A 115,343-nucleotide genomic window follows, 5' to 3' on the forward strand; every position below is an offset into this window, starting at 1 on the left:
TCATCGTTATTTATCTATTGTTCACGAGTTTACGCAAGAAGCGTTAAGCAGCAAATTCGTACTTTATGTAGGGATGTTGCTTCTCTATACAAGAAAACGATTATTGCTACTTTGCTTGTTTTTTGCGGTATCGTATTTTTGAAGGAGTTTAACTTTAAACGGTTCAAAGAATAACAGAAGTATGATAAACGTGAAGGGTTAATTTTTTTCAAAATTCCTTCAAAAACCTGTAACCTTTGCAAAGCTGACACGACTACTGTAATAGTAGAATACAAAACTACAGCAAACTAGTAAGTTTCACTTTTCACAAAAAGACCAGGACTCTGTTTTTCGAGAGTTTCTGGTCTTTTTGTGTGCTGGAAATAACACCGTTTTATAGTTTATGTTCTTAAAAAAGGGATTTCTTAATCTCTTATTGACAATATATTTATAAAAACGAAACTTTTCCCAGTAAACATGCGTAAAACTAGTAAAAGAACAAGGAAGGGAGCTCTTAAAAATGCGTTGGAAACACTTTATTATGATGGTTATTGCCTGGATTGTGGAGATAGCGTTAACCTATTGGATTGCCACAATGTTCTCTGTTCGATTTATAGAAGTGATGTTTTTCACTGGTGTTGCCTTTACGTTAGGCACATTCTATTTTTCCAGCAGTGGTGGAGCCATGTCTAGGCTTTATGCATCTCAGGTCAGTGCACAAACAGGAATCATTCATGAGCGAGAACGATTCCAGGTAAAACTTGGTCCCATGTTTAAAGCCTCGTTCATATTTTTCCTCATTGGTTTGGTGTTCTTTATTTTACTTGTAACAGGCATCATTCCACCTCAAAGCATGTAATATCTTGTGTAGGTTTGATTTAACTGCTCTTATACCTTTAAAGCTTCAAATAAAAAGTCGGCTATTCCTTATCGGAGTAGCTGCTTTTTATTATGCACAATTTTTCTTAAAAACTTATTCTATTCCATTTTTACTATAGTTTTATGTGAGGTGTTAAAAGGGGAGTTCAAAATTACAAATTCCTGACTGAGGTAATACTTGGTTAGATTAGAATATGTAGTTCAACATTTAGTGTAATTATCAATTGAATGTAAAAAAATCCTTACATTCTACCTCAACAATTATAAAATATTATTTGGAACTTGATTTGCTTGAGTTAATAACAATTATGATGCTTTTGTTATGATATTATTTTTAATGAAGAGCATCATTTCTTTAGCCATATCAGTATCACGTATTTGTGATTCAGCAGCTTGAAAATTTTCAGATGTGTTGAAGTTAGTATTAAAAGCCGCTTCTAAGCGATTTACTAGTTTTGAATGTTCGTTCGATAAAATTTCTGTGGAATTATCGAGGGAATTTAGGGAGGTGGTTATTGCATTTAAACGAAATTAAACAACTTTATTATGCATTTTCAGTATCACCTAAGTGATACACCTGTAAGATAAATTTAATCCCAAATCCGTATTCTTGAAAATCTTGTCATTCTTAAGTAATCCAGCTTTGGACCGTATGTACTGATCACGATATACGACACTTAGAAAAATTCCCCTTAATCTTCTTCTATACCGAGAATGTGGCGTCTAAAATCTTTTTTTCTAATTTTCGTTTACAATTCTAGTTCTAACATTATTCAGAATTGCTACCCCAACAGCTAAAACTGTAGCAGCAGTACTTAATCTACCAATAATCTTTTCATCATTTTCCTTTAGGTCATTAAAAGAATCAATAAGCCCGTTCATATCAACATTTTTCCATAGTATGAATATCCATGAAGCAGAAATAACTAAATTACCAAATCACAAACCTTATCTCGTTCAGTCGGCTCCTTGCTTCTTCATATGCATTTAAATTACAAAAAAATAATTATATGGTAAAATAAGTTGATAAACGGAATATAAGACTTTTTCTTAATTTCAGAATACTAGTTTGGAGGGTTTATATGAAAGGCATAAAGATAAGTATAATTACTTTATTTATTATCGTATTTGTGTTGATTATCATGTTACTTAATGCTGGTCCCCCTAAGCCAATTGTATTGTCAGGAAATAATAAGATAACAATAGTACAAGGTTCTTATTGTTGGAAAAAAATAACTGGCACTGAATGTGTTGATAAAATTTCACCACCAGAAATTCTTGATAATAATAAAATTGTCCCTTTTTCAGTATCCCCTCAAAGTAAAATAAAAATCAATTTTAAGAAACAACCTGAAAAAGTAGAAGTTGAGAAATGGATGAATAACGATGAAAGCGAAAAAGTAATAGTGGAAGATAATAGTATTTCTGTACCGAACGAAAAAGGCAAGTATATATATATTATCTCTGGAAGATGGGACAAAGGGAGTTCTTCTTATATCTTTAGTATAAAAGTAAAATGATACCAAATTACCCTTTATATTGTATTTTATTATGTTTATAATTTATGTGTGTTAGTTCCATGAATGTAAAAATAAAGGGGAGTTGGTAAAATGAAGTGGAAATTTAAAGGCTTTTTAATTATGCTATTACTTTGTGTTGTATCTCTACCAATTACAGCTGATGCTTATCAATTACTAGGATTTAAAAAGAAGGATAATTTAGATTTGTATTACAATATTAGTCAAGAGCTAATTGATATGGGTTATAAGCAAGATATTCTAAGAGGATTTACTGCGTGGCATTCAACTAATAAAGTTAAGTTTACTAAAGAGGTCTCGGTTAGTGGAAATGTTAATGTTGATTATGTAAATAGTAATTATGGTGATGCATATGCTACTCATCGTAATGGTTCCTCTACTTTATCAAACATAACAATGTATAAATCATGGAAGGGATTAGATCAAACTCGTAGAAGGGAAACTGCAGTTCATGAAGTAGGGCATGCTTTAGGTCTTGATCACACTCAAACAAAGAATAATTCCATATCTGTTATGAGGACAAAGGGTTTTAATGATAAAGACTGGCCGTTACAAGACGACATTGATGGTATAAAAGCTTTGTATTAATTACATACGGCTATTACTCACACAAAAATTGTCGACAAAGGGGCAGGTAGTATGAAAAATAGAAAGTTTCAAGTGTTTAGCTTTTTTTTAGTGTGTTTTTGTTTAATATTCTTTATAAGCATTAAAGATAATAAAAAAATAGAGACTATTAATTTTGAAGGTAAAACTCTAGGTTTTGATAATTTAGAAGAGATGGAAGAAGCATCACCTGTAATTGTTCTTGGTACAAAAACAAAAGAAAATGATACTGAAGTTTTTAGATCAGACATTAATAACGATGTAATTGGTGGATATACTAAATCAAGTTTTTTAATTTCAGAAGTTTATAAAAATAACGATAATAAAGAAGATATAAAAACAAATTCTCAAATTACTGTGTCAGAAATGGCTTTTTATGATAAAGAAACAAATGCTATGTATACTGTGAATGATTATGAGAACATGGAGTTTGATAAAGAATATTTACTATTTTTGGTTCCAGTAGATGATGGTATGTATGCCCCTAGAGGTGTAACTACTGGTAAAGTGCCAATGTTTGGATCTAACTCTTCTCTTAACTCTTTAAATACTGTAGATAGTGATAATTCTGATCTAGCCATTATGAGAGATGCACAGCTTAAGTATAAAAAATAATAAAATTTCGTGGTCTACTAAAATGTAGCGTATTTATATCATTTAAAAATAAGCAGCCTATGAGTGAAGTGACCCCTAAAAGTTAGACACGGTTATTTCATTAGGCAGCGGTTAGGGCATGGGTTCGATATTGTATCGGACTCATGCCTTTTAATTTTGCCTTAATCCTTTTTGTATTGTAATACGTTATATACTTTTCTAATTCAGTTTTAAAATGGTCTACACTTTCAAATTTTTTGAAGTATAAAAACTCAGACTTCATAATCCCGAAGAAATTCTCCATTACAGAGTTGTCGTAACAGTTTTCTTTACGAGACATACTTTGGAGAATACCCCTTGATTGAAACGCATGACAATATTGCTTCATTTGATAGTGCCAGCCTTGATCTGAATACATGAGAAGCTGATGGTCTTCTGGTAGACGCTCTAAAGCTTTATCTAACATCTCTGAAACAAGTGAATAAGTTGGTCTAGAGCCAATTGTGTACGTAATAATTTCACCATTAAATAAATCTAAAACAGGTGATAAATATAATTTTTCGCCGAATAATTTAAACTCCGTAATATCGGTTACCCATTTTTCATTCGGTGGGTCCGCTGTAAATTGGCGGTCTAAATGATTAGGCGCAATTTTACCGACTGTTCCTTTATAGGATTTATATTTTTTCATACGCACAAGGCACTTTAATCCAAGTTCTTTCATGATGCGTTGGATCTTCTTGTGATTCACGTTCTTACCACGATTAGCTAGCTCATCACGAATACGACGATAGCCATAACGTCCTTCATGTTCATCGTAAATTGAATTGATTTCTACTTTTAAATCGGCATCTGGATCTATTCGGTTCATTTTCTTTACTAAATCATAATACGTGCTACGTGGAATACCAGCGAGTTTCACAAGCGCCTTCACCGAATATTTATGCCTTAACTCAAAGACTACTTTTGCTTTGTCTTGTTTCATGATTTTTCCTTGTTTTGAACTAAGGCATTCAACTTTTTTAAATACTCGTTTTCCATTTCAAGTTGTTTAATACGTGCTTCTAGTGCCTCGACAGATCCTTCAGCCAGGATTGTTTCGTCGATTGTTTTTTCATCGATGGACGCCCCTTTTGTCTTGATTCAAGGGCATCTAAACCGCCAACCTCCATTTGTTTTTGCCAAGTATACACTATTGTATAACTTGAGATTTTAAAAAGAGCTGCGGTATCCATTAATGACGCACCAGATTGAACCATGTAATTTAATACGTCTAGTTTAAATGGTACAGAATAATTTGTATAGGTATTCCTAAACCCTTCATCTCCATGTAATTCATATAACTTTAACCAATATTGAAATTGTGCTCTTGTTACTCCCATCTGTTTTGCATACTCTTGTTGAGAAAAAATCTTTGAATTAAAGCCTTGAATAATCTTTAACTTTATCTCGCTCGTAAATTTAGTCATAAAAAAACTACACCTCCAATTGTTAAATGCTGTGTCTAACAATTGGGGTGCAGTTCATTCCTTATCGGAGGGGCTGCTTTTTTTATGGCAAAAAGTTCTAAAAACCCGACTTTACTTACAGGCATTGGATAGAAAGGGTTGTGGAAGTATATGAAATGTTTTGGCGAAATGGTTCAACCAAATCAGAGCCCGTTGTTCGATTAGGACTATATTAAGAATTTGTTCAGAATTTGTAGAGATGTGCTTGGTAGAATTGGAAGGTTGTAAGATCATTACTCGATCAAGACCTAGGAGGTGGCGTTCGCAAAGGAGAAATACTATGTTGCCCTTTGACGAGATTCACTTATGAAAAAGAAAAAAATAGCGATCATTATTCTCTTATTTTTTATTTTGTTAACGAGCACACGCATATTGTGGTTGCATTTATTTACTCAGCCAGACCAACCCTACGCAGAAAAAGGACAAATCGATGTACGGGATTTTGATTTTCAACAGAATGCTTTGACGCTGGATGGTGAATGGACATTTTATTCCTCTCACTGGTTGATGGATAGTAATCAACCACCTTTCCCCCGCACGTACATACAGGTTCCAGATGGTTGGGATCAAATTTTTCAAGAAGGTAAGCTGACGCCATATGGCTATGGCTCCTATCATTTGAAAATACAGGTTAATCCAGAAGAAACAAAAACATTTAGCATAAGGGTGCCTAGCATTCGTAGTGCAGCAGAAATATATGTAAATGATCGTTTAGTTGCGAAGGCTGGTGAGCTAGGTGAAAATCGAGCGCAAACGATGGCCAAAAATGTTCCATTTACAGCTTCTTTTGACACAAAGGGCCAAAGTGAAATCGACATTGTTGTGCAAGTGGCTAACTTTCAAGATCCTCGTAATGGGGGAATTGTGCGGTCTATAAAATTTGGATATGAAGATGTTATCTATCGCGAAACACAATTGTCTATTACCATGCAGCTATTAGTGGCAGTCGTTTTACTTTTACATGCCCTTTACTCGATCATCCTATATTTAGTTGGAAATAAGGAAAGACCTTTACTGTTCTTTTCACTCTTAACCGTCAGTATCATGTTTTATTATCTATTAGGGAGTGACGATAAGCTTCTCTCATTTTGGTTTCCAATCAATTATGATTGGGGGTTTATATTGGTTCACCTTTCGATGATTGGCATTGGCTATTCCCTGCTACAATGTATCGATCCATGGCTACCGCGCCATTTTCACCGTTATCAGCAGGGATTTGCCCTTGTATGTGCCTGTGCAGCTGTGTTGGCTATTGTACTACCAACACGATATGTAGTGTCGATACAAAGTGTTTATATTGTCATTTTAGGCGTTCCCATTGTGATCACCATGATGATGATGCTAGGAAAGGCGCTCAAAGATATCCGTCAGCATGTTTTTCTACTTTTAGCAATCCTTGCATTTATCAATAGTATTCTTTGGGATATTTTGCTACTGATTTCAGGAATCAAGGTGATTTCATATCCCTTTGATTTGATAATGACCATTGCTTGTTTAGCGACATTGTGGTTTAAAGATTACGCAAAAGTGCATGCGGATACAAAAGACCTTGCCCAAAAATTGCAAGAGACAGATAAACTAAAGGATGAATTTCTGGCAAGCACCTCCCATGAATTACGCAATCCGCTTCATAGTATTATCAATATGTCCAAGGCTGTTTTAGAGCGTGAGTCCCATGCACTTAGTCATAAAAGCGTCCATGATTTAGAAACGGTGCTGTCTGTTGGGCAACGAATGTCGCATTTATTGAACGATTTACTTGATGTGATGAGCCTAAAGGATAATACACAAAAATTGCATCTGACCACGGTTTCCATTCATACCATCGTGGCTGGCGTCTTCGATATGCTACGTTTTATGATTGAAGGAAAGCCGGTTCAGTTTGTTCAGCAAATTCCAGCAGACTTTCAAAAAGTATTGGCAGATGAAAATCGGGTAATCCAAATTATTTTTAATTTGGTACATAATGCCGTGAAATTTACTAATGAAGGTACTATTACGATTTCGGGCTATACCGAGGCTAGCATGGCGAAGATTGTGGTGGCAGATACGGGCATTGGCATAGATGAGGAAACCATGCAGCGATTATTTGAGCCATATGAGCAAGGCACTGTCAGTAAGACGATAGTAGAGGGCGGATTTGGGCTAGGGCTTAGTATTTGTAAGCGACTGGTTGAACTACAAAGGGGAACATTGGACGTACAATCAGTGGTGGGACAAGGCACCACCTTTACCTTCACATTACCACTATCTGACGAAGCGGAAGCTCAAAAGGTAACGCTTGCACAGCAGGCTCATCAAAAACAGGAAAGCCCTGAGGTACAGCAAGATGGAATGAACGATGTAGGAGATGCGTGGAATCAACCACGAATTTTAGTAGTGGATGATGAGCCCATCAATTTAAGAGTGGTGGAAACCCTCTTGGCGAATGAGCAGTATGATGTCGTCACGGTGACAAGTGGTTTGCAGGCACTTGAATATATACGGTCCCAGGAATGGGATTTAGTGATTTCAGACGTAATGATGCCGAAAATGAATGGCTATGAATTAGTACGAATCATCCGTAAGCAATTCTTCATGACGGATTTACCCGTACTATTACTAACTGCACGTAGTCAACCACATGATATTGAAAATGGCTTTTCAGCGGGGGCCAATGATTATGTCGTCAAGCCTGTTGATGCCTTAGAGCTTCGATCTCGCGTTGAGGCATTAACAAAGGTGAAGCGATCTATTCAAGAACGACATCGTATGGAGGCAGCGTGGCTTCAGGCACAAATCGAGCCCCATTTTCTCTTTAATACATTAAATGCTATCTTAACGTTAAGTGAATTGGACAGTGAGCGGACAGCTAAATTAGTAGAGGCATTAAGTGATTTTTTAAGAGAATCCTATAATTTTCAAAACGTAGAAGCGCTTGTTCCATTAGAAAATGAACTTCGGTTAATTCAAGCCTACCTCTATATTCAGCAGGAACGTTTTGGTGAACGTATTCGCGTCGTATGGGACTTAGATACAGCGACGAATGTATGGATTCCATCGCTAACCATTCAACCGCTAGTTGAAAATGCATTAAAGCATGGTATTTTAAAGCGTGTTGAAGGAGGAACCGTTCACATTCGTATCATTAATTGTGGTACTCATATCGAAATTAGTGTCTCAGATGATGGCGTTGGTATGGACGAAGAGCAATTGGCGAAGCTACTACAGCCGAACAAACGTCCATCCAGAAGTATTGGCTTATCGAATACCCATAGACGTCTGCAACAGCATTACGGTCAAGGCTTACACATAACAAGCAAGCTGCATGAAGGAACTGCTGTTTCATTTGTTGTATTACCAAAGAAAACAACTAATCAATTAGATGCCTTCTCCCTCAGCGAATACTGAGAGGGGGGAAGGCATCTTGCATCTTATGTTAATGACAAACTTGATTCTGTGGCATTTTGGTTTTAAAGTGCGTAAATAAATAACAGCCCATAATAACGATCAGTCCTCCAATGCCTTGAAGCCAACTCAGCTTTTCTCCGATAAAGAAGAACGCGAGCAGGGCAGTGAAAATAGGATTGAAGTTTAGGAAAATGCCAGAGGTTGTGGCTCCTAATTGCTGTACGCCTATATTCCAAAAGACCATACAAACGACAGTAGAGATAATCCCTGTATACAGAAGAGAAAGGATGAAAGACGGATTGATATTAGAGAAGGTGAATTCCGTACTGGTGAACGGGACAAGAGTAAGAATACCAAACACTCCCGCATACAATGTAGCCATTAATGGAGAGGTTGTTTTCATAGCCCACTTACTACAAACCGAGTAAAGTCCCCAGACACAAACCGCAGCTACCATCCATAAATCCCCTGTATTCAATTGAAAATCCAGTAACTGCTGCAAATCTCCTTTCGAAAGGACGAGAACCACCCCCATGAAAGAAAGAGTCATAGCCAAAAGCTGCAAGCCATTTATTTTTTCTTTGAGAAAAGCAAATGAAAAAAGGGCTATGGACATCGTATTCATCGTTGAAATAAGGCCTGCATTCGTGGATGTTGTTCGCTCCAACGCTAAAAATTGAAAAATATTAAACAAGGCGACACCTGTAATACCCATGAACAATAACGGCACAAGAGCTGCTTTTGCAGGGACTAGCTTCTTTTCTTTCCACCAGACTAATGGTATAAGGACAATCACCGCAATGAACCATCTTGCCATCGTTAAAGTCATCGGAGAGGCATGCGCCACAAGCGTCTTGGCCACAACAAAATTGCCTCCCCAAAGTAAGCTTGTGACGAGCATTAAGCCCATATAAAATTTGACCAAGGTATGTAACCCTCCTATGATTTTATGTATATTAAGAATCATAGCATTATTGAGGTTTTGGCTGTATAATATTTTGTATAATTGTACTAATTTGAAATAATTAAAATAAATTTAATAAATTTCAGAAGAATATTCTGAAATAGAGTCTAATATGTACTTGCCGAATAACAATCAAAAGGAGAGATAACAATGGAGGAGATTAAAAATAAAGCATTAGACAGTGTGGATCTTCAAATTTTAGCGATTTTGCAGAGAGAGGTGCAACTTAGTAATGCAGAATTGGCTAGACGAGTAAACTTGTCTCCACCAGCAACTCATACAAGGGTCAAACGCCTTGAAACAGAAGGATATATCGATCAGCAAGTGGCTATTTTAAATCAAGAAAAGCTAGGATTTGATTTACTGTGCTATGTCTTTATGAGCACTAATATTCACCAAGCGAAGGAAATCGAGGAATTGGAGGACAGCTTAAAAACGATGACCGAAATCATGGAATGTCATTGTTTAACAGGTGCATATGATTATTTGTTAAAGGTTGTCATTCGAGATCGCAAAGAATTAGATCAATTCATCCGCAAATTAAATAAGCTAGGGGTTTCTAGAATTCAAACGAACTTATCCTTGAGGGAAATTAAATATTCTACTGTGTTACCTATAGAAGAAAACAGCAAGTGTGAGTTTTAGGCTCAAACTTGCTGTTTTTTAGTTTTCAGGATGACCTATTAAAGGTTTTCTACGATACTTGTGGCATACTTTTTCAGGTTAGACAACGATAGAATTTTATAGAAGCGTGTTTGGATGCTCTCTACTTTTCTCGTTATTCATCCTTTGCTGGGAGTTGGTCATATCCCAAAGTATTCAGGTTTTCTTGTGGCTGCGCATTGACGGTTTGTTCTTTAGCTTCCGCTTCTTCGCTAGGCGGAGCTTCTTCCGCAGAACAGGCAGCTAAGAGGGAAAATAGCACGCAACTTAATAACAGTAGCTTCTGCATGAGGCAAACCTCCATATATTCGATGTTGATATGAATATTTTGTCCATTTTCATGCAGAATATGTTGAACATCGCTTACAAAAAATTATGCTACTGTATTACTAATAATGGTACTAAAGCCATTAGTGGCAGCATTGTTTATAAGCTGTTTTATAGATTGAACTGCTTGATCTGTGAAAATATACCAGCTATCTTCAAACACATCATGCAGTAGATGATGGGGATGACCTTGTAATAGTTCATCAGGGAATGCAGTATTTAATGAATAAATATCAAATTGTTTGACTGTGTTCGTATCATCGCTCATAAAACGATATTGCCCACGTTTAGAATAGGAACCAGGTATGTCTAAATTAATTTGCCATGAATATTCTTTAGGTGCCTCTACTTTGTTTCCTTTTTGCTGGAAAACTTGATAAAGCGCTTTATGATAAGCATTGCCTTTAATGTCTTGAATAACACCACCCATTGTCATTTGATATTCATAGCGGAGGGCTTTTATTTTTTTATTGTCAAGTAGTAGTGGTTCAGAAGTGATACTGACTGTACCTTGATTGTATTGGACCTGACTGCCAAATGTTTCCGCAATAAAGCGAATCGGTACATAGGTACGATTATTTTTCATGTATGGCTGTACATCCAATTGCTCTGTTTTGTCATTTTTCATGACAGTCTTGTTGTTGAGATTTAATACAATCAATGTTTTATTCATGGCAAGGGTAATTTGTGAATCCTTCCAATGCACTTGCGCACCTAGATTTTCACTGATCACACGCAATGGCACCATGATTCGATTGCTTCTTTGCTCGGGTGCTGTATCAGATTTTACTATTACGTCATCTATTTTAATTTGTGTAGTGGCAGCATCAGCCGGAAAAGCCACAAAAAACATAGATGTTAACAATAGTCCAGTGAAGACTTTTTTCATGGTAGTCAACCTCCTATATTCGAGTTTTTAGCATCTTCAATATTTTACCATAGTTATTGGCTATTGGTCGCTAATTTTTTACAGCTATATTCCGTAATTGTTCTCGAATACTAACGGTGAAGGGAGGTTTTTAAATGAAATTATTGACCTGGGGTATTGTTGGTGCAGCACTGTTTGCTGCCATGAAAGGTTATGGGAAATCAAATCAAGGACAGAAGGATAGCTCTCAACAAACGACGACGCCTGTACAATTAGTCGCCAATGCGAATCCACTGACAGCCAATACACCGAAACAGTAAAACGAAGAGAAGCTTATAGATTACTTTGATCTATAGGCTTTCTATAATTTTACATAAATATCATATCATTGGTATAATAGATTGGGAGAAAAGGGGTGTATAGATGCTTGATTTTACAAACTATCATGACGATTTAGAAGAAATTCTGCAATTATTTAACGAAACCGTACATACTTTTATGTCCATAAGGATTTTCAAAGACAGGGGATTGCAGCAGCCTTAGTAGATTTACTAGAAGCGGACGCAAAAAAGCTTGGTCTTACCCATATCTACACAGATGCTAGTCTTACAGCGAGACCCTTCTTTGAACGAAAAGGAGACCAAATCATTCAAAGACAAACTGTCGAGCGTCAAGGCATATCGTTCATGAATGTTAGCATGGGTAAATTATTTATTGATGAAAAGGACGGATGAAAAGGATGCATTATGTAAAGGGTTTTGCCGTATTAATGATGCTATGCTTCATGCTGAGTGCCTGTGCACAAACAGAAAAGCCTTCCCATGAAAAACCAGATGTAGAAAGTATCACGGTTTCATTCGAACATCCAGAAACGAAGCAACCATTTAAAATAGTTCATGCTTTTGAGCTTTTTCAAAACTATACGGAAAAGGTAGAAAGTAATCCAGATCGTTCACCATTGGACATCTATCGAGAAGAGGTCATTGATCCCGTTTATAGTGCATGTTTTGAGAATGGTGAATATATAAACATGGCTGAGACGGTGTTAAATAGCACGACCAAACAATTGAAAGAAAATCAATTATTAAGCGAAAAAATTGATAGGGAAGCAACAGAAAAGAGTATTAAGGAAGGTCTATTCAAATCTTCTGAACTCCTTCCCACTAAAAATGAAACGACGGTATGTGTTTTTCCAGCCACAGATGTAAACGCGAATATGGTAACGATTGGTGCAGGTAAAATAACAGCCCTCTATAATAAATATTATACAAATGAATTTATTAGGGCTGTAATTGCCCATGAATATCATCATAGTGTTGCAACTGAAAAACGCCCGCGTAGTGAGGGGACAGTGCTAGATCATCTCATATTTGAAGGAAGGGCAGTGATGTTTGAAAAATTAGTTTATCCTGATTTGAATTTTACGCGAATAGATTTGGATTACAACAAAGTTTATTGGTCTGATGTTGCAGCGGATTTGGAAAAGCATAACTTGATTCGTGCCCTAGAAATAATTAGAGGTGGAAATGGTCTACCCTTTAGTTATGGCTACAGCGAAGGCTATAAAATGATTAAATCTTATCTCGATTTGCATCCCAATGTATCGATAGAGGAGTGGACTGCCTTAAGTCCGAAAGAAATTTTTGAAAAAGGAAAGTATCTCGAAAATTATCAATAAACAAATAAGCAACAGACCCTGTATTAAACTCGGTCTGTTACTTCGTTTAGGCATCGATGAATGGTGACAATTGCTTGTAAATGCATACCTTCATGAAAGATGGTACGTAGGAGTACTTGTTCAATGGTCTGCATACCCATGTCGATAGGTGGGAATTCCTCAGCCAATCGATGACCGTATCGTTCCTTTATCTGTGAAGGCTGCTGAGCCAAGTACTTTTTTAACTCCTCGAATGTAGGCGTTTTTTCGTCAAAATGCTTAGGCGACGTACCAAAGCTAAACCATTTCATGAGAGCTACTAAAGCTGTATCCTTTTCTTTTGTTAACGCCTCTAGCCATAAATATTGATCGAGATAAAGATGGCCCATATTCCAGCGAATATTATTATGAAAACCAGCTGGAATGATATTTGCCTTTTCTTCTGACACATGCTCTAGCAAATGGAGTAACTCGCTACGGTAATGTGCTAACTGCTGAAATAAATTTTCTTGACGTTCATTCAAGTTCACCCCTCCTTTTTAGTATGTATTGGCTAAAATTCTCCATTTTCCTGCAAAAAAAAGAAGAACACTCTTTTGTGTTCCTCTCCAGATTATCTACTTTGTGTCTGTAGTGCTAAACGGACACCGAGACCGATATAGACAAAGCCGACAGTTTTTTCAAGCCAACGTGAGCTACCACTTGTTTTCGTAAAGATTTTTTCACCAATGAAGCTTGTAATAATTGCTAGTAGTATTGTATACAAAGCACTCATCACAACAAAGGTGATGCCTAGTGTTAGCAATTGGCTTGTGACAGATTGCTCGTTGTGCTGTACAAATTGTGGTAAGAAGGCAAGGAAAAATAAAGCTGTCTTCGGATTTAAAATTTCTGCTAAAAAGCCTTGGCGGAATGATGTACTAGCAGGGCTTTGTTCCACAGTTGGTTGTTCAATTTTTTTTGGTTTTGTGAGGAGCATCTGAATACCTAAATAAACAAGGTAGGCCACCCCAATATATTTCACTACCTCAAAGGCTGTGGCTGATTTCATCAAAATAGCAGAAAGACCTAAAACAGCCGCTAACGTATGAACTAAATCTCCAAGACCGATGCCTAAAGCGGTATAAATACCATTCTTTTTGCCACTTTTTAATGTTTGTGTAATCGTGATAATAACAGCAGGACCTGGGATTAAAAATAATAAAAGTACTATTGCGATAAAAGATAACATGCGAAACCTTCCTATTCTAATAAACTAATCAATCTAAGGTGAATGCATGGAATATTATATTCCAGCGACTATAGGGCTGTCGATAAAGAAATATTGAAAAAGGAATGAAAAAAAATTCAGAAAATAATTTAGTGAGGAGATGATCGGCATGAAATGGTCCTATTGTCTACAACTATTCATATTTATCCCAATTGTGGTGACGAGTATGTATGGTCTTATTACAAAAGATTTTTCGTTCTTACCAGTTACTTTCATGTTATTAGGTTGTACATTTTTACTCATTGGTATGAGAGCGTGGCAAAGAGCCAAACGATCTGCCATTAGTATTCTTTCTTTTGGTACGGCCATTTTTCTATTTGTCATTGTCAGACAGTCATTTTTTGACTAACTTCATTTTTATTACTAAGTACTAATATTTAGTGTTAGAATAAGGTTATAAAAATGCTGTGGAGGAATCAATATGTTAACAAGTCAACAATTGCAAGAAATATTACCACATCGCTATCCGTTTCTTTTAGTAGATCGTATTTTGGAATTAGAGGAGGGGAAGCGTGCAGTCGGATTGAAAAATGTGACAATCCATGAGGAGTTCTTTCAGGGACATTTTCCACATTATCCTGTCATGCCAGGTGTGCTCATTGTGGAAGCGTTAGCGCAAGTCAGTGCAGTCATTATGCTGACAAAGGCAGGGAATGAGGGGCGGTTAGGCTTGCTTGCGGGCATTGATCATTGTCGCTTTAAAAAACAAGTTAAGCCTGGTGATCAGCTACGGCTTGAGGTAGTAATCAACCGTGTGAAAGGGACAGTCGGTAAAGGAAGTGGGGTTGCCACAGTGAATGGAGAAATCGTTTGTGAAACAGACCTTGTTTTTGCTTTTGGCCAGTAAAAGGAGGTCCTTTTATAAATGATAGTTTCATGCATAGTGTTTTTGTCTTGACTTTGCTTGATGACGTACTACATACCCATCTTATCCTCATGATTCAACTGAAGACTCCCTTCTCTATAGGGGCAATGAATACTTTTTGGCGGGTGAGCGCCACGTGGTAATAATGGTGAAAGCATGTCACAGGATGTAACGATCGGCAAAAGTGAAGCGTCTGCGACAAATACACCATGGTGTGATTGAATGTTGTGGACAAGCTTCAACAAAAAAATTATAGGAGCCTGGAAAACATACGTCATGATAAATTTTAATGAAATAAAGCTAAACATAAGCATTTTTTTATGAAATCCACAAATAATAAAGTACGAAAATTATTTGGGGACGTGAAAATGTGAAAAAATTTTTACTGTTTTTACTACCACTTTGTTTGATCACGGTGTCGTTTTTTTATGTCAAAGTAAGTTCTTCTGAAAATAAAGGGAGAAAGTATTATGAAGAAGCAGGACAAATTCTTTGGGAAATCCAAACAGAGGAAAAAATCATTGCCTTAACGTTTGATGATGGTCCACATCGTACCTATACAGCGGATGTTCTTGATGTATTAGAGAAATACAATGCGAAAGCTACTTTTTTTATTGTTGGTCAAAATGCAGAAAAAAATCCTGAATTGATAGCAAGAATGTATGAAGAAGGGCATGAATTGGCCAATCATACCTTTACACACCCTTTAAAAACAAATGTACCTAATTTAATGAAGGAAATTCAACAAACAGATGAGGTAATTGCAGGAATTACGGGCTATCAGCCAACCTTATTTCGCCCCGTTGAAGGGCAATATACCGATGCCATGATAGAGGCGATTGCCAAAAAAGGCTATAAAGTCGTTATGTGGTCTTGGCATTTGGATACGCTCGATTGGAAGAATCCTGGGGTCAATCGCATCGTTAATACGGTTTTAAAAGGCGTAAAGGCTGGCAATATCGTGCTGTTTCATGATGGTGGCGGAAACCGAGCCCAAACCGTCAAAGCATTGGAGCAAATCTTGCCAGAGCTTGAAAAGCAGGGCTACCAGTTTGTGACGGTTTCTGAATTGATGGAACTACAAAGGACTCATCAGAAGATAAAAAAACAGTAGTGTGGTAGGTATTTGGCTTCCACACTACTCTTTATGTAAAGGTTATTTTAACATTTTTTTGATTTGCTTTAGTTCAGCAATTAAATAATCGATTTGTTTCTGCATGTTATCGACTTTGGCTGTTTGATCACCATTATTTGTTGGAGAAGAATCGTTCTTCGCATTTTGTAGTGCCTCTAGGGCTAGACCAGCTGCGATGGTCTGAATGCCATCCCCTAAAGTTGAAATGGCTGTGCCGATATAGGCTAACTTTGCAATATAAATATCCATTGAATCATTGTTCTGGTTCTGTTTATTATTTCTTCCCATTTTCCTGCCTCCTTACAATTGTCATTACTTGCATCATATGCGACAACAATGGAAAAGGCGATTCACGAGGCATTTGAATGATTCGCTAAAATGGTAATGTTAGCTCAGCAAAATTATTGGAGGAAAATAGCATGGCAAATGTAGAGCTTGTTGAAATGGATAGTGCGTTGCTAGAGAGAATGGGCAGGAGCGATTAGCAAACTTTCAATCTTCCTATGTAGACGTTGCGACGGAAACATTCAAATGGCTGCACGAAAGTTAGGATTGTAGCCTAAGTTGATCGAGCTTCAAGAGATGAGCTAATGGAAAAAGCGCCTACACTGTATGGTAATTTTTCAGTCGTATATAAAGGGCAACTGCTTTCCTTCCGTCGATTAACTGTTCATATGGTCTATAAAAAAGGTGAAAAAGAATGAATAGTTGCTAAGGAGCTGCAACTTTTTTCGTCACTTGTACGTTATATTCTTATAGCATTTCTATGATTCTTTGAGTTTTTGGTTGACTGCAACTAGGAAATGAGTAAAATTAAAAGGCAGTACCATTATATACCTAAACTTAACAGTATGATGAGTAAATAGGTGCTAGGATGCTAGATAGGATGAAGCATGATAGGTTAAGGTTTGTCATGAAGTTTTGGCAGTCTTTTTCTTTTCGTCTTCTGGATAACCTGTTAAGATGGTAGTAGTGTGACAACAAGTTAGTGTATATGAGAGTGGTGACAATCAAGATGGATGAACAGAAAAATGAAAGTACAGAACAGCAGCAGGAGCCGACTCCAGCAGAAGTAAAGCCGGCAGGACAATTTATACAACTGAAACCGTTTAAATTTATCATGCTAATGTTCTTTACAATCCTTATTACGGCAGGGTTAACGATTTTTGCGTTAACGTTTGGTGATAAGAAAGTAGTAGAAGTGAAAGTTCCGACTGAACGTGAGGAATTTACAAAATTATATGAAGCATTTGATTTACTGAAAAATAACTATTACCAAGATATTGATGATGAAAAAGTAGTCGATGGTGCTATTAATGGTATGTTCGATGCATTAGGCGATCCTTATTCTGACTTCATGGTAAAGGAAGAAGCAGATCAATTTAATTCTGGTTTATCTTCTAGCTTCCAAGGAATTGGAGCGGAAATCCAAGAGCGTAATGGTTATATTACAGTTGTGTCACCTATCAAAAATTCTCCTGCAGAAAAGGCAGGCTTATTACCAAAAGATATCATCTTAACGGTTGATGGGAAAAGCATTCAAGGCTTGAGTGCAACAGAAGCGGTTGCTTTAATTCGCGGTGAGAAAGGAACACCAGTGAAATTAACGGTGAAACGCGGCGAAAACACAGAGGCTATTCACATGACCATTGTTCGTGATGAAATCCCAGTAGAAACAGTTTATGGGGAAATGCTCGATGGCAATATTGCCCATATTCAAATTACATCATTTAGTGAACAAACAACGAAAGAGCTTGAAAAAATCCTTGCTGAGTATGAAGGCAAAGGAATGAAAGGCATTGTTTTAGATTTACGTCAAAATCCTGGTGGCTATTTAACGGCTGCTGTCGATATTTCTAATTTCTTTGTACCAGAAGGAAAAGCGATTGTTCAGGTACAAGAAAAAGATGCAGAGCCTCAGATTACTAATGCCATTGCAGGTAAAAAATATAACCTACCAATTACAGTACTTGTCGATAGTGGTAGTGCCTCTGCCTCTGAGATTTTAGCAGGTGCATTAAAAGAATCTGTAGGTGCCAAAGTTGTAGGTGAAACATCCTTCGGTAAAGGGACTGTCCAAAATGTAACACCATTAAAAGACGGCTCTAATCTGAAATTTACAACAGGTAAATGGTTAACACCGAATGGGAACTGGATTAACGAAAAAGGCATTGAACCTGATGTCAAAGTTGGTTATCCATCGTATGCTACTTTACCTTACTTGAATGCCTCTTTAGAAATGAAGACAGGCTTACAGTCGGACTCTGTAAAAGCAGCGGAGGAGATGCTTCAAGTGCTAGGGTATGAGCCTGGTGAAATAGATGGTATTTTCGATGACAATACTGCACGTGCTGTAGAAAAACTACAAGCAGCGAATAACCTTGAAGAAACAGGTATTTTAACAGGCAATACAACGTATGCGTTAATGGATGCTTTACGTGCAAAAATGAAAGCCGATGATCCTCAGTTATTAAAAGCGAAAGAGCTTCTTTCAGGAACAGCCGAAAAAACAGAGGACACAACAAACTAACAATGTAGCTGTCGCAACGGTCGTCTTTCACGGCATTTGCGACAGCTTTTTTTATAGGAGGAAAAATGATGAAAGATGTATACCTATTTAGTGGCTTTTTAGGGAGTGGCAAAACATCCATGCTTACAGATGTCATTCGCCAATTAAAAGAAAAGAATCTAAAGCCTGCCGTTATTATGAATGAGCTAGGAAAGCTGCCATTTGACTCACAGGCAGTGGAGAAAGATATCCCGCTGAAGGAGATGCTGGAGGGCTGTATTTGCTGTTCAGGTGCTGAAAAAACGGAGGCACAAATTCAATCTCTTCTATTAGATAGTGATTTTGATGTATTAATTATTGAAACAACGGGAGCTGCTCATCCTGTGGAAGCATTAGATGCTGTGTATTCACCACTTTTTGCAGATCAGTTAAATGTCAAAGGCATTATCACAGTGGCTGATTCCAAGCTCTGGCTGCACCGTGATACGTTAACACCGCAAGTACGCTCTTTATTTATGGAGCAAATTCGACATGCGCACTTATTATTAGCAAATAAAACAGATTTATTAACAGAGGCAGAGCAAGGACAAGTGGTCTACGAACTCCAAGGCTTAAATCCACATGCCTTTATTTTGCAAACAACGAATGGGCGAGTCCCACTTCACTTACTTGAAGGCTTAAAGGCAACGGCACAGGTTGATAAAGCTGACATTGTCAAAGCGCCAATAGCCTCCATGCAGCTTGGCTCACGCTTAGTGGAATTCACAGATAGCGAATTTACACAGGAGCAATTTGAAGATTGGATTCGTACATTACCAGAAACGATTTATCGTATGAAGGGCTATGTGCCGATTGAGGGCATTAAAAATCCGATGCTGTTTCAATATGCTTATGGAATGGTCCAATGGCTCCCTGAGTATATCAAAATGCCAGCAAAACTTGTCATTATTGGAGAAAATGTCAGTTCTTTACCTATCATTGGGGGACAATGAATAAATTTGATAATCTGCGAAATGTTGCATATGTACGTCATATGTAGCTTTACGCAGGTTATTTTATTTTTATGTAAATGAATTGTAATGCCTTTGTAACACAACTGTAATATTGAATAGCAATAAACACGCGACACTAGCTATCTCTAGGTCTATTCCATAATTGAAGGTAAGAAAATAGGCTGAGAATCTAGTGCATAAAACCATCATTTTTTATTCATTTTAGATGCGTATTTTCGAAAATAGTAACGAGTTTAAGAGGGGTGTCAACCCTCTTTCAAACGTAAGTATTTCATAGATTGGCGAAAACTAGTAAAAAATAGTGCAAAAAAAACGCGATTTTTCGCGCATTTCTTTCTTCGTTGGAGACGTTAGCAAATGTTGGTAAGATTTTTATGAAAATCATCCTTTACGATTAGTTGCAGAGAAGGAGGAATTGCAAACATGAAAAAAACACTCACTGCAATTTGTGCAACAATTCTTTTAGCAGCTCCAATTCAAATAGCTTCAGCTGCTGCTAATACAACAGAAGGGGATTCTGTACAGCAATCAACGAACTGTAAAGTTTATTATTATAAATGGTCAAACAATCATAAGTGGAATATCAAATTACCACAGGCATCTACACCATCTAAAGAGGTGCCAACAACAAATAATAATACACAACCAACGCCAAATAATAATCAATCATCACAAAACGAAAAACCAGCAACACCACCAGCTACTTCAACACCATCAACAACAACTTCAGATGTGAACGCATTTGAACAGGAAGTAGTAAAATTAACAAACGCTGAGCGTACAAAAGCTGGTTTATCACCACTTCAAACAGATGCGAAATTAATGGCTGCAGCTCGTGAAAAATCACAAGATATGCAAACAAACAAGTATTTCTCACATACAAGTCCAACATTCGGTTCACCATTTGATCGTATGAAAGCTTTAGGCATCACTTATAAAGGTGCTGGAGAAAACATTGCTCAAGGTCAACGTTCACCACAAGAAGTAGTACAAGCGTGGATGGACTCACCAGGTCACCGTGCGAACATTTTAAATGGTAAATTTACGCACATCGGTGTAGGTTACGTGAAATCAGGTAACTACTGGACACAACAATTTATTCAAAAATAATCACTGCTTACACAAAAGATACCCGATAAGTCTCTAATGGTTTATCGGGTATCTTTTTTTATTTGCAAAAGTTAAATGCTAATGGACTGTTTAATTATTGAGCAAATCACAGGCTTCATCACTCATACATCAACCTTTATCGTCCAACTTTTAAATTTTATCGTCTAACCATCAAAATGATAGTTTTTAAACTATGTTTTTGGGGAATTACTAAATTAGTAGTAGGTAAAAAGTAGGGAAGGGTGAGGTTGATGAAAAAGCCGAATTTATTAAAGCAATTTTTTGCAAGAGAAGAAAGTACACAGGCGATAGCGCTGGCTACAGTTCAAGATCATCGTTTATTCTCATATGCCATGTCCTTTGCGAAGTATCACCCTGATATGATGATTGTCTTTGCAGCGGATGGAGAAATTATTTATGTAAATCAAGAGGCACTCTATCAACTATTACACTATCGACCAAGCCATGCAGAGGATTTTAAGCGAATTTTGACGGTCCCTGATTATAAGCGGCTAAAAAGAGCATTCAACCAAACATTGCGGGGGAAATCGGTCAAAATTGATATAGAAAGGCTACAGCATCAAGGTCAACAGCTAAGCCTTGTACTAACATTTATACCGATTAAAAATGGTGAGGATCAGGCAGAGGGGCTTTATTTAATTATTGAAGATATGTCTACCTATTCTGCGATGAAGCATCAATTATTGCTTCATGAAAAGCATTTAAATTATGCTCAGCATATTGCCGCAGTAGGGAGCTGGGAATACTTTATTCAGCATGACAAGCTGTATTGCTCCGATAATTTTTATCAAATTTTTGGCTTTAGCCGTTCAGAAAACGACGGTATTGATCGAGCTTTCCAATTCATCCATCCAGATGACCATGAAAAGACCTACGATGCATTTAACAATGCCCGAAAAGGCATCAACTTGAATAGTGAATTTCGAATATACCATGGTGAAACTCATGATTTACGTTATGTACAAGCAGCGGCAGAAGTAACTTGGAAGGATAATAAGCCCTTTAAGATGGTTGGGGTTGTAAAGGATCAGACAGCTTTTAAACTGCTTGAGCAGGCATTAAATGATACACTCGCCAACTATCATTATATTTTTAATCATTTAGATGCGGGGATTTGGATGCGAGATTCCATTCGGGGAACAATGCTTTTTGCCTCAAAAGGGCTAGAGGGGATTTTAGGCATTCCACTAGCGAAGCTTTACGAAGACGCCGAAGTATGGATTAACATGATTCACCCTGCACATCGCGAGGAGGTACTAGCGTACACCGATTATCTTGCTATCGGCAAGAGCTACCAAGTGATTTATCGTATTTTTACAGGTGAAAACCAAACAAAATGGTTGCTTGAGCAAATTGTACCGAGACTCGATGAGAAGGGAAAAGTAAATCAAATTTTTGGCTTAGTAACGGATATTACAAAGGAGGTTGAACGAGAAAAGAAGCTCAATTATTTAGTGTACTATGATGAATTGACAGGCTTACCAAATCAATTGAGCTTGCATGATAAAGTGGACACGCTCTGTTCGGCAGGCGAGCCATTTGCCCTTCTCTATATTTCCATTAATCGTTTTCATGTGCTAAATAATGCATTAGGTTCACAAATCGGTGATGAGCTTCTTCGAGTGGTGACCCAGCATTTTGCCAAGCTTCTCGATGATACTAGTTACTTGGCACGCCTAGACCATCAGCATTTTATTTTGGTAATGAAAAAATATGTGAGTAAACAGCATATTTACGCATTGGCTAATCGTTTACTGAAAATCTTTGATACCGCTCTGACGATTAAAGACTATCAATTGCATCTCTCTGCTAGCATTGGCATTGTTTTTTATCCTGAGGAAGGTAGAAAGAGAAATATCTTATTAGAAAATGCTTACTCTGCTTTGTGCTATGCGAAGCAACAAGGGCGCAATCGCTTTCATATTTATGCCTTTACAGAAGATATTACTTCCTATAAGCAATATGTGCTAGATCGTGATATGCGTCAAGCGATGTTAAATGAAGAATTTGAGCTATATTTTCAGCCATTGGTAGAGCCACAAAAAGGCAATATTTATGGGGCAGAGGCGTTAATTCGTTGGCATCATAAAGAATGGGGGCTTGTGTCACCTGGTGAATTTATCCCTTTAGCGGAAGAAAATCATATGATCCATATTATTACAGATTGGGTCATTAAAAAAGCATGTGCTTTCTTGCGGAAATGGAAGCAAGATGGGCATGTACTGCGTACGATTAACATCAAAATTTCACCTATTCGTTTGATGAAAAGGGGCTTTGTCCCATTTCTTCAGGAGCAATTGCAGCTCAATGAAATCCCTGCTCACTATTTACAATTAGAAATTACAGAAAGGACCATTTTAAAAAATAGCGCAAGTGTTATGACGGTATTAAAGGAATTGCAAGAACTTGGTGTCAAAATTGCTATTGGTGATTTTGGAACAGGCTATTCATCGTTAGAATCATTGCGCACGTTTCAGCCAACAACGCTTCATATCTATGAGGCGTTTATTCGGCAAATTCGCCATGATCATCCTATTGAAAATGGGCTTATCTCAACAACGATCTATTTAGCAAAAATGCTAGGTATTCAAGTAGTGGCAAAAGGGGTCGAAAGCTATGATCAATATATTTTTTTAAAGCAGCATGAATGTCATTATCTACAAGGAAGCATCTATTCAAAAGCAGTTCCTGCGAAGGCTTTTGAAAAAATGCTAGCTAAAGGCTTCTTAGAACCGCCGAAAGCAATTGTCCATCACAAGCCAGCTGTGGAGCGTCGCAAGTATTTTCGCTTTCATTTCCCAGCCTATGTGAAGGGCTCTATGACCATTATTGAAATGAACCAGCAAAAGCTTGCTATCGGTCATACGCCAATCGTGATTGAAAATATTAGCTTAGGGGGAATGAAGATTCGCTCTACACTGAAGCTACCAATCAATCAAACGATGAAGTTTCAATTTAACTTTGTGTTGATGAACCAGTCATTTACTATAGAAGGTACATTTAGATGGACATTAGAGGAAAAGTATCAAATCTATTCATACGGAGTAGCCTTCAATCTAACGCAGGAAAATGAAGGGAAATTAGCGCCTATCATCAATCGTATGACAGCTTTGCATAATCAGCATGAAAAAATAGAGGGGACGCCCTTTATCTATGAAGATATTGAAGCTTATTTTAAAAAATAATCCATTTAAAGATGCCCCTCTGTTTTAACGGGCATCTTTTTTATGGCTATGAATCCCACTATGCAAGCGTTTGAAAATGGCGAAAAATGTTTATACTCTCCAATAGAGGGGGGCGTTTTATGGATAAAGTGGAGTATATGATGAAAAGCCTACAAAAAGCATTCTACCATTCCTCGGATTTGACAGTCAGACAAGTAGATTGGCATGAAGGGGATACGGCTATTTTATGCTTTTACGCTTCTCTAGTTGACGCGAAGGAAGTACAAAAAGTACTGGATACCATTTATGCCCGTTTAGATACAGATAAACCTTTTTGGAGTGAAACGTTAATTACGACATTGCAAGATTTTTCCTTACCGCAAGCGATTGAAAGAGTCTGTCAAGGGGAAACGATCGTGATATTGCCTGAAAGGGGAGAGATGCTGACACTTAGCATCATAAATGAGGTGCGTCGAAATCTCGAAGAGCCGATCAACGAACATATTCTTCGAGGCTCGCATGAGGGCTTGATTGAGCGTGCAGACACCAATTTAGCTTTGATACGAAAGCGAGTGAATAATCCCGCACTTGTCGTAAAATCTTTTTCGATTGGCCATCAAACGAAAACAAAGGCCTATTATCTGTATATGGATGGGGTCATACAGCCTGAGACCTTACAGGAGGTTGAAAAGCGGATTGCAGCGATTCAGATCGACTATTTTTATAGTATTGGTCAATTAAGCGATGCGTTAGAGGATTCGGTGTTATCGCCCTTTCCACAATTGTTAAATACAGAGCATCCAGATCGTGTAGTAGCCAATTTAGTGGAGGGCAAGGTCGTGGTCATGACAAATATTTCACCATCTGCCTTAATTGGTCCCGTGACCTTTTTCTCTTTCTATCAAACACCCGATGATTATAATGGTCGGGTTGTTGTTGGCTCCTTTTATAAAATCGTCCGCTTACTGTCGTTTATAACCGCGGTTTTTTTACCAGCTTTTTATATTGCAGTAGTTAGCTTTCATTTTGAGGTACTGCCACTAGAACTAAGTAATCAAGTGAAAAACGATGTGAATGAAATCCCTTATCGACCACTAATCGAAGCGCTCATTCTTGAAATTATTATGGAGCTTATTCGAGAATCGAGTATACGTTTGCCGCAATCTGTAGGGCAAACAATTGGAATCGTTGGGGGGCTAGTAATAGGAGATGCCATCGTTAATGCAGGGTTAGTGTCTAATTTAATGGTCATTGTCGTTGCCTTAACGGCTATTTCAAGCTATGTCGTTCCATCCGTTGAATTGAATAGTACCATACGTATGTTACGCTTTCCGTTTATGGTCCTAGCCTCATTGTTTGGGTTTTTAGGGATTGTCATAGGGGTTGTTATTTTACTCATTCATCTAATCAGTTTAACTTCTATTAAACAGCCGTATTTTTCACCCATCGTACCTTTTCAGCCAAAAGCGGTGTATAAAATTTTTTTACGCTGGCCATTCATTAAACCGACTGTGCAAGTTACTTCCTTTGACCCACCAGAGGATGAACAGCTAAAAAATGAGGATACGCCATGAAGTTTTCGCTATCTAAGGCTCAATTTTTTTTAGTACTATTTATTATTCAAACAGGTGTCGTCTATATTGCCTTCCAAACCCCTTTAATCATTTACAGTCAACATAATGCTTGGCTCGTTTTTATTTTAGCAAGTGTCATTCATTATGGTCTGTTGCTCCTGTTTGAACGCTATTATGCCTACTTTTATTTAAATCGATTTTTTCGCTGGGTCTATCAGCTTTATTGGATTTTATTAGCGGCTGTACTGATTACCTATATGGGATATGTTTTGGCCACATGGGTATTACCACAAACCCCTGAATGGCTCGTTGTTGTACTGATTGTCGCACTATCCTTGTATGCCAACCTAGTAAGACCAGAAACGGTCATTAACATCGGTGTCATGCTCATACCAATCATTTTCCTTTTTGTGCTTTTTTTAATGCTGGCGATTCCCGATTTAACATGGAGTAATCTATTTCCTATTGAATGGAATCATATGAGACAAATCATGGGGGGCTTGATTCATAGTACCTATGCTTTTTTTGGCATTGAAATGTACCTTCTTTATCGACCATTTCTAAAACAAGATACACAGGTGAAAGGGCGGCCTTTATTCATCTACCAACTGGTCATTTTTGTATTTTATTTGATTTCCGTGCTTTTTACGCAAATGTTCTTTGCCTTAGATGAAATCAAGTTGATCCCAGAGCCGATTATGTATATTTTAAAATCACAGGAAGTGACATTTGTTAAACGACTTGATATTTTCTTCGTCTATATTTGGCTATCATGGTCTATTGTCACGGTCATGATTTTTGGTCTGTCCTTTCGAGTGCTGTATCTTTCAAAAAAAAGGAAGCATCCGCAATGGAGTATTATTATCTACCATCTTTTACTGGCAATACTACCGCTCTTTATGATGCAATTTCAGCGCATTGAGTTTATTAAAAATTCTTTGCACTATGTATTATTCTTTTTTACTTTTCTACTACCGCTCATCATTATCTGTTGGAATAAATGGAGGGGAAAACGTGTATCGTAAAGGGAGTATAATCATCTTATCTATAGTGCTTTTAGCGGGATGTTGGGATGAACGTCTTTATAAAAATGCGTCTGTCGTAACACTCGTTGGTGTGGAAGGCTATGTTGGGGAGTACAAAGGCTATTATGCTTATCCGAATACAACAGCACAGCAAAATGAAGTGATTGAAGCGGAAGGGATTTCACCGAAAGATGTACGCAATAACGCCAATTTGAAAGTCGAGCAAACGCTTGATCTATCGGAGCTATCAACGCTCCTAATAGCGGATCAAACAGTGAGAGAGCCCATTTATGATATCTTGGATATTTATTTTCGCGATCCTCAAAATCCGATATCCATCAAAGTGGCGATAACAGAAGGGGATGTCAAACCATACGTCGACTTAACGAAGGATTTAGCTGGAAGCGCAGGCGTTTATTATGAACGCTTTATCGAAAGTACAGAGGAAAATACCTTTTTTCCGAAATTAGATTTACAAACGATTGGCTCGATGTTATTTGAACAAACAATCGATATCACGCTACCGTATATTCGGCTAGGTGAGGATAAAAAGCACGTTGTTGCGGCTGGTTTAGCTTTATTTTCAGGTCAAACCTTTACGGGCACAGTATTAACGCCAAAACAATCCCTCATCATGCTAATTTTAATGAATCAAACTAATAAGCAAGCACGTATGAGTTATATGTGGAAGCATGACGGGAAAGAAATGCCGATTACGGCAGATGTTATCCATGTGAAGCGTAAATGGATAGTGGATGAGGAACTGAGACGAATAACGATGGATTACCAACTCGAGGTCGGAATTGAAGAATTCGCCCAAGATCATTTGTATAAAGAAACCATTTTTAAGGATGTTCAACAATTGATTCAAAAGCATTTGCAGGCGGAGTTTGAGGAGGTCTTACGTATACTTCAAAATCAAAAGTCTGATACATTAGGAATTGGTCGCTATATTCGTGCCTATCACCCGAAGATGTTTAAGGACGACTGGCATACGGAATATACATCCTTACAGCTCGTGCCGTCTGTTCAAGTGAAAATCATTCGTACAGGTGTATTACGCTAAAAAATCGCCTTTCTCAAGAGGGAGAAAAGCGATTTTTTGTCGTTAGACGGTAACTCTTTTTTGAACAATTAGCAGACGGATAAGCAGGGTGATTGCGCCCATTGTTAAACCAGCAACAAGTCCAATCCAATATCCAAATGGACCAAAATCAGTATGCGTAGCAAGGATATAGCCCACGGGCAAGCCAATGATCCAATACGAGATAATTGCCATCATAAATGTGATCATAACATCCTTATAGCCACGTAATGCCCCTTGTACGGGTGCTTGAATCGCATCCGAGAGCTGAAAAATGGCTGCATAAACTAAAAATTGTACAGCATACTCAAGTACTATAGGATCTGTTGAATACATATGAGCTACAGGCTCACGTAAAATAAATAAGATACAAGCAGAAATAAAACTAAATAAAATGGCTGTGCCGACACATAGATAACTATAAATACGAGCATCCCGCATGCGACCAGCACCAATTTCAAAGCCTACTAATATGGTAACACCCATGGAAATACTAAGCGGCACCATATAGAGCAGGGACTTAATCTTTATAAAAGTTTATCGTAATGACATCGAAGGGTGTATTAACGTAAATTAAACTCTTTGATATATTTCAATACTGTCTTCTCACTCATTGACAGCTCTTTGGCGATTTTCCTAGCGCCTAAATCTGGCTGAGCACTTAGCATTTTACTAATCTCTTTAACAAGCATTTCCTTACGTTCTGAGCTCCCTTTTCCAAGATGGAGGTTTTTATATGGACCGAACCTTTTCTCGTCTCTCCGAAGCGTTTTAGCACCTAAAGGGGATAACTTAACTAGCTCTGTGAAAGATATCTTTCGACCTTGTGCATTTATTAGATCTTGGGTTAGGTTGTAACGTGCTCGTTGCTGTTCTAGTTTTTCAGCTTCCTGTTGAGCATTTGGAGGATCTAATTTGATTGGTATATCCCAAGGTATACCTTCTGGAGAAACTCTCATTCTTACATTCAGAGTTTCAGTTTCATCATGGTATACAGCTTTTTCGAACAACTCACCTATGATATCTTGTAAATCTTCTTCCTCAAAATGTCCAAACTCAATACCACCTAAAACCAGTGCTCCAGCGTATAAAGCAGTATTTTTAAATAGTGATTCATAAGAAAGTTGATTTTTCTTGATAAGTTCAATCTTTTTGTTGTTAATCTCAAGTAATTCATTCAGCATTTCATTTTCGTTTTCAATTTTTTGTTTATTTTTATCAAGGACTTCTTCAGACCACTTTCCACTCAAGTATAGACCTAAAAGCTTATCTATCTTTCCGTTGTTCTCTTTTATATTTTGTTCGATTCTATTTGTCTCTGCTTCCAGATTCCTTAACTTTCCATCATCTTCAAAATCCAAATCAAAATAGTTTTTTACAGAATCTTCACCAGTCAAAAACTTTTTGACGAATGATAGCAATGGCACGCGGACTCTGTCAGTGTTAACACTAGGGATACTAGGGCAGGGGGTTACGTAATTATTAGAGTGACGAAGATAGTGTTTGTACTCACCATCAACATAACTGCCTTTTCTGACACTTAAAATGTTCCCACAATCAGCACACCGTATTTCGATCGATTTTAAAAAGTGCGCCTCACCAGTACCAATTTTTGAATGACGTTTATCTAACATGTCTTGTATTTTGTTATAAGTTTCAGTTGTTCTAAGTGGGGGATAGATGTTATCTTCTGTGATTGTTTCTCCATTAGCGAAAGTCTTTTTTAATTGACCATGATATGCTGGGTTTCTTAATTTGTTTCGAACTTGAACTGCTGTCCAATTTCTATCTTTTGCAGTTTTACTTAAACTGTTTAAATGTGTGGCGATCTTTTGTAATCCCATTTTTTCTTCAAGATATAAACGATCGATGAGAGGGATGATCCAAGCTCGATCGTGATTTATAGAGATTGTTTTACTGTATGGATCATAAAGGTACTCTTCAGGTTGTTTTCCCCAAACATTACCTTCGCGAGTATATTGACGAAGACCTCGGCCCATTTTACTTAGTAACTCGCGTCTTGATCTCTGAGCTAAGAGATTTTTTAGATCTGAAAAGAACTCATCATCAGCATTCGATAAATCTGAAATCCGACCAGGTTCAGCGATCTTCACATTATTTTCCCGTAGAACACCTTTTAAATATTCCCATTTTACGGTATCTAGTCGAGATAGCCGGTCTTGTTCAATACAGAGAACAATGTCAACCTGACCATTTTCAACACAATCTAAAAGGGACTTAAGACCATCTTTATCTAGTTTAGTTCCACTGTCTACATCCCTAAAAACTTCGACTATCTCCCAACCTTGTTGAATAGCATATCTAGTCAATTCAACTGTTTGGGCGCTTAGACTATATCGATCTTCTTGTAACTTTGTGGATACACGTATGTAAATGGCTACACGTATTACTTTAGCTGATTTCAATTCTTTTACTGTCAAAAGTTACACAACCTTTCAAAAAAATATTCTGAAATTGCATCTGGGAGCTCTTTACAAACATCTGTTCCCTATGGTACTATTATGGCATAAATAAGGGAATGTATGTTCTGTTTTTATGAAAACTTGTTCTGTTTTTGACGCAATGCTTTTATAAATTCAGTTGCTTTCTCTAGTTCTTCAGAAGTGAGAGGCTTACCATCAATGGTGATTTGTTGGTTTCTTAAACTCAACATCGCATACTCATTTTTAATAGCAGGGGGTGTATCCTCCCCCAATATTTGAGTAGTATCAATGATAGCATCTTCTCTTACTTTTAGAGCACTCTCATTATCTACATTGTAGAACTTAGCTAACTTGGACATGGCGTCAACAGAAGGGATTCGTTTACCTTTCTCGTAAAGACCAATCACCTGTGGGGTCATGTCTGTCTGGGATGCAACATCAGCTAGAGATAACTTTTTGTTATGGCGAAGGTTGGATAAATAATCAGCAAGGATAGTACTAAACTGTTTTCGAGTACTAGAATTTTTAGCATTCATAAAAGCACCTCCATTTGATTATTTATTATCTGTATTTTGGTTTTTCATAATACGTAGAGCTCGAATATATTCTTTTGCTTTTTCTAACTCCTCTTCAGTAAGAGGAGCACCATCAATCGAACTTAAAGAATTTTTTACTTCAACAATTACAGGCTTACCATCTTTATGAAAAACAAAGTCTGGTTGATAATCTCTTTTTTCCTCAGGATAATGATGAGTAGATACATCATCTGGGGAATCCTTTGCAATTACAGCATCGTTACGAATTTTAAAGAATACGTCTTCATCCACACCTAAAATTTTTGCATAATCAGGAATTAATTTCACTGAGGGAAACTTTTTATTGTTTTCCCAACTGTTTATTGTTTGCTGAGATACACCCAGTTTTTCAGCTAATTGTGCTTGTGTGAGATCTATTTTTGAACGCATTGTTTTTAAAAATGAACCAAAGTTTTTATACTCTTCGTCGAAAAAGAAGAAAAAGAACATTAAAATTCCGCCTTTCAAATTATTGATTTATCGCACTTTATCTGACTTATATTAAAAAAAATGAAATTTTATGATATAAAATTGTTGCATTAACATCTAAAAGCTGTTAGATTGTAAATTAACAAAACAACTTTTGGGTGTTAACGATAAGAGGTGATGTAATGGATACTAACAAAAGGGATAATTTAAAATCATTAAGACTAGCTAATAATTGGACTCAATATGATCTTGCAAAAAGAGTTGGTACTAGTCAGCAAACTATTTGCGCCTGGGAACAGGGCATTAGATCTCCAACATTAAAGAGAGCCAAGAAATTAGCTGAACTTTTTGAAGTTCCGATTGAATTTTTTTTATAGAAAATATGACTTCTGTTAGTTGTATGAATAATTAATTTTAATAGCTTAACAGCTAAAAGTTGTATTAGGGTTTAAAAATAAAGGGGGTTTAAAACCACCATGCAATTTAAAGAATTAGTTCGAATTTATGCGTACTTACCAGTTAAACTAAGTGAGCTTTCCAAAGTTAACCCAAATGCTGCAATAAGACTATTACAAGAATGGGGGGAGGGTAAAAAGACCATCCGCAAACTTTGGAAAGAAACAACTGATTTAATTGATGCGGCAACATCAAAAGAATCAGCGTAGATTATAGTCAATATATGACCTAAACGTTGTTTTTAAAATACAACTCTCAGTTGTTTATATCCTAACATAAACGTGCGTTTAGGTTCAAGTAAAATTATGTATTTATTTAATTAATTTTAGAGAGATAAAGCATAGTATTAATGATTTAAAACCTATATTTAGCATACTATTCGAAAGTTAGGTGTATAAATGACAAAATTCGTTCAATTCGTATCTAAAATTTTAACAAAACAAGAGATTATCAATACCACAGCAGCAATACTCCCACACAAGCAGGAGCTACTCAAAGCTATCGCTACACATGATAGTGTGGCTCTGGATGCTGTAGAATCTATGGTTGGGGGATACATGCTTAGGCAAACTAACCCAGATCAACACAGATATCTTAAAAGATCACTAGAATCTAAAATCAGTTAAATAGATTGCGAGACTCTGTTCTCGCTTTGGTTTCTTAATACCTTATGTATTTTTTCAATTAAGACTCCAAAGCGATGCCAGACATCGCAGAGCTATCAATAGCTCGTAAGGGAATGGACTAGAAACACCTTACACATAATATTAATCCCGAGAGGAGAATGCTAGTGCGAGATTTGAAGGTTTTCAGTAATCATGTATTTGAGGTTGGAGTAGTGTTGGATGGCGATGTAGTGCTCTTTGATGTTGAACAAGTCGCAAAATGTCTAGGAATAGTCTCTAAGACTACTAAAAACAATATTGTTTATGAGAACGTTAGATGGTCAAGAGTAAATGATTACATCGGACATCTTCTGCCACACGTGGCAGAAATACAAAAAGGTGATTTAATACCGGAACCGCTGGTTTATAAACTTGCTTTCAAGGCATCAAATGAGGTAGCAGAGCAATTTCAAGATTGGCTAGCAATAGAAGTGTTACCTGAGTTGCGTAAAACTGGCCAGTATAACTCTAGCCAGAAAAGCTCTTCCAAAGAGCAATTCGATATGCAATTGTTAGGTGTTCAATATGCATCTGAAATACTTAGGGTAGATGAAACTTCAAAGATCAAGATGCTAGAAGCTGTACACAAAACACATGGGGTACCTACAACTCATCTGCCAGCTTATGTTGAGGAAGAGGTAACTCAATCAATTACCGTGTTGTTAAAAGAGCATGGTGCAAATTTGACTGCTGCTAAAGCTAATACTTTATTGATCCAGAAAGGCTTATTAGAGATCAAGGAACGACCTAGCTCAAAGGGTGGAACTAAACAATTCAAATCATTAACTTCTCTAGGCTTAAAGTATGGAAAGAATCTTCTCAATCCTAAAAGCCCTAAAGAGACGCAGCCTCATTTTTATGCTTCAAAATTTAAAGAACTATTAACAATAATTGAAGGGGGAAACATCTCATGAAAGCTACAGGAATAACTCGTAAAGTTGATGAGCTTGGACGTATTGTAATTCCAAAAGAAATCCGTCGTAACCTTGGTATCGAGGAAAAGGATTCACTAGAAATCTTCACGGAAGGTAGTAATCTTATTCTTCGTAAATATGAGCCAGTTAGTGAAAATAAAATTCGTACACAAGTTAAATTAGAAAAGCTTCTTAGTGAACTAACACTTGATGAGCAAAAACGAGTTGTACAAGCTGCTATTAATCTCTTAAAAGGGTGATAGTTTATGAAAAATCCTAAACGTCTCACAGTCGCTCAGCGTAAGTATTTAGCATCAATGAACGTAAATAGCGAGAACTGGCTTATCTCTAAATGCACAACAGATGAGTGGGAGTTAGTGCATCGATATACTGGGCAAGTTAAAGTAGTACCTGCACCTTAAAACTGAATAGGAGGACAAGCTTATGAATGATTTACAAATTAACACACAAATTCAACATTCCGAAGCTAACGGTTTATATCAGAAAATCGAAGACATCAAACGTCAGCGAGCTAACTTGAAAGATCAGCAAGATAACCTTGAAGGTAAATTATTTGATCACATTCAAAAGCATGGCAAAGTTCTAGCTTACAAGAATGACATCCCTTATGTACTGACAGTTGGCAGTGTTACAAAATCAATTCTGAATAAAAAGGAACTTGCTGAAGAACTGGAAGTGCCTCAAAAGGATTTGAATACTCAGGGCATTGCAGAACTCGTTGAAGAACAGCGATTAACAAGTGATATGATCCGGTCAGCAACTTACAGTGAATCGGATATTAGGTTAAAGGCTCGTAAAGCTAGAAAGTCTGATATTGAACTAATCTTTGGGAAGTAGGTGAGTGTATGAATCCACCAACAGATATGTTTGGAAAGGTTATTGAAGTGGGAGATGTATACTTCGTAGTTAACAACAAGTCGATCCATCTGGATTCAATGGAGGATTATTTCATTGAGGTATTAGGCGCAACGGTCCACGAACGTAAAAAATCGTTAACTGCTGGAACAGTTAACGATGACAACAAATCACACCAATGATTCAGTGCTATTGTAGCACAAAAGGAGCGAAATTGAAAATGAAAATTGAAGTTACTCATGTCATAAAAGCAGATCCACAAATTATTAGTTTGGTAAGTGCATTCCTAAATGCGCTAGGAACACCTTCTCAGGATATGAAAGTGAGTGATGCAGTTGAGCTAACGAATACTACGACTGCCACTAAGTCTGAAAATAAATCAGTAGTTGATTCAACAAAGGCTACTAAACGTACGTATTTATTCCATGAAGAATCAGGAGCTGTTCTTGAAGTAAATAAAGGTGAAGAATTAGCATCACATCTTAAACAAGGCTTGGTAGAAATCTCAAAAGCTGAATACGACCGTATCCAAGCTGAAAAACAAGCTCGTATAGAAAAAGCTAAAGAGCAGGCATCAAATACATCAGTTGTTGATGAAGCTCAAGAAGATGCAGAGAAAACTGCTAATCAAGGCAGCAGTGAAGACCATGGTATTACGATAGAAATGGTTCGCGCTGAAGCTAAAAAGTTAACGTCTAATGGCCGTCAAGCTGAATTCAAAGATATTCTTACTTCTTTTGATGCACCAAAGCTTACTTCTGTTCCAGAAGCTAAATTCCCTGAATTATTAGCAGCCATTAAACAAGCTGTAGGTGAAGAATAATGACTAGTCATAGTGAACGTACCCATGCATTATTAAGTGCTTCGGGATCTAAACGTTGGCTGACATGTACACCTTCTGCAAGAGCAGAAGGGCTGTACATGCAGGAGCTGTCAAATCAAGGGATAACTGAACAAGAAAGCCCATTCGCTGAAGAAGGTACACAGGCTCATGAGTATAGTGAGATTATTTTAGAAAGAGAGCTTGGCACCATTACGAAAGCTCAGGCAACTAGACGTATTAACAAGTTCAAAAAGGAAAAGCAGTATTACGGTCCAGAGATGGAAGACATGGTAGAAGTCTATACTGACTTTGTTATGGAACGTGTGAATGCTGCAAGACTCGAAACACCAGATGCACTTGTACTAATTGAACAACGATTAGACTTTAGCCAGTGGGTACCTGAAGGATTTGGTACAGGGGACGTTCTTATCGTACGAGATGGTGTGTTAGAGATCATCGATTTAAAATATGGCAAAGGCGTAGCAGTAGATGCCTATGAAAATCCACAGCTAAAGTTATATGCACTAGGCGCAATCGCTGCTCATGATGTTCTCTACGACATTCAGGAAGTACGAATGACCATTGTACAGCCAAGGCTAGACAGCATATCTACTTTTGAAGTGTCAGCTGAAGATTTATATAAGTGGGCCAATGAAGTAGTGAAACCAAAAGCCGAAATGGCTGATAACGGTGATGGAGATTATGAACCTGGAGAACACTGTAGGTTCTGCAAAATCAAATCGACTTGCAGGGCAAGAGCTGATGAAGCATTAGAAACGGCCAAAGCTGAATTTGCAGATGACGGATCCTTAGAGGTAAAAACACCAGAACCTGCAACATTGTCAGATGATGAACTAGCAGAGATCTTATTCGTAGTCGATGATATTGAAAAATGGTGTAAAGACATTAAAGCCTACGCTTTGGAACAAGCACTTAACGGTACTAGTTATGAAGGATTTAAACTAGTAGAGGGAAGAAGTAATCGAGTTATCACAGATGAAGCAAAAGCCATAAACCTGCTGCTTGAAAAAGGTGGAGTGGGCGAGGACGACTTATATGCTCCGCGAAAACTTGAAACAATCACAAATCTTGAAAAGAAAGTCGGCAAAAAAGCATTTGCTGAGATTTTAGAGGGTGTAGTCATTAAGCCTCCTGGTAAACCAGTACTTGTTACTGAAGATGATAAACGACCTGCTATTCAATCAGCTGAATCAGCTGCTAATGATTTTGACGATGAGTTACTAAGTTAAAAACGAAACCACTGGTTTATAAATGAAACCAACGGTTGATAAAAAGAGAGGTGACACAGATGAACACAACAGTAAGAGGACTAGGTGATCGTAAAAAACAAATCATTCAGTTCATTAACGATTTTAGACAACAAAATACGTACGCACCTACAGTCCGAGAAATTGCAGATGGTGTTAACCTCTCTTCTGTATCAACCGTACAAAGGCATTTAACAAGCCTAGTTGAAAAAGGTTATATCGAGATGGAACAATTTAAACCTCGTACTATTCGTTTAACTGACAAGGCCATAGATATGACTACTTGAGAGGTGGTGAACAAATGAAGCGTTATCTTATTACTACTAAAGATACTAGTGAATTTATAGAACCAGAGCATACAAGCTTAGCAAACTCAAAAAGCTCAGCTCTCGCACTACTAAGTAGCGTTACTAACAATGAAAATCAACACCTTGTTTCTGTAATCGAGGTTGATATTGACACAGCCCAAGCAGTAAAGCTTGAACCTTACCTAAATAGCAAGTTCAAATTAGATTTACGTGAACCACAATAATCAAAATCAAAAACAACATTGGAGGAATTTAAAATGGCAAAACGTGAAGGTACAAAAGTAATTACTAATGAGGCTCGCATGAGTTATGCAAATGTATGGGAACCAAAAGCAATTGAGGGAAATGAGCCTAAGTATTCCGTAGCTGTCCTTATTCCAAAATCGGATACAGATACAATCAAAAAAATCAATGAAGCAATTGAAGCTGCTAAGCAAGAAGGTAAAGCAAAATGGAACGGTAAGATTCCAGGCAACCTTAAAACACCTTTACGTGATGGTGATGAAGAGCGTCCAGATGATGAAACTTATGCAGGGCACTACTTCTTCAATGCTACATCTAAAAACAAGCCGGGCATTGTGAAAAAAGGTGTAGGTGCTGTTGTTGAAATCACAGATGAGGACGAGTTCTATAGTGGTTGCTATGGCAAAGTATCAGTGAACTTCTATCCATTCAATGCTAACGGCAACCGAGGCATTGCTGCTGGATTACAAAACTTATTCAAAACGCGTGACGGTGAACGTCTAGCTGGTGGTGCATCTGCTGAATCTGACTTCGCTGATGAAGTGGACAACGATTTTAATGAAGATGAAGATCTACTGGACTAATCAATTATGAAAATAGCTGTTGTTAATTTCCCTAGCAGTCTCAGTGCCACTGGTTTTGGAGAAAAAGAGTATCACTATAAAACGTATATTGAGACTCTTAACGAAAACAACCTAGTTGTTGTTGAGACGGCAACTGGCTACACCGTTGCTCGATTCAAAAGATATGTAGATCAAACAGAAGTTAACGATATAAAATACATTGTTCAACTTGTGAGGTTAAAACGCCACAAACAGTTAAAAGAACAATGTGAAATCGAAGCGTTGCTTGATTAACTGAATAAGGAAGGTCTATATTTAGGCCTTCCCTTCTTTATACCTAAAATACCTATTTAATAGGAAGAAATACAAACTTTTAGGTGTAACGAAGGGAAGGAAGAACCCTTTAAATCCATAAAGGAGTTGAGCTAATGAAGTTCTATAGAGTTAAGCCAGACAGCAAGTATTACAAAGCCATTCTTGCTGCACGTGAAGCTGAAAAGAAGTTATTAGAGATTACTCAAGCTGTTCGTAATGAATTCGATTTACCTGAGTGTGACCAATACAGCATTTCCACTGAATATTACTATCATGATGTAGATGTTCTTAAGGGAGAACAACTAAAAGCATTCACTCAAAAAGGTACGCCAAAGAAAAATAGCAAGCTAGGAAAACAGATCATTGGATTTTACGACAAGCTTATTGAGGAAGCTAATCTAAAAGCGATAGAACCTGAAAGATTAGTTAACTTTTCTTTTGGCATTATGAGACGCCAAGGTGAAACACTTGAGCGCTTAAATGGGCTAGATACTATGTACATCAAATCTGATGCTGAATTTAGATTTGGGGCTTTGGATTACTTAGAAGAAATTACTGAATCCGAATATGTAAAAGCTTACCTTGCTGCTGTAGAAGCGAAAGAAGGTGCCAAAAATGAAACCAAAGTTTGAAGTCAATCAACGTGTCTGGGTGTCAGTCCGAAACACTGTAGAACAATCCAAGCCTTACATTACTGAACACATTATTACTCGAATTGAAAAAGGCGGCATCTATGCTAGGCCATTGAATCACTTACACGAACGTCGTTTTCATACCAATACAATGACAAGCAAGCATAAAAGTAGCAAGTATGAGTTTAGGTTATGGGCTAGTGTGGAGGACTTCTGGAAAGCTGTAGAGGAGGGGTTTTATGGAAAGAGTAAACAATAAACAATTGAATGGGATGAGTCAAGAATACTTGAATACCATTAAAGAACGTGTGGCGAAGGCTACACCTGGACCGTGGCTAGTTGAAGAATCTCGATATGAAGGGCGATTTAATGCAGCTAGTGTAGATGAAAACTACGATCTTCCAGCTTGCTTGATGGGTATCGAAGATGCAAAGTTTGTAACTCACTCTCGAGAAGATGTGCCAGCTCTTGTTGCAGAGGTTGAGAGGTTACGTGAAGTGTTAAAAGGTGCAGCAGTGGTATCCAATCAGGCAAAAGGGTTAGTTGAAGAAAATAAGCGCCTACGCCAAGCACTAACTGAGATTTTAGATTATAACACCTTTGATCTTGCAAAATTCGAAACAGAGGTTATTGAAATCGCGCGTCTAGCATTGGCAGGTGAATTAAATGAAGGGTAGTTTTCATCAATCAAGAAGACAATCAAATTTTTATAACTACTTAAAACCAGATAAGCAATTAGCTTATGCAAAGCAATGGGTAGCCACTCTGAATAGCAAATTATTAGAGCCATTTGTAAAAATCACAGGTGCTACAAAATTCAATCGAGAAGTGTTTTACGAAATTGACATTGAAAGGTTGTTGAAAGTAGAGGGAGAAAATCAACGATTACGAGAAGCACTTGAGTTTTATGCAGATCCAGTAACTTATGAGCCTGTAACAGCTTATATAGGAGGCGAAAAAACAGAGTGCTATCCAATTGATGGAGATGGTGGAGAAATTGCACGACAAGCATTAGGTGATTGTGAATGAAAACACTCAATATCGATATTGAAACCTATTCAAGTTACGACATTAAAAAAGTTGGTGTCTACAAATATTGTGAAGCACCTGACTTTGAAATACTCATCTTCGCTTATTCAGTTGATGGGCAACCAACAATTACAGTTGAGCTTGCAAGAGGTGAAACTATTCCACCTGAAATAATTGAAGCTTTAGATAATCCAAAGGTGTTAAAGAAAGCCTTCAATGCACAATTCGAACGTATCGCATTAAGTTCTTATCTTAAACGAAACTATGAACCTATTGAGATGTTCAAAAGTTTTACAGAACTCGGATTCTTAGATCCTAAACAGTGGCGCTGTACAATGGTCGATGCCATGAAGGCAGGGCTACCAGCAACTTTAAAAAGTGCTGCTCTTGCTTTGGAGCTAGATGAACAAAAAGACAGTGCGGGTACACATCTGATTAATTTCTTCTCTAAACCTCGTAAGCCGACTAAAAAGGACAAGCGAACGAGGAATATGCCTGAAGATGATTTAGAAAAGTGGAATGCTTTTGTTGATTATTGTCGACAAGACGTAGAAACAGAAAAAGCTGTCGGAAATGCAGTGGACAAGTATCTTAACCTTGGAAGTAAATCTGACCGTTTTGAGATGGCACTGTATCACTTGGACCAAGCGATTAATGACCGTGGTGTCCTACTGGATATGAATGTAGTAGATGGAGCCCTGGCAATAGATGAGGCCTACAAGTCTACATTAATGAAAGTTGGACAGGAGATAACAGGACTTGAGAACCCGAACAGCCCTAGTAAATTACAAGCTTGGTTCAAAGAACAAGGCTTGGAGCTACCGAACCTTACAAAAGATACTGTGAAAAAGCACATCGATAAAACAGATGGTGACATACGCACCATGCTTGAAATTAGACAAGAGTTATCAAAAACAAGCACTGCTAAGTTTGTCACGATGAAAGCAGCTGTATGTGCTGATGGTCGAGTAAGAGGTTTACTACAGTTTTACGGTGCTAGTCGTACTGGCAGGTGGGCTGGGCGTTTAGTACAGGTACAGAATCTACCGCAGAACAAAATAGCTGATCTTCATATTGCTCGGGAAATAGTTGAAAATTCTGACTTAGAGACTCTCGACTTATTATATGACCAGGTACCTTTTGTTCTATCACAACTTATTCGAACAGCCTTTGTGCCAAGAAAAGGTAAGATTTTTGCAGTAAGTGACTTCTCTGCTATTGAAGCTCGTGTGATTGCATGGCTAGCTGGTGAGAAATGGCGCTTAGAAGTGTTTAATACACACGGTAAGATTTATGAGGCTTCGGCAGCACAAATGTTTAGTGTTCCAATAGAAACAATAGATAAAGGTTCTCCTCTACGTCAAAAAGGTAAAGTGGCTGAGCTAGCGCTAGGATACCAAGGTGGAGAAAATGCACTTATCTCAATGGGTGCACTTGATATGGGCATACCTCAATCAGAGTTGAAGCCACTGGTTGATGCCTGGCGTAAGGCCAATCCTAAAATCAAAAAGCTTTGGTGGGATATTGAAGCTGCTGCTATGCGTGCTATCGAGAATCCAACTGAAGTCATTACATTCAATAAGGGTATGAAATTCTTCATGCATCACGGGTCACTAATGATGCAATTACCGAGTGGTCGTAGACTTTGCTACTACAATGCTAAATTACGAGATCATCAAAAGTTTGAAGGTAAACAGGAGATTGTATTTTGGGGTGTTGATGGTACTACAAAAGCTTGGTGTGAGCAGTCCACATACGGTGGGAAACTTACCGAGAACGCGGTTCAAGCGATTGCCAGAGACTGCTTAGCAATGTCCATGTTACGCCTGGACAAAGAAGGATATCTAATTGTCATGCACATTCACGATGAGGCTGTTATGGAGTCAGAGGTAGATACGATAGTGACTATAGAAGAGATTATGGGACAACCAATCAGCTGGGCTGAAGGGTTACCGTTAGAAGCTGACGGTTTTGAAACACCATTTTATAAAAAAGATTAGGAGGGAAATCATTATGGCTATGGATGTACAAATCAGTAGTAACTACAAGGTGACAGATTTAGTTAATGCATATAACCGAATTAGTTTTGATGCAACAAAAGTTGAAATGAACAGGGCAGTGCTAAATGCTAAAATTGCTAATCTAAAATTTGCAATCGATATGGCAATTGATGCTGGTGACCGTTATAAATTCCTAGCTTTATCTGGTCAGTTAAAAGAGCTGTTAGCAAAGGTAGGTAATGATTTTGGGATGGAACATGCTTGATCTTTGTTCAGGTATTGGAGGAATTTCTTTAGCTGCTGAATGGGCTGGAATAAAAACGGTTGCTCATTGTGATATAGAAGAATTTTGCCAAAAGGTTCTTAAAAAGCATTGGCCAAATACACCATTATTTTCAGATATAAAAACAATAACTAGACAATCATTAATGGAAAGAGGTATAGATGTTGACTCTATTAGAATTGTTTCCGCAGGATACCCATGCCAACCATATTCACTCGCAGGAGATCAACAAGGGGAAGAAGACGAAAGATATTTTATGGGATGAAGTGTTCAGAGTCATTAAAGAAGTCGAAGCTGATTGGTTTGTTGGAGAAAACGTATTTGGACACGTTAACAACGGACTATCAGATGTTATCAACGATTTGGAATCTGAAAACTACGAAGTCGAATGTATTGTATTACCGGCTCAAGCCGTTGGAGCGCCACATCAAAGAGACCGTGTCTTTATCATTGCTAGGAACACCTGCAGCCAGTCAAGCGTACAAAAAGATTCGGCCATTAGCACCTTCAGAAGCCAGTGGCAAGCATGGCAAAGTCTTACCTGGGAGTATTGGAGAAAAGTTTCCGAGCTACATTGGTCAGTACCCAAACCCGGCATTTGTGGAGTGGATGATGGGTTTTCCAGAGAATTGGACAAAAGTAGATTAATAGCTTTAGGAAATGCTGTTGTTCCGCAACAAATTTATCCGATCTTTGATGCAATCGTTAAGTTTGAATATTAAATACTTTAATAATAGAAAACTCCACCTTGTAAGGATGGAGTATTGAAATTTTATCAACCTAAAAGGGATATAAGATCAGTTTTGTAATTTTGATATGTAGTCCAACCTAGTAAATCTATTATTTCTTTAGCTAAGTTATCGCCATTTAGTGTTATACCTAAATTTGCAAAACAATTTGTTACTGCAGCTCTATGGGAGCCTTCTTCATAGTGTAATGATTGATTTCTAGCCTGCCAAATAATGTTTTTAATGGGCTCATTATTAATGTATCTACCATCGGGACACGGATCTAACTTACCATGAACAATACTAATACCTTGTTTAGCTATTTGTAAAAGAGCGCCTGATAATGCCTTTATTGATTCTTCCTTAGAAGAAATCGATGCCTTCAACTTTTCTATTTCTACTTCAGTATTTTTGATGCTAACAGTATTAGCCGCTTGTTTTGAAAAAGCATGCATTGTGTGATGTTCATTAAAGTTATCATCAGGATCTAAGTCCTTACTCAAAAAGTCATTATATAAATATGGTTGTTGCTTTATTAGTAAACTAAGCGAAGATGATAGCTTTTCTAGGGCTATTTCTTCATTGCGAATTAAGTCAATTAAACTACTTACTGCATACTCGGTTTCAGATAAATAAATATTCAATTTGTTCACTCCTAATTGTAATAATTATTTTATTATAAAATATTTTGAATGTTTTTAACAGAATAGGTAAGAGTTTGATAGATTATTATTCAATAATGGGAGGACTGAGTTTATGAGACAGATTGTTAAAATCATTCGCAAAGTAGATATTGAACGTCAATACCGCCACATGTTGTCACTGGAACAAGATTACGAGCTTGCTAGTTTATCTCAAGCATTAAAAGATAATGATGCTACTGAAATCGTTCGTAGTAAAAATCGTTTAAAAGCTATAGAGCTTGAAGAAATGGCTTATTACAGCTAGAAAGTAGGTGGCTTTATGAACCTGGAGGAAGTTGTACAGGAAAGATTACAATTATTAAGATCTGTAACAAACCTGACTGAAACAAAATGTAAGGGTTGCGAGATTCATAGTTCTAAGGCTGGCAATAAATCTTGTGAAGGTTGTCCAACCCTAAGTGAATTTAGAAAGCTTGGCGATAAGTTGACAGTAAATCTAAACAAAATGAGAATTCTAAGAGGTCAGCCAGTACCAAGAAAACAAATTAAAAATGTTAAAATTGTAGGTGGAAAAATGAGTAAACAGTTAACAACTGAAACGTATCATCGATTGAAAGCACAAGGGTTAACAGATAGTGCAATTCGTAAACAGCTAGGTATTGAAAGCAATAAGTTCTATAAGTTCAAAAAAGAAAACGGTCTTATTGGTGCTTATGGGAATGCGGCTACTAAAAAGGAGGAGGATACTCCAGCACTTCGCGAAAAAGAAGTTAGTGCTCATAAGGTTGATAATGATCGCGTGTCCATTCTTGAAAAAGAACTAAATGATATTAAGGTACACCTAAAAGATGCTATGTCATTTATTGAATCTTTAAAAACTGAAAATGCTTCACTAAATGAACAGTTATGGGGTAACCGTCTACAATCCTTATACGCTAAACAAGCTGAGCTTGAAAACTTTATTGCCAGGAAACATGGTATTTCCATTCACGATTACCTGGATGAACAACAGCTTTCCATTTTAGTAGAGTTGGCTGAATCAGCTAATGAGTGGCAAGGATTCAAGTATTGGAAGCTAAACAAAAACGTTGATCGTGAAAAGCTACTCGAAGAAACTGTTGATGTCCTACATTTAATCTTAGCACGTGGGATTGCACTTGGTTGGCAGATTGCAGCTGTTAAAGCAATGACAAACCAATCTATTACAGGTCAGTATAAGGCGCTTATTCAGTCGGTAGCTATTGATAAAGATGCAGAGAGTAAGTTCACTTATGAGGAAACTTTTAACTTGTATGTTGGCCTAGTTGAAATGCTTGGTTTCACATGGACAGAAGTAGAGGCAGCTTATTTGAAAAAGCACCAGGAGAACATCGATAGACAAAACAATGATTATTAGGTTTCATTGATATCTTTGTAAACCGCCGGTTGATAAAAAGGAGTTGAAGCCATGTACCAGAAGGAATACGACAACTTGCTATTAGATGTTAAACGGCTTCGAGAAAAACTTGTACAGATGGATGTTGAATTAACACATTACCGTACTCGTTCTTACAAGGGCTACGGTAATGAAGGCATCGAGTCTTATGAAGAATTTAAGCGCCGCGAAAAGCTACGTGCTGAAGTTCGTAATGAACTAAAACATAAAAATGTACGTATATCGGAGCTTCAAAGGCTGATGAAGCAAGAACGTCAAAGGGAAAATGAAAAGCGTTCTAATCTGTTTCTACAACGCTTTAAAGATAATGTGAGATTGGTTGTTAGTGACGATCAATACGAGCTTATATTGAAAATGACTATGGATGGTGAAATGAATGCTTGACCAATTGAAAGCGTGGTTGAAGAAAAAACTAGAAATAAAGACACCAACAGGAGATGAAGAACAATACAATAATGACTATTTTCGAGAACTTATTCAGTCTCAAACACATTTGATTGTACAACTCGAAGCGAAACTTGCTGCTTATGAAGCTCAACAGTCAAATAGCATTTTAGCAGATATTCAGCAGCTGTTTGTAATCCAAACAAATAAAGGTATCCGCAAGTATGGTGATTCAGTACGTGCAGATAATCTCACACCAGTTGAATGGTGCCAACATGCTCTAGAAGAACATGCAGATAGTATGGTGTACCTGATGGCTTTGAAAAAGTCTTTAGAGGAGAGTGAAGCTAGTGGACTTGAAACAAGCTGAAGCTATAATCGAACGTCATGAGAATGGGGATATGGTGTACGAGCAAGAGTACATTGATGCTTTGGAAGTAGTAAATGAGCATTTAGCAAAACAATCTTCTTACTGGAAAGCTGAAGCATTATCAGCTCGTACAGCCTTTAAATATACACAAATGTATAGCCGTACGAGCTTGCAGGATTGGAAGGGAGATGAGCTTAATGGCTGAAAACTGTCTTTCGGAGCTATTTTTATCTCTATTAATTTTGCTCTTCGTATTTAACTGGAACTATTATTTTTTTTCTTAAAGTCTCGATTTATAACAATAATAGTGTCCAGGATGACAAATGTAAGTAGCGATTCGGTTATAGATGAAAAATGATCTTTATCGATTATGGCTAAAAAATTTAGAAAGTTAAACCCGAAGTACAAAATTGCTAATAAGATATACACGTGTTGTCTTAAAAGGTCTTTCGAGATTTTTGATGCTTCATCTTCAAATGCATAATCTGCAAATGGAATGCTATAAAACATTTTTATTCCTTTTAATAAATTCATATATAGTATTTTAAATCTGTTCACGTGGGCATAAACGATTGATGTAAGAGTAATCGTTGCATATCCGAATGCTTCAATTGGAATTTTAATATCTTTAAGATTGAATAATTTAATAATAACTACAATCATGCAGCCTGAAGATATAAATATAACTATGTAAAGAAAAATACTCACTAATATTGGCAGGAGTATTTTCATTAAAATAAAAACCATTGAAACTATTATGCCCTCTATTATTTTTAGTACTTTTATAAGAGCGTTTAGTATAAAGTCTCCTTCGTTAACCTTATCTTTACGAGTTTTTTGATTTCTAATTTTTGTAACTGTAAATAAAGTAAGAATACTGATTAATGCCCAATAAAAAATACTTAACACAAAATAAAGCTCCTTTTTTCCTGTAAGTTTTAAATGAATTTTCCATTCAACTAGGAGGTTAAGAAATGATGAACACTCAAGAATTTAAGCTGAATTTAGATTCAAGCATAGGATTACAAATGATTGTAGCTGGTATGGCGAGGCTAGTTGAAGATGAAGGGTACACACCACATCAAGTTTTTGAACTAATGACAGCTGCTAAACAAAATACGTTTCATGCTCTAAGTGACATTCACAAAGAGGTAAAGAAGAATTAAAAAAATAAAAAAAACTGAACGGTCTAAAGACCGAACAGTAAGTACAACAGTATAAATACTATTGCTGGGGATAACTTTATCGAGTAGGATGAACCATCCACTCTAGTTAAGTTAATCTCCATGGGTTTCACCCTTTAAAGAGGGTAGGATTTAAGCCGAAGCTCAACCCCCTTAAAATAAAATGATATTACAACTTAATTATATTACTTTTTGTTGGTAAATCAATACTATTTTTACAGAAAGATAGGAATTATGACTTTAATTCAGCGACTGTAGTAGATACAAAACTACTAAATGATTTTCTTTTTGACTGTTTTTCTTGCTCATAAAGTTTTTCATCGAGAATTAATTCAATTCCGAGCTTAACATCAGGGAATAAGGCCAAACATTCATCTTCACTTAATTCATGAATCCCTTTGCTCATAATCCCGTAGATGGCTCTATTCTCTACTAGAACTTCAGGAAGTTTGTCTTGAAGGAGTTTTATCTTATCATCCATTCTTGAGCGTTGATACAAATCGTCGTCCCAATGATCAGATTGTAAATACTCTTGGTGAATTTCTTCAATGAGATTTTCAAATATACGTCTTAGGTAAACAAACGATCCAGCACCTACACCGTGTGAATGTAGTCCTATTGCCTTTGAAAAGTCACTATAATCTCTCTTAAGTAAATTCTTATACTTTTGGATACTTGGGATTTCAATATCTGCCATTGAAGGATACTGCCCAGTTTTTATTAACTGCTTATCTTTAAAATAAAAGTTATACGTGAAAATATGATTTTGATTTCTTTGGCAACTGAATATTTGAGTTTTAGGGATACCAAATCTATATAACCTATCAAAAAGGAAAGTTGTTGATTCAGTCCTCATTGCTGAACCAATTGATGGCTGTATATAGTATTCATTTTTAACCATAAGAAAAGTAGACTCTTTTGAACACTCAGGGCAATAGCAATCAAACTGTAAATTATCACAATAAGAAAATAGCTTAACTACGTCTTCATCCTTTTCTTCGTTTAATTGAATAGGTTTGTAGAGTGAAAGTTTTAAATATAAATCTTCGAAAGTACTTATTTCCATATATAGGCCACCATCCTTACAATAATTAGTTATATTATACTAATTGTTTCCAAATAAGACACTAATATTTTTCAGAAAGGATTGAATCACATGCAGCAGTCAGCAGATAAACCCAAAGTGATTGCAATACAGCATGATGGCATGCTGACGATTGCAACAGCAACATCACGTAAGTCAACAGCTTGGAAGAACACAGAAATGTCGTACAGTGACTTCCTTAAAAAGCTTTCTACAACTGTACGTACAAAAGAATCTCTTGCAGAGTATATGAAGCTCTCAAAGGACGAGCAAGGGTCCATTAAAGACGTAGGGGGCTTTGTGGGAGGGAGCTTAAAAGGTGGTCGAAGAAAGGCTGATAGCGTAGCTTGGCGTCAACTGATTACCTTAGATGCCGACTTCATCCAGGGTGACTTCTGGGATGGGGTGACAGCGTTCTTTGATAACGCCTGTGCCATTTACAGTACCCATAAGCATACGTCTAAAAAGCCACGTATACGCTTGATTATTCCGTTATCTCGTCCAGTATCAGCAGAGGAATATGTAGCCGTTGCGAAAAAGCTAGCTGATATTTTTGGTATTGATTACTTCGATGATACGACCTATCAGCCACACCGTTTAATGTATTGGCCGTCTACTGCTAGCGATGGTGAGTATGTTTTCGATTACCAGGATGCAGCTTGGTTGGATCCGGCTGAGATATTAAAGATGTACAACGATTGGCGTGATCCAGCTGAATGGCCGGAGTCTTCTCGTCAACGAGAAAGCCGAAAAAAGATGGCTGACAAGCAAGGTGACCCATTAACGAAACCAGGCATGGTTGGTGCGTTCTGTCGTACGTACTCCATTACTGAAGCTATTGAAACGTTTTTATCAGATGTGTACTCCGAAGCCGGTGATGGTCGTTACACATTCAACGGAGGCTCCACAACAGGTGGGCTAGTACTCTATGATGATGTTTTTGCCTATTCCCATCACGGTACGGATCCTGTAAGTGAACAGCTGGTGAACGCTTTTGATTTGGTACGGTTGCATCTATTTAATGATTTAGATGAGGATGCAAAAGAAGGTACGCCAGTTAATCGATTACCTTCAGCAAAAGCGATGAACGATAAAGTCCGTACACTTGATAAAGTGAAAATGATGCTCGCGGATGAACGTATTAAAAGCGCGGCAGAGGACTTTGACCTTGAGGATGATGCAGAACTCGACAGCGAAGAAAAGATTCAGGATGATGGGCTGTGGAAGGCAAAATTCGATATTAATAAAGCTGGTGAGCTTGAAGTCACAGCCAAAAACCTCAAGTTGATTTTGGAGAATGATCCGCATTTAAAAGGATGCTTTGCCTTCAACGAGTTTAGTAGACAACCAGAAATTCTAAGAGACTTGCCTTGGCGTAAGAGAGAAAAATCAATTGGTTGGACAAACGGTGATGATGAGGATCTACGCAACTATTTAGATATGGTGTGGTCCATCACTGGCAACTCTAAGATTGCGGATGCATTAGGTGGGGTGCAACGTGCGAATACGTTCCATCCTGTGCGCGATTACTTAGGGGCTTTAGAGTGGGACGGAGTAAACCGTGTTGATACGTTGCTGATTGACTTTTTGGGTGCTGCTGATACGGAGTATGTACGTACTGTTACGCGCATGACATTGGTTGCAGCAGTTGCACGCATCTTTGAACCAGGTTGCAAATATGACTTTATGTTAACACTGGTGGGACCACAAGGGCTTGGAAAATCCATGCTGTTTAACATGCTTGGGGGTAAATGGTTCAGTGATAGCTTAACTTCCATCCACGGAAAAGAAGCGTATGAAAGCTTGCATGGTGTATGGATTATGGAGATGGGCGAGCTGGCTGCAACGAAGAAAAGTGAAGTTGAAACAATTAAACAATTCTTATCGAAGCAAGTGGATCGATACAGGGTTGCATATGGAAAACGACCTGAAGAATTTCCACGTCAATGCATCTTTATTGGTACAACAAATGAGCATGAATTTTTACGAGATCGCACAGGTAACCGCCGGTTTTTACCTGTAGAAGTGCAACCGAATAGTAAACGAAAATGGAAAGATCTTGATAGCGAGAAAGGACGTCAAGAGATTGACCAGATTTGGGCTGAGGCAGTGCATCTGTATAAAAGTGGTTCGCCTTTATACTTGGATGAGGCGATGGCGGCCGAGGCACTTAATATGCAGTTAGCCCATACAGTTGAATCGACGTATGCAGGACAGATTCTTAGCTTTTTAGAGAAACCAATTACAGCAGATTGGTATAAAAAATCGATAAATGACCGCAAGTTAGCTATGAGAGATCATGATTTTTCCGATGATCTCACTGATGAAGAAGAGGAGCTTTTAGAAGAAAATGAAGCCCTTGCAGCGCAAAAATCAGGTGTTCGTTTACGTGAAAAAGTGTGTGCATTAGAAATTTGGTGCGAGTGTTTAGGGAAGGATAGAGGGTCGTTTCCAATGCATGAATCTCGGGAAATAAATTCAATCTTGGCAACTTTACCGGGTTGGAAACCTCACAAATCTACTTTGAAATTTGGTGCAGAATACGGCACACAGCGAGCATTTGTACGTGTTGAAAAGTAACAGTTTTACCAAAATACAGGGTAAACAAAGTCTATAAATAACGGCAACAAAGTAGGAAAACGACAACAAAGTAGAACGCTTTAAATCGTTAAAGTGGGTAAACAAAGGCAACAAGGGTAAACAGTGTTTGTTGCCGTTTCTCGATAGCCTAAACCCTTGCGGTTACTGCTTTTATATATAAAGGTAAACAAAGTAAACAATTAATATCTATTGAGATGTATTTTATATATTAGGTATATATAACATATATAAATTATACCTAATACGCCTAAATCAATAGTACTCTATACGCGTATGTGAGATTGTTGCCCTTGTTTACCATTTAACTTGGAGGTAAAAATTAGACATGAGAGAATCGCAAATTGAAAACTATTTGAAACTTGAAATTGAAAAATTCGGAGGGCTATGTCTTAAATTTGTAAGCCCGGGAAATAAAGGAGTACCAGATCGACTTTTAATCTTACCAGGAGGAGAGGTCATCTTCGCAGAATTGAAGAATGGAAACAAAGGACGGCTGTCAGCACTTCAAGTGCGAATGCAGACCGTTTTAAAAAGCCTTCAATGCCGAACGTATGTTTTGACAACGAAACCAGAGGTTGATAAACTGATTGCAGAATTGAGGGAAGAACTATGACAAAGTTTATACCCCATGCATACCAGAAGGTTGCAATTGAGAAGATTATTGAAAACCCAGCTTATGCATTATTACTAGATATGGGCTTGGGGAAAACTGTATCAACACTTACAGCTGTTGATGAATTAAAAAATGATTACTTTGATGTTGAGAAGGTGTTAGTAATTGCGCCAAAACGTGTTGCAGAAGATACTTGGTCACGTGAAGTTGCAAAATGGGAACACCTAAGACATTTGAAAATAAGCAAGGTTCTTGGTACAGAACAGCAAAGACGAAAAGCCCTTCAAAAACAGGCAGATATCTATGTGATCAATCGCGAAAATGTGGAATGGCTTGTATCTTACTACGAAAACGGTAAGACATGGCCCTTTGACATGATTGTCATTGATGAGTTATCAAGTTTTAAAAATCCAAGTTCTAAGCGATTCCGAGCCTTACGAAAGGTAAGAACTAGAACGAAAAGAGTTGTAGGATTAACTGGAACACCAGCACCTAATAGTTTAATTGACTTGTGGTCCCAGATTTACTTGATTGACATGGGTGAACGGCTTGAAAAGACTTTTACAAAATACAAAAGCAAATATTTTAAGCAGGATCCTTATCGTGTGTATCACATTGAGCTGCAAGAAGGTGCAGAACAACAAATCTACAGCAAGATTGATGATATCTGTCTTTCCATGAAAGCAAAGGATTACTTAAAAGACCTTCATGAACCAGTCATGAACATTGTTGAGTTAAAGCTTTCTCCAAAAGAGCGAGAGTTGTATGACAAACTTGAAAAGGATTCATTACTAGAATTCTCTGATGGTGACATCGTAGCCACAACTGCAGCTGTATTAAGTAATAAGCTTTTACAGCTTTCTAGTGGTGCAGCCTACAACGATAAAGATGGTGTACAAATCATTCATAGCGTGAAATTAGATGCCTTAGAGGAAATTGTAGAGGCTTCGCAAGGAAAGCCCATTTTGGTGTTTTATAATTACAAGCATGATGTGGAACGGATCAAAAAGAAATTCAAGCAAGCTAGGGAATTAGAAGATTCCAGTACGATTGAAAAGTGGAACAACGGTGAAATTGAAATCCTTCTAGCACATCCGGCAAGTGCAGGACATGGTTTAAACATGCAAGATGGCGGCCATACAATCGTTTGGTATGGGTTGAATTGGAGCTTAGAACTGTATATGCAAGCCAATGCAAGGCTTCACCGCCAAGGACAAAAAGAGACTGTAGTCGTACATCATCTTGTGTTAAAAGACAGCATAGACGAGCGTGTCATGAGCGTTCTGCAAGGTAAAGAGCAACAACAAGAAGCCTTGATGGAAGCTGTGAAAGCACGCATGAGCGAGGTGCTTGGCATTGATTGATTTAATCATGGAGTACAAGCGTGGCAAAAAAGCCCTTGAGCGAATGAAGCCAAAAATTACAGATCCAAATGAGTTAAAGATTGTAAACGAGATGATTGCGGACATGGACTATGCCATTGAATGGATGAAGCTAGGCGAGCGACCTAACTTTACAGGCCGAGCCATTAAGCAAAAGAATGCTTATGCAAGACGTTCCCTTATCAATATGGACCTTTTCCCAAGTCTTCAAGTGGAGCCAACAAAAGAGATTAGCAATGAACGCAAGAAGGCTGTCATGCAAATTCTAATGACGTTGACGGAAAGACAATTGAACTGTTTTCTGCTTCATACAGCGCACCTTAGAAGTATGCAAGAAATTGCAGATGAGCTGGGAATCAAGAAACGTACAGTCCAGGAACACATTGACATTGCACGTTCAAAGATAAAGGAAATGACTAAGAATGTTATTTAGCAACATATGTACCCGTACAAACTTCGTACAAAGTACCCTTATTAGTGAAGGGGTAAAGTATCGTCAAAAATGAGGAAAGCCCTGACAAGCCATTCACGCAATTAGCGTGGGTGGTTTTTAATTTTCTCCCTATAGCCAAACGGATAAGGCAACCGAATTCTAGTCGGTTAATTGTGGGTTCGAATCCTACTAGGGAGGTACATAAAAAATCCTAATTAGGAACGGAAGTGAGTTGTATATGACATGATAAATTGGGACGTAATACGAAAAGAGTGGGAAACTTCTAAAATCACATTAATTGAGCTAGCAGAAAAGCATGGAATAAAAGAGGGTACACTGAAAAGCCGTAAGAGCCGAGAAGGTTGGAAGAAGGTTGCAACTAAAAAAGATGCATCCAAAACGAAAAAGATGCAACCATCCAAAAAAGATGCTACATCTAATACAACTAGAAAACGTTCAGGCAACCCCAACCCGAAGAATCAATTTACCAGTCGGAACAATCCTAAACTAGATCACGGCCTGTTCGCAAAGTTTCTACCTGACGAAACGCAGGAGATCATCGAAGCAATGAACGCTAAGTCTGCTGCTGACTTAATGTGGGATCAAATCACAATTCAATATGCTGCAATCTTACGAGCACAAAAGATTATGCATGTTGAATCAAAAGACGAAATGATAAAAGAGTTGAAGCGAGAGAAGATGCAAGGTGGTAAAAACCCCTCTCAAGAAATTGAGTATGAGTTCCAGTTTGCTTGGGAGCGTCAAGCACAGCTCTTAACGGCTCAATCAAGAGCCATTAGCGAGTTACGTACTTCAATTAACCATTTCATCAAACTTGCTGATGAGGCTGACGAAAGACGATTAAAACTTGAACAGATGCAGCTTGCAATTGATAAAACGAAAGTGGAGATTGATAAGCTTGGTTCTGATGAACAAAATGGACCGATTGAAATTAAAATTGTTGGTAAAAAGCGCGAATAGTTTATGCAAGAAATGTTGGGAAATAAAATTGAGCAACTGGCTTTAAGCCTGTTAAATCAACAATGTATAAAATCTTGCATAATCAATAAAAAGCGAAGTTATAAGAACGTTGATATATCAACGGTTTGTAAGAGTACCAACTTCCTAAAAGTACGATTATGTAAACCAAAAATGAATGTGAAATACAGCAAATGTATAAGGAGTTGAGTAAATGTCGCTTGCAGTTGAAAAAGAAGTGAATCCGCATTTTGAAGACTTCCTTTTCGATTGGCGTTGTAAAACTCAACTCCTGGTCGGTGGGTATGGTTCTTCAAAATCGTATCACGTAGCACTTAAGATACTTTTAAAACTACTCCAAGAAAAACGTACAGCTCTTGTCGTTCGTGAAGTTTACGATACGCATAGAGACAGTACGTTTTCTTTGTTTACAGAAATTATTGAGGACTTAGGGCTATCGGGCAAGATAAAGACAAGTTCATCACCAATGACTGTAAAGTTTCCAAATGGCTCAAAGATAATCTTTCGAGGTATGGATAAGCCGGAAAAGCTAAAATCCATCAACAACATATCTCTCATCTGGTTAGAAGAATGTAGTGAGATTAAGTATGCGGGCTTTAAAGAGTTACTTGGTCGTTTGCGACACCCAACATTAGACCTGTTCATTATTCTCTCTACCAATCCAGTATCAAAAGGAAATTGGGTGTATAAGCATTTTTTTAAGAACGAGCTGGAAGACTATTTTGTCTTAGATGACGAGGAGTTATATAAGCTACGGACAATCATTGTGAACAACACGTATTATCACCATTCAACAGCTGATGATAATTTGTTTTTACCAGGTAGTTACATTGAACAGCTTGATGAAATGGCTTCGTATGACCCAGACCTTCACAGAATTGCTCGTAAAGGACGTTTTGGAGTTAATGGAGTGTTAGTACTTCCTCAGTTCGAAACCAAGCCGCATGACCAAGTGATGAATGAAATAGCACGCATTAGAAAGCCTCTGTATAAGAATGGCATGGACTTTGGGTTTGTTGATTCTTACAATGCCATTTTGAGAATGGTAGTTGATCATGAAAACAAATGGTTATACATCTACTGGGAGTACTATAAGCGTGGATTAACTGATGATATTGTGGCAGATGAGTTAGCAGCAGAAGGGTTAAAGAAAGTTTTGATTAAAGCTGATAACGAGGATGCGAAAGCCATTGCATATTATCAACAAAGAGGTTTTAGAATGCTTTCATGTAAAAAGTTAAGAAGAATTGATAACACGCGCAAGATGAAACGATTCAAGCGTATCATTTGCTCAGATGCATGCGTGAACACGATTCGAGAATTGAAAGAACTTACCTTCAAAAAGGATCCTAAAACAGATGAAATCATTGAAGATGAATTTAATATTGACCCTCATACATTTAGTGCAATGTGGTACGGACTTGATGATTATGAAGTAGCTAATGTAAAAGGAGCTAACGCTAAAAGAAAGTAGGTGAAAACATGGATGAGAAACTAACAATTCGTCAACAGATGGATGCTTTTAAAGCGTACATACCTTACCTAGATGACCATGGCATCAACGAGACTATTCTTGCTCAAATAATCAATGAGCATAAGCCAATTAGGCGTGAAGTAGAGATGTTGCAGAAAAGGTATGACACAACAGATGTACCTATTATGAAGCGTCCAATCATAGAGCTTCCAATAGCTAGTGAAAATATGAAACGTATTGACCAGCTAATTAACAACAAGCTAAACAATGCCTTTGATGCAGATGTGGTTGACACGAAAGTTGGGTATTTCCTTGGGCATCCGATTAATTATGTAGTAGAAAAGGAGTCACTAAACTTCAAGATACTCACTACTACAATTGATGAAATGCGTATACGTGAGAACATGCCTGCAAAAGACACGTCAACAGGCATACAGACATCTATCGCTGGCTATGGTGCTAGATTAGTTTACTGGTCAGAGGACAACGGTAAACAGGTGTTACGAGTATCGAATGTTAACCCAGCTGAATGTATATTCTTGTATCACGAAAACATGCATGAACCTTCTTACTCTATCCAGTACTACTCGACAACACGTATAAAAGCTGATGGTACAAAAATGAAGATGCAAGTAGCAGAGTTTCATGATAAGGAAAATACCTGGTTTTTTGAAAGTGGATCAAGTGGTTTTGAGTTAGTAGATGTTATACCGCATTACTTGCTTAATCCTCCGTTATTTGGTGTCGAGAACAATGATGCTCTGCAAGGTGAAGCTTCTAAAATACTAGCCCTAGTAGATGCCTATGACCGTACAATGAGTGATGCAAACAGCGAAGTAGAAGCTACTCGTTTAGCAATTCTTATTTTGCGGAATATTGGTATGGATGATGAGGACATACAAGAGCTCAATAAATCAGGTGCACTTGAGCTGTGGGGTAATGATTCTGATGTAAAGTACCTGACGAAAGATGTAAATGATTCGATGATTGAGCATTTACTAGATCGTCTTGATGAAAATATCACTCGTTTTGCAAAGAGTGTGAATTTCAACGATGAGGCTTTTGCTGGGAATATCAGTGGCATTGCAATGCGCTTCAAAATCTTTGCACTTGAGTTCAAAACAATCTTAGCAGAGCAACGTTTCCGAAGTGCTTTGACCTATCAGTTTAAATTGCTCTGTGCTGGATGGTCATTACTGAATATCTGTAGCCCCGATGACTATCTCAAAATTTGGTTTGGCTTCAAACGTAACCTACCATCAAACCTGAAGGAAGAGGCAGAGATACAGTCGATACTACAAGGCAGGGTATCAGAGCGTACACGCTTGTCGTTATTCAGTCAAATTGATGATGTAGAGGCTGAACTGGAGGCCATGAAACAAGAGAAGACCGAGTTCCAGGGAGAGTTTGAAGACTTGAAACGTAAGGACATTGATGATTCAGATAAAAATGAAGAAACAAATGAAGATGAATAGGTGGTGGCTACATGGACCAACTAGAAATCTTTGAAAGATTGAAAAAGATACTTGAAGAATACGAGAAATCGTTTGATAAGCATTACTCTCGCTTGCAAAGTAGAATGGTTGAGAGTTTACAAGAAGCTTATGAGAAGTATGGAAACAACCTATCAGAATATCGTAAATACAGCCGATTACAGGCATTAGTAAAGCAATTTGATGGCATATCTACAGCAGAGTATCAAAAGCTGTTAGGAGAAGCCTTAAAGATGCAGGAAGAGACGTTTAATATGACGTTTTTACTTTATACCTATCTGATCTACATGTACCTAAGTAACGAGGAAGGTAAGTTACTGAATATCACAAGTGCAGCAGCTGGTACAAGCTCAGCAGTTGCTATTATCTACTGGTTATTGAGGAATCGAAAAAGGTTACTTAAAGAATTTTTAAAAGAGTCAGAGTATGAAACTCTGCTCAGATTTAAAAAGCATAAAGATGATTATGTATATAGCGTCTTTATGGACACACAAGATAACCTGAAAGCAGAAGAAGATTTTTCGGCCACTTCTAAGCAAGCAAAAAAGCGTACTCAATCAGCCAGAAACAATGGAATTAAACGTCTTCAGGAGATGTTTAATAGCACGGTTAACTACGTACAAGAAATAGTATTTGATGCTCTCAAAGACAAGGTAGAAGGTGTTGAAAAGATGTGGATCTCAATGAGAGATATGCAGGTAAGGCATGCACACCGAATACTAGATAGCCAATTTGCAGATGAAGAAGGATACTTCCATTATGCTGGTGATAGAGCTAAGCGGCCAAAATTGTGGAAAGATCCTTCGATGAATTACGGCTGTCGATGTAAAATAATCCTTCTTTTTGGTGGTCGAAATCCAAAGTTCAGTCGCATTTATGATTATCAAGATCCAGGATATCAAATAAAGATTGCTGAGCGTATTGATGAGTTGCTACCTAGTAAAACATATCTTCAGTCATTAAAGCAGGCTCAAGATGAGATAAAGCCTCCTAAGAGAACGGTGCCATACATTACGTTTGAAGATTGGCTTGAACGATATGGAGAGTAAAAAGCTTGAAAGTATCTTTGAATAAATATTCATAAATTGCTTCCGATAATAATTAATTATGTAAACTTGGTATTCTACGAAATGTTGATATAACAACGTTTGAAATGTGTATCAAAAACAATCGTATGCAAATTCTTATACATGCGTAACAAATCCTTTATTTACTTACACTTACAAATAGTAATCAGATAGAGCTATTGATTAACTGTGTATAAAATCCTGCATACAAAAACTCTATAACGAAATTACAAAAGGCGTAGAAATACGGCTTTTTTATTTTTGCCTAAAAGGTGGTGAAATACATGGTTGAAGCCATTGGATATTTTATTATCATCTCAATTCTTTGTGTCTTCGCATTAGTAATTTCCAGATTTATTAAAGCAAGAATCAAAACGTCTCTTCCAACTGATGTCAACCAAGAGATGTTTGCAGAACAAGAGCCGGTAATTGCAGAAGTGCCTAAACGCCCTGTAGCAGACTCTCATTGGCATGTAAAAACGTTTATGCGACCAAGACGAAAGAGGGTGTGATTATGGTTGAAGTTATTGAACTACTTTATCGTCATCCAGGTTGGACTACTTTGTGGCTGTTACTAATTGTCATGTGTATTGCTGCTATAGCAGAAAGGCAAAGGTGATCCAAATGAGTTTCAACGTATCTAGCTGCTAGGGCTTATCTAGTAAATACATTGAGAGAAGGAGCGACTTATGTTTTCAAAAGTGCTCATTCAATTGCAAGTTGCGGTCATATTCATCGTACTTGTTGTTGTAACATTTTTAGATGGCAATTTTATAGATAATAGCTTCACTGAAACAGGCGGTATCTGTTTTACACTAATGCTTTGTACTTTAGCAATTTGTCACTCACTCGAAAATAGAAAGTAGGAAAATGCAATGGATAACAAAAACAAATGCTTTTCTCCAGATTGTAATAACAAATCTGAAACAGAATTTTGCCCAGAATGCTTAGCAAACGGTGGTTTTAAACCAAATGTTAACCCACAATTAGAAAATAATTTTAGGTACCACTCGCCAAAAGAAGGGCAGCCAGAACGATATCAATTAATTCGCGATAAAGTCAAGGAACTTGCATATTTAATTGATGGAAATTGCCCTAACAGCAGGGAAAAATCCCTAGCAATTACTAATCTTGAGCAAGCAATGATGTGGGCTAACGCTTCAATTGCTAGAAATGAATGAGGTGTGATTATGAAGGATTATCTAGTATGTCTAAAAACTGATGTTAGTGTTCCAGTAGAAAATATTACTGATATATGCAGATATGAGAATTTTGTTGAATTTTATAACGGTGATGTATTGGTTGCATCTTTTGTGAATGAAAACCTAAGTCACTTTTTACAAGTGGATAAACACACAGTGGAAACATTCAAGAATCCAATTTTTAGAGAACCAGGTAGCTTTAAATAAACATGTTGTCTTTTTTAAGCATTTGAAGACATTAAAGAACAAATGACTAAGTGTTTCGTGGGCGAGAGTGTGCGAAGGACAGGAGGATAACATGCAAGTAAATTTTGAGACATTAAAAACATTGGTTGAAGCTGGTGATAAGTCGGCTTTTGAAAAACATATCTTTGAGAGTTTGGAAAAAGGTGACGTAGTTGCGGCAGCATCACACAATGCTCTAGTAAAAAGTGAATTAGATTCAGAGAAAGACAAGCATCACAATACAGCACTTCAAACATGGAAGGATAACAACCTTCAATCATTAATCGATGATGAAGTTTCAAAGCGAAATCCGCAAGAAACGCCTGAACAAAAGACTATTCGTGAATTAAAAGAACGTCTTGATCAAAAGGAAAAATCAGAACAACGAGCAGCATTGAAAGAAGCAGCTCTTACTTATGCAACTGACAAAGGGTATGATGCAAAGTTCGCAACAAAGTGGATTGATAGATTACTTGGTGAAGATGAAACAGTTACAAATACCACGTTGGATAACTTTAAAACGGACCTTGATGCTATTGTACAAGCCCAAGTAGAAGAAAAGCTTAAAGGTGCTAATCGTAATCCTGGTGGTGGATCAGGCGGAGGCGCAGGTTTATCAACTGGTGCACGTGTAGCACAACAAAATCAGAATAAAAATGCTGAAGAACAACAAAAAGCGTTCTTCGGATAAGGAGGATAAGCAATTATGAAATTTAAAAAGACGGAATTTACAACACCTGCTGAAATTTTAAAGTTTCCTGAACATCATGTATCCGTATCGGTGTATGTAGATGACACAGGTGTTACAGCAAATGCAGAAGGTAAGAAAATCGTTCCTGCTGGCACAATTGTTGGTGGCGGGTTTCTAAATAATCGAAGTGTTAAGGCAACGAAAGCAAATAGTGCTTCAGCTGAAGGTGTTCTACGTTATGACGTAGATGTAACGTTTGGCCCAGCGAATGGTGCAGCCGTTATTCATGGCTTTGTTGATTTAAACCGTTTACCAGAAGCACCGGATGCAACTGCTATTACAGCGTTAAAACAAATTACATTCTTAAAATAATGGAGGTTTAAAGTATGCCAACTATTTTTGATTTAGTAACAGCGAAAAATACCAAGGATTACATTGAAAATTCCGATCAAAAGGTTTATTTAGGAGCTTCTTTGTTCCCGAATGATAAACAACTAGGACTAGAATTATCTTATTTAAAGGGCCGTCATGGCGCACCAGTAGTTTTAAAAGCAGCAGCGTTTGATGCGAATGCTCCTATTCGTCCACGTATTGGCGTTCAAAAAACCGAAACAGAAATGCCTTTCTTCCGAGAACAAATGAATGTGAAAGAGAAGGAGCGTCAACAAGTCAACACTCTTTTAGCTGGTGGACAAACTCAACTTGCTGAAGCAGTATTAAAACACGTGTATGACGACCAGAAAGCACTTGTTGATGGGGCAAATGCTACAGCTGAACGTATGCGAATGCAACTACTGACAACAGGCAAAATTTCTATCGACAGCGGTGCTGAAGGTGCACAGTATGATTATGATTACGAGTTTGATCCATCACAATTTGAAGTGCTAACAGGCACTGACGTCTGGTCAGATCCAAATTCGACACCAGTTCAAGATATTATGCGTTGGATGCAAGCTGTAAAACTAGCAAATGGAGCACGTGCTATTGTAAATAGTGCAACGTTTGCACATTTAGCTGCTCATGAGTCTATTCGAAAAGACCTTAATCCATTAGGAGCTACAAGCATCATCTTAACAAACGATGATGTCAAAAATTATTTACAACGCAAATTAAAACTAAGTGTGGCAATTTATGATGAAACGTTTATCGATGAAACTGGCGTTGAACAAAAATTTGTTCCAGATGGTGTGTTCACATTAATTCCACCAACAGGTACGCTAGGCAATACAGTGTATGGTACTACACCAGAAGAATCAGATTTAATGACAGGTGCTACAAAAGCTAATGTTGAAATCGTGAATACTGGAGTAGCTATCACAACTGTAAAACAAGAGCATCCAGTGAATGTTCAAACGATTGTTTCTGAAATTGTACTGCCATCATTCCCTGTTGCAGATAAAGTGTTTATTGCAACTGTTTTATAATCAAGCGACTTGATAATTAGTCGCTTTTTTCTATTTTACGGAAAGGAGAGATACGAATGTATTCAGTAGAGTTATTAAGAAATGCAAAAGTTCATGGTAAACCCCATAAAGCAGGTGAGCTTGTGAACGTTGACAATGATTTACTTGAGGAATTAAAAGAAAAAGGTCTTGCAGGTGCTGTAGAAGAACTTAAAAAGACTTCAAGGACAACCAAAGTTGTAGGCACGAAAGATGGTGAATAGTTATGTGGAATGTCACTGATGATGATGTGAAGTATTATGCTACATTAGGTCAAATTAAAAAGCCTAATGCGGATTACTACAAAGCTATGTTGCCAGTGTTGCTTGATAAAGTGAATGAAGATTATAAAACATGTTTCACACCTGAAAACATGCCACCAAATGTCAAATTATTTTTGGCTAAAGCCGTACCATTTTTCAGTGGCGCCAGTGGATTAAAGTCGCGAAAAATGGGATCTGTTTCCTACTCATTTGATTTTCATGATATGCCTGTAGCTATTACGGATTTATTAAAACGTTATAGAAAGGCGAGATTCCATGTTTTTCGACCCTATGGATGAGTTCCCTCATACTGTGTTTATAAAAGAAGAAAAGTCAGTTCCGAACGGCTCTGGCGGTTCTTCAAAGAAATGGATTAAAACAGGTGAACTTGACTGTTTTGTAGATACACCAACATCATCAAGACTTGTAGAGATGAAACAACTTGGCGTGTCATTCCATCGTGATATTTATTTTGCCTATGAGGAATCAATACCTTTAACAGCAAGGATAGAGTATGAAGGTGTCGAGTACACAGCTGCAGGTGAAGCTGAGGATCAGGGTGGTATGCATGAAGTCATGCGTTTGCCATTAAAGAGGGTATGACTATGGGGATAACCAAAAGAGGCAATAGGCGCGTAGAGCGAGCTCTTAAAAGGTGGCAAGATGACATCATCGAAGAAATAAAGCGTATTATTAGAAACACAACTCTGTTATTAGAAAAAAAGTTGAAAGCTAGAATGCCTCATGAAACAGGCGAGATGGCTGATTCAATTAGCGTAACATTTGATGCTGATGGGTATGGTGCAAAACTAGAAATCGGTGCATTTTACGCAATCTACGTAAACTATGGAACAGGAATCTATGCACAGGGTCCTGGAGGAAGTAGAGCAAAGAAAATTCCTTGGGTGTACTTCAATACACGGTGGGGCCGTTTTGTCCTGACTCATGGTCAACGAGCACAGTTTTTCTGGGAGCAAGCTGTAGATGAAGCAGCAGATTATTTCATAAAAGAATTTAGAAAGCTAGGGAAGTGACAATATGGCACTACCATTTATAGAACTACAAACAGCGGTGTATCAAAAGCTATCCAATGATGCAGCGCTTTTAACTTTGGTCACAGGTGTCTATGACCATGTAACGGAGGACACACCATTTCCTTATGTCTATTTAGGGGAGCCTTTGCTGAATATAGACCGCGAAGTGAAGATTGAGGACATTGCTGAAGAAACGATTGCCATACATGTGTACCACAATCAAGAAACTAGCGGTGAGTATGGTAATGCAAAAGTTTATGAAATCTTAAATGCTGTTCATGAGGCACTTAAGTACAGGATTGAATTGCCATCTTATGAAATTATGCAAGTGACACCAAGAGAGCCACGAGTCTTTGATGACATCGACAATGTACAAAAGCATGGTGTAATCACTTATAAATACAAACTATTAAAAATGAATTAGGAGGATCCACAATGGCAAAAATTATTTTGGTACAACCTACCAATAACGTTCTAGGAGCTGATGGTTTAGTACCCGGTTTCCAAACAGACTACACACATAGCTTAGAGCGTGATAATTCAACAGAAGCTACAAAAATGGGTTCCATTTCAGCTATCGGTACCTTAACTGAAACAATGGAATTATCCATGTATGGCCGTAAAGGTGATGCAGGGCAGAAAGCCATCTATCGAGCAATTAAGGACGGTAAAGAGTTAAAGATATGGGAAGTGGACACAGAAAAGAATGACGAAGGTACACACGATGCTAAGTTTGCTTTTGCTGTTGTAGACTCATTTGAAACAACTAGTCCAACAGAAGGGCTAGAAGAATTGTCTGCTTCTCTGACAGTGCAAATTGAATCAGCAGAAGGCGCGTTTATGGATTTGCCACCAGGGCTTATTAATTTTGCTAAGTACGGATTCCAGTTACCAGGCGAAACTACAGGCGATTCTAGCAATATTGTTAACAGTACAAAAGTGACTGGCATTACTGTGACACCTGATACTCTCACTTTAACACCAACTGATAAACAGCAATTAAGTGTAGAAATTACACCAGCTAATGCTTCCAATCAATATGTCACATACGCTTCTTCTAATGCATCCATCGCCACTGTAACGCCAAACGGTTTAGTTACAGCTGTAGCAGATGGCACCACAACAATTACAGTGACATCTAAAGATAATACTACGATTACTGATACGGTAACGGTAGAAGTTAATTAAGACGGATTTAAGTTCGTCTTTTTTCTTTTGACCAAAACTAAACGAAAGAAGGAAATGAAAATGCCTACATTAACAATCAAAGACACAGATTACGATCTAAAATGTTCAATCATGTTAGATAAAGTTCTAAATAAAGTGATTCCAGATTCGCAATCCGATGAGAAGGACTCACAAAAGGAAAAAGTTTCAGGTGGATTTTCTAAATTGCTCCCCTTACTTATTGAACAGGACTTTGAAGGACTTTTATATCTTTGGGAATCAGCAATTAAATTAAAAACAAATAAGCCACCAACACAAGATGAAGTTTTAACAGCTATTGACACACGCATGGATGAGGAAGGGGATGCAACAGCGCTGTTTTCAGAAGTGTTTGAGGCTATCGATGAATCAGCTTTTTCTCGAAACGAGTTTGCGAAATTCAAGAAGAATATGCTGCTCGTAAAAGAGATGAAACACAAAGACGAAGAAGAGTCTCAGAGAGCAGACATGATGATAAAACGTCTAGCCGAGGGCTACAAGGAGATCACTGGTCAAGAACTATTCGAGGAAAAAGTGAAGGCTTAACGTATGACGATTTAGAGAGAAATTGTGCTAGGTTTTTAGGTGTCTATGATGTGGATTTAATCTATTCATGGACTCCTAAAGAGTATTGCAATTTCTTGCAAGGTTCGCAGTTAGCTAAAATCGATGATTTTGAACGTCAAGTACAGAGTGCTTGGGTGGCTGGTATAGTCTCTAAGCAAAAGAAATCTCGAAAAGAGCCGCCAGCAAAAAAATATTTTGATGCAGAGAAAGCACGTAAAGAAATACTTTCAGGGATTGATAACAAGCAACAAGTGAAATTAGACTTCACGCTGTATGATCAAATGCGTGAAGAACTAAAAACATTTAATTGGCAACTTGTAGAGAAGAAATCATAAAGGTGGTGAGTATATGCCAGTTGAGCGCTTTAAAGCAGAAGTCGACGCAGATATACAGCGGTTTAAACGGAAAATGGCTGAAGTGGATAGACAAATGCATGAATTAGCTACGGGTGTATCTGTAGAGATCAATGCATCGATCAATGAGTTTATGCAAAAGGTGCAACAGGTACAAGCGCAATTACAAAAATTAGATGCGACTGAAGCGACTGTTGAAATTGAAGCAATGCTCAATGACTTTATGCGTGATATCTTGCAAGTCAGAGCACTAGCACAAGATTTAGACGGTGAGTCTATTAAAATTAAAGTATCACTTGATATGGATGTGTTTTATTCACAAATCTTGATGGTGCAAGCAGAGTTAGATGCTTTAGGCAGACAATCAGTCGAAGTAGATGTTGATTTGAATATGCATAGCAACGGAGCTGTAGCTGATTTAGCAACCATCGAAGCTTTGCTTACTTCTATACGAGATGTGACAGTGGATATTAAAGCAGATATCAGTAATTTCATGACTGGTGCTGCAATAGTCAACCAACAGGCAAATAGATTAGATCGTAGAAATATCATTATTAAAATTTGGGCTGACTATACTTCTGCAATGAAATCATACGCCAATACAGTACAAGCATTCGCTGAAGCTGGACAACAAATGATAGGTGGAGCCTTATTATCACTAGCGCCTGCCTTGTCACAATTTTTATCGGTCCTTGTTGGCTTGATTGGTTCGTTGGGTGTCATGATTGGTGTGTTAGCTGGTCAATTGTTAATTATGGCTAGTGCATTAGGGATAGCAGCGTTAGGTTTTGTTGGATTAGCCGCTGTCGCTATTCCCACTATTAAAAATTTATTCGATGAAACTGCAAAATTAAACGCTGAACAACAGCGAGCTAAAGCTTCATGGGACGCTTTTAAAGATACCTACGATGATTTAGTCAAAGCGACTGAACAACCTGTTCTGCAAGCCTTTACGAGCGCTATGCAAGGTGCTCAAAAGATACTTCAATCACTTTCACCAATGATTGAATCTGTAGCAAAAAGCGCAGCTAAAATGATGCAAGCTTTTGATAAATCTATCAATAGTGCACCGATCCAAAAGATATTTGACACATTCAACAAGTATGGGGCATCGATTTTTGAAAACATAGTTGCAGGTATTGGTCATCTGATAGCTGGGCTTGGTAGTTTAATAGCAGCTCTTGCACCTGCAGCTGAAGCTTGGTCGAAAAACTTTAATGGAATGATGCAGTCATTTGCGTCTTGGGCTGATGGTTTAAGCGAATCTGAAAACTTTAAAGCATTCATAGATTATGTCCAAAAATACATGCCTGTGATCTCATCTATTTTTGCAGATTTGACCATGGGGATAGTAGCCTTTTTCTCAGCATTTAGTGACATGGGTGGAAGTTTCATGACACGTCTCGCTGAAATGATGGAAAGCTTTAGAGCCTGGGCTGAAACATTAGGTGAAAATCAGCAATTCCAGCAATTCCTAAAATTTATTCAGGAATCTACGCCTGCAGTATTAACTTTATTAGGCAATCTATGGGACCTAATAATAAATCTAGGTATTGCATTTGCCCCTATTGGTGCAGCTGTTTTAAATGTGGCTAACGCCTTTTTAGAATGGTTTAATAATTTATTACAAACAAACGAAACAGCAGCAATGCTGATAGCAGCGCTACCTGTGGTGCTTGGGGTCATTTCTGCTTTAGCACCTGTTGTTATTTCAATAGTATCGATTTTTGGAAACTTAGCTGGAGCAGTAATGCGAGTTATACCAAACATACGTAACTTTTCTGATGTAATTGGGAAAGTGAAGAGTGTAGTTGAACCTGTTTGGGATGTAATTACTAAATTGTGGAGAGTAATTCAATGGCTAGTTACTCCTGTCGGATTGGTAGTAGTGGCTATTGCGGCATTTATTGCTATTTTAGTAGTTGCCTATAATAAAGTCGAATGGTTCCGTAATTTTGTTAACGAGGCTTGGAGTAAAATTGCCGCTCGAACAAAAGAAATATTTGGGAATATAGTTAAAGATGTTTCTGAAGCCCTATCAACTGTGGTTGAGTTTGGAAAAAAACAACTTGATAAATTCCAAAAATTATGGGATGAACACGGAAAAGGCATTATGGAAATAGTGTCGAAATTCGGTGTACTTGTTGTCACGCACTTTTCTTTAATGATGGACGGCGTACTTACTGCAGTAGAAGTTGGGTGGGCTGTAGTTAAAGGTGTCTTTAAAGTTGCCTGGGCTATAATTTCTGGCATCATAGAGGCAGGAATTGATTTAATTATTGGCATACAAGAGGCCGGAATGGCTATTTTGCAGGGCGATTGGGAAAAAGCTTGGGATATCATACTTGAAACAGCTGCATCGATTGGAGCAACGATTGTTAAAACCTTTACTTCAATCATCGATAGTGTATGGCAAGCTGGTGTCGACATCGTAAATGGACTTATTTCTGGTATCACTTCGATGTTTGGTTCTGTAGCAAAAGCGCTAGGAAAACTGACTGATAAAATTCCTAAATGGGTGAAAGAAGCGCTTGGAATTCATAGTCCCAGTCGTGTCATGGCGGCAATATCGCGTTGGATTCCAGCTGGAATTGCTAAGGGGATTTTAGATAATATCAATATTGCAAAATCAGCAACCCAAGAAATGGCCAATGCGATTGTTCCAGATTTCAGTAGTACTGTTAAAGCATCGGAAGGCCTGCTAAAACAAATTAACGATGTAAGCAAGAAGTATACAAAAGAGCACGCAGCAACACGCTACGATGAATTCGAAAAACTACTTAGCGAGCAAAAGAAATGGTACAACATTAGTGCTAACTATGAAAAATCCTACTGGGAAGATGTTGCAAAGCACCTGAAGGATGGTACAGCTGCTAAACGTAAAGCCTTAGAGAATGCACAAAGTGCCCAACAACAGATCCTGAAAGAGCAGTATGATCGTGAAAATAAATTTATTGATGAAGCAACCAAGTATAATGCACTTTCTTTAACAGATCGTATCCGAGCTTATGAGCAGTACATGAAACAATATGCTCTAGGTAGCGAACAGCAAATCGCCTATGAGGAAAAAATCTATGATGCGAAGAAAGAATTATATGATCGCATGAAGTCTTTATCTGATGACTACTTATCCAAAGTGCAAACTGTCTACGATAATCTAGCAAATGAAGAAAAGCGATTACGTGATGAATGGCAGCAAACGTATGATGCAAGGGTAGAGACGCTGAAAAATACTTGGGGCCTTTTTGATAAAGTTTCACTTACTGACATGACTGATGTTGATTTATTAGGTAATTTGCGTGGTCAAGTTGATACAATGCGCGGCTGGATGAATAATCTATTTGAGCTAGAAGCAAGAGGGCTCGATGCGGCACTTATTGGTGAACTGCAACAAATGGGTGCGAAGTCAGCAGCCGAAATAGCAGCATTAACAAGAATGACAGCTAGTGAATTAAATGAGTACCAGATGCTGTGGCAGACAAAAACGGAACTTGCTAAAAAGCAAGCTACGAAAGAGTTAGAATCAGCGCGGCTCACTATGGAAGAAGAGGTTAAAAAATTAAATGCAAATGCTGCAGTAGAACTTAAAAAGCTTCAAAAGTCCTTTGAGTCAGAAGTCAAAAAGTTACGGTATGGTACAGAAAACGAATTTAACCTGATGTCAGCATCTCTTCCTAAGATTGGAGTACAAGCCATTCAAGGGTTAATAAACGGCTTGAATTCAATGAAAGGTAAACTGCAATCAACAGCAAAATCGATGGCAAATAGTCTGAAAAATACACTTCAAACAGAGTTGGATATACACAGTCCTAGTCGTTGGACAGATCGCTTTATAGGTGTGAATTTTGCACAAGGGGCTATAAATGGTATAGAACGTATGAGAAGTGCTGCAGAGAACGCAGGTGCCTCTTTAGCCTCTTGGTTACAGAATGGTTCGTTGCAAACTGCCTTTTCCGGCAATAATTTCACAAGCGATACATCACAATACATTAATCAGGATCTGGTACAAGATATCGATTATGAACAACAGCCTGTCCATGTCAATATCCATCAAGAGTGGAATGGTGAAGAGGTTGAGTATTGGTTAGATGATCGTAGTGCTACTAATCTTCAATTAAAAACTTTCAAGAAAGGGTGACGCCATAAATGGCAATTTTAGAAACGATGGACGGTGTACGTCATAATTTAACTGAATATGGCGTCCCTGTCCTAAAAGTTGCCCCTATCGATATTATGTATAATTCGGAGAGCATTAAAGGGCGACCAGGACGAAATCGAACAGAGCGTTACCATGGTGTCCGTAAATTGCAACTGACTTTAATGGTCCAAGCAAAAGATGTTACTGACACTGAATTATTAACAGATCAGTTAGCTGATATTTTAGATGGAGATGAAGAGTTTTATATTTATCAGCAACTAATGACCAAAGGATACGGATTTGAAATGCCAGGGCAGTCATCTTTCGCTGGTGCATTAGATGCTGTTGAATGGACACCACACATGTATAAACGATGGAAGGTTGAACGCATTAACAATGATGCGATTGAATGGAAAGGGCTTAAAGGCAAGCGAGTCATAGAGTTTGAAACAAGCGATTTACCTTATGGCGAAACACCTTTCACGTCGATGCAACTACTTAATAAAGAGTGGGATTTAGATCAGTTATCCTGGGGACTTGGGTTTGATTGGGACGAAGATCCACCTCAATTTACTTTTACCACTAATACATTTGTTGTGAAGAATTATGGCCAAGTTCAAATCAATCCACGTTACATGCCTTTACGTATAGTTTTACGTGGTAGTTTTTTAAGTGGTGTAACAATCACAAATCAAACAACAGGTGATATATTCAAATATAACGGCTCTCTCTCAACTAACGATATTCTTGTAATCGATGGAGTAAGTTATACGAAAAATGACCAACAGGTTACTGGCCAAACTAACAAAAAATTAATATCTATAAAAAGAGGGGATAATCAAATCTCGATTCAAGGTGGCACAGTCACTTCGATCAGTTTTGATTTTCCTTTTTATTTTAAGTAAAGGAGGCAATCAAAGGTGTCAGAAAAATACCCTTTACAAGAAACGTTATCTCCAATCAACAGAGATGGGCGTAATCGCATTAATGAGAATTGGCAACGTATCATGGCTTACTTTGACACAGTGCAACAGCAAATTAAGGTACTTGCTGGCGGTACAGAAGTAGACGAATTATTACAACGTATTGAGGACGCCATTACTAACGCATACACTGCAGTAGAATTAGCTATCTCAGAAAACAATGCTGCTACACAAGAAGCTATCAACAATGTAAATGAATCGTTACAGCAATTAGCCCAAGCTATTATTGAAGCTAATACTGCAATTCAAGCTACACAAGAGGCGACGATTGAGGCTAATGCAGCTGCACAAACTGCAAATGAAAAAGTAGTTGAAGCAACTCAAATAATTGAAAGTTTAACTCTTTTAAAAGATCAGCTGGAGCAGATGCAGACAATACTCACACAGGTAACAACAGCAGCACAAACAGCTACTGATAACGCTATTGACGCAACAGAGAACGCTAATAATGCGACGGCAAATGCAAATCAAGCTATCCAAGCATTTGATGCAAAGTTAAATGAAGTTGATACAGCCATTCTTAATGCTACCGATGCAGCGACAGAGGCTACGCAAGCAGCTGAGAATATCAAGGGTTGGGGAACAGCAGTAGCGTGGGACGCAGTCACTAATTTTGAAAAGAATAATGTGGTCACAGAGAATGGATCCACATGGCAAGCTAAAAGGCAAAATACTAACTCTAGGCCCTCAATGGATAATCAAGATTGGATTTTACTTGCACGACGTGGCGTGGATGGTACTGGTTCGGTTAGCTCAGTAAATGGGCAAAGTCCTGACGAAAATGGCAATGTCGAGTTAGAGCTTCAGCAAGATGCTGTTCAGAAGGTCAATGGTAAAAGTCCTGATGCAACAGGTGGAGTAACGCTAGATGCAACAGATGTTGGGGCATATTCAAAAGTTGAAACAGATACACACATTCAGAATCTAAAAGATTTACTTGCGGAGTCAGGGTATGCGGCATCAGATTTAAAAAACATCACAGAAACTGAATACTCTCAAATGGCAATTAGTGGTCAGTTTTATGTCACTGCTGATAATTCTGCATTCTTGCCCACGCAAGAACCGTACTTCGGTAGTGTGTACCTAAATGAAGATAGCTTTAACACGTTGAAGTTGCTTGAAGTTGTTAAAATCTCATCAGGCATTACTTATACACGTGTTATCACTCATGACGGTACAACTAATACTGCTGATACAGGATGGATTGAGGGTGGAGGTGGTTCAAGTGGAAGTGGCGGCGGAATTACTAATGTAAACCCCGTGAAGCTTACTACAACTACTGAAAATCAAAAGTCATGGAATATACCTAATGGTAACTATGACCCTTCTACAGACTCGCTATTAGTGTTTCACAATGGGGTGTATCTTCCAACTTTATCATGGTCAGTAACGGGTGTAGCACCAAACTATGTACTCAATATTCCTGATAATCCAATGGTAGCTATTACAGATAACAACGTATCAATTGCTATATTCAGGAACATGCCGTTTGGTGACACGGATACAATTAGTGGTACACGCATTACACCATTGACTATAGGCATGGATCGCTTAGAACAATCAGTACAAGATTTAATTAATAGTGGTGGTGCTGAAATCGTAAATAACTTAGTAACTGATGACCCTAACAAAACATTATCAGCAGCTATGGGTGCAGAATTAAAACGTCAGTTGGATGCGATACCTACAACATACTTTAGTTCTTCTTTGACGCTTGATGATGAAACTAAAGCAGCTACATCTAAAGCAGTAAAACAGTTGAATGATGAAAAATTAAATCTTACAGGTGGTACAATGTCGGGTGATTTAATCATTGATAAAGGGAATGCTACACTTTCTTTAACTGGTACAAGTATTAGTACAGGTAGGAAAACGTCAATTATACGTGCTAGGGTTAATTCGAGTAATAACCAAGTGGGTATGGAAATGTTGGTTGATGGTAACGCATCATTTAGAATACTAGGTGAGAAAGATGTACAGTTCTTAGACAACAATAATGAGTGGAGCAGCTTACAAAGTTTAAAGACATCTGTCGTTAATGGGAAAACATCTATTGCTGCTGCCATTACGACAAAAGGTGTACCAACAGCAGCAAATGCAGATTTCTCAACAATGGCAAGTAACATTAATTTAATATCCACTGGTAAGAAGTATGCTAGTGGTACGGTGTCATCACCCGGTAGTAAATTATTTACCTATGCAGATGGTTCAAGTACATCAACTGTAAGATACGTAGTTATAACATTACCCTTCTTACCAAAAATTATTGAATTGGTATCATATGGTGGTGATGAAAGATACACTGCTACTTATACCTACAATATGGACTATTTAAGTGCTATGGAGTCTGTGAGGGTAACAATATACAGAAACACTAGTTATAACACAACTACTTACAATTTTAGACCTAATATTGTTTCAGGTTCAGCAAGTAATTTTATAGTGGAAATACCTACGTTATCAGGTGGTACTAACATGCCGTGGATAGCATATGAAAGATAATAGATGGGGATGATTTAATGTATACACGTGGTAATAGAATTTATTTTGAAACTGAAACAGGCGGTATCATGTAAAGGAGGTAACAACACATGGCATATGAAGGTAATAATTTAGCATTCGGAAACATGAATCCTAAATTGCAGGAAATGATTGAGCAGGGTGGTTTATATAAAAACATAGATCCTCTTGAAGCAACTAACGGACCTAATGATTACCCTACAGGAGAATCATTTTTTGCAAATACTAACCTCAATATTGAATCGTGGAGGACAACGACAGGGGTTGATGCAACATTTACTAGATTGTTTGTTATCACACGTGTAGACAAGCACAGACTACACACATTCCAAGACATCATCCTTGCTTCACCTACGATGATTAAACACTTTGTACGCTATAATTTAAACGCTATATGGCTAGCACCGTATGAAGTAGGTGGCGATGATGCTCCTCCTGAATATGGTGTAGAACGTATTAATGATAATCACGCTATCAGGCGTTTTCCTGTTTATACTGAGTGGGCAGGTAATGTTAATCAAGAAGCTTTGCAATATAAGTTTCCTGACGTCCCTCTAGTTGGTTTAATCAAGATAAGAGGTTCTATACCATTTGAATCAGGAATAGCAGCAGGTGGTGGGGTAGAAGCTGTTTATAATGTAAATAGAGGTACAGCAGGTTCTACAGCCATAGGCTCAGACCTTAATATTACACATTTGTCTAGCAACTTTGCTAACAGGTTTTTTATAGGTACATCAATAGGTGTTGTAGGTGATTTTAGACCGTATATTTCTATATTAAAGAAAGCTACTGCTAATCCTTTGTATATGGAAATTGAACTTATTACTAGTAATGGTAATGCTGGTGATATATTAGAGGGTATCACTTACAATCTAATTACATCTTACGATTCACCTAATACAACACCACCTCAGCAATCAATTTTTACACATGTAGGTAATAGTAAGCAGAATTTAGCAACCGCTATTACTGGTAAGGGTGTAACTACCTCAGCAGACGCTACGTTTGCTCAAATGGTTGCTAACATTAATGCTATACCTACAGGAAAGAAATATGTACACACAACACTAAATTTTGGTTCTGTTCAAGGTTCATTTGAATATGCAGCCTCAACAAGTACAACTACTATGTATTATGCATTCCTTGATTTACCTGCCGATTTTGATGTAGCTTTGATTGAAATGTATAGTACGTCAGGGGACAGTCATGGAATACTAATTTCAACAGAACTTGACTTCTATTATAATTTTGGCACTATGAAGGTAATGAGGTTTAATGGTAATGCTAATTCATCTACTACTTACAATTTTAAAATTAAGAAGGATACAGCATTCCCTAATAGATTTGTGGTTGCATCTTTAGTGGGGTCAATGACTTATGTAGTGAGAGCATATGCGAAGTAATGAGAGGAGGGAAAGTATGTACACACGTGGCAATCGAGTATTCTATGACTCTAAAACTGGGATGAAATTATGGGAAACTGGAGAAGTATGGGAATCTACAGAACTTATGAAACATCAAGAAATCGAAGGTGAAATTATGTATGTAGATTTGGAGGTTAAATCATATGACTCAATGAAATGTTTCATATCTTCAATAAATCCAGAAACAAAAGAACCTATTTTTGAATTTTATCCAGCTCCAGAACCGACAGAAGATCAGTTGCTTATCAAAGAATTAGAAGATGATATTTTGTTATTAAAAACAGACAGTGAAGTAGGAGGGATTTTATAATGAATGGAATTAATCAAGTTGTAGTAAGAATTGCAGCAGAACGAATTATTTCAGGTGGTTTAAATCCAAAAACAAATGCTGTTTATGTGATTGATGATGTTACAAACGAAGATTACCGTGTCGCTGTTGAGGATTATATCCTAGCAAATACTGAAGGTATATAGTTAGTCGAAATTGAGTGTCCTTATTTACAGGATGCTTTTTATTTTGCACGAAAGGAGTTGGCAATCAGTCGTGCCATTAATAAAGCATAAGAATAAGGAATATCCAATCAACCATATTCAGTCGGGGCGTATAGATTTAGAAATCAGTAGCGCCCATGAATTGAATATGATTGTTATTAATAGGACTAATAATCCTGCTTATCCATACTTGCAAGAAGAAGCAATTATTGTTGTAAATGACCATGAATATCGTATAAAAAAGTTAAGTGATAAAACACATTATAAAAATTTAAGTGCTTTACACATTGTTACTGATTTAGCTGGAGTATCATTCAATCAGAAACTATCAGGCACCTTTACGCCAGCTGAGGTATTTACAGCCTTATTAGCAGGAACAGGGTGGACTTTTAATTTTGATGCTGCAGGTGTAATTGCAAATGTAGAACTAAAGGATTTTGGACGTAATAACGTCTGGAAACTGTTTAGAGATTTTTGTAATAGGATACAAGTAGAATTTGATCTATTACCTGGTCAAGTGTTTGAAATTCGAAAAATGCTGAGTGGTGACTACGGCCAACAGTACCGATATGCTTATAACTTGCGGAATCTAACAAAGGAATCTATTTCTACTAATTTAGCGACTCATATCATCGTAAATTATGGTGAGGATCTGCAGCAAACAGCGACCTTTGAATCTCCTGCAGCCGGTAATTATGATCGATCTATTTATGGTGACATCATTAACGATGAGCGTATCAAGACGTATGAGGGAGCCCGTGAACGTGCAAATGCTAAGTTTCAAGATATTGAGATATCTTATGAACTGGACATAGCTCAATTAGGCGAGACGCATGAGTTAGGGGAAACCATTCATACCATTTATGAACCAATGGACGACTTATCGATTGTCACACGTATTTTAAAGGTTCGCGAAGAGTGGAATGGAGAAGCATTTGTTGCTACAAGCGTAAACGTAGGAAACTATGTATTTAAAACAGCTGAAGAGATTTTGCAGGATCAGATTAAGGATACTGAAGATAATGTTAACGAGAATATTGACCAAACAAAAGAAGTTATTCAACGCGAGTACCGTTGGGAACTATCTGAAACGGTCACAGAATTAGAGAAAAATATTACAACCGAATACACAGCAATGGTAAGCCTGACAGCGCGTGAATTACGTACCGAAATGACACAACATGTTACGAATATCAACACGGACATGGGGAGCATGGAAACGCGTCTAAACTCTTCTATTTCTCAAACAGCTGCTCAAATAAGAGCTGAAGTCCAGTCAGAAGTAACCACATTAAACAATGGCATTAGCTCTGTTAAGAATGATGTATCTAGATTAGAGATTACGGCCAGCAGTATTCAATCTACAGTAACATCCCATAGTACTCAAATTGGCGGTCTGAATACACAAATGAGTAGTGCTCAGTCGAGCATTACACAGCTGTCTAACCAAATAACGTCGAAGGTTTCGTATACAGATTACAACGGCTCGACGATTATCAGTAAAATCAATCAGGATCCGTATTCTGTAACAATTGATGCACAGAAAATCAATATGAATGGTGCTGTAATGATAAACGGTAGTATTGAAGGTTCTACTGATATTCGAGTAAATAGGGATGCGTATATAGGTAATAACTTGTACTTAGGCACATCTGGTTGGGGTGGTAAATCAGTTAACTTTGGCGGTGGTAACGGAATCTACTACAATGGCGAGCAAATGACTTTTTCAGCGCCTTATCTAAACTTTGATAGTGTTAATAGTACCTTAAATGGTTATAACACGATTTACGGCACGTTGAACGTACCTTCAACTACTAATCTATCAGGTCTTGTTCGTGCTGAATCATCAGGGATTGGAATCTCCGTTTCTGGCGGTTATTTATATGTAAAAGTCTATGGCAGTACAGTAGGATCAGTAAAATTATCTTAAAGGAGAAATAAAAATGACAGAATTCGTTATAGTAATGCATGATGGTAGACAGGTTGTAACATCAGGAGTTGATTTAAAAAATGTAGCAGCTGTTTACAATCAACGACAATCAATAGCAGCTGTAATCGGCAAGAAAAGTATGACAAAGGGCTTGGTAGCAGCAGTTGCTAAATTAGAGGCACTTACGAAAACGGAAGAACGGAATGCAATGATTCAAGTAGGATCAACGCTTTTATACACTTCAGGTAAATCTGATAAATTTCTTGAGACATTAACAAACGATATTAACAATAAAGAATTTTCTATTGTTAATGATGAAATTCTTATAAGTCGTTCCTTCTATAGCCATGCTGAAATAGATGAAAATTTGAATACTGAAAACGAAGCAGAAACGCAAGCATAGGCTTAGCGTTATTTTTATTGTCTAAATCACACGTTAGGGAATAAGCCTTCCTTATTTGGAGGGTTTATATTATGAGAAAAGGAAGGTGTCAGATGAAAACAGACACACTATATACTTCACTTGTAGGCGGCACAATGGCGTGGATAGGGTACCTTGTTGGAGGTATTGACCACTTAATTAAAGCTTTAGTTATTTTTATGATTATCGACTATGCGCTAGGTTTTATGGTTAGTTTGGTCTTTAAGAAAACGGAAAGTAAAAAGATGTTTATTGGCTTAATCAAAAAGACAGCTATGATTCTGATGGTATTTGCTGCAGTGCAATTAGATACAGCAACACAGAGTGGAAACTTTATGCGGAATGCAATGATCCTGTTCTTGATTGGGATGGAAGGTATCAGCATGATTGAAAATCTAGGTAAGTTAGGCATTAAAGTGCCGAAATTTTTAGCAAATGCTTTTACACAATTACAAAATGATAATGATGATAAAAAGGATGGTGCGAAATGATAAAACCTCAAAAATTAGAGTTCCATGTGGGCCATTATGGTGATGGTACAGGTGCCAAGAGTTTAATAGATGAAGTACAATATGCTCGTAAATTTATTAAACGTATTTATGATATTTGTGTTTCTAATGGTGTTCCAGCGACTTATTACGAAGATAAAGTTTCCAAAAGCCAAACACAAAATATCAATAATTTAGTTGCTCACCATAATAAAGATCGTAACGGGTTTATTGTGTCGGGGCATCTAAATGCTAGTGGATCTGTAACTGATCAAGCCATTGGAGCTGAGGCGCTATATTATGATCAGGCTGCTATTGCGAAAGAAATAGTAGACGCTATTTGTAATGCAAGTGGTCTGAAAAATCGTGGGGCTAAAAAACGCACAGATTTAGGTGTACTGGTACGTACTTATGAACCTGCCATTTTGATCGAATTCGGGTTTGTTAACAGTAAAAAAGATATTGAACTTATGGATAGACACTTTGAAGCTATTTGCCAAGCTATCGCAAAAGTGTTGGCCGAACACATTGGTTACACGATCAAAAAGGAGATTGTAAACGTGGAGAAACCTGTAGAAGCAAAGGTCATGCTAAATGATACTAAGTCTATACCAGCTGTAATTATTGATGGAAGAACGTATGTACAGGTACGTGAGCTTGCTGATCTGTTGGGATTAAACCTCGTTTATAACAATGAGAGTAAGATTACAAAATTGTATGAAGTAAAATGATAATATCAGCTTTCTTGTAATTCATATGCCCATTACCAATTAAGGTAACGGGCTTTTGTTATTCTTCAATTGTCTCATCAAAAGTTTTTCTTCCTGGATTTATTTTATTAACATGAACATTTATTTTACTTATTGAATCTTCCGTTAAAGGTATTTTTCCATTATGCTCGATTTTTTTCCACACCTTTACATTACTTCTGTATAGATATTCTGATAAACGATATACATCAGCATCTAATTTTAGACCTTCTTGATAAGTTTCTTTAACTTCTTTTTCTATTTGTTGAGCGATATTTTTTCTCACTTCATCCGTAGTAATCTTTCCTTTGAATCCATTGAGTGTTCCTTGTATTTTGATATCAATTTCAAATTCAACTTGATCGTTTTTATTAACAATGGGCTTAACTTCGAGATTTAAATTATCTATATCAACAGTTAGATAATCCCTTTCACCACCTACTAATTTAAAAGTGACTTCTCCCCGATTCGTATCTTCATTCATCCATTGATTACCTCTTGCTAAGGAATCTGTAATAAAACCTTTAACCCCATTTTTTGTGAGAATACCTATGCCAGAAAAAGTAGTTTCCTCCATTAATTCTTCATCATTTTCCCAATTTTTCTTCATTGTCACATAAGGTATAGCAATCTCATGGTTTGGTTCATTTAAACCAATAATTAATTCCCTTAAATTTATAGGTTGAACAAATGATAATTGTTTAGTAGTACTAATTGGATTACTTAATTTTGAAGCTGTCAAAGAATTTCGCAAAATTGGTGTTACAAGCATTAAGTCATTAATAGGGTCCTTTGTGCAATAAACCCAAATATGATATCTTGTTTCTCGAAAACGAATAAAAGTATCAATAACAGGAATGCTTCGTTCATTTTCCATGGCACGTTCTGATAAGATTAGGTATCTCATATGTCCCCAAAAGATCTCTTGATCAGATGAACGGTACAATTTATAAATCGCTTCTTCGATTGTTTTACCTTCAGCATACCCGACTTCAGCAGGTTCAACATCACCACCAGATTGCTGTGATCTAGCTACATCAGCAAAATTGATAATTTGTAAGTAGACTTTATATTTATCATCTTCAAAATCAACTCCTACGGCATTGATATAGTACATTCTTTGAGGTTCCGTTACATCCCAACAGCCTGCCAGGAGCAGGAGCAGAGTAGAGGATAAAATAAGAATTAAAAATTTATTCATTGTCATTTTTTCGCCTGCTTTTATTAATAAAGTGTACCGTTAGTATTCGCATACTGTTTTGGTTTTAAACTATAAAAATACACTTCGAAATGTCAAAATCAAAGAAAAAAGATCCAACTAAAAAAGTAGCAGAAAAACCAAAACAACCACCAAAACACCCTGAACGTGACGAGTTTGACCTTGAGGAGCTTGGATACAGTTTAAGTGAAGCACTAGAAGATTGTAAGTATCGAATGTTTGCTGTGTACAATAAGCCAGGGTCATTAGAAGGAAAGGTAACAAAAATGGACCCAAACACAAAGATGATCCACATTCAGGATAAATACATGGATGTCCATAAGGTGCATTTTTTAGACATTTTAAGTGTATCGAATTTGGATTATTAGCGCACTATGCAAATAGAAAAGACCGTCTTAATTGGACGGTCTTGTAATTATTTTAAGTTTATCATGCCTGTTTCAGTTCCCCAGATACCTGTTTGCACTTGTAACTGTAAATCAGTTGACTCAGCAACTTCAGGTGCAAGATCAAACACAACTTTACCTTTAATCTCCATATCCGGGTTTACTTCTTGTAAGAAGAAGCTATTTTGAATATTACCATCTTCACCTTGGTTAGCGGACATACTCGCAACGCTATCAGCTTCATATGTTTTTTCGCCACGTTTTAGTTTAAAGAAACTAGAGTCGATTGTTACAGCTTTGTTCCCATTATTTTTGTAAGTGACATCTAGTACGATGTATTTTCCACTTGCTTTTGTAGGTAATACAGAAGGTCCTACCTGGTCTGCTAATTCAACTCCGTTTAGTGTAAATACTGCATCTCCTATTTCTAAAGCAGTACCAATTCCAACAGCTTGCTCTTTTTCTTCTTTTTCAACAGGTTTTGTTTCATCTTTCTTTTCAACTTCTGTGGAAACCGGCTGTTTTTCACTCTCTTTATCCTTCGATGAATCATCACCGCCTCCGAGTGCACCTATAATTGCTCCAAGAATGATTAATGCAATTATTGCTCCGCATCCAATTTTGAAAAATTTCTTCATTTCAGTAACTCTCCTTCAATATGTATTTTCTATAAAACTATATCAAAAATACTAGAAAGTGTCAGTATAATTTTAACATTATTGCTAAAATACCCATTAGTACAAATTGTATATTCTGGGTATGATATCGCTAATATCACATCTTTTTTACAGATGTTAGGGTAAACAAAGTACGAAAAAGAGGGGCAACAAAGTCCAAAACGGCAACGAATGTTAGTGCTTTAAATCGTTAAAGTGGGTAAACAAAGGCAACAAGGGTAAACAATGATTGTTGCCGTTTCTGTGTGGATAAAACCCTTGCGGTCAAAGGATTCCCTTATATAAGTAAACAAAGTAAACAATTAATATCTATTGAGTGTATTTATATAATATAGGTGTATATAACGTATATAACATATACCTAATACGCCTAATACACATATACTATATACGTGAGTACAAATTTGTTGCCCTGAAATAAAAAATACCGCCAAGCGGATAACGCAGATTTGCTATCGTCGACTCAGCGGTAATTATTAAAGTACGCCCGTAAATGTTCAAGGAAGATACATGTATGAAGATAAGGGAGGTGAAATTTAAGGCAATTTGATGAGCAGCAATAATTTCTGTACTAAAATTACTCATCATCATGGTAACGGCAGAAAAAATGCTTGTTTCTGCAAATAAGGAGATGCCAATTGGCACACCAATCAGTAAAATTTCCTTCCATCGAAGCCATTCCAGCTTCGGCCAATGGTGGAACAAACGGAAACGTTCGAACGGTACTCGTTTGGCGATAATCCATACAGTAATCAAGAAAATGAGCCAGTACGTAATTGCTGTTGCGACACCTGCACCAATCCCGCCAAGCTCTGGTGCGCCGAATTTACCGAAAATAAAAATGTAGTTAAGGACGATATTAATCGGCGTTGTCAATAATGTAATAATCATTGTGACACGTGTCTGCCCAAGGGCATCAATGAAACAACGCATGACAAAAAATAAGAATAAAGGTAAAAGACCAGCACACATCGCATAGATGTAGCCTTTTGCAATGCTATGTACAGCAGATTCTAAATTCATCTTGCTAAGTATCCAATCGATGCCAAAAAAGAGCCCTGTGAAGATGATGATTGCCAGCAAAATGGCTACATAAATACCTTGCTGAACGGCCTTTTTGGCATCCATCTCTTGTTTCGCTCCGACTAGCTGTGAGACAATCGGTGTAATGGCAAGGAGAATACCCGACAGTCCTGTATAAATCGGCATCCAAATGGAGGAGCCGATTGAGACACCTGCTAAATCGGCCGTCCCATAGCGACTGGACATTAAAATATCAAAAAATGAAATAAGATAAATGGCTACTTGTGTTACTAAGATGGGAACAATCATTTTTAAAAGTAGTGCATATTTTTCCTTAATTGTGGATGTTTGGTACATATTTGATACTTCCTTCGTGAACATAATGAACAAGTATAGCATATGTAAAGAGAGAAAAGCTTGAAATTTTCGTGCTTCATCTATATCTTTTCTTCAGCATATAGTAAAATAGAACACTGTAAACAAAAAGTAGTGCGGACTACAATGGTTTTTAAGGAATAGGAGAATTAATGTGAAACAACAAACTATCATTTTAACCGGTGGTGGGACAGCTGGCCATGTATCGTTAAATCAAGCGATACTCCCGTCTTTACTTGAACTTGGTTATGATGTCCACTATATTGGTTCAGAACAAGGTATTGAAAAAGAATTAATAGGCGAGGCCTTCCCCGATGTTCCGTTTTATGGCATTGCGAGTGGTAAATTGCGTCGTTATTTCTCAGTGAAAAATTTTACAGACCCATTTAAAGTGCTTGCTGGAATGATGCAGGCTTTTCGTATTATTAAAAAAGTAAAGCCACAGGTTGTCTTTTCAAAGGGTGGCTTTGTTTCAGTACCTGTTGTTATGGCAGCAAAACTGGCAGGTGTGCCTGTTGTTATACATGAATCTGATGTGACACCTGGTCTTGCCAATAAAATTGCCCTGCCTTTTGCCTCTCATGTGTTCACGATTTTTGAAGAAACACTAAAGCATTTACCACAAGAAAAGGCAACTTGCACAGGCTCCATTATTCGTCCGGAGTTGTTTGAGGGCGAACGGGCAAAAGGGTTATCATTCTGTGGCTTTTCAACATTAAAGCCTGTTTTACTAGTGATGGGCGGAAGTTTAGGCTCTGTTGTTCTAAATGAGGCATTGCGTCAAAACTTACCAGAGCTTTTAAAGCAATTTCATATTATTCATTTGTGTGGGAAAGGGAACTATGACCAAGCACTAGAGACAATGCCTGGCTACAAGCAATTTGAGTATGTGACAACAGAGTTACCTGATCTATTGCATGCAGCAGATTTTATTGTGTCACGAGCAGGCTCTAACTCCATTTTCGAATTTTTGGCACTCCACAAGCCGATGCTATTAGTGCCGCTATCTGCACAAAAAAGTCGTGGGGATCAAATTTTAAATGCCAACTTGTTTAAAAAACAGGGCTATGCGGAAGTGCTGCAGGAAGAAGAATTAACAAAGGAATCTTTTATGAAGTCGGTTCATACATTAACAGAGTGTAAGGCAGAAATGGTCGAGAAGATGTCAAAAACGCAAAAACCAAAAACACCAGACGAAATGGCAACATTAATTTTGCACTACAAAAAATAAAGGCTCTTTGAAAAAAGAAAAGAAGCTATGAGGCAGGTCAAAGATGACAAAACCTTATAGCTTCTTATTATATATGACACATTACATGGCTTGCTCTTCGCCTTCTTGCATTTGATGTGCTGTTATTAAGTAGAATAAATCTTTTTGAATTTTGAATAAATTAAATTGAGCTTCACCGCTATTGACCTGTGCTAATAAAGTCGGATGACTTTCATTGGCACTCACCACATAAGGTAGCTTTAATGCGGCACGCTGTGATTTTAAATTTTCAACTCGTATACGGAGAAATACCGTATGGAAATTATAATCAAAAAATAACTCATTCAAAAATAGCATTTTTGCCTTTTGATTATAGCCTTTACCCTGGTAAGGGAGTCCAATCCACGTTCCTAAAAAGCCTGCACCGTCCTCCACATCGTGAATACTAATGGTGCCGATTGGTTGACCCCAATCATCAGTAATGGTCCTCGAGATAGCGAGTCCTCTCGCTTCCTCTTCAATCAGTTGTTTTGTCATAAACCAATACTCATCAGCGGATGTGGCTTTCTGACGGACAAAAGGGAATACAGAAGGGTGTGATAATAGCTCATAAAGCTCTGTACATTCATGCAGGTCTCGATGTTTAAGCATACGAAACGCCTCCTTTACTAGGGTAGTTAAAACAATTCCGTTGAAGCATAAAGAAGAAAACTAAAATTCGTACTGGAATTAAAACCCAAAGAACTAGACGTTATAACTATGATATTCCATAATCTCCCGCTGTCTTACTGATTTCGACCATACCGAAAAAAGGCTAGTTTTTTAAATATAATATAACACGAAAGCTGTTTGATGCAATCATTTTGCTCGAAAAAAACAAAATTTGAGTTTAGTAGTCAGTAAATTCTGACAAAAGAAGAGGCGTTGGCGAAAATATTGTTGTTTTTTAGCATTAAGTCTATCCTATCAATTTTATCTAATATTAATCATTTATACACTTCTTTAGTAGGATTTAAATGTTTCTACAATAGGTAATATATCAAAAAATATCCTAAAAAGGATATAATTTATCTTATTCTGTAAGGGTAATTTTTGATTTTTATGTTATAATAGTAGTATTATATAAAATCGAACAAAACATACATACTAGCATTTTTATCATGATTGCAATGGCTTTTCTGGAGGTGACAGCATGGAGTATCTTTTAAGCGAAGATTTTTTTAATTCATTATTTATTGGCAAAGATTTTGCTTTTCTCATGAAAAAAGTAGAAGATGATTATCAATATATTCGCTTAAACCAAGCAGCTCGTGACCTGTTATCAAATGAGGCGATTGGAAAAATGATTTCAAGCGTTACCTCAGAGCGCATTTTTTCGATCATTCAGAAAAACTACGATCAAGCGATTAGGGAGCATAATCAGGTTGACTATGTAGACTATGCGTATTTTCAGTCGGAGGTTCATAAATACGAAACGTCTGTCAGACCGTTGAAATATAATAATGAAGACTATATATTAGCCATCACAAAGGAAATCCTCTATGACCGCAATATTGAGGATAAATTTTTATTTATGCGGTCCATGTTTGACCATGCCTTTTTCTCCACGGTCATTTTATCGGCCGAAGGTATGGTATACGAAGTGAATTCTTGCTTTATGGAAGATTTCCAATTAGATAATGAAACTGTCAAGCAAAAATTGTTTGTTGATTTACCGATCATCCCGAAAGAAGAGGTTGAACACATTGAAGCTTGTTTACAAAAAGCAGCGAGAGGGGAAAACCTTGATAAAAAGCTGATCAAGCTGTTTACGTCAGAAGGTCAGGAGCGCATGTATTTAATGTCCCTATCGCCTGTAATGCAGGATGATAATTCGTTTGCTATCTTTCTAATCATGCAGGATTTTACTCAATTTACTTTACAAAAAGCAGAATTACGTTCGAAGTCTCATGGTTTAGAAGTTTTTAAGTCTGCCTTAAATTCAGCTACAGCCATTGCTGTATTGGACCATAAAGGCTATATTACGGAAGCAAGCGATATGTTTTTACAGGCTTCTGGCTACACTGCGGAGGAATTAATAGGTCAGCCCTATTCATTAATGGAGCCAAGGTTCAATGCGCAAAACTTTTTACAATTAATCGAAGGCAAGCTGGATACAATGGAGATTTGGCGAGGAGAACTGTGCTATCGCACAAAATATCATGCCGATTATTGGGTGGAGGCAACCATTGTGCCGTTAAAAAATGAGTTCGGTAAAATCGAACAAATTTTAACCATTAACTATAATATTACAGATAAGAAAAAAATGTTCACAGAATTAAAAAATATTGAACGTACTTTCCGACTCATTACGGAAAATACAAATGATTTAATCGTGATTACGAATGAAGATGGCATTATTCTTTATGCGTCTCCATCCTATGGGATTTATTTAGGGTATGAAAATGAAGAGCTACTTGGGCAGTTTTACAGTGATATTTTAGATCAAGAAAGTAAAAACGAATGGCAAACATTTTTAAACAATTTTACAGGTCAGCCAGAAACACAGTTTGAGCTTTTACTAAAGGCGAAGGACGGTACACCGATTTGGACAGAGGGCAATGTCACGGTTGTACATGACCCTGAACGTGAAAAGGTTTCACAAATTATGATGGTGTCTCGAGAAATTACTCATCGCAAAGAAAGAGAAAATGATTTGCTCTATTTAGCCTATCATGATGCGTTAACACAGCTACCTAATCGACGTTATTTACAAAAAGAGTTTCCGAAAATACTGGCAAAAGCAGCTGAAAATCAAACCTGTGTCGCCATGCTCTATCTAGATGGCGATGATTTTAAAGAAGTCAACGATCGTTTTGGTCATGACACAGGGGATGCGTTTATTCAGCGCTTTGGTAATGCCTTAAATCAAACGGTTCGCAGTCATGACATGGTCATTCGAATTGGTGGCGATGAATTTATCGTCATCCTAACAGGTTTAACAAGAGAAGCTGATAAAAGGCATGACCAAATTATGCATATTATTCGTCGAATCCGCGATGAACTAGCAGAAGGCTGGATGATTGAAGACCATCATTTTACTCCTACAGCCTCAATCGGTATTGCCTATTATCCAGATCATGCACAAACTTTGGATGAGTTAATGGATTTAGCCGACCGAGCTTTATATCGATCAAAAGAGTTGGGAAAAAATAATCTTTCCATTTCGGGAATACAATAAAAAAGTCTGTCCACAGGGTTTCCCTTGTGAGACAGACTTTTTGTTTGATGTTATGCTAGAACGTGAGAGGGATAAATATCCTATATCGTTATTTTAGAATAGAAGGTGATACAATGCCTAAGAAGATATTGTTGGTAGAAGATGAGAAGCATATTGCGCGTTTTGTTGAACTAGAATTACAGCATGAGGGCTATGAGGTGAAAACAGCCTTTGATGGACGGGATGGACTGGCTTTGGCCACTACGGAAAATTTTGATGTTCTCTTATTGGATGTGATGCTGCCAGGCATTAATGGCATTGAAATTTGCCGCCGTATCCGAACGCAGTCACAGGTGCCAATTATTTTATTAACGGCGAGAGATGCTGTAATGGACCGTGTAGCGGGCTTAGATGCAGGAGCCGATGACTATATCGTCAAGCCTTTTGCTATTGAAGAGCTGCTTGCTAGAATACGGACGATTTTACGTCGTGTCACACCAGAGCCTACTAGCAGTGAATCTTTATGTTTACGAGATATTGAAATAGATGTGGCAGCCTATGAAGTTTTTGTTCAAGGGAATAAACTTGACCTAACAAAGACAGAATATGATTTACTAAAACTATTAATCGAGCACAAAAATAGAGTGTGTACGAGGGAGCATATTTTAACGTCAGTTTGGGGCTATGATACGGATATCGAGACCAATGTAGTAGACGTTTATATCAGACATTTACGCACAAAGCTCCCTGGTGATATGAACGCTTATATAGAAACTGTTCGTGGTGTTGGGTATGTGATGCGTGAATGAATAAATTAAAAAATTATGTACGTCACCAATCTTTACAGAAAAAATGGATGCTGACATCAAGTAGTGTCATCTTTATTAGCTTTACAATTATTTGTATAGTCGTTTATCTTTCGCTTCATACATGGCTCTTAAACGATGAGGAAGGTAAGGTCAAACGTACAAGTGACGATATTATCTCCTTTTTAGAATCACAAGGTCCTAATGTTACCATTCAGCAAATACAACAAAATACAGGTTTGCTCAAATCCATTGCCGATCGCGATGAAACGGTCAGAATATTTAATAGAGATGGAGTGGATATTTTACGTATCAATGATACTTCAGCTGCTGCACCGCTACAATCGATGCAAGAAGTTCTGGAAATGACCATCGATAAGAAGGATGTACTCGTCATCAATGAACCGATACGGATCGGCTTTTTTCAAGGCTATATCCAAGTTATTCATCCTTTGACTAGCTTTCAATCCCTTATGCATTACCTTCTGACAGCGATGCTAATAGCGGGGATAGGGGCATTGATACTATCAGGCTCCATTGGCTATTATTTGGCCAATTATTTAATGAAGCCATTACATGAATTGCGTGCATCCATGAAGACGGTGGTAGACCAAGGATTTAATCAGCCTATCCAGCTAACCTATACATCACAGGATGAGATTGGTGATCTGTTAAAAATGTACAATGCGATGATGAATGAGCTGCAAATTTCCTTTACCCAGCAGCAACAATTTGTCGCAGATGCTTCCCATGAACTGCGAACACCGATTCAAGCCATTGAAGGGCATCTCTCCTTGTTAAAAAGATGGGGCAAAGATGATCCAGCCATTTTAGAAGAATCCATTGATACTTCACTAACGGAAATTGCTCGGATGCGTAAAATGATTGAGGAATTATTAGAGCTTGCACGACGCGAGGAAAAAGATGAGACAAGTGAGGCAAATGCACTAGTAGTAATAGAAGCCGTCATGGAGGAGCTACAGCTTGTCCATCCACAAGCACGAATATCGCTGTCGAAAAATGGCGAAATCGGTCCGTTATTTATTACCGAAAATGCACTAAGTCAAATCGTTCGTAATATAATAGAGAATGCAATTCGTTATTGTGAAAAAATTCCTGAGATTGAAATTTCTCTTACAACTGCTGGAAAAATTGCATGTTTAGAAATTGCTGATAATGGTATAGGAATAGCAGAAGAGAATATGCCGTTTATCTTTGATCGATTTTATCGAGTGGATGAAGCAAGAAATCGTCAAATTGGTGGAACTGGCTTAGGACTTAGCATTTCGAAGATGTTACTTGAAAAATACAATGCGACAGTAGAAGTCAAGAGTGAGGTTAATATTGGAACCGTTTTCTCGCTAAGAATACCGCTAAAATATTAAGAAAAATTCACGCTTTATTTCATTATTCTATCCTTTGCGAAAAAAATTGCTTAATTTGCTAAAAAGAGTTGTATTTTTTGTGAAGAGTAGTAAGATTGAGATGGAAAAAACGTTCTTTAAAATATGGAAAAGTAGTGTGAAACTTTCTTTTAAAGAACGGCTAAATATTATATAATTAATTGTAATTTAATTAATGGAACTGCCGAAAGGCAAAATTTGGAGGTCATTTTTCATGTCGAACAACGTTACAACTGTAAGTTCTCCATGGTCAGCTTTCTCTGGTCCTAACCTAGGATATGTGATGGAGCAATACGACTTATTCTTACAGTCTCCTGAAGAAGTAGAACCGGAGTTAGTTTCTTTATTCCAACAATTTGGTGCACCAGTAGTAGTAGAAGGTGAAGTAGCTGTAGTTAGTCATACAGCAGCGGCTCCTGCTGGCGATTACAAAAAAGTGTTAGCCGCTGTGAAATTAGCAGACGCAATCCGTTCACACGGTCATTTAGCGGCAGATATTTATCCTCTGAAAAACCGTGAACTACAAACAGCTCAAATTGAAGAAAGCGCGTTCAACTTAAGCGCTGCGGATTTAGCTGAAATTCCTGCAGCAATCTTCTTCAAAGATGTGCCAGCAAACGTGAAAAATGGTAAGGATGCAATCGACTATCTAAAAGCTGTTTATACAGATAAAGTGGCATTTGAATACGGTCACGTAGTAGCTACAGAAGAACGTGATTGGATTCAAGCGCAAATTGAATCAGGCTTATTTAAACAAGCATTATCTTCTGAAGAGAAGAAAGCCTTATTAGATCGTTTAACTCGCGTTGAAAATTTCGAAAAATTTATTCATAAAACTTTTGTAGGGCAAAAGCGTTTCTCTGGTGAGGGCTTAGATACGCAAATCGTTCTATTTGATGAAATCGTTAAAACAGCAGAAACCAAAAATGTAGAAAATGTACGTATTGGTATGGCACACCGTGGTCGTTTAAATGTTTTAACACACATCTTAAACAAACCTTATGACATGATGTTCTCTGACTTTGCACATGTTTCAAATGAGTTATTTATGCCTGAGCATGGCCGCCTTGAAATTACAAAAGGTTGGACAGGTGATGTGAAATACCATATGGGTGCTTCTTACAACCGTGAATCGGGTATGAATGTTAAATTGGCTTACAACCCATCTCACTTAGAAGTTGGCAATCCAGTTGTACTTGGAGCTACTCGTGCAACACAAGATGATACGTCTAAACCAGGCCAAGCGGTACACGACCGTACTAAAGGCTTAGGTATTTTAGTGCACGGTGATGCTGCATTCCCAGGCCAAGGGATTGTGACTGAGGTTTTAAACTTTGCTAAAACAGAAGGCTTTACAACAGGTGGTACAATCCACATTATCGCGAACAATATGATCGGTTTCACAACTGAGCATTATGATTCTCGTTCTTCTGTGTACTCTTCTGACCCAGCAAAAGGTTACGAGGTACCAGTAATCCATGTCAACGCAGATAGCCCAGAGGCAGTAGCGCAAGTGGGTCGTTTTGCTGCTAACTACCGTCAAAAATTCGGCAAAGATATTATTGTAGACTTAGTTGGTTACCGTCGCCATGGTCATAATGAAACAGATGACCCAACTGTGACAAACCCAGAAACATACAAATTGGTTTCTAAACATGAAACAGTGCGTGCTTTATATGGAGCACAATTAGTGGCTGAAGGTCTTCTATCTGCTGAAGATGTAGCTGCCTTAGATACAGCAATCTATGCAGAAATGCAAGCAGCCTATGACCATGTAAGAGAAATGGCAGATAAAGATGATCATCAGCATTTAGAAATGCCAGCAGAATTAAAAGTAGAGTTCCCACAAATTGATACAGCAGTTGGTGCGGAACGTTTAGAAAAAATCAATGAAGAGCTTTTAGTGTTTGAAGAAAACTTCGAGCCACAGAAAAAGCTTGGCAAAATTTTAGAAAAACGTCGTGATGCCTATGCATCAGCAAAAATTGACTGGGGCCATGCAGAAACGTTAGCATATGCGACAATTATCCAAGACGGCACACCAGTACGTTTTACAGGTCAAGATGCTCAACGTGGTACATTCTCTCAACGTCACTTAGTACTTCACGATAAAAACAATGGGAATGTCTTCACACCGCTTCATCATATTTCTGGTGCGAGTGCATCCTTCTCAGTACACAACTCTCCACTGACAGAAGCGGGAGTAGTAGGCTTTGAGTATGGTTACAACCTAGAAAATAGTCATGTTTTAACAGTGTGGGAAGCACAATTCGGTGACTTTGCGAACATGGCACAAGTGATGTTTGATAACTTTATTTCAGGGGCACGCTCTAAATGGGGCCAAAAATCTGGATTAGTGATCCTTTTACCACATGGTTATGAAGGTCAAGGTCCAGAGCACTCTTCAAGCCGTATGGAACGCTATTTACAAATGTCAGCTGAAAACAACTGGTTTGTAGCGAACTGTTCAAACGCAGGTAACTACTATCATTTATTACGCCGTCAAGCAGCGTTATTAGGTACAGAAGGGGTACGTCCACTTGTAGTCGTATCACCAAAATCACTATTACGTCACCCATTAGCTGCGGCGAATGCTGAACAATTAGCAAATGGTTCATTCCAAGAAGTGATTGAACAACCAGGTTTAGGCGCTAAACCAGAAGCTGTAGAGCGTATCGTTTTAGGAACTGGTAAAGTGATGATCGACTTAGCGGATCGCGTAAAAGACGGAGAAGGCTTCAATCATTTACACATTATTCGTGTAGAACAACTTTACCCATTCCCAAAAGAGCAAGTTGCTGGTATTATTGCTAAGTATCCAAATGTGAAAGAAATTGTTTGGGTACAAGAAGAACCTAAAAACCAAGGCTCATGGAATTATGCATTAGAAACATTATATGAACTTTCAGAAGGTAAAAAACTTCGCTATGTAGGTCGTCCTGCAATGAGCTCAACTTCTGAAGGGGATGCAGATTCTCATAAAGCAGCACAAGCAGCATTAATTGAAGCGGCAGTTGCTGAGCCAGTGAAGGTTAAATAATCACATATAAATTTTTGAAAAAAACGGGCTACTTGCCCTCAAGCAGTAGCCCTTTTATGTGCGTCATGCACGTTAATCAAAGGAGGAAATGAAAGTGGCTGAAATTAAAGTCCCTGAATTAGCAGAATCGATTACAGAAGGTAGTATCGCACAGTGGGTAAAAAAAGTGGGCGATCGCGTTGAAAAAGGTGAATTCATCGTTGAACTTGAAACAGATAAAGTAAACGCTGAAATCATTTCTGAAGAAGCAGGTGTATTAACACAAATTTTAGCTGAAGAAGGCGATACTGTACTAGTTGGTCAAGTTATCGCAGTAGTAGAAGCAGGCGAAGGCGCAGCACCTGCACCTGCAGCGGCTCCAGCTGAAGCAGCTCCGGCTCCAGCAGCGCCACAAGCAGCATCTGCACCAGTAGCAGCGGCTCCAGTTGTAGAAGAAACTTCTGGTGAGCGAGTAATCGCCTCTCCAGCAGCACGTCGTCTTGCTCGTGAAAAAGGTATCAACCTTGCAGCAGTATCTCCAGTAGATCCACAAGGACGTGTACGTGTACAAGATGTAGCAGCTCATGGTACAGCTCCAGCTGTAGCACCAGTAGCAGCACCTACATCAGTAGCAACTTCAGGTGGCCCAGTAGTATTTACACCAGCAGCTAATTCTGACCGTGTAACAGTTGAAAAAATGAGCCGTCGTCGCCAAACAATTGCTAAACGTTTATTAGAAGTGAAACAATCAACAGCAATGTTAACAACATTTAACGAAATTGACATGACAAATATCATGGCACTTCGTAAACGTAAACAAGAAGAGTTTGTAAAAGCAAACGACATCAAACTTGGTTTCATGTCATTCTTCACAAAAGCTGTTGTTGCGGCACTAAAAAAATACCCATACGTAAACGCTCAAATCTCTGGCGATGAAATTCATTTAAATAACTTCTTTGATATCGGTATTGCTGTATCAACTGAAGAAGGTTTAGTTGTACCAGTTGTACGCGATGCAAACAGCAAAAACTTTGCAGAAATCGAAAAAGATATCGCTAACTTAGCGACAAAAGCTCGTGATAAAAAATTAGGCTTAAATGACATGGCTGGTGGATCATTCACAATTACAAATGGTGGTGTATTCGGTTCATTAATGTCAACTCCTATTATGAACGGTACGCAAGCTGGTATTTTAGGTATGCACTCAATTGTTAACCGTCCAGTTGCAGTAAATGGTGAAGTTCAAATCCGTCCAATGATGTATGTAGCACTTTCTTACGATCACCGTATCATCGATGGAAAAGATTCTGTAGGATTCTTAAAAACAGTTAAAGAATTAATCGAAAATCCTGAAGATTTACTATTAAATTCATAATGCGATTCAACCCTGCGAACAATGTTCAGCAGGGTTTTTTTATGCATGACGAAAGATTTTGACCGATTCTATGTTTGAAAGAGTACTAATGTTATATCGTTTAGAGGAGCAAAAAAGACATAAACATAACTTTTCTCACATAGAGCACATACTCCATAATAAAAATTTGTTTTAATTTTCAGAAATATAGATAGAAGCTTAACGATTTAAAATGAATAGAGAACGAACAATATCCTAATATTGCCATTAGTCAGAAAAATGTTAAAACTGTCTTGACGAGTGTACTAGTTTTATAGTAGTATCTAAATATCAATTAAATAAACAAACCTCACTAACGTTTACCAGTGAGGTAGAGGCGCGGTATTTATTAGTTCATTGTTGAGTTCAAGCAAGCGAAGACGCAATGAAGAAGGAAATATCGCCGAAGTATAAAAGGAGCTCGTACTTTTATGCTGGGTCTGCAGTGAATAAGTGCAGGACTGTCCTAGTAAATGGATTTCCAGATTTACTAGGTTGTGCTATCTCGGAAAATGGAAATTATAGTGAGGATTTGGGCAACTGTCATACAAGGTAAGACCTAAGTTCAATATACTTAGGTCTTTTTTATTACAGTTGTCTTATTTTTTTACAGAAAAGGGGAGTTTTTTATGAAAAGAAAATGGTTGTTAGTAATGATCTCTATCATGACAGCAATTGTGCTAGCTGCATGTGGCACTAGCGACAAAAAGGATGGCGGTTCAGGTGATGCTGGTGCTGATAAGGAAGCAAGTGGCGGTGAATTCCGAATCGGAATGGAGGCTGGCTATCCACCATTTAACTGGACACAGCAAGGTGATGCTAATGGTGCAGTGAAAATTGCTGATAATGCAGAGTATGCAGGCGGCTACGATGTCCAAATGGCAAAAAAAATTGCTGAAGGCTTAGGCAAAGAGCTAGTCATTGTCAAAATGGAATGGGACGGATTAGTACCAGCGCTACAATCTAACAAAATTGATGCGATTATCGCGGGTATGTCACCAACTGAAGAGCGTAAGAAAACGATTGATTTTACAGAAAACTACTATACTTCTGATTTCGTTATGGTTATTAAGAAAGGTAGCAAGTATGAAAATGCAAAATCGATTCAAGATTTCTCTGGTGCTAAAATTACTTCACAATTAAATACATCGAACTACAACGTTATTGATCAAATTAACGGTGTAGAAAAACAAACAGCAATGGAAAGCTTCCCCGCAATGCGTGTCGCTTTAGAGGCTGGCAAAATTGATGGCTATGTAGCAGAACGTCCAGAAGGTATTTCCGCTGCTGCTGCCAACGATAAGTTCACATATGTCGCATTTGAAGAAGGCTTTGATACGGATCTTTCCAATACTTCGATTGCTGTAGGCTTACGTAAAGACGATGCAAACCGTGAAAAAATCAACGAAATCCTAAAAGGTATTTCGGAAGACGATCGTCAAGCGATTATGGAAGAAGCGATTTCTCAACAACCAGCAGCACAATAATGACAAGGCACGGGCTAGTTGCTGGTCCGTGCATGATCATTTCATCATTATCAAAATGAGAACCTCTCTACATAATGATAATGTCCTAGCGTAACAAATCATAGAATAGTAGAAATAGCTAGGACACGAAGGAAATAAGCAAGCAACATGACATTGTTAGGAGGAACATCATGAGTCTTGAATGGATACTTTCAATTATTGAAAACAACTGGCAAATGTTTTTACGAGGTGCGTATTATACGTTACTGATTTCGATTATTAGTACAATTATTGGTGCATTCATCGGATTTTTCATTGGAATTATGCATACGATTCCAGTTCGTAAAAAAGGTTTAAAATTTTATAGCTTAAAGCTTATTAATTTTATCCTGACATGCTATGTTGAATTTTTCCGTGGTACACCAATGATTGTACAGGCTATGGTAGTCTACTACGGACTAGATATCGCATTTGGTATCGATATGCATTTTATTACAGCAGGTATTTTAGTCGTTTCCCTTAACACAGGGGCCTATATGGCAGAAATTGTTCGAGGTGGTATTGTCTCGATTGATAATGGTCAATACGAGGCAGCGTCGGCAATTGGTATGAATCACTTCCAAATCATGCTGCATGTTGTTTTACCACAAGTAGCACGCAATGTCTTGCCGGCGACAGGTAACCAATTAATTATGAATATTAAGGATACAGCCGTATTAAATGTCATTGGGGTAACGGAATTATTCTTCCAAACAAAATCAATTTCAGGTAACAACTTCCGTTATTTTGAATCATTCTTTGTCGCATGTATTCTTTATTTTATCATGACATTTACCGCATCTCGCATCCTTCTCTATGTTGAAAAACGTCTAGATGGACCTGATGCCTATCAAAAAGAACAAAAAGAAGCTGTATAGGGGGACGCACAAATGGCAGTGATTAAGATTGAACATTTAAGTAAATCATTTGGACGTAACCAAGTGTTAAAAGATGTAAATTTCCAAGTAGAAAAAGGCGAAGTCGTTTGTTTAATTGGCTCTTCTGGTTCTGGTAAATCGACATTACTTCGTTGCATCAATTTATTAGAAACGCCAAGTGGTGGTCAAATTATTTATAAAGGGGAAGACATTTTAGATGATAAGCACAATATTCAAGAATATCGTACACATCTAGGAATGGTATTCCAGCAATTCAATTTATTTAACAATCACAATGTGTTAAACAATTGCACAGTGGGCCAAATCAAAGTATTGAAGCGATCAAAGAAAGAAGCAGAAGAAACGGCGCTTAAATATTTGAATATCGTTGGTATGGATCAATATGTGAACGCCAAGCCTCGTCAGCTTTCAGGGGGGCAAAAGCAGCGTGTGGCTATCGCTCGAGCATTGTCAATGAATCCAGATGTCATGCTATTTGATGAACCGACTTCGGCATTAGACCCAGAAATGGTCGGTGAGGTATTAAAGGTGATGCGACAGTTAGCCACTGAGGGGAATACAATGTTAATCGTGACACATGAGATGGAGTTTGCCAAAGAGGTGGCAGATCGTGTCGTCTTTATGGATAAAGGCATCATTGTCGAGGAAGGCCCGCCATCACAAGTATTAGTAAACCCTCAGCATGAACGGACAAAAGAATTTTTAAAGCGGACATTAAAATAAGCATAGAAAAAGTGAGTCCGATTTATTGGACTCACTTATTTTCTAGAATTCCATTCTGCATAAAGAACAAAGCAGATTGCAAATGCTACAGCAATAATAAAAAACCATTGCGGTACACCACCAAAACTCATCATAACACCTCAAATAGTCATTTTTTTTGGATAGAATAGCTATAGTCTTTCTTTTTTCTCCACAAAAGCCCAAAAATATTATAAAATAAGCAATAGACATTAGCTTCGGCTAGTAAAGAGAGGTAGAGAGAATATGTTACATTTAAAATGGAAAGATGCGCCAACACTACGAACGATAACTTGCAAACATACAAATGCGTCAAAATACTTAGTGTCCAATGTATTAACAGTAGGGAAAGAATATGAAGTAAAAAATGAAACAGAAGAGTTCATTTTTATCATCGATAATACAGGTAATGTCGGTGGCTACTATAAAGATTATTTTGAATAACATAAAACAGGGTGGTTCAGATTATATGCTGAGCCACCCCTTTTTTGTTAATCGCGCTGATAGCCTCTGGCACCTGCCACATCTTGTAGCTGTTGTTTTTCTTGTTCAGTTGCTGTATGCAGGGCAAACACATCTTTAATCGCGGTTTGCAGTTCTCGCTGCGTTTCTTTAAATTTCGAAACCTGTTGTTCAAACGATGGACTAGAGAAGCGATCATGTGCCTGAGCTAATCGTTCTTCTAGCTGTGCATAGTGATGATCCATATGCATAGAAAGCATCATCGCCAGCTGATTTTTCCAAAGAGGAATCAAAGTGACAATCGAAAATTCAATTTTTTCCGCTAACGTTTGATTCGCCTGTTGAATCATGCGTATTTGAGGAGCCGTTTGCAGCGCTACTTGCTGTGATACTTGTAAATCATAAATACGTTGATCCAACCTTTCAATTTGTGCGGCAAAGTCATTGAGCTGCTGAATAGCAAGCGGTTGTTTCGTTGCTTGAACACTCGTTATTTGTGTGGGTAACTCAACCTCAATGGCTTGCTGTTTTTTCATTTGACCTGCTGCAATAGCAGTAGCCAGCTCCTCAAAAAATCCACGATTATGAGCATAAAGCGCTTCTAAGTTTTCGACATCCTTGATCAACTGAAGCTGTGCACGCTCTAGCTGAACGCCAATACGTTCCACCTGAATACTAATACGCTCAAATTCTGTTAATGTTTGCTTCACAGTCGGCTCTGTTTTTCCAAAGATTTTTTTGAAAAAGGTTTGTTTCTTTGGTTCTAAAGCCGTCGGGTCTATTCGATCTAACGTGTGCATTAAGGAATCAAGCATTTGACCGATTTTTGAGACGTCCTTTTGCTTCACTTGCGCAAGCATGCGATCAGCAAATTGAGACAGAGCTCGCTGTGAATCTTGCCCAAGGGACAGCAATGATTCAAAATCTGTCAAATCAATTTGACTAGCATAAAGTAAGGCACGACTTTGTGCAAGAGGCGATAGCGTTTCATAAGTCGCCATCGCCTCATTTTGTGGAGTTGTTTCTAAATAGGATTGGACCAGTGGAGAAAGCCCTGGTATGGTATTCAGTTGAAATGCGTGTTCATTTGCTGTCATTTATCGTCCCCTCGCCAATCCAATTGTTCTCTACGTCTAAGATTGGAACGATTTGCAAATTCAATCTCCATTTGTAGGGTATCAATATCATTAGCAAGCGCGTCCTTTAAATCAATTTGAATCGTATCATTTAAATCAGTTAGCGTTTCACGTGTTTTTGATAATGTTAATTGAATTTCTTTATCCTTCACAGGCTGCTTCGAAAGCATTGTATACTTATCCGTTAATTCCACAGCAGAAGGTAAGTGTGCATAGAAAAAGGGCTCTACATTATAAAATTTTCGTGGGTCTGTCTTCACAATTTTGACGATATTTTTAGAAATACGCGTCATTTCAAGTAATTGTTTAAACGCAGATACAGAACGTACGCGTAAATAGTTTTGACTTAATGTTTGAATATGCTTATTAGCTGCTGATAATTGTGTTTCAATATGCTTGAATTCTTCTTTTGTAATACCTGCTATTTGCATGACTTTCTTTTTTTGTCTATGTTTCAGCAACGCTGTACTCGTCGCGTAGGAACCCGCAAACAGTAAACCACCAAGGAAGAATCCAGGATTTGCCGCAATTGCTGCGATAGAAACGGTCGTAAGCGAAATAAGAAAGCTGGCAGAATGTCTAGAAAAAAACTGTCCGACACTAAGCATTGTTTCATCCTCCTTGCTTTTCAATATGTCTATCTTCTTATACGAAATAATCGACATAAAGTTTCATTGAAAAATGATCCCTTACATAAATTTTACTGCTATTTGTTAACTTTCTCAATGATAATACATAGAATAAGTGAATTGTTTCTCCAAATGCGTCGATTTTGTCCTCCTAATGAACGATTGTGGCATTGGCATGAGCGATTCAACGGTCATCTCCCCATATCAGTACTAATAACCATTCAAGCGTTAACTAAAACAGTAGCATCCATTCATAAATAGGATGACCCAACCCCAAAAACATTATGAATGGGAACAAAATGATAGGTCTTAGCTCAAGGGCACGTCTTTTTTAAATTGAAACTTTACCCAAATAAATTCGTAAAATAGTTAAAGGGGGAAAGAGCATGACAAAAATTTATATGATGTCGATTACTAAAAATATAGATGAACAAGTATGGGAGCAAAAGGTGATAGAAAAGATCTTTGAGAAAAAATCAAAGCTAAAAGCGTATTTATGCAAAGAGGGATATTTGAAGGAATCCAAAAATCAATATGTGAAAATCAATGAAGCATCTATCTATGTTGCGACGATTCAAAAAATAAAAATTAAATAATCGTCAGAAGTCTGAACGTGGCTTTTTGTTGCCTTTTATAGTTCTTACAATAATGCGGTGTAGTATTAATTTAATAGAAGTAGGAAGAAAGGTATGGAGATTATTTGATGAAGAAAGATATTCAAGAGTTGCTTGATGATCACAATTTATTTGCGAGACAAATTGCTAATATAAGGTTATCGAATTTATCATTTGATGTATATGAATTTAGAGATAACTATGTTAGGCAAGTCGATTTAATATTTGCAGAAAAAAGTCAATTTGATACTATTCAAGAGGCATTTTCAGCGATCTTTAAAAAAGAATTGTTTGATGGAGAGGAGTGGGAAATTAATGATGACCCAGACCCTTCAGATGAACAATGGATAACGGCGTTAGAAATGGGCTGGATTAATGAGTATTACCCCAAAAAATACAGTTATATGGAGTTAGTGAACAAAGATGATTTTATCAGTAGATTTAAAAATGAGTTAGCATACCTTAATGCTCAAGAGTCCATTGTAAAAGAACTTTTAACTAGATTGAATAATGTCGAAATTATTCAAATAAAAAAGGGACATACATATGATTATATATTTGGAAAATCTGATAGTCATTATTTTTTATTTGAATGGGGAATATATGATTAGTATGTTGTTGACTATTACGAACATTAAATAACGCTCAAATGAAAAGATGTTCCTAGTTTTGGGGAATGTTTCATATCAATGTAGGGCGAAAAGGGAATGCTTTCTTTACTCTTTTTGACGTCCCGTATAACAGTACAAAAAAAAAGAGCCAGACTAAACAATGTCTGACTCCATACGTACGTATCCTTTTAACTCATCGTACAATTCTAATGAAAATGAATTGGAATCAGCTTGAGGGCTGACGCCTTTTTGGACAAAAAGGAGGAATTCATTAAGCGCTTTTTCAGAGCCTTCTACTTCCACTTCAATTTGCTCTGCGTCATTCAATCGGCAGTAGCCTTTTAACCCTAATTCAATAGCTTTTTGTTTGATGAAAAAACGGTAGCCTGTGCCGTAAACATCACCAAAAAATTTGATACTTGCTCGTTTGTTCAAGGGAATACCTCCTAGCTAATGGGGGAGAGGGATGAGCCTCTCCGTTTATTGCATGACACGTTCTTTTTCTAAATAGGCAATTAAGTTATTAATATAATAAAGAACATGCTTAGATGCCTCATCTACTTCCTTTAAATGGACATCGGCTTGCTCGATATGGCCAGCTTTATGGGCTTCTGCAGCAAGCTTCGCTGATTCATGGACACGTAAATGATAGCCATCCAACTCATGATAGTCCTGTAAATGGCCGAAACGTTCTACTGTCCGTGGCGCTGTGTACCATTTGCCAAGTCGGCAATCTCGATGAGAAGAAACATCGCTTGGTTCCACTTTTTCTAGGCCAAGGAACATATTATAAATGCGCCATTTCCATAAAATATGATCAGCCTTCGATAATTGTAAAAGAGCAATAGATGAAAGCTGCACATTATTGTTGGCAATAATATCATTACGGAAACGGTTAATTTCTTTCCCTAATAAATGAATGTCACTGGATGTATTATGGCTATAATCACGAATATCTTCCTGCAAACTTGAAATTTCAATCATTCTCGCAGAGACTTCATCAATTGCAGCTGCTTGTTGTTGTGAAATGGCTGCTGTATTTGTAACATCTAAATTAATGCCTTCAATCGCATGCACAATGGCATTTAATAATGGTAATGAATCTTTTGCCTCGACAGTAGCTTCTTTAATGATGGCTGTCGTTTCTGTAATGGAATGAGACACATCATTGGAATAACTCTTTAAATGATGAACATTCGCAGATACTTCGCTTAGAGCAGAGACCGTGTTTTCAGCTAGCTTTCGTACTTCTTGTGCTACGACCGCAAAGCCTTTTCCATGTTCACCTGCACGTGCGGCTTCGATGGAGGCATTGAGAGCAAGTAAATTCGTCTGATCTGCAATTTGGTTGATTAACGTGACAACCTGCTCAATATCATTTACCCGCTTTTGCAATTCTGAAAATGATTCTACGATAGAAGTAAACGTTTCTTCCGTTTTAAAAATTTCTGATAAGGCATGCTCAATCGCATTTTTCCCTTGCGTTGCATGGTCAACAGATTCAGTCGTTTTCTCAGATATATGAGAAGACATACGCGCTACCTCATTAATAGAAGCGGCAATCTGTTCTGTTGCAGCAGTGGAGGATTGAATTTCCTCATTTTGTTTATCTAAGCTAAAGACCAAATCTTTCATGTACATAATTTTGGCATTAACATCCATTAAAGAGGATACTTCGCCCACTACATTTTCAATAATGCGTTCCGTCAAGACTTCCACTAATAATTCTTGATCGACATTGACAGCGGATTGGAATGATTTCATAAATTGAAATGCCTTATTCGGCTTGATACCAAAATTGTGTAAAATATATGTCGTAATATAGAATGCGAATTGATTAAATACGACAATTAGTTTACCAGGCTCATATTGATGCTTGCGAAATAGATTGAAAAATTTGACAGTTTCGTCTACATAATTATCATCACGTGTTGCTAAGAAAAATTGTGTTAAGTATTGATTGATATTTTCTTCACTAATGGTTAATTGAGAGGTAGGGGATATCTCGCTTAAATAATGATGAAAAATGGCATCCATGGAGGGGGTAATATCTTTTAGCTTTTGATAGAGTGTCCTCAAATGCTCCTCATCCTGTGAATGAAAATGGTTGAATGCCAGTGTTTGATGGAATCGGCCTGTTGCATGCAAATCCGTACCACGTTTTAGAAGCTCTTCTAACTCTGCTTTAGGTCGAATACTTGAAAACATAAAAATTCCTCCCAAAAAGTATGTATAATAAGGTAATAATAGCATAATTCAGGTGGTTTTAATAGACATTTCAGATGTGTTTGCTAAAATGAAATTATCTAATGACAGCAAGGAATGGGCAAATATGTATACAATTATTTACATGAAAGCGGACTACGAGCCTTGGTGGAAATTTGAAGGCTGGGAAGCTTTTATTCAAACACAAGATACATTTGAAACGAAGGAGCTTTTTGAAAGTGCATTACAGCAAAAATTAGCACACTTTCGTTCTTCTCATGACAATGAAATGACGAAAGAAGGGCAGTATTGGGCTTTTTGGTCTGATGACGAAAGCTTCTATTGTGAGGCTTGTGATGACGATGCACAAGTTTATCATGGCATTATTGCCTGTAAAATCGAAGAGTTGTAAAAAGATTTTGAAATAAAGTAAAAAAACAATTTCTTTATTTGACAAAATTATGAATGGCGGTTATACTTAGGTTAACAATTTAATTGCTTCACCGGAAACATGAATTCACATATTACAAAAAGTGATCGCGTTAGTTCGGTACTCTTTGTAATATGTGAATTTTTTTCATTCCTTGAAGAAATTACATATTGTTCACTTTTATTTTTTGGAGGTTTTCTTAAATGAAACAAGGTACAGTAAAATGGTTTAACTCAGAAAAAGGTTTTGGATTCATCGAAGTTGAAGGTGAAAACGACGTATTCGTACACTTCTCAGCTATCCAAGGCGAAGGTTTCAAAACACTTGACGAAGGTCAAAAAGTGGAATTCGAAGTTGTAGATGGCAACCGCGGACCACAAGCTGCTAACGTAACTAAACTTTAATTCTCAGTAATTAAAAAATACTTTCGTTAAACCCAGACATCCTATGCAAATAGGATGTCTTTTTTTGTAGCATTTAAAAGTTTAAGGGATTACAAATCATTATTTAGGTTATATATAGAGTAGTGGATAGAATGAGCAAAGTGAAGGATAGCCCGCAAAATTGGAGAGCATCTGAGCAAAGCGGTGGATAGGATAGCAAAAGTAGCGGATAGACTGCGTAAAGCGAAGGATAGCTTTATGAAAGTAGTGGATAGAATCTGTAAAGTGGAGGATAGCCTGCAAAAATAGGGTTCATCTGAGCAAAGCGGTGGATAGGATAGCAAAAGTAGCGGATAGACTGCGTAAAGCGAAGGATAGCTTTATGAAAGTAGTGGATAGAATCTTCAAAGTAAAGGATAGCTCGCAAAATTGGAGGGCAACTGAGCAAAGCGGTGGATAGGATAGCAAAAGTAGCGGATAGACTGCGTAAAGCGAAGGATAGCTTTATGAAAGTAGTGGATAGAATCTTCAAAGCAAAGGATAGCTCGCAAAAATGGAGAGCATCTGAGCAAAGCGGTGGATAGAATAGCAAAAGTAGCGGATAGACTGCGTAAAGCGAAGGATAGCTTTATGAAAGTAGCGGATAGACCACACAAAGCGAAGGATAGCCTGCAAAATTGAAGGGCAACCGTGCTAAGTAGAGAAAAGACTGCACTTAATAGTAGCGAATACCATGGAAAAAATTCTAGATTGTTTGTAATAATGAAGGAGGTAGATGGATTTGCAGAATGTAGAAAAATTGCCTGAGGAACAGGAGCAGCAAGATTTTTATCAGAAGTTGCGTATGAAATTAGTAGCTTTTCTTGGATCGAAGAAGGGGAAAAAGAATAAATTTACGCCTTATTTAATGTTTGTGCCTGATTTATTTCATTTATTAATTAAAACAGTAACCGATGCGGGTGTAGATAAGAAAAGTCGAGCTTTAATAGGGGCTTCTATTGCGTATTTTGTGCTGCCGATTGATCTGATGCCAGAGGGATTATTAGGCTTTGGTGGCTACTTAGATGATGTGGTGCTGGCGACTTTTGTGATCAATACGATCATTAATAAATTGGGGCCGGAAGTAGTGGAAAAGCATTGGACAGGGGACGATAAGCTGTTACATGTGCTACAAAAAGTTGCAGAAGTGAGTGATGAGGTAGTCAGTAAGATCCCTGTGAAATCACCAATCGCTCAGTTTGTGAAGCAAGAAAGTAAGGATAAATAATAATATTATGTAAACTCTATTCCCCCAAAAAATGAACCTGCTTACCACAAGTTCATTTTTTATGTTGCGCTTCTAATAAATGATGGAGCTGTTGAACGGGTACGAACAGGCCGACACGACCAATCGGCTCATGTTTCATCGTCGCAAAGATAATGCCAATGACCTTCCCCTGTTGGTCGATTACAGGGCTACCACTATTCCCCCGATAAACCGGGGCTTTCAGCATCATAACGGGCTCCTGCCAATCCTCTAATTGAATGGATTCTAGTAGTGTCCCTTCATTCGCAATACCTGTAAAGGCGAGAGGGTTACCAATAAAATAAATATGTTCATCCGCAGAAAAAGGTGGATCTTCTGCTAGTGGGAGATAGGGGAGTTGCTCGGCCTCCACTTGTACTAGAGCTAAATCTACTGCTGGATAACTCTCGATTAACGTTGCCTCCATCAATCCCTCATCTGGAAATACAACAGATAATGAGGTGGCATCTTCTACTACGTGGGCATTGGTGACAATAAGCCCGTCAGGAGAAATGGCAAAACCAGTGCCTTTGCTAGAGCCAGTCGAGATTTCAACGACTGCCTTTTTATAGGTTTGTATATCCTCTTGTGCCGAGAGCCGGGTTGAAACTTTGATGAATTCAATCGCTGGAATGGAATAAATTTGAAAAACCAAGGCAAATGTATTGAAAAACAGGACCATTGCCATGCTCCACACCATCCAGCGCACAAGAGGTTTTTGTTTTTTGGGCTTTTTTCTATGAAGCCGTTCTTCTCGTTCTCGTGCTAATGCTTTTTGTTGTTCTTCGAGTACGAGCTCAATGAATTCTTCTTCCGTCAATTCTTCTTGCTTGGATGTTGCATTATGTATGTCACTCATATAAGACCCCCTAAGCTAAAATAACAGGTGCCCAAGCTGGACGCCTGTTATCATCAAACTATTCTATTTTTTGCAAGGTGGATGTTACAACAAATGGTTCATCTTGATCTGTCTCCATCGTATCCTCTATGCGAATTAGGCCTATATCTTTCACAAAATATTTGGTCGTCGTCATTTGATCTTTAGAGCGGGTTAGCTGGATCACATCTTGATAAATGTTTGTTCCTGTATCAACAGTGGCGGTCGTTGATTGAATGGTCCAGCCTTGAAAACTTGTCCCAACTTGTAATGGCTTTTGAAGAATTGTTTCCAGTACAGGATAAGAAGCTGCCTCTGCTGCACTTGGCAAACTTGGATTGCTGTCAACTGGTTCCCGATAGACAAGATCAATATTTGTATCCGTTATGCGATAGATTTTTAAGAGAGTCACACCACCATTATCCTCTATTTGTGCAATATGCTGTGGATCGAGATAGGTTGTACGCAGTGTGAAGCTAGCAAACTCATTTCCTTCTCCTTGAAAATAGGCCGTAGACCCATCAGCTGGAAAATAGGAGAGAAGCGATGTTTGTTTCTGCTCAACAGGCTGTTTGTCCTCCGCAGTTGGCGTGGGCTCTACTTTTCCTTCTTCATTACAACCAGTGAGTAAAAATGCAAGAGAAAATACTAGGACAAAGTGTCTCATAGGCATACTCCTTCGCTATTTTCTTTCATTATACGTGAATGCGAGACGTTATACGAGTGATATGAGGTTAATATAAATAATTATATTATGTAAACTATAATCAGAAACTTGTCTCCCATGGGAAAATTAACTATGATAGAAATGAAGTTGAAGAGTGGGGGGCAAAGATATGTATAGACAAATTGATGATTTTTTACAGGAATGGTCGAATGCATCTAAAGGAACACTGCAAGTATTACAGGCTCTAACAGATGATAAGCTAAATCAAAATATTGTGGAGGGCCACAGTACACTTGGCTGGCTAGGCTGGCATTTAGTTGGGGCTGCAGGCTATTTTAGTTATCTGGCAGGCTTAAAGGTGCCAATGATTCGACAAGAAGATCCCGTACCAACGACAGCTGCTGACATTGTGACAGCCTATGAAAATATTGCCAACGGTATTAAAGAGGAAGTGGCAAAGCTTTCTAACGAAGATTTACTAGAGGTAGTCAATGGCTTTACAGCGCCAATGCCAAAAGGGGCTTTATTACGTGTATTGATCGACCATCAAACACATCATCGTGGACAAATGACGGTTCTGCTACGTCAAGCTGGTTTACCAGTACCTGGTGTGATGGGACCAACAAAAGAAATGCAATAATTATTCAAGCGGCAGATAAATCATTTATCTGCTGTATTTCTAAAAATTGACACTTACCTACTAGTAAGTTAGTATAAAACCATGACAAATAGAAAAACGCAAATTATAGAATTATCATTGAAGCATATTCAGGAAAAAGGTTTCACATCATTTAGTTATGACCATTTAGCTAAAGAGCTTGGCGTTACGAAGGCAAGTATTCATTATCATTTTGAAAAGAAAGGAGACTTAGGGGTTGCGGTTTGCGAAAGGATTCAACAAGGGCTAAAAGGGACGTATAAAACGATTCAAGATTCCGCTATACCAGTGGAGGAAAAACCTTTTGCTTTTATTTTGCAACGAGTAAAATGCCTAGAAAAAGAGGGTGTTTGTCCTATTTCAGCTTTACAGGCAGATTATCAAGAATTACCACAACGGATGCAAGACAAGCTACAACAGCTTAGTCAAATGGAAATCGATGTTTTTATAGCCCTATTGAAGGAAGCCAAACAACAGGGTGCACTCCAAGCGACGGATGATTTAGAGTCTCTAGCCATATTGCTTATTTCTAGTACAAAGGGTGCGTTACAATATAAACGCGTTTTAGGAGAAGCGTTTTTTGTAAAAATGCTGGAGCAATTAAAGGCGTTATTAAAATAATTTTCTAAATAAGAAGGAGAGATGTGCATGGTACGAAGAGTCGTTGTGACTGGATATGGTGTTATATCTCCATTAGGGAATACAGTTTCAGCCCTATGGGAGAATATAAAAACTGGGAAATCAGGAATTCAAAAAATTCAAGGAGAGCAATTCAGCGGTATTAATACGCAAATTGCAGGGACGATTACGGATTTTGACGCAACACAGTATATGGATAAAAAAGAAATCAGTAAATATGATTTATTTGTGCAATATGCAGTTGCCGCTTCTCAACAAGCTTTAGAGCAAGCCAATTTAAATATGGAGCAGATCGATAAGGAGCGTCTAGGTGTTTATGTTGGCTCAGGCATTGGTGGTATTGAGACGATTTTAGAGAATCATCAGGCAATGCTCGATAATGGGCCTAGAAGGGTGTCCCCATTCATGGTGCCAATGATGATTAGCAATATGGCCGCGGGAATACTAGCGATACAAACGGGCTTTAAAGGGCCAAGCTTTTCACCTGTCTCAGCCTGTGCAACAGGAAACCAAGCGATTGGAGAAGCCTTCTTAGCTATACGACATGGCTATGCGGATGGCATTTTAGCAGGTGGAGCAGAGGCGCCCATCAATCCACTTAGCTTTGCAGGTTTCTCACGAATGAAAGCAATGTCCACCAGAAATGATGAGCCAGCAAAAGCAAGCCGTCCCTTCGACAGTGAGCGAGATGGCTTTGTCATGTCAGAAGGAGCTGGCATCGTATTCTTAGAGGAATATGAACATGCCAAACAAAGGGGCGCAACGATTCTTGGTGAGATTGTAGGCTATGGTGTCACAACAGATGCTTACCACATTACAGCACCTGATTATACGGGCGCTGCCAATGCGATGAAATTAGCCTTAAAAATGGGCGATATAGATGTATCGACTGTCGATTACATTAATGCGCATGGTACTAGTACACCAGAGGGCGATAAATCCGAAACAAAGGCAATTAAAAGTGTCTTTGGTGAACATGCCTATCACTTAAAGGTGAGCTCTACAAAATCGATGACAGGGCATCTCTTTGGAGCGGCTGGGGGCATCGAAGCCATTATTACATTGAAAAGTATAATGGAAGGCATCATTCCGCCAACCATTAATTACGAAACACCAGATCCAGAGTGTGATTTAAACTATGTGCCAAACAAGGCACTACAACAACCTGTCAATATTGCGTTATCTAATGGTTTTGGCTTTGGGGGCCATAATGCCGTACTAGCGTTTAAAAAGGTGGAGGAATAAAAATCGAGTAATCGTTGATGAAAAGAATGGTAGGAGCATCCAGCTTCTTACCATTCTTTTATTTTTGCCCCTCCTAAGAAATCGTTTCATTCAATAAGCCTTTCTTATAATAAATAAATCAATCAAAAGCTATATTATGGAAATTGGAAGAGGTAGAAAATTATCAGCAGAACAAGCAAATCTCCATGTCGTGGGGGAGTGGATGTATCAGGGGCTTTTCAAGATTTCGATCAAAACTAGTTATTATCACCTAAACAAAAAATTCTTTCAATCTTTCTTAATCAAATGTCCTTTACCACTGCCTCTAATGCTGTTTTATTTCCGTGGACATCCGAAATAATTGCAATTTTGCCCCTCCTAAATCATCTTTTGTATCTTAATAGCATTCTATAAATTATGACAGCATCCGCTACACAAAAAAATCCTCTACCTAATGCTGGTAGAGGATTTTTGGTGGAAATTAGCTTAAGCCTTGGCTGTCTTTCCACTCTAAGAATTCATCATATGTTAATTGTTTATCTAAAATTGAGCCGTCTTCACGGATTTCGATGACACGGTTGGCGATTGTTTGGATAAACTGATGGTCATGTGATGTGAAAATCATGGCACCTTTGAAACGAATTAAGCCTTCGTTCAATGCTTGAATGGATTCAAGGTCAAGGTGGTTCGTTGGTTCATCAAGTAAAATCACGTTTGCTGTCGCAAGCATCATTTTTGATAACATACAACGAACTTTTTCGCCTCCTGATAGAACAGCAGGGGATTTTTTCACTTCTTCACCAGAGAATAGCATACGTCCTAAGAATCCACGTAGGAAGCTTTCTGTTTCATCGTCTGGAGAATATTGACGTAGCCATTCCACTAATGTTTTCTCAGAACCTTCAAAGTACTTGTCATGATCGTTTTCGAAGTAGCTTTGAGATGTTGTGACACCCCATTTAAATGATCCAGCATCTGCTTCTTTTTCTTCCATTAAGATATCAAGAAGGGCTGTTTTCGCCATTGGGCTACCAAGTAAAACGATTTTGTCTTCTTTGTTCATAGAGAAGCGAATGTCTTTGAATAATGTTGCGCCTTCATGACTTGCTGTCAAATCTTCTACTGTCAGTACATCATTACCGATTTCACGACCGATTTGGAAGTTGATAAATGGATATTTACGGCTTGATGGCTTAATATCATCGAGCTCAATTTTATCCAGCATTTTTTTACGAGATGTTGCTTGTTTTGATTTAGAAGCATTCGCAGAGAAGCGTGCGATAAACGCTTGTAATTCTTTAATTTTTTCTTCTTTTTTCGAATTTTGATCTTGCGCCATTTTTTGTGCTAATTGAGAAGATTCATACCAAAAATCATAGTTACCTACATATAATTGGATTTTAGAGAAGTCCAAATCTGCAATATGTGTACATACTTTGTTTAAGAAGTGACGGTCATGGGATACTACGATGACTGTATTTTCAAAGTTAATCAGGAATTCCTCTAACCATTGAATCGCCTTTAAGTCAAGGTGGTTGGTAGGCTCATCGAGTAAAAGGACATCAGGCTGACCAAATAGTGCCTGTGCAAGTAAAACTTTGACTTTGTCAGAACCTTCAAGATCGCCCATTAGCATGTAATGAAGATCATCTGAGATACCTAAACCGTTTAATAATGTTGCAGCTTCTGATTCAGCTTCCCAACCGTTTAGCTCGGCAAATTCACCTTCTAGCTCGGCTGCACGCATGCCATCTTCATCTGAGAAGTCTTCCTTTGCATAGATAGCGTCTTTTTCCGTTTTTACATCATAGAGGCGTTTATTCCCCATAATAACTGTGTCGAGCACTGTATGCTCATCGTATTCGAAATGGTTTTGTTTTAGGACAGATAAACGTTCGTCCTTGCCCATTGATACGTTACCTTCTTGGGCTTCAATTTCACCAGAAAGGATTTTTAAAAATGTTGATTTACCAGCACCATTTGCCCCAATTAAACCGTAGCAATTTCCTGGTGTGAATTTTATATTTACGTCTTCAAATAGTTTACGATCGCCATAGCGAAGACCTACATTACTAACTTGAATCATGCAAGTTCCTCCTTTTTTCACAATGGCTCTAGTATAGCATGAAATATGTTCCATAGTCTATAAACATTATTAAATCAAGGTTTGGCGTTCTTTCAATAGTTTTTGTTAAACAAAAACTGAATAAAGATACATTTTTAAAATTTTTCTTGCTGTAACTTTCTTTTTGGATGAGACGTCTACATTGTAGTGTGATTAACTGTTTTTGCAAAAGAATAGAAAAATGACATCATTTACCACATGGATATTATTTGCTTCTTCACAAAGCTATCAACTAAAATAATGCTGATTGTTTACATTCAAGGAAACAGCGTCCTGATCATCACTGGTGTGTAGGCACGTCATCCCCGATTTGATTGCTAGCCGATCGTTCCTTTCAATCATCCCAGTTTTCGCAACTAGCATTGTCTAACAGATGGACAAAAAACATCCAATCCTCAAAAAATGATTACATTCATGAGTTTAGGTGAATCCTTTCAAACCAAAGAATTCCGTAGATGAGGCGTTTTAGTTAGCTTTACAGACATGCTTTCATATGGATGCACAGAAAATAGGACATTCAGCTCTTCCAAGAGGCGGAAATGATGATAAAATAAACATGTTTGTGGAAATATTAGTTATCGGAGGTACTTTATGGGTAAGGGCTTATTATGGACAGCCACTTGTGTAATAGTAGTTTTACTTGGGTTTGGAAGCTACTATTTTATAAAAGAAATGACGAACTCTATGGCATACAATAAATTAGTGGATGAGTATAAAAAGCCAGAGCCAATCAAAAATATAGAGACAGAGTATGATGTCATTGTCATTGGTGGTGAACCTGAGGGAGTAGCTGCGGCAGTGGCTGCGGCACGAAATGGTGCTAAAACTTTATTGGTAGAAAAACGACAAGAGTTAGGTGGATTATTTACATACGGTATGTTGAATTTCCTTGATATTCCGCGTGATGGTCGTAACAACTCAATTAGTGAAGGTATTTTTAAGGAATGGCATGAGCTGGTGACAGGGAAAGATGCGTTTGGCATTGTTGGTGCTAAGGCTGCCTTTAAAAAACTGATCGATGAAGAACCTAATTTAACCTTGTCGGTGCAAACCGAGGTCGTGAAAGCGAATGTTCATCAACAACAATTAACGTCAGTGGAATTAAAAAATGAGTACGGTACATATGTAGTGACAGGGAAATCATTTATAGATGCCACGCAGGATGCTGATTTTGCGGCCATGTCCAACGTTCCTTTCTTTGTGGGAGGAGAAGATATTGGCATAAAAGATAAACGCATGGCTGTGACATTAATGTTGCATTTGAAAAATGTCGATTGGGATGAAGTAAAAAAAGCGGCTAAATCCGATGTGTTTGGCGGTGCTAATTTGAATCATACCGTGATGTGGGGCTTTACAAAGCTCCATGATGAATACAAGCCTTTGCAAGAGGGTACACGATTAAGAGGGTTAAACTTAGCTCGTGTAGATGATGAATATTTTATTAATGCATTACAGATTTTTGGTATTGATGGCTTAAATGACAATTCGAAACAAGCTGCTATTGTCGCAGGAAAGAAAGAAACGTTACACATTCTAGAATATTTACAAGCGAATTTTCCAGGGTTTGAAAAGGCTGAAATTATTAGCTATCCAGAGGAACTTTATGTAAGAGAAACGAGACATATTTGGGCGGAATATCAATTAACGATGGCTGACCTGTGGAAAAATAGTGACCAATGGGATAGCATTGGGATTGCTTCTTATCCAGTCGATGTGCAAGCACAAACGCCGCATGATTATGGGTATGTCATTGCAGCGCCAAAGCAGTATGCTATTCCTTTCCGTTCATTAGTACCGAAGGACATTGATGGCTTATTGGTGGTTGGACGCTCTGCAGGGTATTCATCACTGGCGGCAGGTAGTGCGCGCATTGTTCCGACAGGGATGGTGACAGGTGAAGCGGCCGGGACTGCGGCTGCACTAGTCATGAAAGAGGATGTAACCTTTAGAGATATGAGCAAGGATAAACAGTTAATTGCTACGTTAAGAAAACAGCTCGACAAACAGGGAGCATATGTTGATTCATTTTCTATGGAGTACCCATATCAAGGGAAATGGTATGATGAAGCTATTCAAACACTCATTAACTATGGCCTAGTGGTGGGTGGTTATGATAATGATTTAAAAGTGGACAGCCAGGCGACAAAAATAAAGTTTGCTAAAATGTTAAAAGAGAGTATGCTACGAGCTGGTGGAGAAAGTGCAGCAGGTATGAGTGATCAGCTCGAAATTGTCATCAATAAAGTTTATAATAATGGCGAAGAAGCCATTGAACGTGATGAGATGGCTCAATATTTGGCTGACGTCCTCATTGGTGAATCCAATGCGACTAGCTGGGATACATTAAAGGAAAAAGGAATTGTCACTGAAAAAGTAGCAAAGAAAATTTCAGACAATAAGAAATTAAAATTAAAAGAGATGTACGCCATCATGGCTGATGTCATTCATTATGTAGAAAAGAAGCATTCCTCTTCTTGAGGAATGTTTCAGACTGTAGACAAGCTCGAAAAATTTGAGCGTTTGCCTACAGTTTTTTTATTTTACAATAATATAAAGCCGTTGATTTCCACTATGGGCAGCCTCACTCAGTCAGAGATCTCCTTTTGTTTCAAGCAACCTTTACATATAGTGTTAAACGGAAGTATTAAATTTGATCCTTTTGATTTAATCTATAGCTCATGAATGTTAACACTGAGGCTATGAGCGCTAAGATTCCACCAGCCCACGAAAGTTTGTCTAGACTGCCAGAAGCTACGACAAATCCTCCTATTGCAGAACCTAATGCAATCCCCACATTAACAGCAACAGGGGTTAATGAGGATGCAAAGTCTTTTGCAGAGGGAGAATATCTTTCAGCTAAATCCATGAAGTAGAGTTGGACAGTTGCATTAACAGTATATAGCATGACAGCCATTAACATAATAGTCAGTAGCCCTAACCACATAGAGGACATCGTAAAATACAGAGTAAATAAGATAATGGCCTGAATAATGAACGTATAGCGCAATCTACCTAAACCGTTATGCTGAGCAATCTTGCCAGCTAAAAGATTACTAAAGATTGAAAAGAAGCCATAGATTAAGAGAACAATACCTATGTATTTCGTTTCAATACCAAGTTTTTGTTGTAAAATGGGCGTAATAAAAGTATAGATTGTGTATGTTCCAGCAATCGTAAAAACAGGAATGAAGAATGCTAGAATGATTTTAGGTTGCTTAAATAAACTTAATTGCTCTGATAGTGAACTTTTTGTTGCTTTGATATTTCGAGGTAGCACAAACATGCTGATGATAAAGGCAATCCCGCCTAAAGCTGCCGTTAACCAAAATGTCATGTGCCAATTACTCCATTGTCCAACCATTGTTCCTAGAGGTACACCCATGACGTTGGCAATGGTAAAGCCCACAAATATGAAAGCAATGATAGAGGATCTTTTTTCTTTTGGCATACTATCATTCGCTATGGACATGGCTAATGCTGTAAGTACGCCGCTGACAACAGCCGTAACAACTCTGGAAGTTATTAAAATACCATAGGAACTAGAGAGGGCACTTACAATATTTCCAAGTATAAAGAGGGAAATCAATACTAACATGAGTGGATATTTTGCAAATCTACTAACAAAACCGGTTAAGATGGGTGTACCAATCGCATAGGCGATAGCAAATCCAGGAACCAGCTGTGGCAATTGGTATACTTAAATCTGTAGAGACCTCCGTTAATAATCCTACAATAACAAATTCACTTGTTCCCATGACAAACGTTAATAAGGTTAATGTGAAGGCTAAAATTTTATGTTTATTGCTAAATGCATTTTCTTTATTCATAATCAAAAAACATCACTCCTTTATATCAATATATCGAGAAATTTCGATATATTGTGCAAATGTCTATAGCGTATCTATTTATCGTGAATAATCGATATGGCATTTTAAACAGAAACCCAATTTTAATCATTTTGGGTATCTGATACAAGAAACGAGGCAATTTGATGAATCGTTTCTTCTTTTAATTTATAATATGTCCATTGACCATGACGAAAAGATTCGAGAAGTCCAGCCTTTTGCATCATATTTAAGTAGTGAGAAACGGTTGATTGAGAAGTTTTAGCTTTCTCCTGAATATCACCAACACATACGCCTCCTTCGATACTCACTTTTGGGAAATGTTTCTCAGGTTCCTTCAGCCACTGTAAGATGTTTAGCCTAGTCTCATTTGATAACGCTTTGAAAATTTCAATTGGTTCCATACCGCAATAATATATCGAATTATCTCGATATGTCAATTGCTAAGTACCGACATTATATTTTAAAAATGGTTGACGTCAATAAGGAAGTCCTGTAATATATGTCAAAATCATAGAAAAATTCGATGAAGAAGAGAGTAATTGATGGACAACTGGCAAGCGAGTTAGGGGTGGTGTGAGCCTAATGCAGAAACCATGAATGAAGCGCACTTTGGAGAAGATTCTCGAACAAGTAGTAGAGAATAGCGGGGCGTCACCTCGTTAACAATGGAAAGTGGTCATATTAAATGGCAACTAGAGTGGTACCACGGGATTATAATGCTCTCGTCTCTAATTTTAGAGACGGGGGCTTTTTTATTTGGACAGGAGGAGGATCAAGATGAATAAACAAATCGCTGAAAGTATGGCAGAAGTAGTAAATCATCAATTAACAGCAGATGATATTGCGTCATTATTAGAAAAACCAAAAAGCTCGGAGCTAGGGGACGTGGCATTTCCTTGTTTTACCTTAGCAAAAAGATGGAAAAAGTCACCACAAACTATTGCAGCGGATATAGCAAGTCAATTAAACAATGACAATATCCAGCGTGTGCAAGCTGTTGGAGGCTATGTCAATATTTTTCTAGATCAACAAAAAGCGACGCAACAAGTGCTAAGCAACATCATGCAAGCAAAACAATCATATGGAACTAATCAAACGGGGATGGGAGCTGTCGTCCTAGATTTTTCATCTCCTAATATTGCGAAGCCATTCTCGATGGGGCATTTACGTTCAACAGTCATTGGGAATGCTTTAGCCAATATGGCAGAAAAAAATGGTTATCAAGCGATTCGCATCAATCATTTAGGGGACTGGGGTACACAGTTCGGTAAGCTTATTGTGGCTTATCAACATTGGGGTGATAAGCAAGCCATTACCGCGTCACCAATTGTGGAGCTATTAAAGATTTATGTGCAGTTTCATGAAGAGGCAGAGCAAGACCCAGCACTGATTGAACAGGCACGTGCCGCTTTTAAAGCATTGGAGGATGGCGATGCAGAGGCACTGGCATTATGGCAATGGTTCCGAGATGTATCATTAGTAGAATTTCAATCAATATACGAGTTGCTAGGAATTCACTTTGATGCTTTTACAGGAGAAGCCTTTTACAATGACAAAATGAAGCCTGTTGTGACAGAACTACAAGAAAAAGGGCTCCTAGTGGAATCAGATGGGGCGTATGTTGTGGAGATGGAGGAAATGCCCCCATGCTTAATGACGAAAACAGATGGAGCCACGCTTTATGCGACACGCGATTTAGCTGCCGCCCTGTATCGCCAACAGCACTACCAGCCAGAAAAGATTTTCTACGTTGTTGGCAATGAGCAATCCCTCCATTTTAAACAACTTTTTCAAGTCATCGAAAAAATGGGCTATGTTTGGGCCAAAAATCTACAGCACGTCCCATTTGGGATGATGCTCAAGGATGGCAAAAAAATGTCGACCCGTAAAGGCAAAGTGGTGTTATTAGCAGATGTGCTAGCAGAGGCCATTGCGACGGCGAAGCGTAATATCGAAGAGAAAAATCCCCATCTTCCTAACAAGGAGCGAGTAGCCCAGCAAGTTGGGGTTGGCGCAGTTATATTTAATGATTTGAAATACCATCGCCTCAATGATATTGAATTTTCGATCGAGCAAATGATGAATTTTGAAGGTGAAACAGGTCCTTATG

123 protein-coding genes, 1 tRNA gene, 4 pseudogenes, 1 riboswitch and 1 other annotated feature (2 of these 130 running past the window's edge) are annotated in these 115,343 nt (G+C 37.8%); of the genes and pseudogenes, 101 read left to right on the top strand and 27 right to left on the bottom strand.

Annotated elements, in window-relative coordinates:
- The 5 genes from MHI04_RS10610 to MHI04_RS10630 all read left to right on the top strand — a co-directional run.
- A protein-coding gene (locus MHI04_RS10610) for a hypothetical protein (protein ID WP_342535682.1) crosses the window boundary here: on the top strand, nucleotides 1-47 show its final stretch. 256 nt of this gene lie to the left of the window's left edge; the window shows 47 of its 303 coding nt (coding positions 257-303); the start codon falls outside the window, past its left edge; its stop codon occupies nucleotides 45-47.
- A 452-nt stretch (nucleotides 48-499) separates the two neighbouring features.
- Nucleotides 500-838, top strand: coding sequence for a hypothetical protein (locus MHI04_RS10615; protein ID WP_036126110.1), 339 nt, complete (start codon nucleotides 500-502; stop codon nucleotides 836-838).
- Between the two features lie 1,102 nt (nucleotides 839-1,940).
- On the top strand, nucleotides 1,941-2,378 hold the full coding sequence (locus MHI04_RS10620) for a hypothetical protein (protein WP_036126107.1): 438 nt from the start codon (nucleotides 1,941-1,943) through the stop codon (nucleotides 2,376-2,378).
- A 90-nt stretch (nucleotides 2,379-2,468) separates the two neighbouring features.
- Nucleotides 2,469-2,984, top strand: coding sequence for a matrixin family metalloprotease (locus MHI04_RS10625; RefSeq protein WP_271913334.1), 516 nt, complete (start codon nucleotides 2,469-2,471; stop codon nucleotides 2,982-2,984).
- Between the two features lie 51 nt (nucleotides 2,985-3,035).
- Complete coding sequence (locus tag MHI04_RS10630; protein WP_271913336.1) at nucleotides 3,036-3,617, top strand: hypothetical protein; 582 nt, start codon at nucleotides 3,036-3,038, stop codon at nucleotides 3,615-3,617.
- Between the two features lie 100 nt (nucleotides 3,618-3,717).
- On the opposite strand, the pseudogene MHI04_RS10635 reads toward MHI04_RS10630, so the two are convergent.
- Nucleotides 3,718-5,065 (bottom strand): annotated as a pseudogene (locus MHI04_RS10635) (IS3 family transposase).
- A 345-nt stretch (nucleotides 5,066-5,410) separates the two neighbouring features.
- On the opposite strand from MHI04_RS10635, the gene MHI04_RS10640 reads away from it, so the two are divergent.
- Complete coding sequence (locus tag MHI04_RS10640) at nucleotides 5,411-8,494, top strand: ATP-binding protein (protein ID WP_342535683.1); 3,084 nt, start codon at nucleotides 5,411-5,413, stop codon at nucleotides 8,492-8,494.
- Between the two features lie 28 nt (nucleotides 8,495-8,522).
- Here the strand turns inward: MHI04_RS10640 and MHI04_RS10645 are convergent, their stop codons facing one another.
- Nucleotides 8,523-9,419, bottom strand: coding sequence for a DMT family transporter (locus tag MHI04_RS10645; RefSeq protein ID WP_342535684.1), 897 nt, complete (start codon nucleotides 9,417-9,419; stop codon nucleotides 8,523-8,525).
- Nucleotides 9,420-9,608: 189 nt separating this feature from the next.
- Between MHI04_RS10645 and MHI04_RS10650 the strand changes: the two genes are divergently transcribed.
- Nucleotides 9,609-10,103 carry an Lrp/AsnC family transcriptional regulator gene (locus MHI04_RS10650; protein ID WP_036126093.1) on the top strand — a complete coding sequence of 165 codons (495 nt, stop codon included), beginning with the start codon at nucleotides 9,609-9,611 and terminating at the stop codon, nucleotides 10,101-10,103.
- 133 nt (nucleotides 10,104-10,236) lie between these two features.
- Here the strand turns inward: MHI04_RS10650 and MHI04_RS10655 are convergent, their stop codons facing one another.
- Nucleotides 10,237-10,410: a hypothetical protein gene (locus MHI04_RS10655; RefSeq protein ID WP_170829867.1), complete on the bottom strand. Its 174-nt coding sequence runs from the start codon at nucleotides 10,408-10,410 to the stop codon at nucleotides 10,237-10,239.
- A gap of 84 nt (nucleotides 10,411-10,494) precedes the next feature.
- Nucleotides 10,495-11,337 carry a copper amine oxidase N-terminal domain-containing protein gene (locus tag MHI04_RS10660; RefSeq protein ID WP_058844448.1) on the bottom strand — a complete coding sequence of 281 codons (843 nt, stop codon included), beginning with the start codon at nucleotides 11,335-11,337 and terminating at the stop codon, nucleotides 10,495-10,497.
- 134 nt (nucleotides 11,338-11,471) lie between these two features.
- Between MHI04_RS10660 and MHI04_RS10665 the strand changes: the two genes are divergently transcribed.
- From MHI04_RS10665 to MHI04_RS10675, 3 genes and pseudogenes are all read left to right on the top strand, one after another.
- On the top strand, nucleotides 11,472-11,636 hold the full coding sequence (locus tag MHI04_RS10665; RefSeq protein WP_170829866.1) for a hypothetical protein: 165 nt from the start codon (nucleotides 11,472-11,474) through the stop codon (nucleotides 11,634-11,636).
- A gap of 177 nt (nucleotides 11,637-11,813) precedes the next feature.
- Nucleotides 11,814-12,050, top strand: a pseudogene (locus MHI04_RS10670) (GNAT family N-acetyltransferase); the annotation flags it as partial.
- Between the two features lie 5 nt (nucleotides 12,051-12,055).
- Complete coding sequence (locus MHI04_RS10675) at nucleotides 12,056-12,994, top strand: DUF2268 domain-containing putative Zn-dependent protease (protein WP_342535685.1); 939 nt, start codon at nucleotides 12,056-12,058, stop codon at nucleotides 12,992-12,994.
- 23 nt (nucleotides 12,995-13,017) lie between these two features.
- On the opposite strand, the gene MHI04_RS10680 is transcribed toward MHI04_RS10675, so the two are convergent.
- Together MHI04_RS10680 and MHI04_RS10685 are read right to left on the bottom strand one after the other, a co-directional pair.
- Complete coding sequence (locus tag MHI04_RS10680; protein ID WP_340811088.1) at nucleotides 13,018-13,497, bottom strand: DinB family protein; 480 nt, start codon at nucleotides 13,495-13,497, stop codon at nucleotides 13,018-13,020.
- Nucleotides 13,498-13,586: 89 nt separating this feature from the next.
- A complete protein-coding gene (locus tag MHI04_RS10685; RefSeq protein ID WP_036126079.1) occupies nucleotides 13,587-14,204 on the bottom strand; it encodes a LysE family translocator in 618 nt (205 codons plus the stop codon).
- Nucleotides 14,205-14,352: 148 nt separating this feature from the next.
- On the opposite strand from MHI04_RS10685, the gene MHI04_RS10690 reads away from it, so the two are divergent.
- The 3 genes from MHI04_RS10690 to MHI04_RS10700 all read left to right on the top strand — a co-directional run bounded on the left by MHI04_RS10690 (nucleotide 14,353) and on the right by MHI04_RS10700 (nucleotide 16,222).
- A complete protein-coding gene (locus MHI04_RS10690; protein ID WP_036126077.1) occupies nucleotides 14,353-14,592 on the top strand; it encodes a DUF3953 domain-containing protein in 240 nt (79 codons plus the stop codon).
- A 72-nt stretch (nucleotides 14,593-14,664) separates the two neighbouring features.
- On the top strand, nucleotides 14,665-15,090 hold the full coding sequence (fabZ, locus tag MHI04_RS10695) for a 3-hydroxyacyl-ACP dehydratase FabZ (RefSeq protein WP_036126075.1): 426 nt from the start codon (nucleotides 14,665-14,667) through the stop codon (nucleotides 15,088-15,090).
- A gap of 388 nt (nucleotides 15,091-15,478) precedes the next feature.
- A complete protein-coding gene (locus tag MHI04_RS10700) occupies nucleotides 15,479-16,222 on the top strand; it encodes a polysaccharide deacetylase family protein (RefSeq protein WP_036126074.1) in 744 nt (247 codons plus the stop codon).
- Between the two features lie 42 nt (nucleotides 16,223-16,264).
- Here MHI04_RS10700 and MHI04_RS10705 read toward each other — a convergent pair whose 3' ends face one another.
- A complete protein-coding gene (locus MHI04_RS10705; RefSeq protein WP_036126072.1) occupies nucleotides 16,265-16,531 on the bottom strand; it encodes a hypothetical protein in 267 nt (88 codons plus the stop codon).
- Nucleotides 16,532-17,258: 727 nt separating this feature from the next.
- On the opposite strand from MHI04_RS10705, the gene MHI04_RS10710 reads away from it, so the two are divergent.
- The 7 genes from MHI04_RS10710 (at nucleotide 17,259) to MHI04_RS10740 (ending at nucleotide 27,725) form a co-directional block, all read left to right on the top strand.
- A complete protein-coding gene (locus MHI04_RS10710) occupies nucleotides 17,259-18,773 on the top strand; it encodes a S41 family peptidase (protein WP_036126069.1) in 1,515 nt (504 codons plus the stop codon).
- Nucleotides 18,774-18,841: 68 nt separating this feature from the next.
- Nucleotides 18,842-19,744: a CobW family GTP-binding protein gene (locus MHI04_RS10715; RefSeq protein ID WP_058844442.1), complete on the top strand. Its 903-nt coding sequence runs from the start codon at nucleotides 18,842-18,844 to the stop codon at nucleotides 19,742-19,744.
- 444 nt (nucleotides 19,745-20,188) lie between these two features.
- Nucleotides 20,189-20,875 (top strand): CAP domain-containing protein, encoded by a 687-nt coding sequence (locus MHI04_RS10720; protein WP_036126066.1) that lies wholly within the window; start codon nucleotides 20,189-20,191, stop codon nucleotides 20,873-20,875.
- Between the two features lie 251 nt (nucleotides 20,876-21,126).
- Nucleotides 21,127-24,081, top strand: a complete 2,955-nt coding sequence (locus MHI04_RS10725; RefSeq protein ID WP_271913345.1) for an EAL domain-containing protein — start codon at nucleotides 21,127-21,129, stop codon at nucleotides 24,079-24,081.
- A gap of 119 nt (nucleotides 24,082-24,200) precedes the next feature.
- Nucleotides 24,201-25,634, top strand: a complete 1,434-nt coding sequence (locus tag MHI04_RS10730; protein ID WP_249645688.1) for a spore germination protein — start codon at nucleotides 24,201-24,203, stop codon at nucleotides 25,632-25,634.
- Nucleotides 25,631-26,659 carry a GerAB/ArcD/ProY family transporter gene (locus MHI04_RS10735; protein WP_342535686.1) on the top strand — a complete coding sequence of 343 codons (1,029 nt, stop codon included), beginning with the start codon at nucleotides 25,631-25,633 and terminating at the stop codon, nucleotides 26,657-26,659. Before MHI04_RS10730 ends, MHI04_RS10735 begins: the two co-directional genes overlap by 4 nt.
- The gene (locus MHI04_RS10740) at nucleotides 26,649-27,725 is read left to right on the top strand and encodes a Ger(x)C family spore germination protein (protein WP_036126053.1); all 1,077 of its coding nucleotides are present in this window, start codon (nucleotides 26,649-26,651) and stop codon (nucleotides 27,723-27,725) included. Before MHI04_RS10735 ends, MHI04_RS10740 begins: the two co-directional genes overlap by 11 nt.
- A gap of 42 nt (nucleotides 27,726-27,767) precedes the next feature.
- On the opposite strand, the pseudogene MHI04_RS10745 reads toward MHI04_RS10740, so the two are convergent.
- The 4 genes and pseudogenes from MHI04_RS10745 to MHI04_RS10760 all read right to left on the bottom strand — a co-directional run.
- Nucleotides 27,768-28,262 (bottom strand): annotated as a pseudogene (locus MHI04_RS10745) (MATE family efflux transporter); the annotation flags it as partial.
- Between the two features lie 44 nt (nucleotides 28,263-28,306).
- Nucleotides 28,307-30,184 (bottom strand): recombinase family protein, encoded by a 1,878-nt coding sequence (locus MHI04_RS10750; protein ID WP_342535687.1) that lies wholly within the window; start codon nucleotides 30,182-30,184, stop codon nucleotides 28,307-28,309.
- A 113-nt stretch (nucleotides 30,185-30,297) separates the two neighbouring features.
- Nucleotides 30,298-30,723: a helix-turn-helix transcriptional regulator gene (locus tag MHI04_RS10755; protein ID WP_342535688.1), complete on the bottom strand. Its 426-nt coding sequence runs from the start codon at nucleotides 30,721-30,723 to the stop codon at nucleotides 30,298-30,300.
- Between the two features lie 18 nt (nucleotides 30,724-30,741).
- Nucleotides 30,742-31,212: a helix-turn-helix transcriptional regulator gene (locus tag MHI04_RS10760; protein ID WP_342535689.1), complete on the bottom strand. Its 471-nt coding sequence runs from the start codon at nucleotides 31,210-31,212 to the stop codon at nucleotides 30,742-30,744.
- A gap of 161 nt (nucleotides 31,213-31,373) precedes the next feature.
- Between MHI04_RS10760 and MHI04_RS10765 the strand changes: the two genes are divergently transcribed.
- The 20 genes and pseudogenes from MHI04_RS10765 (at nucleotide 31,374) to dcm (ending at nucleotide 42,288) form a co-directional block, all read left to right on the top strand.
- Complete coding sequence (locus MHI04_RS10765) at nucleotides 31,374-31,568, top strand: helix-turn-helix transcriptional regulator (RefSeq protein ID WP_342535690.1); 195 nt, start codon at nucleotides 31,374-31,376, stop codon at nucleotides 31,566-31,568.
- A gap of 99 nt (nucleotides 31,569-31,667) precedes the next feature.
- The gene (locus tag MHI04_RS10770; protein WP_342535691.1) at nucleotides 31,668-31,856 is read left to right on the top strand and encodes a hypothetical protein; all 189 of its coding nucleotides are present in this window, start codon (nucleotides 31,668-31,670) and stop codon (nucleotides 31,854-31,856) included.
- A 189-nt stretch (nucleotides 31,857-32,045) separates the two neighbouring features.
- Nucleotides 32,046-32,273, top strand: coding sequence for a hypothetical protein (locus MHI04_RS10775; protein ID WP_342535692.1), 228 nt, complete (start codon nucleotides 32,046-32,048; stop codon nucleotides 32,271-32,273).
- 164 nt (nucleotides 32,274-32,437) lie between these two features.
- On the top strand, nucleotides 32,438-33,226 hold the full coding sequence (locus MHI04_RS10780) for a BRO family protein (protein WP_342535693.1): 789 nt from the start codon (nucleotides 32,438-32,440) through the stop codon (nucleotides 33,224-33,226).
- Entirely contained in the window at nucleotides 33,223-33,486 is a 264-nt protein-coding gene (locus tag MHI04_RS10785) for an AbrB/MazE/SpoVT family DNA-binding domain-containing protein (protein WP_342535694.1), read from the top strand. Before MHI04_RS10780 ends, MHI04_RS10785 begins: the two co-directional genes overlap by 4 nt.
- Before the next feature lie 184 nt (nucleotides 33,487-33,670).
- Nucleotides 33,671-34,084 (top strand): hypothetical protein, encoded by a 414-nt coding sequence (locus MHI04_RS10790; protein WP_342535695.1) that lies wholly within the window; start codon nucleotides 33,671-33,673, stop codon nucleotides 34,082-34,084.
- A gap of 8 nt (nucleotides 34,085-34,092) precedes the next feature.
- Complete coding sequence (locus tag MHI04_RS10795) at nucleotides 34,093-34,284, top strand: hypothetical protein (protein WP_342535696.1); 192 nt, start codon at nucleotides 34,093-34,095, stop codon at nucleotides 34,282-34,284.
- A 38-nt stretch (nucleotides 34,285-34,322) separates the two neighbouring features.
- Entirely contained in the window at nucleotides 34,323-34,925 is a 603-nt protein-coding gene (locus MHI04_RS10800) for a hypothetical protein (protein WP_342535697.1), read from the top strand.
- The gene (locus tag MHI04_RS10805; protein WP_342535698.1) at nucleotides 34,925-36,175 is read left to right on the top strand and encodes a DUF2800 domain-containing protein; all 1,251 of its coding nucleotides are present in this window, start codon (nucleotides 34,925-34,927) and stop codon (nucleotides 36,173-36,175) included. The genes MHI04_RS10800 and MHI04_RS10805 overlap by 1 nt, the downstream gene beginning before the upstream one ends.
- A 59-nt stretch (nucleotides 36,176-36,234) precedes the next feature.
- Nucleotides 36,235-36,480 (top strand): helix-turn-helix domain-containing protein, encoded by a 246-nt coding sequence (locus MHI04_RS10810; RefSeq protein WP_342535699.1) that lies wholly within the window; start codon nucleotides 36,235-36,237, stop codon nucleotides 36,478-36,480.
- Nucleotides 36,481-36,494: 14 nt separating this feature from the next.
- Complete coding sequence (locus MHI04_RS10815; protein WP_342535700.1) at nucleotides 36,495-36,725, top strand: hypothetical protein; 231 nt, start codon at nucleotides 36,495-36,497, stop codon at nucleotides 36,723-36,725.
- 33 nt (nucleotides 36,726-36,758) lie between these two features.
- On the top strand, nucleotides 36,759-37,328 hold the full coding sequence (locus tag MHI04_RS10820) for a DUF2815 family protein (RefSeq protein WP_342535701.1): 570 nt from the start codon (nucleotides 36,759-36,761) through the stop codon (nucleotides 37,326-37,328).
- A gap of 6 nt (nucleotides 37,329-37,334) precedes the next feature.
- Nucleotides 37,335-37,601 (top strand): hypothetical protein, encoded by a 267-nt coding sequence (locus MHI04_RS10825; RefSeq protein ID WP_342535702.1) that lies wholly within the window; start codon nucleotides 37,335-37,337, stop codon nucleotides 37,599-37,601.
- A 134-nt stretch (nucleotides 37,602-37,735) separates the two neighbouring features.
- A complete protein-coding gene (locus MHI04_RS10830) occupies nucleotides 37,736-38,254 on the top strand; it encodes a hypothetical protein (RefSeq protein WP_342535703.1) in 519 nt (172 codons plus the stop codon).
- On the top strand, nucleotides 38,238-38,513 hold the full coding sequence (locus tag MHI04_RS10835; protein WP_342535704.1) for a hypothetical protein: 276 nt from the start codon (nucleotides 38,238-38,240) through the stop codon (nucleotides 38,511-38,513). Before MHI04_RS10830 ends, MHI04_RS10835 begins: the two co-directional genes overlap by 17 nt.
- Nucleotides 38,494-38,931, top strand: a complete 438-nt coding sequence (locus tag MHI04_RS10840) for a hypothetical protein (protein WP_342535705.1) — start codon at nucleotides 38,494-38,496, stop codon at nucleotides 38,929-38,931. Before MHI04_RS10835 ends, MHI04_RS10840 begins: the two co-directional genes overlap by 20 nt.
- Nucleotides 38,921-39,283, top strand: a complete 363-nt coding sequence (locus MHI04_RS10845; RefSeq protein ID WP_342535706.1) for a hypothetical protein — start codon at nucleotides 38,921-38,923, stop codon at nucleotides 39,281-39,283. Before MHI04_RS10840 ends, MHI04_RS10845 begins: the two co-directional genes overlap by 11 nt.
- The gene (locus MHI04_RS10850; RefSeq protein ID WP_342535707.1) at nucleotides 39,280-41,283 is read left to right on the top strand and encodes a DNA polymerase; all 2,004 of its coding nucleotides are present in this window, start codon (nucleotides 39,280-39,282) and stop codon (nucleotides 41,281-41,283) included. Before MHI04_RS10845 ends, MHI04_RS10850 begins: the two co-directional genes overlap by 4 nt.
- Before the next feature lie 13 nt (nucleotides 41,284-41,296).
- The gene (locus tag MHI04_RS10855; protein WP_342535708.1) at nucleotides 41,297-41,548 is read left to right on the top strand and encodes an IDEAL domain-containing protein; all 252 of its coding nucleotides are present in this window, start codon (nucleotides 41,297-41,299) and stop codon (nucleotides 41,546-41,548) included.
- Nucleotides 41,541-42,288, top strand: a pseudogene (dcm, locus tag MHI04_RS10860) (DNA (cytosine-5-)-methyltransferase). Before MHI04_RS10855 ends, dcm begins: the two are co-directional and overlap by 8 nt.
- A gap of 53 nt (nucleotides 42,289-42,341) precedes the next feature.
- On the opposite strand, the gene MHI04_RS10865 reads toward dcm, so the two are convergent.
- On the bottom strand, nucleotides 42,342-42,938 hold the full coding sequence (locus MHI04_RS10865; protein WP_342535709.1) for a hypothetical protein: 597 nt from the start codon (nucleotides 42,936-42,938) through the stop codon (nucleotides 42,342-42,344).
- A 112-nt stretch (nucleotides 42,939-43,050) separates the two neighbouring features.
- Between MHI04_RS10865 and MHI04_RS10870 the strand changes: the two genes are divergently transcribed.
- The 5 genes from MHI04_RS10870 to MHI04_RS10890 are packed head-to-tail and all read left to right on the top strand — an operon-like array spanning nucleotide 43,051 to nucleotide 45,332.
- Nucleotides 43,051-43,242: a hypothetical protein gene (locus MHI04_RS10870; RefSeq protein WP_342535710.1), complete on the top strand. Its 192-nt coding sequence runs from the start codon at nucleotides 43,051-43,053 to the stop codon at nucleotides 43,240-43,242.
- 15 nt (nucleotides 43,243-43,257) lie between these two features.
- Nucleotides 43,258-44,334, top strand: a complete 1,077-nt coding sequence (locus MHI04_RS10875; protein WP_342535711.1) for a dUTP diphosphatase — start codon at nucleotides 43,258-43,260, stop codon at nucleotides 44,332-44,334.
- Nucleotides 44,335-44,385: 51 nt separating this feature from the next.
- A complete protein-coding gene (locus tag MHI04_RS10880; protein ID WP_342535712.1) occupies nucleotides 44,386-44,757 on the top strand; it encodes a hypothetical protein in 372 nt (123 codons plus the stop codon).
- Complete coding sequence (locus tag MHI04_RS10885; RefSeq protein WP_342535713.1) at nucleotides 44,750-45,127, top strand: hypothetical protein; 378 nt, start codon at nucleotides 44,750-44,752, stop codon at nucleotides 45,125-45,127. The genes MHI04_RS10880 and MHI04_RS10885 overlap by 8 nt, the downstream gene beginning before the upstream one ends.
- A complete protein-coding gene (locus MHI04_RS10890) occupies nucleotides 45,108-45,332 on the top strand; it encodes a hypothetical protein (protein WP_342535714.1) in 225 nt (74 codons plus the stop codon). Before MHI04_RS10885 ends, MHI04_RS10890 begins: the two co-directional genes overlap by 20 nt.
- 50 nt (nucleotides 45,333-45,382) lie before the next feature.
- Here MHI04_RS10890 and MHI04_RS10895 read toward each other — a convergent pair whose 3' ends face one another.
- Nucleotides 45,383-46,036, bottom strand: coding sequence for a hypothetical protein (locus tag MHI04_RS10895; RefSeq protein WP_342535715.1), 654 nt, complete (start codon nucleotides 46,034-46,036; stop codon nucleotides 45,383-45,385).
- Between the two features lie 68 nt (nucleotides 46,037-46,104).
- On the opposite strand from MHI04_RS10895, the gene MHI04_RS10900 reads away from it, so the two are divergent.
- Entirely contained in the window at nucleotides 46,105-46,293 is a 189-nt protein-coding gene (locus MHI04_RS10900; RefSeq protein WP_342535769.1) for a hypothetical protein, read from the top strand.
- A gap of 250 nt (nucleotides 46,294-46,543) precedes the next feature.
- Here the strand turns inward: MHI04_RS10900 and MHI04_RS10905 are convergent, their stop codons facing one another.
- Nucleotides 46,544-47,377, bottom strand: coding sequence for a hypothetical protein (locus tag MHI04_RS10905; RefSeq protein WP_342535716.1), 834 nt, complete (start codon nucleotides 47,375-47,377; stop codon nucleotides 46,544-46,546).
- A gap of 90 nt (nucleotides 47,378-47,467) precedes the next feature.
- Between MHI04_RS10905 and MHI04_RS10910 the strand changes: the two genes are divergently transcribed.
- The 34 genes from MHI04_RS10910 to MHI04_RS11075 all read left to right on the top strand — a co-directional run bounded on the left by MHI04_RS10910 (nucleotide 47,468) and on the right by MHI04_RS11075 (nucleotide 77,567).
- Nucleotides 47,468-49,975, top strand: a complete 2,508-nt coding sequence (locus MHI04_RS10910; RefSeq protein ID WP_342535717.1) for a virulence-associated E family protein — start codon at nucleotides 47,468-47,470, stop codon at nucleotides 49,973-49,975.
- A 346-nt stretch (nucleotides 49,976-50,321) separates the two neighbouring features.
- Nucleotides 50,322-50,609, top strand: coding sequence for a VRR-NUC domain-containing protein (locus MHI04_RS10915; protein WP_342535718.1), 288 nt, complete (start codon nucleotides 50,322-50,324; stop codon nucleotides 50,607-50,609).
- Nucleotides 50,606-51,973, top strand: a complete 1,368-nt coding sequence (locus MHI04_RS10920; RefSeq protein WP_342535719.1) for a DEAD/DEAH box helicase — start codon at nucleotides 50,606-50,608, stop codon at nucleotides 51,971-51,973. The genes MHI04_RS10915 and MHI04_RS10920 overlap by 4 nt, the downstream gene beginning before the upstream one ends.
- The gene (locus tag MHI04_RS10925; protein WP_342535720.1) at nucleotides 51,960-52,424 is read left to right on the top strand and encodes a sigma factor-like helix-turn-helix DNA-binding protein; all 465 of its coding nucleotides are present in this window, start codon (nucleotides 51,960-51,962) and stop codon (nucleotides 52,422-52,424) included. The genes MHI04_RS10920 and MHI04_RS10925 overlap by 14 nt, the downstream gene beginning before the upstream one ends.
- A 125-nt stretch (nucleotides 52,425-52,549) precedes the next feature.
- Nucleotides 52,550-52,622 (top strand) — tRNA-Arg (locus tag MHI04_RS10930).
- 45 nt (nucleotides 52,623-52,667) lie between these two features.
- Complete coding sequence (gene terS, locus MHI04_RS10935; protein ID WP_342535721.1) at nucleotides 52,668-53,405, top strand: phage terminase small subunit; 738 nt, start codon at nucleotides 52,668-52,670, stop codon at nucleotides 53,403-53,405.
- Between the two features lie 211 nt (nucleotides 53,406-53,616).
- A complete protein-coding gene (locus tag MHI04_RS10940; RefSeq protein WP_342535722.1) occupies nucleotides 53,617-54,897 on the top strand; it encodes a PBSX family phage terminase large subunit in 1,281 nt (426 codons plus the stop codon).
- An 8-nt stretch (nucleotides 54,898-54,905) separates the two neighbouring features.
- Nucleotides 54,906-56,372 (top strand): phage portal protein, encoded by a 1,467-nt coding sequence (locus MHI04_RS10945; RefSeq protein ID WP_342535723.1) that lies wholly within the window; start codon nucleotides 54,906-54,908, stop codon nucleotides 56,370-56,372.
- Nucleotides 56,373-56,383: 11 nt separating this feature from the next.
- Nucleotides 56,384-57,439, top strand: coding sequence for a hypothetical protein (locus MHI04_RS10950; RefSeq protein ID WP_342535724.1), 1,056 nt, complete (start codon nucleotides 56,384-56,386; stop codon nucleotides 57,437-57,439).
- A gap of 302 nt (nucleotides 57,440-57,741) precedes the next feature.
- Nucleotides 57,742-57,969: a hypothetical protein gene (locus MHI04_RS10955; RefSeq protein ID WP_342535725.1), complete on the top strand. Its 228-nt coding sequence runs from the start codon at nucleotides 57,742-57,744 to the stop codon at nucleotides 57,967-57,969.
- 177 nt (nucleotides 57,970-58,146) lie between these two features.
- The gene (locus MHI04_RS10960) at nucleotides 58,147-58,323 is read left to right on the top strand and encodes a hypothetical protein (RefSeq protein WP_342535726.1); all 177 of its coding nucleotides are present in this window, start codon (nucleotides 58,147-58,149) and stop codon (nucleotides 58,321-58,323) included.
- A 9-nt stretch (nucleotides 58,324-58,332) separates the two neighbouring features.
- Complete coding sequence (locus MHI04_RS10965; RefSeq protein ID WP_342535727.1) at nucleotides 58,333-58,638, top strand: hypothetical protein; 306 nt, start codon at nucleotides 58,333-58,335, stop codon at nucleotides 58,636-58,638.
- 9 nt (nucleotides 58,639-58,647) lie between these two features.
- A complete protein-coding gene (locus MHI04_RS10970; protein WP_312506931.1) occupies nucleotides 58,648-58,866 on the top strand; it encodes a hypothetical protein in 219 nt (72 codons plus the stop codon).
- A 91-nt stretch (nucleotides 58,867-58,957) separates the two neighbouring features.
- Nucleotides 58,958-59,575: a DUF4355 domain-containing protein gene (locus MHI04_RS10975; protein WP_342535728.1), complete on the top strand. Its 618-nt coding sequence runs from the start codon at nucleotides 58,958-58,960 to the stop codon at nucleotides 59,573-59,575.
- 15 nt (nucleotides 59,576-59,590) lie between these two features.
- Nucleotides 59,591-59,947 (top strand): hypothetical protein, encoded by a 357-nt coding sequence (locus MHI04_RS10980; protein WP_342535729.1) that lies wholly within the window; start codon nucleotides 59,591-59,593, stop codon nucleotides 59,945-59,947.
- 14 nt (nucleotides 59,948-59,961) lie between these two features.
- Nucleotides 59,962-60,999 carry a major capsid protein gene (locus tag MHI04_RS10985; protein WP_342535730.1) on the top strand — a complete coding sequence of 346 codons (1,038 nt, stop codon included), beginning with the start codon at nucleotides 59,962-59,964 and terminating at the stop codon, nucleotides 60,997-60,999.
- Between the two features lie 56 nt (nucleotides 61,000-61,055).
- Nucleotides 61,056-61,241 (top strand): hypothetical protein, encoded by a 186-nt coding sequence (locus MHI04_RS10990; RefSeq protein ID WP_342535731.1) that lies wholly within the window; start codon nucleotides 61,056-61,058, stop codon nucleotides 61,239-61,241.
- A 2-nt stretch (nucleotides 61,242-61,243) separates the two neighbouring features.
- Nucleotides 61,244-61,579: a hypothetical protein gene (locus tag MHI04_RS10995; protein ID WP_342535732.1), complete on the top strand. Its 336-nt coding sequence runs from the start codon at nucleotides 61,244-61,246 to the stop codon at nucleotides 61,577-61,579.
- Nucleotides 61,580-61,592: 13 nt separating this feature from the next.
- Nucleotides 61,593-61,883: a phage head closure protein gene (locus MHI04_RS11000; RefSeq protein WP_342535733.1), complete on the top strand. Its 291-nt coding sequence runs from the start codon at nucleotides 61,593-61,595 to the stop codon at nucleotides 61,881-61,883.
- Between the two features lie 2 nt (nucleotides 61,884-61,885).
- Nucleotides 61,886-62,314 carry an HK97-gp10 family putative phage morphogenesis protein gene (locus tag MHI04_RS11005; RefSeq protein WP_342535734.1) on the top strand — a complete coding sequence of 143 codons (429 nt, stop codon included), beginning with the start codon at nucleotides 61,886-61,888 and terminating at the stop codon, nucleotides 62,312-62,314.
- 4 nt (nucleotides 62,315-62,318) lie between these two features.
- On the top strand, nucleotides 62,319-62,738 hold the full coding sequence (locus tag MHI04_RS11010; protein ID WP_342535735.1) for a DUF3168 domain-containing protein: 420 nt from the start codon (nucleotides 62,319-62,321) through the stop codon (nucleotides 62,736-62,738).
- 11 nt (nucleotides 62,739-62,749) lie between these two features.
- The gene (locus MHI04_RS11015) at nucleotides 62,750-63,502 is read left to right on the top strand and encodes a phage major tail protein, TP901-1 family (RefSeq protein WP_342535736.1); all 753 of its coding nucleotides are present in this window, start codon (nucleotides 62,750-62,752) and stop codon (nucleotides 63,500-63,502) included.
- Nucleotides 63,503-63,562: 60 nt separating this feature from the next.
- Nucleotides 63,563-64,066, top strand: coding sequence for a tail assembly chaperone (locus MHI04_RS11020; RefSeq protein ID WP_342535737.1), 504 nt, complete (start codon nucleotides 63,563-63,565; stop codon nucleotides 64,064-64,066).
- A 50-nt stretch (nucleotides 64,067-64,116) separates the two neighbouring features.
- Nucleotides 64,117-64,422: a hypothetical protein gene (locus MHI04_RS11025; RefSeq protein ID WP_342535738.1), complete on the top strand. Its 306-nt coding sequence runs from the start codon at nucleotides 64,117-64,119 to the stop codon at nucleotides 64,420-64,422.
- 13 nt (nucleotides 64,423-64,435) lie between these two features.
- On the top strand, nucleotides 64,436-68,578 hold the full coding sequence (locus MHI04_RS11030) for a hypothetical protein (protein ID WP_342535739.1): 4,143 nt from the start codon (nucleotides 64,436-64,438) through the stop codon (nucleotides 68,576-68,578).
- A gap of 8 nt (nucleotides 68,579-68,586) precedes the next feature.
- Complete coding sequence (locus tag MHI04_RS11035) at nucleotides 68,587-69,483, top strand: phage tail domain-containing protein (protein ID WP_342535740.1); 897 nt, start codon at nucleotides 68,587-68,589, stop codon at nucleotides 69,481-69,483.
- A 15-nt stretch (nucleotides 69,484-69,498) separates the two neighbouring features.
- A complete protein-coding gene (locus MHI04_RS11040) occupies nucleotides 69,499-72,063 on the top strand; it encodes a hypothetical protein (RefSeq protein ID WP_342535741.1) in 2,565 nt (854 codons plus the stop codon).
- An 89-nt stretch (nucleotides 72,064-72,152) separates the two neighbouring features.
- Nucleotides 72,153-73,484 (top strand): hypothetical protein, encoded by a 1,332-nt coding sequence (locus MHI04_RS11045; protein ID WP_342535742.1) that lies wholly within the window; start codon nucleotides 72,153-72,155, stop codon nucleotides 73,482-73,484.
- A gap of 16 nt (nucleotides 73,485-73,500) precedes the next feature.
- Entirely contained in the window at nucleotides 73,501-73,815 is a 315-nt protein-coding gene (locus tag MHI04_RS11050) for a hypothetical protein (protein WP_342535743.1), read from the top strand.
- The gene (locus tag MHI04_RS11055) at nucleotides 73,815-73,979 is read left to right on the top strand and encodes a hypothetical protein (protein WP_342535744.1); all 165 of its coding nucleotides are present in this window, start codon (nucleotides 73,815-73,817) and stop codon (nucleotides 73,977-73,979) included. Before MHI04_RS11050 ends, MHI04_RS11055 begins: the two co-directional genes overlap by 1 nt.
- Nucleotides 73,980-74,022: 43 nt before the next feature.
- Nucleotides 74,023-75,927: a hypothetical protein gene (locus tag MHI04_RS11060; RefSeq protein ID WP_342535745.1), complete on the top strand. Its 1,905-nt coding sequence runs from the start codon at nucleotides 74,023-74,025 to the stop codon at nucleotides 75,925-75,927.
- Nucleotides 75,928-75,940: 13 nt separating this feature from the next.
- Complete coding sequence (locus tag MHI04_RS11065) at nucleotides 75,941-76,330, top strand: hypothetical protein (protein ID WP_342535746.1); 390 nt, start codon at nucleotides 75,941-75,943, stop codon at nucleotides 76,328-76,330.
- Between the two features lie 92 nt (nucleotides 76,331-76,422).
- Nucleotides 76,423-76,839, top strand: a complete 417-nt coding sequence (locus tag MHI04_RS11070) for a phage holin family protein (protein WP_263082716.1) — start codon at nucleotides 76,423-76,425, stop codon at nucleotides 76,837-76,839.
- Nucleotides 76,836-77,567 (top strand): N-acetylmuramoyl-L-alanine amidase, encoded by a 732-nt coding sequence (locus tag MHI04_RS11075; protein ID WP_342535747.1) that lies wholly within the window; start codon nucleotides 76,836-76,838, stop codon nucleotides 77,565-77,567. Before MHI04_RS11070 ends, MHI04_RS11075 begins: the two co-directional genes overlap by 4 nt.
- Nucleotides 77,568-77,625: 58 nt before the next feature.
- Here the strand turns inward: MHI04_RS11075 and MHI04_RS11080 are convergent, their stop codons facing one another.
- The gene (locus tag MHI04_RS11080) at nucleotides 77,626-78,792 is read right to left on the bottom strand and encodes a Ger(x)C family spore germination protein (protein WP_342535748.1); all 1,167 of its coding nucleotides are present in this window, start codon (nucleotides 78,790-78,792) and stop codon (nucleotides 77,626-77,628) included.
- Nucleotides 78,793-78,875: 83 nt separating this feature from the next.
- Here MHI04_RS11080 and MHI04_RS11085 point away from each other — a divergent pair, with 83 nt between their 5' ends.
- Nucleotides 78,876-79,172, top strand: a complete 297-nt coding sequence (locus MHI04_RS11085; protein WP_312506953.1) for a YolD-like family protein — start codon at nucleotides 78,876-78,878, stop codon at nucleotides 79,170-79,172.
- Nucleotides 79,173-79,219: 47 nt separating this feature from the next.
- Here the strand turns inward: MHI04_RS11085 and MHI04_RS11090 are convergent, their stop codons facing one another.
- Both MHI04_RS11090 and MHI04_RS11095 read right to left on the bottom strand, forming a co-directional pair.
- Nucleotides 79,220-79,828, bottom strand: coding sequence for a DUF4352 domain-containing protein (locus tag MHI04_RS11090; RefSeq protein ID WP_342535749.1), 609 nt, complete (start codon nucleotides 79,826-79,828; stop codon nucleotides 79,220-79,222).
- 423 nt (nucleotides 79,829-80,251) lie between these two features.
- Nucleotides 80,252-81,247 (bottom strand): MATE family efflux transporter, encoded by a 996-nt coding sequence (locus MHI04_RS11095; protein ID WP_342535750.1) that lies wholly within the window; start codon nucleotides 81,245-81,247, stop codon nucleotides 80,252-80,254.
- Nucleotides 81,248-81,419: 172 nt separating this feature from the next.
- Here MHI04_RS11095 and MHI04_RS11100 point away from each other — a divergent pair, with 172 nt between their 5' ends.
- Nucleotides 81,420-82,496: an undecaprenyldiphospho-muramoylpentapeptide beta-N-acetylglucosaminyltransferase gene (locus MHI04_RS11100; RefSeq protein ID WP_271913352.1), complete on the top strand. Its 1,077-nt coding sequence runs from the start codon at nucleotides 81,420-81,422 to the stop codon at nucleotides 82,494-82,496.
- Nucleotides 82,497-82,577: 81 nt separating this feature from the next.
- Here the strand turns inward: MHI04_RS11100 and MHI04_RS11105 are convergent, their stop codons facing one another.
- Nucleotides 82,578-83,126: a GNAT family protein gene (locus MHI04_RS11105; protein ID WP_036126046.1), complete on the bottom strand. Its 549-nt coding sequence runs from the start codon at nucleotides 83,124-83,126 to the stop codon at nucleotides 82,578-82,580.
- A gap of 541 nt (nucleotides 83,127-83,667) precedes the next feature.
- Here MHI04_RS11105 and MHI04_RS11110 point away from each other — a divergent pair.
- The 9 genes from MHI04_RS11110 (at nucleotide 83,668) to MHI04_RS11150 (ending at nucleotide 95,884) form a co-directional block, all read left to right on the top strand.
- Entirely contained in the window at nucleotides 83,668-85,695 is a 2,028-nt protein-coding gene (locus MHI04_RS11110) for a diguanylate cyclase (protein WP_036126045.1), read from the top strand.
- Between the two features lie 113 nt (nucleotides 85,696-85,808).
- The gene (locus MHI04_RS11115) at nucleotides 85,809-86,483 is read left to right on the top strand and encodes a response regulator transcription factor (RefSeq protein WP_058844437.1); all 675 of its coding nucleotides are present in this window, start codon (nucleotides 85,809-85,811) and stop codon (nucleotides 86,481-86,483) included.
- Nucleotides 86,480-87,865 (top strand): HAMP domain-containing histidine kinase, encoded by a 1,386-nt coding sequence (locus MHI04_RS11120; protein ID WP_342535751.1) that lies wholly within the window; start codon nucleotides 86,480-86,482, stop codon nucleotides 87,863-87,865. The genes MHI04_RS11115 and MHI04_RS11120 overlap by 4 nt, the downstream gene beginning before the upstream one ends.
- A 232-nt stretch (nucleotides 87,866-88,097) precedes the next feature.
- Nucleotides 88,098-90,923, top strand: coding sequence for a 2-oxoglutarate dehydrogenase E1 component (locus MHI04_RS11125; RefSeq protein ID WP_342535752.1), 2,826 nt, complete (start codon nucleotides 88,098-88,100; stop codon nucleotides 90,921-90,923).
- A gap of 94 nt (nucleotides 90,924-91,017) precedes the next feature.
- Nucleotides 91,018-92,277 carry a 2-oxoglutarate dehydrogenase complex dihydrolipoyllysine-residue succinyltransferase gene (odhB, locus tag MHI04_RS11130; RefSeq protein WP_249645685.1) on the top strand — a complete coding sequence of 420 codons (1,260 nt, stop codon included), beginning with the start codon at nucleotides 91,018-91,020 and terminating at the stop codon, nucleotides 92,275-92,277.
- Between the two features lie 342 nt (nucleotides 92,278-92,619).
- Nucleotides 92,620-92,806, top strand: a riboswitch (Lysine riboswitch).
- A 118-nt stretch (nucleotides 92,807-92,924) separates the two neighbouring features.
- Nucleotides 92,925-93,782, top strand: coding sequence for a transporter substrate-binding domain-containing protein (locus MHI04_RS11135; protein ID WP_036126033.1), 858 nt, complete (start codon nucleotides 92,925-92,927; stop codon nucleotides 93,780-93,782).
- 170 nt (nucleotides 93,783-93,952) lie between these two features.
- Nucleotides 93,953-94,678, top strand: a complete 726-nt coding sequence (locus tag MHI04_RS11140; protein WP_036126030.1) for an amino acid ABC transporter permease — start codon at nucleotides 93,953-93,955, stop codon at nucleotides 94,676-94,678.
- A gap of 12 nt (nucleotides 94,679-94,690) precedes the next feature.
- The gene (locus tag MHI04_RS11145; RefSeq protein WP_036126028.1) at nucleotides 94,691-95,422 is read left to right on the top strand and encodes an amino acid ABC transporter ATP-binding protein; all 732 of its coding nucleotides are present in this window, start codon (nucleotides 94,691-94,693) and stop codon (nucleotides 95,420-95,422) included.
- A 264-nt stretch (nucleotides 95,423-95,686) separates the two neighbouring features.
- Nucleotides 95,687-95,884: a DUF6501 family protein gene (locus MHI04_RS11150; RefSeq protein WP_036126026.1), complete on the top strand. Its 198-nt coding sequence runs from the start codon at nucleotides 95,687-95,689 to the stop codon at nucleotides 95,882-95,884.
- Nucleotides 95,885-95,931: 47 nt separating this feature from the next.
- On the opposite strand, the gene MHI04_RS11155 is transcribed toward MHI04_RS11150, so the two are convergent.
- Both MHI04_RS11155 and MHI04_RS11160 read right to left on the bottom strand, forming a co-directional pair.
- Nucleotides 95,932-96,999, bottom strand: a complete 1,068-nt coding sequence (locus MHI04_RS11155) for a toxic anion resistance protein (RefSeq protein WP_058844434.1) — start codon at nucleotides 96,997-96,999, stop codon at nucleotides 95,932-95,934.
- Nucleotides 96,996-97,646 (bottom strand): 5-bromo-4-chloroindolyl phosphate hydrolysis family protein, encoded by a 651-nt coding sequence (locus MHI04_RS11160; RefSeq protein ID WP_036126015.1) that lies wholly within the window; start codon nucleotides 97,644-97,646, stop codon nucleotides 96,996-96,998. The genes MHI04_RS11155 and MHI04_RS11160 overlap by 4 nt, the downstream gene beginning before the upstream one ends.
- 407 nt (nucleotides 97,647-98,053) lie before the next feature.
- Between MHI04_RS11160 and MHI04_RS11165 the strand changes: the two genes are divergently transcribed.
- Both MHI04_RS11165 and MHI04_RS11170 read left to right on the top strand, forming a co-directional pair.
- Complete coding sequence (locus MHI04_RS11165) at nucleotides 98,054-98,263, top strand: hypothetical protein (protein ID WP_271913365.1); 210 nt, start codon at nucleotides 98,054-98,056, stop codon at nucleotides 98,261-98,263.
- 107 nt (nucleotides 98,264-98,370) lie between these two features.
- Nucleotides 98,371-98,892, top strand: coding sequence for a hypothetical protein (locus MHI04_RS11170; protein ID WP_342535753.1), 522 nt, complete (start codon nucleotides 98,371-98,373; stop codon nucleotides 98,890-98,892).
- 153 nt (nucleotides 98,893-99,045) lie between these two features.
- Here the strand turns inward: MHI04_RS11170 and MHI04_RS11175 are convergent, their stop codons facing one another.
- Together MHI04_RS11175 and MHI04_RS11180 are read right to left on the bottom strand one after the other, a co-directional pair.
- Entirely contained in the window at nucleotides 99,046-99,327 is a 282-nt protein-coding gene (locus tag MHI04_RS11175) for an acylphosphatase (RefSeq protein WP_036126007.1), read from the bottom strand.
- Nucleotides 99,328-99,372: 45 nt separating this feature from the next.
- Nucleotides 99,373-101,100, bottom strand: a complete 1,728-nt coding sequence (locus MHI04_RS11180) for a methyl-accepting chemotaxis protein (protein WP_342535754.1) — start codon at nucleotides 101,098-101,100, stop codon at nucleotides 99,373-99,375.
- An 88-nt stretch (nucleotides 101,101-101,188) separates the two neighbouring features.
- Between MHI04_RS11180 and MHI04_RS11185 the strand changes: the two genes are divergently transcribed.
- The 3 genes from MHI04_RS11185 (at nucleotide 101,189) to MHI04_RS11195 (ending at nucleotide 103,177) form a co-directional block, all read left to right on the top strand.
- Nucleotides 101,189-101,509: a DUF1033 family protein gene (locus MHI04_RS11185; protein ID WP_342503805.1), complete on the top strand. Its 321-nt coding sequence runs from the start codon at nucleotides 101,189-101,191 to the stop codon at nucleotides 101,507-101,509.
- A 221-nt stretch (nucleotides 101,510-101,730) separates the two neighbouring features.
- On the top strand, nucleotides 101,731-101,931 hold the full coding sequence (locus MHI04_RS11190) for a cold-shock protein (protein WP_004230088.1): 201 nt from the start codon (nucleotides 101,731-101,733) through the stop codon (nucleotides 101,929-101,931).
- A 754-nt stretch (nucleotides 101,932-102,685) separates the two neighbouring features.
- Nucleotides 102,686-103,177: a DUF1232 domain-containing protein gene (locus MHI04_RS11195; protein WP_271913390.1), complete on the top strand. Its 492-nt coding sequence runs from the start codon at nucleotides 102,686-102,688 to the stop codon at nucleotides 103,175-103,177.
- Nucleotides 103,178-103,229: 52 nt separating this feature from the next.
- Here MHI04_RS11195 and MHI04_RS11200 read toward each other — a convergent pair whose 3' ends face one another.
- Together MHI04_RS11200 and MHI04_RS11205 are read right to left on the bottom strand one after the other, a co-directional pair.
- Nucleotides 103,230-104,054: a serine protease gene (locus tag MHI04_RS11200; RefSeq protein ID WP_058844431.1), complete on the bottom strand. Its 825-nt coding sequence runs from the start codon at nucleotides 104,052-104,054 to the stop codon at nucleotides 103,230-103,232.
- A gap of 58 nt (nucleotides 104,055-104,112) precedes the next feature.
- Nucleotides 104,113-104,739 (bottom strand): hypothetical protein, encoded by a 627-nt coding sequence (locus tag MHI04_RS11205; RefSeq protein WP_089933593.1) that lies wholly within the window; start codon nucleotides 104,737-104,739, stop codon nucleotides 104,113-104,115.
- Nucleotides 104,740-104,908: 169 nt separating this feature from the next.
- Between MHI04_RS11205 and MHI04_RS11210 the strand changes: the two genes are divergently transcribed.
- The 3 genes from MHI04_RS11210 to fabF all read left to right on the top strand — a co-directional run bounded on the left by MHI04_RS11210 (nucleotide 104,909) and on the right by fabF (nucleotide 107,281).
- Nucleotides 104,909-105,379 (top strand): DinB family protein, encoded by a 471-nt coding sequence (locus MHI04_RS11210; protein WP_036125994.1) that lies wholly within the window; start codon nucleotides 104,909-104,911, stop codon nucleotides 105,377-105,379.
- An 81-nt stretch (nucleotides 105,380-105,460) separates the two neighbouring features.
- A complete protein-coding gene (locus MHI04_RS11215; RefSeq protein WP_036125992.1) occupies nucleotides 105,461-106,018 on the top strand; it encodes a TetR/AcrR family transcriptional regulator in 558 nt (185 codons plus the stop codon).
- 27 nt (nucleotides 106,019-106,045) lie between these two features.
- Complete coding sequence (gene fabF / locus MHI04_RS11220; protein WP_340808987.1) at nucleotides 106,046-107,281, top strand: beta-ketoacyl-ACP synthase II; 1,236 nt, start codon at nucleotides 106,046-106,048, stop codon at nucleotides 107,279-107,281.
- A gap of 460 nt (nucleotides 107,282-107,741) precedes the next feature.
- On the opposite strand, the gene MHI04_RS11225 is transcribed toward fabF, so the two are convergent.
- Nucleotides 107,742-109,346 carry an ATP-binding cassette domain-containing protein gene (locus tag MHI04_RS11225; RefSeq protein WP_036125988.1) on the bottom strand — a complete coding sequence of 535 codons (1,605 nt, stop codon included), beginning with the start codon at nucleotides 109,344-109,346 and terminating at the stop codon, nucleotides 107,742-107,744.
- 630 nt (nucleotides 109,347-109,976) lie between these two features.
- On the opposite strand from MHI04_RS11225, the gene MHI04_RS11230 reads away from it, so the two are divergent.
- A complete protein-coding gene (locus MHI04_RS11230; protein ID WP_036125984.1) occupies nucleotides 109,977-111,863 on the top strand; it encodes an FAD-dependent oxidoreductase in 1,887 nt (628 codons plus the stop codon).
- Between the two features lie 166 nt (nucleotides 111,864-112,029).
- Here MHI04_RS11230 and MHI04_RS11235 read toward each other — a convergent pair whose 3' ends face one another.
- Together MHI04_RS11235 and MHI04_RS11240 are read right to left on the bottom strand one after the other, a co-directional pair.
- Nucleotides 112,030-113,073, bottom strand: coding sequence for an MFS transporter (locus MHI04_RS11235; protein ID WP_342535755.1), 1,044 nt, complete (start codon nucleotides 113,071-113,073; stop codon nucleotides 112,030-112,032).
- Nucleotides 113,074-113,334: 261 nt separating this feature from the next.
- Nucleotides 113,335-113,634: a metalloregulator ArsR/SmtB family transcription factor gene (locus MHI04_RS11240; RefSeq protein ID WP_131520404.1), complete on the bottom strand. Its 300-nt coding sequence runs from the start codon at nucleotides 113,632-113,634 to the stop codon at nucleotides 113,335-113,337.
- A 113-nt stretch (nucleotides 113,635-113,747) separates the two neighbouring features.
- Nucleotides 113,748-113,966: a binding site (T-box leader), on the top strand.
- A gap of 38 nt (nucleotides 113,967-114,004) precedes the next feature.
- On the opposite strand from MHI04_RS11240, the gene argS reads away from it, so the two are divergent.
- Nucleotides 114,005-115,343 carry the 5' portion of an arginine--tRNA ligase gene (argS, locus tag MHI04_RS11245; protein ID WP_342535770.1) on the top strand. 341 nt of this gene lie beyond the right edge of the window, so only the first 1,339 of its 1,680 coding nucleotides appear in the window; its start codon is at nucleotides 114,005-114,007; its stop codon lies beyond the right edge, outside the window.

The sequence above is a fragment of the Lysinibacillus sp. FSL K6-1151 genome, from assembly GCF_038630755.1.
GTDB classification, from domain to species: domain Bacteria; phylum Bacillota; class Bacilli; order Bacillales_A; family Planococcaceae; genus Lysinibacillus; species Lysinibacillus fusiformis_D.

Coding starts and splice junctions, on each gene's coding strand:
- MHI04_RS10615 (WP_036126110.1), top strand. CDS start 500: ATGCGTTGGAAACACTTTATTATGATGGTTATTGCCTGGATTGTGGAG.
- MHI04_RS10620 (WP_036126107.1), top strand. CDS start 1,941: ATGAAAGGCATAAAGATAAGTATAATTACTTTATTTATTATCGTATTT.
- MHI04_RS10625 (WP_271913334.1), top strand. CDS start 2,469: ATGAAGTGGAAATTTAAAGGCTTTTTAATTATGCTATTACTTTGTGTT.
- MHI04_RS10630 (WP_271913336.1), top strand. CDS start 3,036: ATGAAAAATAGAAAGTTTCAAGTGTTTAGCTTTTTTTTAGTGTGTTTT.
- MHI04_RS10640 (WP_342535683.1), top strand. CDS start 5,411: ATGAAAAAGAAAAAAATAGCGATCATTATTCTCTTATTTTTTATTTTG.
- MHI04_RS10650 (WP_036126093.1), top strand. CDS start 9,609: ATGGAGGAGATTAAAAATAAAGCATTAGACAGTGTGGATCTTCAAATT.
- MHI04_RS10655 (WP_170829867.1), bottom strand. CDS start 10,410: ATGCAGAAGCTACTGTTATTAAGTTGCGTGCTATTTTCCCTCTTAGCT.
- MHI04_RS10660 (WP_058844448.1), bottom strand. CDS start 11,337: ATGAAAAAAGTCTTCACTGGACTATTGTTAACATCTATGTTTTTTGTG.
- MHI04_RS10665 (WP_170829866.1), top strand. CDS start 11,472: ATGAAATTATTGACCTGGGGTATTGTTGGTGCAGCACTGTTTGCTGCC.
- MHI04_RS10675 (WP_342535685.1), top strand. CDS start 12,056: ATGCATTATGTAAAGGGTTTTGCCGTATTAATGATGCTATGCTTCATG.
- MHI04_RS10685 (WP_036126079.1), bottom strand. CDS start 14,204: ATGTTATCTTTTATCGCAATAGTACTTTTATTATTTTTAATCCCAGGT.
- MHI04_RS10690 (WP_036126077.1), top strand. CDS start 14,353: ATGAAATGGTCCTATTGTCTACAACTATTCATATTTATCCCAATTGTG.
- fabZ (WP_036126075.1), top strand. CDS start 14,665: ATGTTAACAAGTCAACAATTGCAAGAAATATTACCACATCGCTATCCG.
- MHI04_RS10705 (WP_036126072.1), bottom strand. CDS start 16,531: ATGGGAAGAAATAATAAACAGAACCAGAACAATGATTCAATGGATATT.
- MHI04_RS10710 (WP_036126069.1), top strand. CDS start 17,259: ATGGATGAACAGAAAAATGAAAGTACAGAACAGCAGCAGGAGCCGACT.
- MHI04_RS10715 (WP_058844442.1), top strand. CDS start 18,842: ATGAAAGATGTATACCTATTTAGTGGCTTTTTAGGGAGTGGCAAAACA.
- MHI04_RS10720 (WP_036126066.1), top strand. CDS start 20,189: ATGAAAAAAACACTCACTGCAATTTGTGCAACAATTCTTTTAGCAGCT.
- MHI04_RS10725 (WP_271913345.1), top strand. CDS start 21,127: ATGAAAAAGCCGAATTTATTAAAGCAATTTTTTGCAAGAGAAGAAAGT.
- MHI04_RS10730 (WP_249645688.1), top strand. CDS start 24,201: ATGGATAAAGTGGAGTATATGATGAAAAGCCTACAAAAAGCATTCTAC.
- MHI04_RS10735 (WP_342535686.1), top strand. CDS start 25,631: ATGAAGTTTTCGCTATCTAAGGCTCAATTTTTTTTAGTACTATTTATT.
- MHI04_RS10755 (WP_342535688.1), bottom strand. CDS start 30,723: ATGAATGCTAAAAATTCTAGTACTCGAAAACAGTTTAGTACTATCCTT.
- MHI04_RS10760 (WP_342535689.1), bottom strand. CDS start 31,212: ATGTTCTTTTTCTTCTTTTTCGACGAAGAGTATAAAAACTTTGGTTCA.
- MHI04_RS10765 (WP_342535690.1), top strand. CDS start 31,374: ATGGATACTAACAAAAGGGATAATTTAAAATCATTAAGACTAGCTAAT.
- MHI04_RS10770 (WP_342535691.1), top strand. CDS start 31,668: ATGCAATTTAAAGAATTAGTTCGAATTTATGCGTACTTACCAGTTAAA.
- MHI04_RS10775 (WP_342535692.1), top strand. CDS start 32,046: ATGACAAAATTCGTTCAATTCGTATCTAAAATTTTAACAAAACAAGAG.
- MHI04_RS10785 (WP_342535694.1), top strand. CDS start 33,223: ATGAAAGCTACAGGAATAACTCGTAAAGTTGATGAGCTTGGACGTATT.
- MHI04_RS10790 (WP_342535695.1), top strand. CDS start 33,671: ATGAATGATTTACAAATTAACACACAAATTCAACATTCCGAAGCTAAC.
- MHI04_RS10795 (WP_342535696.1), top strand. CDS start 34,093: ATGAATCCACCAACAGATATGTTTGGAAAGGTTATTGAAGTGGGAGAT.
- MHI04_RS10800 (WP_342535697.1), top strand. CDS start 34,323: ATGAAAATTGAAGTTACTCATGTCATAAAAGCAGATCCACAAATTATT.
- MHI04_RS10805 (WP_342535698.1), top strand. CDS start 34,925: ATGACTAGTCATAGTGAACGTACCCATGCATTATTAAGTGCTTCGGGA.
- MHI04_RS10810 (WP_342535699.1), top strand. CDS start 36,235: ATGAACACAACAGTAAGAGGACTAGGTGATCGTAAAAAACAAATCATT.
- MHI04_RS10815 (WP_342535700.1), top strand. CDS start 36,495: ATGAAGCGTTATCTTATTACTACTAAAGATACTAGTGAATTTATAGAA.
- MHI04_RS10820 (WP_342535701.1), top strand. CDS start 36,759: ATGGCAAAACGTGAAGGTACAAAAGTAATTACTAATGAGGCTCGCATG.
- MHI04_RS10825 (WP_342535702.1), top strand. CDS start 37,335: ATGAAAATAGCTGTTGTTAATTTCCCTAGCAGTCTCAGTGCCACTGGT.
- MHI04_RS10830 (WP_342535703.1), top strand. CDS start 37,736: ATGAAGTTCTATAGAGTTAAGCCAGACAGCAAGTATTACAAAGCCATT.
- MHI04_RS10835 (WP_342535704.1), top strand. CDS start 38,238: ATGAAACCAAAGTTTGAAGTCAATCAACGTGTCTGGGTGTCAGTCCGA.
- MHI04_RS10840 (WP_342535705.1), top strand. CDS start 38,494: ATGGAAAGAGTAAACAATAAACAATTGAATGGGATGAGTCAAGAATAC.
- MHI04_RS10845 (WP_342535706.1), top strand. CDS start 38,921: ATGAAGGGTAGTTTTCATCAATCAAGAAGACAATCAAATTTTTATAAC.
- MHI04_RS10850 (WP_342535707.1), top strand. CDS start 39,280: ATGAAAACACTCAATATCGATATTGAAACCTATTCAAGTTACGACATT.
- MHI04_RS10855 (WP_342535708.1), top strand. CDS start 41,297: ATGGCTATGGATGTACAAATCAGTAGTAACTACAAGGTGACAGATTTA.
- MHI04_RS10870 (WP_342535710.1), top strand. CDS start 43,051: ATGAGACAGATTGTTAAAATCATTCGCAAAGTAGATATTGAACGTCAA.
- MHI04_RS10875 (WP_342535711.1), top strand. CDS start 43,258: ATGAACCTGGAGGAAGTTGTACAGGAAAGATTACAATTATTAAGATCT.
- MHI04_RS10880 (WP_342535712.1), top strand. CDS start 44,386: ATGTACCAGAAGGAATACGACAACTTGCTATTAGATGTTAAACGGCTT.
- MHI04_RS10885 (WP_342535713.1), top strand. CDS start 44,750: ATGCTTGACCAATTGAAAGCGTGGTTGAAGAAAAAACTAGAAATAAAG.
- MHI04_RS10900 (WP_342535769.1), top strand. CDS start 46,105: ATGAACACTCAAGAATTTAAGCTGAATTTAGATTCAAGCATAGGATTA.
- MHI04_RS10905 (WP_342535716.1), bottom strand. CDS start 47,377: ATGGAAATAAGTACTTTCGAAGATTTATATTTAAAACTTTCACTCTAC.
- MHI04_RS10910 (WP_342535717.1), top strand. CDS start 47,468: ATGCAGCAGTCAGCAGATAAACCCAAAGTGATTGCAATACAGCATGAT.
- MHI04_RS10915 (WP_342535718.1), top strand. CDS start 50,322: ATGAGAGAATCGCAAATTGAAAACTATTTGAAACTTGAAATTGAAAAA.
- MHI04_RS10920 (WP_342535719.1), top strand. CDS start 50,606: ATGACAAAGTTTATACCCCATGCATACCAGAAGGTTGCAATTGAGAAG.
- terS (WP_342535721.1), top strand. CDS start 52,668: ATGATAAATTGGGACGTAATACGAAAAGAGTGGGAAACTTCTAAAATC.
- MHI04_RS10940 (WP_342535722.1), top strand. CDS start 53,617: ATGTCGCTTGCAGTTGAAAAAGAAGTGAATCCGCATTTTGAAGACTTC.
- MHI04_RS10945 (WP_342535723.1), top strand. CDS start 54,906: ATGGATGAGAAACTAACAATTCGTCAACAGATGGATGCTTTTAAAGCG.
- MHI04_RS10950 (WP_342535724.1), top strand. CDS start 56,384: ATGGACCAACTAGAAATCTTTGAAAGATTGAAAAAGATACTTGAAGAA.
- MHI04_RS10955 (WP_342535725.1), top strand. CDS start 57,742: ATGGTTGAAGCCATTGGATATTTTATTATCATCTCAATTCTTTGTGTC.
- MHI04_RS10960 (WP_342535726.1), top strand. CDS start 58,147: ATGTTTTCAAAAGTGCTCATTCAATTGCAAGTTGCGGTCATATTCATC.
- MHI04_RS10965 (WP_342535727.1), top strand. CDS start 58,333: ATGGATAACAAAAACAAATGCTTTTCTCCAGATTGTAATAACAAATCT.
- MHI04_RS10970 (WP_312506931.1), top strand. CDS start 58,648: ATGAAGGATTATCTAGTATGTCTAAAAACTGATGTTAGTGTTCCAGTA.
- MHI04_RS10975 (WP_342535728.1), top strand. CDS start 58,958: ATGCAAGTAAATTTTGAGACATTAAAAACATTGGTTGAAGCTGGTGAT.
- MHI04_RS10980 (WP_342535729.1), top strand. CDS start 59,591: ATGAAATTTAAAAAGACGGAATTTACAACACCTGCTGAAATTTTAAAG.
- MHI04_RS10985 (WP_342535730.1), top strand. CDS start 59,962: ATGCCAACTATTTTTGATTTAGTAACAGCGAAAAATACCAAGGATTAC.
- MHI04_RS10990 (WP_342535731.1), top strand. CDS start 61,056: ATGTATTCAGTAGAGTTATTAAGAAATGCAAAAGTTCATGGTAAACCC.
- MHI04_RS10995 (WP_342535732.1), top strand. CDS start 61,244: ATGTGGAATGTCACTGATGATGATGTGAAGTATTATGCTACATTAGGT.
- MHI04_RS11005 (WP_342535734.1), top strand. CDS start 61,886: ATGGGGATAACCAAAAGAGGCAATAGGCGCGTAGAGCGAGCTCTTAAA.
- MHI04_RS11010 (WP_342535735.1), top strand. CDS start 62,319: ATGGCACTACCATTTATAGAACTACAAACAGCGGTGTATCAAAAGCTA.
- MHI04_RS11015 (WP_342535736.1), top strand. CDS start 62,750: ATGGCAAAAATTATTTTGGTACAACCTACCAATAACGTTCTAGGAGCT.
- MHI04_RS11020 (WP_342535737.1), top strand. CDS start 63,563: ATGCCTACATTAACAATCAAAGACACAGATTACGATCTAAAATGTTCA.
- MHI04_RS11030 (WP_342535739.1), top strand. CDS start 64,436: ATGCCAGTTGAGCGCTTTAAAGCAGAAGTCGACGCAGATATACAGCGG.
- MHI04_RS11035 (WP_342535740.1), top strand. CDS start 68,587: ATGGCAATTTTAGAAACGATGGACGGTGTACGTCATAATTTAACTGAA.
- MHI04_RS11045 (WP_342535742.1), top strand. CDS start 72,153: ATGGCATATGAAGGTAATAATTTAGCATTCGGAAACATGAATCCTAAA.
- MHI04_RS11050 (WP_342535743.1), top strand. CDS start 73,501: ATGTACACACGTGGCAATCGAGTATTCTATGACTCTAAAACTGGGATG.
- MHI04_RS11055 (WP_342535744.1), top strand. CDS start 73,815: ATGAATGGAATTAATCAAGTTGTAGTAAGAATTGCAGCAGAACGAATT.
- MHI04_RS11065 (WP_342535746.1), top strand. CDS start 75,941: ATGACAGAATTCGTTATAGTAATGCATGATGGTAGACAGGTTGTAACA.
- MHI04_RS11070 (WP_263082716.1), top strand. CDS start 76,423: ATGAAAACAGACACACTATATACTTCACTTGTAGGCGGCACAATGGCG.
- MHI04_RS11075 (WP_342535747.1), top strand. CDS start 76,836: ATGATAAAACCTCAAAAATTAGAGTTCCATGTGGGCCATTATGGTGAT.
- MHI04_RS11080 (WP_342535748.1), bottom strand. CDS start 78,792: ATGACAATGAATAAATTTTTAATTCTTATTTTATCCTCTACTCTGCTC.
- MHI04_RS11085 (WP_312506953.1), top strand. CDS start 78,876: ATGTCAAAATCAAAGAAAAAAGATCCAACTAAAAAAGTAGCAGAAAAA.
- MHI04_RS11090 (WP_342535749.1), bottom strand. CDS start 79,828: ATGAAGAAATTTTTCAAAATTGGATGCGGAGCAATAATTGCATTAATC.
- MHI04_RS11095 (WP_342535750.1), bottom strand. CDS start 81,247: ATGTACCAAACATCCACAATTAAGGAAAAATATGCACTACTTTTAAAA.
- MHI04_RS11105 (WP_036126046.1), bottom strand. CDS start 83,126: ATGCTTAAACATCGAGACCTGCATGAATGTACAGAGCTTTATGAGCTA.
- MHI04_RS11110 (WP_036126045.1), top strand. CDS start 83,668: ATGGAGTATCTTTTAAGCGAAGATTTTTTTAATTCATTATTTATTGGC.
- MHI04_RS11115 (WP_058844437.1), top strand. CDS start 85,809: ATGCCTAAGAAGATATTGTTGGTAGAAGATGAGAAGCATATTGCGCGT.
- MHI04_RS11120 (WP_342535751.1), top strand. CDS start 86,480: ATGAATAAATTAAAAAATTATGTACGTCACCAATCTTTACAGAAAAAA.
- MHI04_RS11125 (WP_342535752.1), top strand. CDS start 88,098: ATGTCGAACAACGTTACAACTGTAAGTTCTCCATGGTCAGCTTTCTCT.
- MHI04_RS11135 (WP_036126033.1), top strand. CDS start 92,925: ATGAAAAGAAAATGGTTGTTAGTAATGATCTCTATCATGACAGCAATT.
- MHI04_RS11140 (WP_036126030.1), top strand. CDS start 93,953: ATGAGTCTTGAATGGATACTTTCAATTATTGAAAACAACTGGCAAATG.
- MHI04_RS11145 (WP_036126028.1), top strand. CDS start 94,691: ATGGCAGTGATTAAGATTGAACATTTAAGTAAATCATTTGGACGTAAC.
- MHI04_RS11150 (WP_036126026.1), top strand. CDS start 95,687: ATGTTACATTTAAAATGGAAAGATGCGCCAACACTACGAACGATAACT.
- MHI04_RS11155 (WP_058844434.1), bottom strand. CDS start 96,999: ATGACAGCAAATGAACACGCATTTCAACTGAATACCATACCAGGGCTT.
- MHI04_RS11160 (WP_036126015.1), bottom strand. CDS start 97,646: ATGCTTAGTGTCGGACAGTTTTTTTCTAGACATTCTGCCAGCTTTCTT.
- MHI04_RS11165 (WP_271913365.1), top strand. CDS start 98,054: ATGACAAAAATTTATATGATGTCGATTACTAAAAATATAGATGAACAA.
- MHI04_RS11170 (WP_342535753.1), top strand. CDS start 98,371: ATGAAGAAAGATATTCAAGAGTTGCTTGATGATCACAATTTATTTGCG.
- MHI04_RS11180 (WP_342535754.1), bottom strand. CDS start 101,100: ATGTTTTCAAGTATTCGACCTAAAGCAGAGTTAGAAGAGCTTCTAAAA.
- MHI04_RS11185 (WP_342503805.1), top strand. CDS start 101,189: ATGAAATTATCTAATGACAGCAAGGAATGGGCAAATATGTATACAATT.
- MHI04_RS11190 (WP_004230088.1), top strand. CDS start 101,731: ATGAAACAAGGTACAGTAAAATGGTTTAACTCAGAAAAAGGTTTTGGA.
- MHI04_RS11195 (WP_271913390.1), top strand. CDS start 102,686: ATGGATTTGCAGAATGTAGAAAAATTGCCTGAGGAACAGGAGCAGCAA.
- MHI04_RS11200 (WP_058844431.1), bottom strand. CDS start 104,054: ATGAGTGACATACATAATGCAACATCCAAGCAAGAAGAATTGACGGAA.
- MHI04_RS11205 (WP_089933593.1), bottom strand. CDS start 104,739: ATGAGACACTTTGTCCTAGTATTTTCTCTTGCATTTTTACTCACTGGT.
- MHI04_RS11210 (WP_036125994.1), top strand. CDS start 104,909: ATGTATAGACAAATTGATGATTTTTTACAGGAATGGTCGAATGCATCT.
- MHI04_RS11215 (WP_036125992.1), top strand. CDS start 105,461: ATGACAAATAGAAAAACGCAAATTATAGAATTATCATTGAAGCATATT.
- fabF (WP_340808987.1), top strand. CDS start 106,046: ATGGTACGAAGAGTCGTTGTGACTGGATATGGTGTTATATCTCCATTA.
- MHI04_RS11225 (WP_036125988.1), bottom strand. CDS start 109,346: ATGATTCAAGTTAGTAATGTAGGTCTTCGCTATGGCGATCGTAAACTA.
- MHI04_RS11230 (WP_036125984.1), top strand. CDS start 109,977: ATGGGTAAGGGCTTATTATGGACAGCCACTTGTGTAATAGTAGTTTTA.
- MHI04_RS11240 (WP_131520404.1), bottom strand. CDS start 113,634: ATGGAACCAATTGAAATTTTCAAAGCGTTATCAAATGAGACTAGGCTA.